Source organism: Paenibacillus woosongensis, assembly GCF_030122845.1.
Taxonomy (GTDB): Bacteria; Bacillota; Bacilli; order Paenibacillales; family Paenibacillaceae; genus Fontibacillus; species Fontibacillus woosongensis_A.
In genome coordinates this window covers 1,957,063-2,072,405 of record NZ_CP126084.1, presented here as the reverse complement: position 1 = coordinate 2,072,405, position 115,343 = coordinate 1,957,063, and the positions used below count along the sequence as shown (strand labels likewise).

The following is a 115,343-nucleotide window of genomic DNA, read 5'->3' as shown; positions in this document are numbered from 1 at the left end:
GGCTCCGTTCCGCTCAGCTTCAAGCACCGTCTCCTGGCCCAGCGGCCGCTTATAACCCCAGGCGGAAGCGTGAGAATCGTGGATTCTTCGAACTTCCCTGTCTCGAAGACCGTCGCTGCCGCCTTGGTTGAGATCCAACCCGGAGCCATGCGGGAGCTCCACTGGCATCCCAATAATGACGAGTGGCAATATTACCTTACAGGTCAAGGACGCATGACGGTGTTTGCCGGAAACGGAGTTGCTCGCACCTTCGATTACAGGGCGGGCGATGTCGGCTACGTTCCGTTTGCGTATGGCCATTATATTCAAAATACCGGTACAGAGTCGCTATGGTTTCTGGAAATATTCAAGAGCGACCGCTTCGCCGATATTTCCTTAAATCAGTGGATGGCTCTCACCCCCCGGAGCCTTGTCGCCAGCAACCTGCATGTCGGACCCGAACTGCTGAATGCCCTCCGCACAGAGAAGTGGCCTGTCGTGAAATACCCTATGGACTCCGAGGATCTGAAATAATCGCTCGAACACCGTTCCAGTATATTTCAAAGGGATATCATTCATAACCATGTGAATAACCCCTGGCATCAGATGCCAGGGGTAGCTTTCGTTTATTGCGGCCGCTCAATCTCAAACAACCTGCCGAGGCCGGCATAGGCGCTGCCGGCCAGCCGGCTGACCGGATTCAGCTTCACAGGGTCAATCCGGCCCTCTTCATAAATTTCCTCGTCCACGATAAATCGTACGATGCGGGCAATGAGCAGATCCGTGGACGGCGCCTCCTCCGTTCCGCCCAGCGTCACAAGCTTTTCAAGCACGCATTCCATCCTAATTTTCGCTTCCCGGATACCTGGTACCGCAATGGTTTCGCTTGCGATCGTCGTCAGACTTGTCAAGGCAATCTCGCTTTCCTCCGGCGGCAGATTCGCTGCGGTCTCATTGACGGCTGCGGCCATGCTTTCATCGACGATGTGAACGACAAGCTCCCCGCGTGCGATCGCATTTCTGGCCGTATCCTTCGCCACTCCGTTCCTGCGCTGAACAGCTATGGACAGCATCGGAGGCGAGCTCGAGACGATCGAGAAATAACTGAAGGGCGCCGCGTTGAGCACCCCGCTCTCGGACAAGGTCGTCACGAAAGCGATAGGTCTTGGAATGATGCTGCCGATGAGCAGCTTGTAATTGTCCCGCTCGCTCTGCAATAACGGATCAATCGATATCATCAGGCACTCCCCATTTTTTCACGAAACCAGGCTGCCGCGGCATTGACTTCGCTGCTGGTGAGCTGGTGCCCGAAATTCTCCCAATGCACGGTTACGTCGGCCCCCGCTCCGCTTAACAGCTTCTCAAGCTCTTCCGTCTCGTCAGGAGAACAAATCGGATCATTGGTCCCCGCCCCGATAAAGACGGGAACCCCGGCTAGATTCGGAAGCTGGATACCTCGCAGAGGAACCATCGGATGATGGAGAATCGCCCCTCTGAAGGCATGTTCATAATGGAACAGCAGGCTGCCGGCAATGTTCGCTCCATTCGAGTAACCAATCGCCACCAGGTTCCCCCGGTCGAATTCGTATTCCTTGGCAGATTGATCCAGAAAATCATGCAGTTCCTTTGTGCGGAAGACCAAATCCTCTTCGTCAAAGACCCCTTCCGCGAGCCGTCTGAAGAACCGCGGCATTCCGTTCTCTAGCACGTTCCCTCTTACCGAAAGAACAGAGGAGTTCGGCGATACTAGCTTGGCCAGCGGCAGCAAATCCCGCTCCGTTCCGCCCGTCCCGTGGAACAGCACCAGCGTTGGCGCCTTCGTATCGATCCCTTTTTCAAAAAGATGTCTCATCACTTCTGCCCCTCCTTTAATACCCTAACTTCAATTGGCTCAAGATTAGCCTCGATCTGCGATCGCACCGGCTCGAACCATGATGGAAGCATCAGCTTCTCGCCCAGCGCCTCCGGCTCCTCATCTCGGGCAAAACCCGGAGGATCGGTAGCTATTTCAAAAAGTATCCCGCCTTCTTCCCGGAAGTATATGGCATTGAAGTACTGACGGTCGATGATTTGCGTCGGGTTAAACCCGCTTTGGCCGACCTTTTGCTGCCACTCTTCGTGTTCATCGAAGTCCTTTGCCCGCCAGGCGATGTGGTGAACGGTACCCGCTCCGCCGCTGCCCCATTCCATGTCCTTCAGCGGGACATCGATGATGTTGCCGATCTCTCCCGAAGCCTGGAACCGGGCGTAGAATTCATTCTCCGCTACTTTGCTCAATCCGAGGACTTCCTCCAGCACCCGCATCGTTTGCTTGGCATTCACGCTGAACAAAACAGCCCCGCCAAAGCCTTTAACCGCTTTATCTGTCGGAATGCCTCCGAACGACCAGGTGCTGTCCGCGCCCGCTTCGCGTTCTACGAGCTCAATCCATAACCCTTCGTTATCCCGGAATTGCAAGTAGTCTTCGCCGAATCGCGAGGTTTTCGTCAGCGAAATGCCGAAGCCTTTCAGCCGCTCTTCCCAGAATCCCAGCGCTCCTGGCGGTACGACGTATGCCGTGATCCCAACCTGACCGCCTCCGACCTTCCCACGCCGGGAACCCGGCCAAGGAAAGAAGGTAATGATCGTTCCCGGACTGCCATGCTCATCGCCGAAATACAGATGGTACACTTCGGGAGCATCAAAGTTGATCGTTCTTTTCACTAATCTTAATCCGAGAATACCGGCGTAGAAATCGACGTTCTCCTGTGGACTCCGCGCGAATGCTGTAATATGATGAATGCCCGCTGTTTGCAGTTTCATAGTGATACACCCCTTTTTTTATTCAAAATTAGAAGCCGTTATACGTAACGAACTCGCCGACCGGCTTGCGATAACCGCGCAGCCGCTGTCCGGACACATCTTCCTTGCCTAGCGCAATCAGCATGACCGGGACGTACTGGTCTGGAATGTTCAATTCCTGCCGCATTTGCTCGGGATCGAAACCGATCATCGGGCAAGTATCCCAGCCTCTGTCCTTGGCAATCAGCATAAAGAGCATCGCGGACAAACTCGCATTGCGAATGGCCTCATCCCGTTTGAAAGAATCGCCCCGATTTTCATAGAACTGAGTTACCGATTCCACCGTCATATCGAGCTCCTGCTTATTTATAATGCCCAAATGCAGCATTCCCTCGTTAAGGTGTCTCACATTTTCATAGGCATTCAAATCACCCAGAACGAGAATGGCTGCGGAGGCGGTCTTAATTTTATATTGCTTGTTCGCGGCCTCGTACACTTTGTCTTTCTTCTCCGGATCCTGGACGACGACGTAGTGGGCATGCTGTAAATTAAAGGCAGACGGCGCATACTTCACAAGACTGAAAATCTCCTCCAGCTCTTGCTCGGAAATCTTCGCTTCCGGATGGAACTTCGTCGCAGACCTTCTCTCTTTTACCACATTCGTAAATTCACTCATGATAAAATTCTCCATTCATTTAACGTATTATTTTCTATTACAACAGAGCATCCAGCGAAATATCACCTGCGCCCGTCAAAGCGACGGCGATGGCAACAACGAGAAGAACCAGCGGATATTCATAGCCGTTTGCCGTTGCCCACAAACCGTTCTTGAAATGCACCTTGACGATCGCTCCCAGCATAGCCAGTGCAATGAGGGCAGCGGCCAGCGGCATAAGAAATCCTAAAGTGAAGAGCAGTCCTCCGACAAATTCCATGAGCCCTGCCAACACCGCCATGAGTACCCCCGGTTTGATGCCGATCGATTCCATCCATCCGCCCGTGCCCTTTGGCCCGTAACCGCCGAACATCCCGAACAATTTCTGTGCGCCATGACCGATAAATAATATCCCTACCACTAAACGGATCAACAATAGTCCTGTATCCAACATGATTTCTCAACCTCCGAAATTATTTTGAACTTCATTATCTTTATTTCAAGATATTTATGAAAAAAAAAGAAATACTGACTGCAGACTCACTTGCTAAGAGCCCTCGGCCCCTTTACCCAGACGCTTCAGGAGCTCGATGGCCTGCAGCTTCTCTTCGCGGCTAAGTCCGCCCAGCTTCGAATGAACGAATTCGGAATGATCAGGGAAAATCCGTTCGAACAATTCGGTTCCTTCCGCCGTAATTTCAGCGTAAATCACTCTTCTGTCCTGCTCGCAGGGTACACGCCGAATGAGTCCTTTCTGAACGAGCTTATCGATATTGTAGGTCACACTTCCGCTGGTGATCAGTATTTTATCGCCGATCTGCTGCAACGGAATCCGCCCTTTAGTATACAGCACCTCCAGAATTGTAAACTCCGAAGGGGATAAGCCCCGCTGCTTCATGTCCCTGATCGCCTGATCCATGATCGTCTTGTAGGCTTTGGAGAGCACAACGAACAATTTCAGCGAAGCGGTATGTTCTTGATCCGGCATTGCGGTCACCCCCCCATTTATCTTGTGTTCAAATATCTTGAATCAAAGATATCTCGTTTTTCTCTTTCTGTCAACCCTAATATAAAAAATAAATTTCTTACTGCTCTCTTCTTCTATATAGATCCAGCGACTTATAGCCCTGAGCCAAAATATCCTTCATCTGCTGCAGACGCTTCTCCTGGGTCTCGCTTTTTTTCGCGCTGTATACATAACGTGCCCAGTCTTTCTGATAACCAGCCGTTAAATGATCATATAGTTCCAGCAGTTCCTGATCGCTGTTCAAATACTCGCGAATGCTGGAGATATAATCCACGTAATCGTCAACCCGCTGGCTGCTCTTTGCGTTAGTCGGTTTACTCTTCCTTGGAGCTTGCGATTTCAAGCCTATAACAGTAAAGACATCATCCATGCTGACCATCCGTGAAAACTTCAACGTACTGCCGGATACATATCCTTCCTCATTCACTGCGTTTTGTTCAAAAAAGCTGTCCCGGTCGATATACTCCTTGTATTTGCGGTTGTTTTTTTTCGGATAGGCAAAAAATAAATATCCATTCTCATGAATGGCCTGCTTACGAATAATGAGGTCCAAATACTCCTTAAACTGATCCATATTAAATATGAATACAAAAATAAGATCATACTTCTCCTTCGTCATTTCGGAGTCGTATTGCAGCTCATTAAAGTACGCTATATCTTCTGGCTGATTTAGAATCAGCTTCGTTTCGTATTTGTTCAGATTTAATTTGGCCACCACATTTGTTGGCGAATTCATCATCATTCTCGACCTTTCTTATTATAAAGTCATGCTGCCTAATCTAAATGATAACATAAAGCATAAGCAGGAAATAAAGAAGTCCAGGTAGAAATGTGAAGTTAGTAGCGTTTTCATGAATTGATCATCAGTCACAACCCGAAGGGAGATTGAAACAGGAATGCTGTTGGAAAAAGGACAAAAACTGCTGTTCATTGGAGATTCGATTACGGATTGCGAGCGTCAACGGCCAAATGGAGAAGGACTGTTTTTCGCTTTAGGAAAAGGTTATGTTGCTCTCGTTGACGCCCTGCTGCAGTCGGTCTATCCGGAGCTGGGAATACGGGTAGTGAACAAAGGAAATAGCGGCAACACCGTGCGTGACCTGCAGGAGAGATGGCAGGAGGATGTACTTGACCAGAAGCCGGACTGGTTGTCGATCATGATCGGCATTAACGACGTATGGCGCCAATATGATACGCCGCTGATTACCGAGTATCATGTCTATGCCGAGGAATATGAAAAGACTCTGCGCAATCTCGTAGCCAAGACGAAACCCCATCTGCAAGGGCTCGTATTGATGACACCGTTTTATTTGGAGCCCAATCCCGAGGATAAAATGCGCAAGACGATGGATGAATACGGGGCGATCGTGAAAAAGGTCGCTGATGATACTGGTGCGGTATTCGTCGATACCCAAGCGGCGTTTAATGTGGTGCTTGAGGAGCTGTACCCGGCAACGCTGGCCTGGGATCGCGTCCATCCTTCCTATGCAGGGCATATGGTACTGGCCCGGGCGTTCTTGAAGGAAGTCGGGTTTGAGTGGAACCGGGGTTAGGATAGCTATATTTGGTTTAGCTGAGCCTAATTTTCATGCGTTACAAAAAATGACCTCTGGATGATGTTCGATCCGGGGTCATTTTTTTCTTGATTTTCACAGATAAAATATACCTTGAAAGCTAGGTGTATCGTTAGTTTTAAGGTGGGAAGGTGAACGGCTTGACGAAGTTTGGTCAGACAAGGAACTACCCAGTTACATTAGGGATTATTTACAGATTACACGCTGCGAAAGTTAAGTGCTTAATTGTTCAACCGCCCTTGCGGAATGACAGTAACTTTGATATGTCTTGACTTTATTTATGAATGCCTTAAACCTTTAGGATGAACTGTATATTTCCCCTCCCCCTACATAAGACTAACCCCAATCAGCAGCAGCAATAAAACGGCATATCCTTCCTGACAGAAAGACATGCCGTTATATGTTATAGCGGATATTAGTTCAATCCCTGCTCTTCCCGAATAACCTGCAGCAGACGCTGGCAGCCTTCGTCTATCATCTCGTATACCTCTTGGAAATTGCCTGTATAGTAAGGATCCGGAACATTTCCTCCAGCATGCTTCGGCACGAAATCAAGCATCTTCTTGACTTCCACCTTGCGGTCCTCCGGAAACCACTGCGCCAAATCCTTGACGTTCATATCATCCATAGCAATGATATATTGGAAATCATGAAAGTCATTTTTGCTGACCTGTCTGGCGAACATCCCGGCATCATCGATGCCATATTGCTTTAAAATTTGGCGAGTCCCTTCATGCGGCGGCTTGCCGATATGCCAGTCCCCCGTTCCCGCAGAGTCAACGACGATCTGATCCGCTAAACCGGCCTCATTCACCTGGCTGCGAAATACCGCTTCTGCCATCGGAGATCTGCAAATATTGCCCAGACATACAAATAACACTTTAACCATTGCGTACATTTCCTCCTCACTCGTACCATGCTATCTCTATCTAATAAATCACCACAAAATGCGCTTCTGTTAACTGTACTATTGAACGGGGACTTTTTCAATGTCCTAACTTGGCAAATACCAGCTTGGGACCGAAGTTTCGAAGCCATTATACCATGCTAGCACCTGCTCCGCCTGTTCCAGCATGTATTTCACTTCTGCTTCACCATAGGGAATCGCCCAGGGAACAGACGCTATCTGATTGCAAGCTATATATAACGCCATTAATTTAAAAAACGATTCAGGCACCTCATCTTGAAAATACCCGTGAATCCGGCCCGAAGCGAATTCCGCGCTTTCCTTGACGCACCAAGTAATACGATTGAACTCCTCCCAAGGGTCTCCATCATCTAAGCGATTAAAATCAATGATACCCAGCTCCCCGGAGCCTGAAACGACCATATTTCCGAGATGATAATCGCCATGCTGAAAGGTCACCGGCCTGCTCTCCAATAAATAACGATGGGCTGCAATATAGTTTAGAACTTGCTCCGCTCCCTTAAAATGAATCCCGCACGTCCTATAATTGGCGATATATTTATCGATTTTCAGATTATAGCGCTCAGCCCAAGATGAAGACTGAATCTGCGCCGGAATTTCATGCATAGCTCTTAATATTTCTCCCGACTTCAAGCCAAGCCGATATTGTTCTAAGGGACCAAGCCTACGAATAGCTTCTCTTGCATCCTCACCTTCAACCCATGTAAACAGGATATAGACGGACCTGCCTTCATTGCAAATGCCAAAATCCACTGGTCGGGACATAGAGATATCCATATGTATTAGCTGATGAACAGATTCGTATTCCCATTTTTTCCGTTCGTACTGAGATATGTCCGCCAATCTAAGCAGCAATTCCCTGCCGTCGTTCGTCTGAATATAATACTTTTTATCATCCGACCATCCTGCGTGAATCTGCTTTATTCTCGTCCATGTTCTTGCATCCGGTATCTCTCTGTACATCAAGTTCACCTCTTCTCTACTCGCTGCAGCTCCCGCCCAAAACCGGACGAGCGTTCCTGCAGGTGATTGGTTAAGTTGGCCCGTAATTGGATGAGCATGCTCTGATCGGTATCCGTGGAGAAAACATTGTTCCTTATGGCTGTATTGTTCAACTGGAACGCATTCCTGCCAGCTATCCAGCGCCTGCACCATATCCATGGCATACCAATAATCCAGACCTGGATTGTTTTCCAATCGAAATTTCTCGTCACCTCAAATAGCAGCCATTATTTAAATCAAAGGTAGCTCCTGTATAGTGTCTGGATTTTTCCGATAATAGGAATATTACCGTTTCAGCCACATCCTCAGGAAGTACGGGGGAATCGATTAATTGGTGGCTGAGATATTCCTGCTTTCTCCATTCAGGGATGACGTCCATCATGGACGTGTTTACCATCGTCGGTGCAACCGCATTGACGCGTATGTACGGCGAAAAATTCATTGCGCAGCTTTTCGTTAATCCGAGCAAAGCCGCTTTAGATAGCCCATAGACAGCATCTGAGCTTCCTTCGATCCCCGATACGGAAGAAATATTCACAATCGTTCCCTTCCGCCTGTTGGATTCATTTCCGATCAGCAGCTTGCCGAACATCTGAGAGAAATAAACCGCCCCCTTAATATTCACATCCATCACCGTGCTGATCTCATCCTCCTGGTAATCCATAATGCTTTTGGCCAAATAAATGCCCGCATTATTGACTAAGCCGTTGACATCGCAATGCTTCTCTGCAATATAAGCAAAAAAGGCAGCAACCTCGCTGTAATTGCTGACATCCAGCTGATAGGTTGCGAGAGTTCCTGGTGCATCCATGGAAGACTCCAGTTCATGGAGCGAATGCTCGTTGATGTCACAGGCAATAATTGAAGCCCCTTCACGCAGGCAATGCTGTACAATTTCTTTTCCGATCCCCGAAGCCGCGCCTGTTACGATTACTTTATCATTTAACAGCAAATTGAATCTCCTCCTGTACTCCCTGTCAGAAAAATAAAGTATGGCAGCGCCGCTTGCGCCAAGATGTCCCCGCCCGAAACCTTCCTCAGGCCCTGCAAATCGAATCGAGATGATAGCGAATCACGTCGATGACACGGTTTCGGTCCACCCGCTCAGGATCGAGTAGTGCATGCATGGCTAACCCATCTATCAAAGCGTACAGCCGTTCAATTTCGAACTCAAGGCTCAAGCCTTCCTTCAACCACCCTGTGGAATGCAAATAACCGACCATTTTTTGGAACGCTTCAAATAGTCCATCATGAATTAGTCCGACCGTATCCTTCCGATGCTTCACATGGGCAACAAAGACAAACCAGACATCCATTTCAATGCGTGTTTCCTCATTAATCGGCACGATTTCAAGAAGCATCGCCATGACCATTTCCTTCGGCGGCAAACCCCGCTTCATAATCGCCTCAATGCGAGCAGTGACTCTATCCTTGACCAGCGTCATCGCATAGACAAGCAGATCATCCTGGTTTTGAAAATAGTGGCGTAATGCCCCAAGCGAGAGCCCCGCCTCCTGTGCAATATTACGCACTGTCGCCCCTTCCATTCCTTTATCCAGAATAACCTGCCACATCGCCTTGGCAATGCGCTCCCGTCGTTCTTCATGATCTACGATTTTTGGCATAAATTCAGTGTAACCAAAAAAGAGAACATAAGCAATTAAATAATACACTTGTATCAAATAAGCTAGTTGTGGTAATATGTTTTTAAATAACACAACTGTGCTAAAAAAAGGAGGAAAGAACTGTGATTTCAAATCAAAATAAAGAAAGCAGTATTCTCAAACAAAGCAAGCCATTAACAAGGCGGATGGCGTGGCTATTTTTGATCGCTGCGGGACTCATAGAAATTTATTGGGCTGCTGCTCTTAAGAACAATTCGCTGGGAATTCTCACCTTAATCGCCCTTCTTCTTAGCTTCGAGTTATTAATAAGAGCTACGAAGATGATTCCAGTCGGAACGGGATATGCCATTTTCACCGGAATCGGTACGATCGGGACGATACTCGTTGACATGTTTTATTTTCAAGAGCCTTTTAGATGGGTCAAAATCCTGTTGATTCTTCTATTGGCAGCATTCATCATTGGTTTGAAAATTTCCGATGGCGGCGTGAAAAAGGAGGGGGCATAAATGGCATGGGGCTATTTGATTATCGCAGGGCTATTTGAAATTATTGGTGTCATCGGCGTGAAGAGGGTCGCTGAACGGAGCAATTTTCTAAATAACTTGATATTAATCGCCGGATTTATCATCAGCTTTACTTTTTTAACCTATGCGATGAAGGATATCCCTCTATCGACGGCATATGCAGTTTGGACGGGAATTGGTACGCTTGGCTCTACTTTGATCGGAATATTGTTTTTTAAGGAGCCGCGAAATGCGTTAAGAATCATTTGTATTCTAGGCATTATCTTCACCATTATCGGTTTGAAGCTGGTGAGCTAATGGCCCTTCGCACAGTGGCGCACAATTCTAACGCTCAAGCCAGATTGGCTTGAGCGTTATGTACTCACGCATACTTATTCGTGTGTAGCTGTGCTCGTTCGTACTCTATAACTTAGTCTTACTTAGTCTGACGAACCCTGCTCAGCTCCAGCGGCCAACTTCAGCTCCTCCTTACGGGGATACGGTTAACAACCACTATACGAAACGCCGCCGCTTAATCTAGGCCATAAACAGCATAAAAAACCAACGCCATAGCCCTTTGGAGCGCATAGCGTTGGTTTACATTTAAATTAAATCAGACTTTTGCAAAAACCGCTGCACGATGGCCGCAACCTCAGCTCGTGTAATATACGATTTCGCTGCAAGCTCTGTACTGCTTCTGCCTGAAACGATGCCTGCCTGCAAGCAGTCCACAACGCTTGCCTGTGCCCAGACCGATGTGTCTTGGGCATCCCCATAAGGGCCGAGTACCGAACCGGCAGTGGCTGGCTGCTGCTGAAGCTGGGCTTTCAAATTCGTAATGTTCATCGCCTTTGCGATCATGACCATAGCTTGCTCCCGAGTAATCTGCTCCTGCGGACGGAAGGTTCCGTCTTCAAAGCCGCTGATTAAGCCATAAGCAGAGGCCGTGGCTACCGCATTATTATACCAGTCCGCTGCCGTCACATCCGAGAATGCTGCAGGGCCACTTTCTGGTTTGAGCCCTAACCCGCGAACGACAATCGCCGCGAATTCAGCACGCGTAATATTTTGATTCGGGTTGAACATGTCATGGCCGATGCCCTCGACAACCATGCGCGACCCCATTTCATTCACAGCATCCTTCGCCCAATGCCCGGCAACATCCTTGAATTCAACCGGATGCCACACTACCGAATAGGTGCTGTTGGTCAAGCTGTTGATCTGCGCATAGTACTTGCCGTCAATCTGCACAACCCTTGTCGGCACGTGCCGGACGGAACCATCCGGATCGACGGCGACGCCGGTCGTGATTTTGCTTGCACCCACACCGTCCGGAATGGCCAAGGTTCGTTCCACATAAGCATTGAATTTGCTTACTTCAACGACTCCATCGCCATAAACGCCGCGAACGGTAAATTCAACCGGACGTACCAGCACAGTAAAAGTTCCTTCGGCTGCTGCATTCTCCACTACACTCAGCATGCTGGCATCCGGCAGGGCAATTTCAACCTGTACCTTAATATCTTGCAGAGCTGCCGATTTTCCGAGCTGCCCGGAAACAGCATCGATATTGATTTGTTCAGCGGGCAGGGTATATGTCGCACGGTCGGTCTTGATCTCCAGCACCGCCTGCTTCGACGCCATATTTTTCACCATTTGGCCGTTCAGTTCTCCTATGACCACATCCGAATCCCCATGTACGGGAATCGTGACTACCGCATGCTGCCCTTCTGCCGCGAGCTTGTTCTCCAGCTTGTTCTCATCCACGATGACCGTAATTACGGTCTGGTTATTCCGCTGGCTTGAAGAAGCAATACCGGCGTTTTCCACCTTGCCATTAACTAGAATATCCACGCCTGCGCTTGGTGCTTGCGGCGTACTTGGCTGTACAGGCTGGGCAGGCGCAGCTCCCGTTCCTCCGCTCGATCCACTGGACCCGCCAGGCTGCCTTGGCCCTGAAGGCGTCTCTCCGCCGCCGGCCGGAGAAGCCGGAATTACCGCATTGGATTCCGCCGAAGATACGCTGCTTCCAGCAGCATTCATCGCCCTGACGGTAAAAGTATAACTCGTGCCGTTCAGAAGGCCGGTCACCGTAATCGGGCTTGACGTTCCAGTTGTAACTATATTGCCGGGCTGCGCGATAACCTCGTATCCCGTAATCGGCCTGCCTCCCGTGCTAGCCGGAGGGATAAAGCTGACCGTTGCCTGGCCGTTGCCGGCTGCCGCTCTCACATTGCTAGGTGCGGATGGGACCGTTGCCGGGGTAGCGCTGATCTGATTGGACGCCGGGCTGTCTCCCCCTGTATTCGTCGCTTTGACCGTGAAATAATATGTCTTTCCGTTTGTTAACCCTGCTGCCACATAATTGTATGTCGAACCCGTTACCGTCGCTATTTCAGTGCCCGGATGACCCGAAGCTTCGCTTTGATAGACCTTGAAGCCAGAAGCGCATAATACTGGACTCCACTGGAGCGCGGCCTGGGCATCGCCAGCTTGTGCCAAAGACAGGATCGGAGCAGGCGGCGCATCAGAAACCGTGTGCTCGGTTGGCGTTACGCTTGCCGAAGGTGCCGATAACGGGGAATCTCCAGCACTGTTCATGGCCACGACCGAAAAAGTATAGGCTGTGCCATTATCCAGCCCCGTGATAATAATCGGACTAACCGAACCGGTCGCTTCATATCCGCCCGGAGAGGCGATAACCTTGTACCCCGTAATCGGGCTTCCTCCGTCGTTAACAGGGGGATCAAAGCTGACCGTCGCTTGGCCATCGCCTGCGGCTGCCCTCACATTTGCAGGCGCGGCAGGCACGGTGACTGCCGCCGCCACGTGAACCTCAGCAGTAGCGGTATAGCTTCCATCCACGGTGGTTACGGAAATCATTGCAGTTCCAGGACCTAACGGGGTCACAATACCATTTACAACCTGCGCCACGGACTCGTCGCTGGAGCTCCAAATGACGCTTGGATTCGTCGCATCCGCAGGCTCCACCGTCGCGATCAGCGTTTCAGGCGCATCGCCCGCCGTCAAATTCAATTCGGTCTGGTTTAAAGTCACGCCTGTCACAACGATCTCTCCGGTATCTCTTACAAGAAGAATAAACGAATAAGCATTGCTTAGAAAACCATCGCTGGTCGTTACCGTGATCGTAGTTGTACCAAAAGCGTTCACTACTGGAGTAATGGACAATTCCCTCGTATCGCCGCTGCCGGTGATCATCAGGCCGCTGTCCGGAACCAAAGCGGTATTCGAGGAAACTGCGGATACCAGGACCGCGTCTCCTTCCGGGTCTATTACCTTGAACTCTCTCGTCGCAGGAATGTTCTTGTCCGTTACCGTCATGCCAAAGAAACCTGCATACTGCGCCCAGCTTGCCCCTGTGATCGTCCCATTTTTGTTGCCGGGAACAGACGGCGTGCTGTACGCGATCGTCTGGTCATTGCGATTGTTTAGTTTGTAATTTGCGACCAGATTCGGCTCTCCGCCCGTCAAGTCCAACTCTTTATCGCGGACGATCTCTTCCTGGGTCTTCGCCTTGCTCCAGAACCTGAGGTCCCTCATCCCTCCGGTAAAGTCGCCGTCCTGCATCCACGTGCTTTTGCCAAGCCAGTTATTAGATCTTGCTACATCCCAAGCCGGCGTTAGCTTCATAGTTCCCGCAGCCTTGAGGACGCCGTCCCAATAAATCAAGCCCTTGTTCTGGCTCTGGTCATAGACAATGGCTACATGTACCCACTTGTCCTGCGGAAAATCCTCCAGCACCTGCACTTCTCCGCCCGTTCCAATCGGTCCGGCCTTGGCAACGAAGTTCATTTTTTTGCCGTTAAAGCCGACGAACACGTTGTAATTGTCCATGCCGATCGAGGAATCAAAAAATCTCATCCACGTCGTAAACGCATCGACCTTCAGATTTCCTTCCACAGTGAAAGAACTGCCATACAGTCTGAAATCTGGAATGGTTACATAATCACTGTTCCCGTCGAAGCTCAGATAGTCCCCGCCTTGCGGCTCTATCAGATAAGGGGCATCATTCACCGGGTTCACCGTAATTTGCGCGGAGCCCGTCTCCGTGCTAAATGCCGGTGGGAATAGCAATGTATCGACATACTTTTGATAATTGTATCCATACATCGGTATATCCCACAGCTTATAGGTCATCGTGGCGGTGCCATTCCAATCCCGCGCGGGGATAAAACGTATTCTCGCCGTATTATGAAGCAGGAACGAGCTCGTCATGGATACGGGCTCAATATTGTACCAAAGCTGCGCGCCAGTGTGGTAATACTGCCAAGCTCCGTTGGCGTTATCCATCCCTACGATCGCGATGCCTGTACTCGAAAGATTCGATGCCTTTCCAGCCAGCAGCTCGGATACAGCTGCTCCCGCACTGTTCGTATCGTCCTCGTTAACACTCGGCAGCGCTGCCTGACTATTGTCTGCCCAGCCGATGCCGGATGCGGCCTGTGCAACCGAGGGCTGATACAGGTTTGCCCCAGGAACAACCAGGCTTGCGGCCAGAGTGATGCTTACAGCTATTTGTAAGATGGATCGTTTCATGCTCTTTCTCATGCCTTCCTTCCCCTCTAACAGGAAAATAACCTTCCTGATTTCGACAATTTACGAGCTCATTATACAAAGACACGATAAACAAAAAATAAACAAAAAAGCCTCTGGATTCTCTCTAGAATTCCAGAAGCTCTTTGAAGCAGCTGTATGGAGGCCACCCCGCCATTTCTTGTCCGCATTGTTCAATAATATAAATTGAAGCCTACGGCCGCAATCCATTAACAAGTTCTTGAATATGCGGCCCCGGCTCCACGCCCAGCTCCCTTTGCAGCTCCTCCGCCAGCACTTGATACTGTCTCAAAGCTTCATTCAGCCGGCCAAGCTCGATAAGGACCCGGATGGCCTCGTAGCCAATATCCTCTCTGAGCGTATCCATCTTCAATATCTCGTTAAAGTAATATAGCGCTTGTCGAGACTGCCCTCGCTCCAAGCAGGATCTTGCGGCCAATTCCAGCAGTTGAAGGAAGCCGTGCTCCAGCTGATGTGCCCTTTCACCTGCCCATTCATAAGCTTTTCCCTTTAAAAGCGGCCCTGCATACAACGCCTCAGCCTCTCTTATCCATTCCGTGTTCTTATCTGACAACGGCCTGTATTGTCTCAGCAAGCGTTCGAATGAATATAAATCGCAGTCGAGCGCACGCTCATCGATCCGGATTTCGTTCCGGTCCGCCACGATACAGCCTCCCGCCTTGCTCTGTCCTATCGCCTTGCGGATGTAATAAAGGGTGGAATTTAAATTTTTCCATGCCTTTTCAGGCTCCAATCCATGCCACAAGGTATCGATAATTTCTTCCCGGCTGACCACCCGCTTGCAGATAAGATAAGCGAACAGTTCCTCCGTCTTCGGGCTTCTGAGCTTAAGGGGCTCAGTATTCTCTCCCCGGAACACTTTGAGCCCGTTGAACAGGCGAACCGTCAGAGCAGCTGCCGGAGAAGGGGAAGGAGATGTCGCGGGCAAGTTCTGGATTTTTCTAAACTTATGCAGCGTCCTGGACACACGCTCCGCCGTGACTGGCTTCAGCAAATAATCCAGCGCACTCATATCAAAAGCTTGAACCGCATACTCGTCATATCCGGTTACGAATACGATTTCAAGCGAATCGTCCAGCTCAAGCAAGCTGGCAGACAGCTTCATTCCATGAATCTCCGGCATGGAAATGTCGAGAAAAGCAATGTCGACCGGATTCGCTTTAACGAATTCAATTGCTTCAAGCGGGTTAAGGAACTCATGGCAGGAGCTGATCTCTCTGCTTGCGGCCAGAATCCGTCTTAGCCGTTTGACCGATAGTTCTTCATCATCCACGATAATCGCTCTTAGCATGCTGCTAACCCCCAATCCGCTGCATAGGCTCGGACGGAATATCAAAGGAAACCCTCGTCCCGGCGCCCTCCGTGCTATCTATCCTGATCGCCGTGCCATATAGAAGCTTGATGCGCTGGCCGATATTCCACAGTCCTACACCCTGCTTATCCGGGTCGGGCCTCAGCACTTCCTTCAGCCTGCGTTCGCTCATGCCGCATCCATTGTCTTCAACGGCAAAACGGATGATTTCGCCGGCTTCCTTCCTAACAAATATCTTCACTTGTCCGCCCTTTAAATTGGACATCAGTCCATGCCGTATCGCATTTTCTGCCAGCGGCTGCAAAATCAGCGGCGGAATCCGGGTATACGGGTCGGCATTCAAATCATATTCCACCTGCAGCCTTGCGCCAAAACGCGCCTTTTCGATATGGACATAGGCCCGTACCAGCTCCAGTTCTCTCTCCAGTGTCGTTAGGGAGTCCAGCTGCTTGAAATCAAAGCTGCCTCGCAAATACTGTGAGAGATGCAGCGTTAATGCCTCGGCCCGCTCAGGATCATCCACGCACAACTCGGCAATGGAATTCAAGGCATTGTAGAGAAAATGAGGATTGATCTGGGATCGCAAAAAAGCGATTTCCGCGTCTCTGGCTTGTTTTACGGATGATTTCAATCCGGTCAGGCTTTTGACGCGAGCCATTAACTCCTCCGCTTCAAACGGCTTGCCGACGAAATCATTGGCTCCGTTCTCCATCGACAGCTTCATATCCGACACACTGTTCTTGGCCGTAAGCATCAGCACCGGGAGCTCGAAGGGAGAGTACCTCTCCCGGATGCGGTTCAGCACCTCGTATCCGGTCATATCAGGCATCGTAATATCGAGGATAACGAGAAAGAAACCCGGGTGTCTGGCGACTTCATCCAACGCCAGCTGACCGCGGTTGACGACAACAATCGAATGCTTCTCCAGCTTAAACAGATTGATCATCGATTGCAGGTTGGCAAAGTCGTCGTCCACGACTAGAATCGGCTCGTCAATTTCCCCATGAATATAGAGAGGGTACTCCTGGGCAGCAGGGCGAATGCCTTGTCTTAACTGCTCCCTTTCGACTAGCGGCCAGTCCGCTTTATTCTCCCCTGTAGAGGCGAGCGGAAGCGTAAAGATAAACGACGAACCCTGCCCAGGCGCAGACTCCACGACAATATGTCCGCCGTGAAGCTCGACCAGCCTCTTCGTAATGCTTAGACCAAGGCCCGTTCCGCCATAGCGGCTGTTGCGGACCTCATCCGCCTGTTCATAATCCTGAAAAATCCGCTCCTGCATATAGGCATCAATCCCGATGCCTGTATCCGTTACCCGTACTTGGGCCATCCCTGCAATCACTTTAGCGCTGATGCTCACCTTGCCCTGCTCGGTGAACTTGACCGCATTCCCGATCAAATTATGCAGGATTTGCGCCAAGCGGTTACCGTCCGCTTCTACACCGGGAAAATGGGCGGGAACGGTATTCTCCAGCAGGATCGATTTTCCGCCGAGCAAAAACAAGTGAATCCGGATCACCGAGTCAACAGCGGATTGCAAATCCGTCCTGCTCTTATAAAGCGCAATATCCCCATGCTTCATTTTTGAATAATCGAGCAGTTCATTAACGAGATGCGTCAGCCTCCTGCCGCTTCCCATGACAATCGCCAGGTTTTGCGCCTGCTGCTCGGTAAGCTTGCCCTCAACTCCCCTTAACAGACTGTCCGTAATGCTCACAATAGCATTTAAAGGCGTCTTCAGCTCATGAGAGGTATTGGATAAGAAATCGTCCTTGACCCGATCTAGTTGAAGAAGGCGATTCTTCATTTCGTCGATCGTATGGTAAGCCTCGAAAAAACGCAGCACAATCAGAAAAATCATGATGATATTGAAGAAAATGATATAAAATTGCCCGAGCCATAGATTTTCCTTAATAGAGAGAGCCAACAGTATAGTATCGATGGAATACAAATTAATCGCGAGAATCGACATGAATACGAGCAGCGATTTCAAACGCTGCTCTGCGGAACTGTTAATATATAGCACAGCCGCCCGAATAAGCAGCCAAACTAACAGCAACTCGTAGAATACAATAATGTAAGATTGGATGGACGTGTAAATGTGAATAGGCAAAAACGGCCCTAAAATGAGTGAAAGTCCCAGCACGGCCGCCACGCCTTGCGTAAATTTCAATGAAATCATGCTCTTCTGAAATTGATGGAAGAAGAGGGCTAGAGCAATGAAGCAGGCTAACGAAGTCATATCCTTCAATTTATATAGGGCCTCGAACGGAAGGCCTGGCCAAAATATTAGAAGCGAACGTTCTCCCACCAAGCCGTGATATAGCGCAAACAGCAGGCAAATCATGGCGGAGAGCAGCAGGGCATAATCCTTCTTACGATAAATAGCGGCTGCTACAAAACAAATGAGATAAATGAGCGCAAGCATGCCGAGAATAGCCAAGGTGCCGGATTCGCGCATCATACTCTTCTCCTGGTATCCGGTCATGGCCGACTGCTTGCCAAAATATAACGATAGCGGAATCCCGCCGTTAATATAGTCATAATTGGCAACCTGCACAATGATCTCGATATCGCCCCTCTCTGCAGAGAAAACACCAAACTGCGGAATATTTCCCGGCTCATAGCTGACTGGCTGCTCAGACGGCTGCCCATCCTCGAACAGCTTGGTCCCGTTGACATATATCGCGCTGGAGAAGCGTATATTCGTTTTTTTCAATGCAAAGACACCACTGAAAGGCAGATCCTTCAATACCATACGGTAAGTAGCTGAGCCATAGGCGGGAAGAGGGCTGCCGTTGATGATTTTCCCATTCCATCGGGAAGGCACCTCCATATAAGCACTAGGCAAAGGCCTGTTCGGTCCCACTTGTCGAAAGGCTGCAGGAGGCAACAACTCCTCCCAATAAAATTCCCATTCCCCATCAAGCTTAATCCTTGCATCTCTTGTCGAGTCCCATGCCGAGAGCTCCATAACCCCCTGCCGAACCCGTAAATCCTCTCTTTGCGAATCATGATCGTTCATGATCGACAACGGAATAAGAACAACGAGGATCAAACTGATCAACGCTACAACCAATGTCCTTCTGGGCACCGAGTACGCTCCTCTGCTATGTCGAAATTTGTTGGAACGACTCTCATTTTAATAGATTTTGGCAATTTGCACACGCATTTTATGATAGATGTGTTTCGGAATATGGATTATAACAGAAGTGAACATACTCAGACTCCTTTTCTGCTGCAGCAACTGGTGTAACGGAAAAATAGGCAGTATACTAATGGATGAGACGAAGGACGTCCCGATCTATTCCTAGCGAATGGAGGCGGGGCGTTTAGAGAGGGGGCATCGAGAGGCGGAAGCGCTGTCTTGCCGTAATGTATGGTGGCCGCTTCTATTTTTGTGATTTTGCTTGGTTCAACCTGGCTGCAAAGCTGATCATTGAGATCAAGGGATTCGGCCCCCATGTTAGAGATATGGACAGGCAAAAATACTGCAACGAGCTCAACCGTGAAACCTTCTTATCCGCCATGGGATTCCAGGTCAGCTCTTTTGCATATGACGACGTGGCCCACCGCCCTGGACCATGCATTACGCTGCTGCGCATGGTGCTTAGCCGTTATCAGCCGGATATTTCACCTGCCAACCTTATCCATATAGCGGAACGTGAAATAATCCGCCTTGCCTGTAGCCTTGCTCGTCCTCTGCGTCCTATTGATGACGAAGCTCATTTGAACGTCAATCATCGAACGGCTGTAAGAACGCTGCATTCGCTATGCGCCAAAGGATACTTCACAACTGCAACAGGGCGGAATGGCAAGTATATCGTAAGATACGAGATGCAGCCCAGCGGTATCCAGAGACTATAAAATGAAAGGGAATTGAATTCTGGGTGAAATTTCGTATTCACGTACACCTTCTGGTCTACTACGGGTAAAATTTCTGTAAAAGTGCATCATTCCAGGGGGAAAACTCAAAAACTAGACATAAACTGTTTAAATTCCTGTATTATTGCAGTATCATTTCTCGATAGAGCCAAAATCTAAAAATATTGCTGCACTTTTGCATCATTTGAAGGTTAAAAACAGCTTTGCACAGCTTCAGCAAGGGGTTATATCGAGAATGCTTTGAGCAGCTATGCAGCCTCGTATTCCAAGCAAGCTTGAATCAGACCGCCGTAACATCAGCCAGACTCAGCTATCTTCGGAAATAAATATAGTTTTTTGGTGAAAAACAAAACATTCTATGGGTCTATCCCAGCCGTAATTTTGCTAAAATAAAGAATAATCAGCGACATATTTTCAAGGACGCTACCAAGGAGGAATCCCAATGAGCAAACCAGTAAAACAAAACGAGCCTTTAGTTACTCATATTTATACCGCAGACCCTTCTGCCCACGTATTTGAGGGCAAGCTGTACATCTACCCTTCGCATGACCTTGATCATGAAATGGAATCCAATGACAACGGCGACCAATACGACATGGAGGATTACCACGTCCTATCCATGGAAGATACTGAGTCCCCTTGCGTTGACCACGGCGAGGTTCTGCATCTTCGCGACATTCCATGGGCCAAGCAGCAGCTGTGGGCTCCCGATGCCGCCTACAAGAACAATACATATTACTTGTTCTTCCCAGCCCGGGATCATGACGGCATCTTCAGACTCGGCGTAGCAACCAGTTCTTCTCCAGCCGGGCCGTTTACGCCGCAGCCGGACTATATCCCGGGAAGCTTCAGCATCGATCCTGCCGTTCTGGTCGATGAGGACGACAAAGCATATATTTATTTCGGCGGCCTGTGGGGCGGACAGCTGGAGAAATGGCAAACCGGCACCTTCAAGCCTGACGCAGAGGGGCCTGCTACAGACGCGCCTGCGCTTGGGCCAAGAGTGGCCGAGCTCAGCGAGGATATGCTGACCTTCAAAGACACGCCTGTAGAAATATCCATCGTGGACGAGGACGGAAATCCGCTGCTTGCCGGCGATGAGGATCGCAGATTTTTCGAAGGACCATGGGTTCATAAACATAACGGGTACTACTACCTGTCCTATTCAACCGGTTCTACACACAAAATCGTCTATGCGATGAGCAAAAATCCAATGGGTCCTTACGTTTACAAAGGGACGATTCTAACGCCTGTTCTCGGCTGGACCACCCACCATTCTATCGTGCAATTCAAGGACAAATGGTATTTGTTCTACCACGACAGCTCCTTGTCCGGAGGAGCCGACAACAAGCGCAGTGTGAAGTTCACGGAACTGAAATACAACGAAGACGGGACAATCCAGACGATCGATCCATATAAATAAGACAACGTGACGGGATCGTGCGGCCAAGCTGTCATTGGCGAGCACGGTCCCGTATTTTGTTATTGTTAAATTTTGCTGGGTGGGGTATCATGTAGCCGTCCCGAGTCGCGTTCTTGGCGGCGGGGCTCCATCACAATTTTATGGGGTTACATCACAATGCTGAACAAGAAAGCGCTCTATCTTCTCTCGGTCGTTTCACTAGCCTTTATCATTTATGTCGTCTATTATAACTTTGTCTACGACCCGCAAGCGGCGGGCTTTCTAAGCCACAAAACAAATCTTAAACGGCCTCTCCAAATTCCCGTTTGGCTTAATGTCATGTATATTCATGTCATTTTTGCCTGTCTAGCCATGGGATCGGGCAGCATCAATTTTTCTAGCAGCTTATTCGAGCGCTCCCGCAAATTTCATAGGATCAACGGTTACGTCTATTTCGTATCCGTGTTTCTCGTCTCCTTGACGTCCGGCTATATGGCTCCATTCGCCACAGGCGGGAAGCTGACCAGCATTCCCTTCAATCTGCTGAATATGATCTGGCCCGGCATGACGGTGATCGCGCTGTATCATATTAAAAAACGGGACATGATTCGCCATCGTAACTGGATGTTCCGCAGCTACGCCTTCTGTTTTACGAATCTGTTCATTCATCTGATTTCCTTGCTGTGCCATCATGCATTTGGCCTTGCTTATAAGACCAGCTACATCCTTGGGGTGTACGGCTCAATCACGCTGCTGCTTATTTTGCCATCGCTGGTGTTAGCCCGCAAGAAGAGGTTATTTATCTAACTCGGAAATAACATTGTATATACGTTCATATATGGTCATGGTCAATTTTTAAACAGCGGATGACCAGGCAAGAAAAAATGCCCAAGCCGGTTAGGCTTGGGCATTGACTATGAAGATGAACACAGCGCATTAATTAGATAACAAACGCACGGGAAACAATAACCAACAGAATGAAGAGCACAAGGATTACGCCTGTGCTAGTGAACAGGCCGCCACAGCTGCCGATTCCACCCAGTTCTCCCATAGTTCATCCTCCCTTCCAGGTTTCTTCTAAATTTTATGATGAAGTACCGTTCAGGGAATGGACTGGTATCTAAGATAAAAAAAACTTGCAATTTGCCTAAAAGAAAGGCTTCTGTTACAAACACTACGGGAATGGATGGGGAAAAGGATTGAGATCTTCGGGAGTAAGCCTTCGGCTGGCGTATCCTAGCTTCATGGGAACATCCAGAACCCGATCCAGACCGTTCAGACGGGTAAGCTGATGGCCGAAGGTCATCGGCAGCATTCCTGGAATCAGCACTTTCACACAGTGCAGTCCATGACGGAGCGTCTCCTTCGACGATTGATCAACAACAATAACATCCAGTTGTAAATCACGGAACACTTGAAGGACTGATTTTAAGTCCTCCGTTAAATCCTCGTTAGCCGGGAAGGGACGGAATTCTTCAGCGAAGGTCCGAAGGGGGCGCTGCCCATCCAGCAGAAACCGCAGCCTTTCCTCCGCTTGCGGCAAGCTGTACAGCAGAGAATGATCTTCCATGTGCTCGACAAGGAACGAATCATCCAGCATCGCCTCTGCCTCCTCCTCGCGCTCTCGCCGCCTCTTCTCAGCAAACGGAAGCAGGCTAGCGAGCTCGTGGACAGCGCTCTTGGCTGCCCTGACCGGGTCCAGATGAGCACCCGCCGCACATAGCAGATTTACGCCCTGCTCGCTGCTTCCTTTAGCCAGAGCCCATATGCTCGGGATTCCGTTTTCCATCGTCGTATTGTACAAATGTACTTCGTATCCCATAACCGCCTGTACTCGGCTGATCATCAGGGAGAGCTCGACGTCACCCGACGAGCTATGCTGCAGTCGCGGCACCGGAAGCCTTGCATACCAAGTCATCAGGAAGGAGTCCCGCTCGACGACCTCGAGAATCCCGTACAAAATCGCTTCCTCCAGACTCCCCCCCACGGCGCATCCGTTTGAGGTTTCGTAAACGAATCCCCCTCCGTCGCTCATGCTGTAATAAGCAAGATGCTTAGGAATCAGAACGGGACGCCGCTCCAGGAACGAGTAACCCCAAACCCACTCCATGGAAGAATCCGGATCAAACCGTTTGAAGGAAAAATCCGCCTGCTCATATTGCTCCTCGGCATGGAAGCCCACCCTGGCAGGGTCGATTGCGACATCCTGCAAACGAGCATAGCTGTCGAACACGACCGTTCGTTTACCCCGGGGTTCGATGCCGCAATACCGTTCCATCCCCTCTAGCAGGGCTGCAAGCTCGCTGCTCTTATAGGATTCAGAACGCCCCCCCCGTCACTTCATCATAGTAGCCAACCGGCAGGTTAAAGGCGACGCTGGCAAATGGAGACGCCATATCCCAGTACTTGTCATTAAAAAAACCGGTACGGCGATCCCAATAATTCTTGGTCAAAATGTCCTGTAAATCATCCATCGATCGGCAACGGTAACTCTGCCCTAGCTTGCGGCAGGGCTTCAGCTGTATTTCGGCCGATTCCGGCGTGTCACCCGGCATATGGCCGCAGGCCGGACATGCTCCGCGAGGGAGAATATAATGAATGGTGCACTCCAGCGTGCCGAGATGAACAAGATAGACGTGCTCCTCGCAATTTGTCCTGTCGCCCCGCATAATCTTTACTGCTTCCCTCGCAACGATATGTGCCATGTAAGTCAATCCTGCCGCTAGCGGCCTGCCCTGGAAGGAAGGAATATAATCGGGATCGACCAGCTTCATCAGCATTTCCTCTACTTCTTCCCGATGACTTCCTGCCATAGACAGCCTTGCCTCCGCACATTGAAAGCAGCCGGTTTCCCCTGGACGAACCAGCGGGCCAATTACGCCTTCTCCCAAAGATATATAAGCACATAACCAAGGGATTCCCAGTGGCTGTAGAATTCTCTCTGCTTGGCGTGACAGAGAGGAATCCTCCTGCTCCTCTTCCTGCAGCACCAAAACGAGCTTTGCTTCCGGTACGCCTTCGCTAAAATCCGGCCTCCGAATGATCGTATAACCGGGCAAATACTGACACACCGTGTCCGCAAGCCTTCCCTCCCCAACGATGAACACGGAACTCACAGGACCTCCTCCTCCTCTTTGAGGATAACTCCATATAATACAAAGGGTCCTTCTCCAAGGAATGACTCGCTTCGCAGATCGAATACCTTCAAAGCAGCAGAGGACTGCTTCAAATTTTGAACCGCCTCCTGTGTCAACGACGAATAATCCATAGATTCGCCGTTAGTAATCATGGCCACCCCGTTCCCTTGATCCTCCTCAATCACAGGCGCTATCTCCACAGACTCCGCCTTTTCCAGTGCTTTCTGGAGGGAACTGCGAAGTGCCAGCATAAAGCTAAGGTCTGCGCTAACGTACCATGAAGTGCCCGAGCAAACCCAGACGACAGAAAAACCAAGCAGCGGTTCGCCCGCAGCAATCAGCACCTCTCCTCCCGTAATATTTAGAGCTTCCAAGTAATAACGGCAGCGGATATCTTCCGCTTCGGTCCATGTTATGCGCCTTACGTGTTGTTTCCGAGATTGCAGCCGTTCAGCCAGCTTCTGCTCCAGGCACAGCCTGAGGGCACGCCCTACCGCTTCCGCAGCCGTGCTCCCCGCTCCGACGAACGCGCTCTCCTGCAAATGCTGGGGCAAGCCAGCGAGCTGCAGCGGCAGCAGCCGGGCAGCGTGAGCTTCCAAGCCCGCCAGAGCCGACTCTCGCCGCGCTTCATCATGCGTCAGCCCGCTGCGGACGATCGCAGGGAGAAGCTCCGCGGGACCTGCCGTTAACGGGTCGACAGGCTGAACAAGGCACTGCGCCAGCGGGATTTGAATTAAGTCGCCTTCCCCCCAGGTATGGAATATGCCTGCCACCTCTGAAGTCAAATTATTAAAATAGGCGAACCACTCGTCCGGGGCCACAGGCTCTGCGCTGATTTCAAGGATTCGGCCAAGCTCCGGAGTTTGAATCTGCCGTGCGAATTCATACCCGGTTACAAGAGGATGTGGAACAATCACATGCCAGCATCCGGTTAGCGTCTCGGGCTCCAGAATAAAGCTTTGATTCCTGCAATCGAGCTCCTCATCTTCTCTTCCTGCTTTTTGCCATTGATGCACGACAACATTCGTTAATACGGCGGCAGCCGTTGATGAGAGTCGCTCCTGCTCTCGGCTCTTCGGAACAGCCGTGGCATGGATGCGCCGCCAAGCTGATTCCCAGCTTCCGCCCCCGCCGGGTTCAGCCAGAGGTCCTATCCATCCCAATCCATGAGCGGCAACGGTGGGAAGCATCGGTCTCCTTTCTGCTATACAAGCCTCCTGAAGCTGCCGAAGCTCCCCCCAATCATCCGTCTCCGCAGCATAAATAATAAATTGAAACGGCTCTATGATCCTCCTCCAATCGGGTTCCTCGTTTTCTACCGCCGCAAGGATTTTTAGCGAAACCTCCAGGTTAACGCGACGCGCGTTGTCCCGGAGTTGTGTCAATTTTTCCGTGTCTGTGGCCTCCATGTCGCTTATGAATACCGTGAGCTTAGATAAACCGGATTCGTACCATGATTCGGCAAATGCGAGGAGCATGGGACCGGACCCAACCGCGAGCGTACCTTCTTCCTGAAGAGGCATTCAGCAGAACCTCCTTCCCTAGCTTTTTTGAATTTGCAGCATTTTAAAAAAAATCGTTATGATCGTTTTCCCGAACGACAAAATTAATTCAAGATATGTCGCCGCCTTTTTTTCTATGACTACATCCCCAATCGTCGCGGCAAAAATTACGATATTAAGCGAAAAAAGGCTAACCAAATCATGGTTAACCTTATGAATACGAAAATAACACCGGTTAAATCCTAGGGTTCCACTCCCCATACAAGCGTTCCATTCTGATAGAGAGTGACACGATCCCAATCCGTATAAGAGTTTTTAGTTGCATCATACGAGTAATCGTTTGTCTCATCGAAATTTGACCAATCCGATTTCGACATTCGCAGTTGAATATCTCCCGTCTGTCCTCCTGCTGGAATGACTCCAGCCCCCGAGCCAAAACCTAATTCAACATAAGCATCCGTAAAGGCAGTAGTAATATTGGCACTGCCAATCTGTGCCCAGTCGATCCAGGCATTCACCGCCGCGCTGCCTTCCTTGCTAAAATAGTAGCGCAGCTTGAGATCGCTCAAATTGACGGCACTGGTGCCGTTATTCTTAATATTGAAATGCGGTTTGATCTGATTGTCGCTCGTATTTGTATCACCAGCCTTATACTGTACAACCAGGCTTCCGCTTGGCGTCGGTGTTGGTGTTGGTGTCGGTGTTGGTGTTGGTGTCGGCGTCGGTGTTGGTGTTGGTATCGGCGCCTGCGTTAGCGAGGGAATCGTCCAGTCTACCCATCTTGCTTTATCGAAGGTATATCCTCTATCCGTTTTCATAATGTTGGTGTTGCCAGTGCCCCCGCCAATTAGGAACTTCTGAATGTAAGCGGTTACCTCCGATTGCTGAGATGCTGGAAATGAACAGTGGGCATGACCCCCTACCTGCGAAAAGCCCATACGATCAGATACACCGAGCGCATCCCATACCATTCGCGAAGTCATTGCGGACTGATAAGCACTGGATGGACCTAGCCAATCGTAGTCGGGATTTTCGATGATCAGTAGTGCACGAGGTGCAACTAATGCTGTAATCGAATGCATATCGAAAGGGAGTTTATTGACTGCATTGCCAAATTGGGCAAATGAAGAAGTGAACCAGGTATTTTCCGTCACAATCTGTGACAATGTCTGTACGTTTTGGCCTGAAGCTAGCAGGCTGTCGTTTATCCGCCAGCTTGATGATCCCCCTGCGCCAGGTTCTTGGGGTATAGTCAAAGCAATTCGCTCATCCCACGCACCTGCTGCCAGAGCCCCTTTTCCATTACGCGAACAACCTGTTACACCTAGTCTTTGCGCGTCAATCCGGGTTGCTGAAGTGGTCTCAAGTGCATCAATCAGGCGGCTGACGCCCCAGGCCCATGCCATAATCGAACCAGCAGAATGATTACTGCCATATAGATCATAGAACTTTCCTTTTCCCCTTGAGCTTGCATTGGTCTGGTTCGCAATATCATCATTAGGCAAATTAATGACAGCAACGCCTAGTCTGGATAATTCCGCATTATTCAGATTAGACATGCCTATTCCGATGACCGCGGGATAAGGCGCGCTCCCTGTGCTCGGATATTGTATGGTAGCCGTAAAGGAGACGGATTTGGAGCCAAGCCTGCTGGTTACGGTAATGTTGTTATTGCCGTACGATCCTGTAACAGAATCCGGTTTCGGAGGTTTGACGCCGTACTGGAAGTTCTCGGCCAAAGCTTTGATTTCATCACGGCGGGACGACCATTGATCTTTATGGGTCATTCGTGTACCATCCAAAAACATAAAAGGATCGGGAAGCTTCGGATTTTCCTGGAGAGATGAGAAAGGAGGTATCGTTATAGCTGCTGCAGCGCCGACTCCCTCTGAAATATGAGTGCCTAGCGATAAACACACTACAATAGAGAGACATAGAAAAACTGAAATACCTATTTTGATCCGTTTAAACATTCTTTCTCCTCCTTAATAATAGAATGTTTCGGAATTTTCCCATTAGTTGATGAATCAAGGAAAAATTCGTACTATTTTGATATATTCAAATATTACTAATTAATTACATTTAATTTAATATTTGAGTTTTCATTCGACTATTTTGATAATTGCAAAATGAAGCCGAATCAGCCAAGGTTCTAATCGAACGTATATCTGGTGCGAACTCTTGCTTCAATGACGCATCCGTCAAGGAGCTCAAAAGCTTCTGGGTAAACCTGGACTCATTTCCATAGTCCGCAATAAAACTTTGAATAGATTGATACATGGTGGAACCTCCTCAATGGGTATTTGCAAAGTGACATGAACTCTCATTTACATCTTCCATTTTAAGGAGGACCAACTGACAACTGTATGTCAGCAATTTTTAAACTAAAATAAATGAATTCTCAACCATGTCGTTAGAACTAGGTAATCTCGGAGTAGCCAAGAATAGAATCCTTCGCTACCTTCCTCAGGCTTCCACAACAAAAAAACAGGCCGACCCTCATGGATCAACCTCTTTATGTGTATTAAAATTTAATGTCTTCTTTATTACATACTGTTAACGTAATTCTTCGATCGATTCTTTCCGCTTACTTGCACCTTGGAATTATTCAGTTACACTATTACCAACCTTTTCTTTGACACGGTCTACAATCAATTGAAACGTTGAAAAATTATCAAAAATCAACTCTTCATCATTATAGGTGATATCAAAAAGCTCTTCTAATTCAACAATCAGTTGAACAGATTTCATTGAATCAAGACCTAATAAACTTAGATTTACTTCGTGTAGAGTTTGATCGCTATCTATCCCCAGTATTTGTATGAGTTTTTCTTGAACTTTTAATTCAACAAAATTGTTATTTACCAAAATTATTCTCCCCTCATTCAAATTATTAATCCCTAAATGGAATTGTGGATTAATTCATTTTCAATATCGTTAAAGTTAATTATTGATTTAAATCAATAATTCTTATTATATTATATTCTTTCTCGAATGAAGCGCTTACAAACAGTAGTAACCGCCTCCATAAATATCCATTACCGAAAGGGCGCCCCTTTCATTCTGGCCTTAGAACAAGGTGCTTTAAATGCCATGGCATGAGAGGTTAAGTCTCATTTTTTATGACTCTAAGATATCACAGCTTTGGAATATTTACTAGAGTATGTCTTCACCCAAAGCATGGTCAGCTCGCCATACGAAGAAGCGGTACAAAATACGTGTTGATGGAAAAAACTAAATAATTACTGGTCAGCAATGACCTATAGAAAATCACAGCACCATGGTGCTCACCCCTTATCCTCAAGGATATAGTTTTAGTTCATCAGTCTATTCTATTGATGACGTCTTATTAATTTACCAGTCCTGCTTGTATTTAGAGTCTCTACAAACCGTACTACTCGTGGAACTTTCCATTTAGAAATGGTAGATAGATTTTTAATTTGAAATGAAATTATTTCTTCATGCTGATCTTCTTGTGCAATAACTTCAGCAATTAATACATTTCCAATTAACTTATTTTCCTTGGAAGTTACAATAACATCAACTACTCCTGAAATTTTTCGAATTTCATCTTCTACTTCCATAGGATTAACTTTATATCCGCCAACGTTAATCATTTCCGTTTTTCTTCCGATAAACCTGAAAGAAACTTCATTAACTTTTTCAACGATATCACCCGTAGGAAACCACTCATCAATAAAATTAGATTTCTCTTGATGAAATTCCCCAAGAAGGGCTTTATGTATGAGCAATTCATTTTCTTTGGAGAAAGAAATATACTTATATAAATCTATCGGAATAATAAATTCACCGTTACATGAGGAAAACAAGCTTCCGGCCTCTGTCGTAGCGTAAATATTTTTAATTTTTGCATTTGGAAAATACCCTTTAATTTTATGAACCAAATTTTTATCAAAAACTTCTCCACCAAAAACCACTCTTTTTACTATCATTAAAGGTTCATCTATGAAAAACAAAGTATTCCTGTAAAATGTTGGTGTTGCAGATATGTGAGTTACACCAAATTGTTTCATCTTTAGAGCAAAATGTTTTTTATCAATATCAAACATGTTAACTATAGTGTTTTTGTTCCAAAAAGCTTGAAAAAATACTTGTAAAGCAGCAAAATGAGTAGGATGATAGGCCAATGCCCAAATGTCATCTGCATGGGAAGCTCTCTTTTTTACAGCACGTGTTAAGCTTTCTAAGCTATGCTCTACAGCTTTTGGTTTACTAGTTGTCCCAGAAGTAAGAATTGTTATTCTCCAAGAGTTGTCAATTTGTTCGTTTAAACGTTTATACAAGTCTGTTTCATCAATTAGATCCAAAGGAGTTGTAAAAAAAGAATTGGATTGTTCTTCGGGAATTTTATCAACTATAGTTACTTTATAATTACATAATATGCTATGTATTATCTGCAAATAAATATGATAAGGATTGTAGTTAAAAATACTGCTGTTTCCTAAATTTAATGAATTCAAATCCTTAATAAGATCTGAGTAACTTTTGGTTTGATTCCTATATTCATCTACCCAAAATAATTTCATAGCAATTCCACCTTTAATATAATACTAGATGAAATATATACACCTATCATTTTTTAAAACATTAACTCAACTTATCTTTTGGTAATTATTTCAATAATATCTATTACTGTATCGATATTTTCATTCATTTCAAATATATCGATTGAATATTCATCTTCTATTCTCACGGTTAGCTCTGCTAAATCAAAAGAATCAAATGCTAGATCACTGCGTAATGAAAGGTGTTCAAGATTCACACCTTCTTCTAGTTTATATTCTTTACGCATAATAATTTCATGTAAAAAATCATACAATCTTTGAATATCCACTGTTAATCCTCCTATATCAAATTGCTTAAATACGATATTTCCCTTAACAAAGCTTTTTCTAATGTTATGATCACATTTTTGAAATGACTTACCCCGAGAATGGAGACCTTGACATATTCCCTTAAAACATTCTCCCAACTATCAACTATATCAGTTTGAATATTACCTTGAACCTCTATACAATCAAAATACTTTTTTCTATTTAGATATACCGCTCTAAGACAACCGAAATATTTTTTATAATTATAATCTTCGGATAATCTGTATGTATTTGACTGAAATTCCTCTAATCTCACTTGAATATCTTTAAATGCGTCAAAAAATCTCTCTTCATAATCAATCTCGGCCATATAAGGATATATTTGTCTATTATGTGTAATTTTTTTTGGTTTCAAATCCTCAATAGTTAATATTGATTTTTGGAATTTTCCCCATGCTTCTATACACTCATCTATTGACAGCATTTGATTAACATTATAATAGGGATCAAAAATTCCAATTTGATTTTGATGTTTTATCGCAAGAACATAATGCAATTGATTAACTTTTTGGTAGAAATCTGGAATGTATGACAGATCATAAGTATCAAGAGCAATGAAAATGCACTTATCATTCGTGATATCACTAAATTCTAAGTCTATCACTTGTAAAGAGTACTCAGCCCTCAAAAAATTGATTAAACAATCCTTTGAAAGGCTACCACCGAATAGATCATATCTCTTATCGTAATAAAAATCCCAATTATATCTAAATAGTTTCTGTGGGTCATGCCCTTTATTTAACATCCAATAAATTATTGCATTCATTAAACAATCATAAATTCCATATGGGACATGCTTATTCTGATTCATTTAGAGGTCCTCTTTCGCTCTTAAGATTCCCTTTCATTAAAATGATGCCCGACGAATGACTGGAATCGGTATATATCCGTATTTAAATCTTCACTTCGGTTACAAAACTGCTATTCAGATAATTCATTTCAATTTCACAAATTTCAGATATAGCATCAATCGTAAAATTAATTAGTTGACCGTTTATTGATACTTTCATGTAATTTTTCAAAACCTTGCGCCATCCATTTAATATTTTCAAACTATATTCTGAATAAGTAGTTGCTTCAAAATGCCGTTCTCGCGCATGAAGAATACTGGTTAAATAGCCAAAGTATTTCTTGTATTTTTCGTTATTTATCAAATCTCTTTCAGAATTAACTAATTCTCGCAATCTATTAGTAAATTCAGATATCGAAGAGCTATAAATTGATTTAAAATCTATTTGACAATAAAAAGGAACTATTGCATCAATCTTATCACTGATAAATTCTCCGCTATTTTCCAGCAAGCATGTTTTTCTACCGACATTACTCCAGGATGATTGAACAATTTTGTACGAAAGCGAATCGTTAAATTCTAAAGAAGAATCCCATAAAAAAAAGAATTCATCATTAAGTTTTTGTGCAGCAACATAGTGCACAAGATCGGTCTTCTGAAAATAAGCTTTTGCATACGGAAGAAGACGAGCATTAAGAGGTAAAATCACAATTTTCCCCGTTGGAATCTCTTCAAATGATATTTGATAAACTCTGACTTTGTATATTTCTTGAAAAAAACTCAAAGCATTAGTTATTGAAAGACTTCCTCTTAATAGATCATGTTCATTATCAAAATGAAATGCCCAATTGTATTTATAGAATAAATTTAGTGAAATATTGTTTTGACTTGACCAAAACATTAAAGCGTTTAATTCACAATCATAAGGCCCAAATGGTGGTTTCCATTTGCCTACCATCACGCACTCCTCCTAAGCTCTATTCCTCCATTCAAATACAAGTTGGTTAGATAGTTCCATTATCTACATTAATCATTGCCCCAGTTATTGAACTCGCCTCCTCAGACAATAGAAACGCAACCGTAGATGCTACGCTTTCCAAACTTACAGGTGAACTGAGTGAATTCCTTCGAAAAATTTTATCTTTTTGTTGACCACTTAATGTAGAACTCATATTGGTTTCCATGAATCCGGGAACTATACAGTTTGATCTAATCCCCTTTCCCCCCCACTCTCTAGCAACGCCCTTGGAAAAGGCCTCTAACGCTCCCTTTGTAGATGCATACATACTCAGCCCTTTATATCCAGTATGAGCACTAATTGAGGAAATATTTACAATTGAACCTTTTATATTATAAAGGAGCATATCCCTAATAACATATTTAGTTAACATGATTGGTGCAAAAACATTTAATTGGAACATATCCTCGATTTTTGAAATATTTGCATTTGTAACAATATCATCATAAGCAATTGCAGAATTATTTACTAAGCCGTAAATACTACCAATTTTTTTAATTTGATGTGTATATAGCTCTTTAATATTCTCGGTATTTCTCAAATCAAAACTGATATGATAATACTGCTCTGGATATCTTTCCTTGTACATATGTACGAACTGATTTTCGGATCTGCTAATACCTATTACTTTATAATTGGATTTTTTCAGTAAGACATCTAATATCGAAACTCCTAAGCCTCCGGTATCACCTGTAAGCAAAATAGTTTTCAAGGATGCACCCTCCTCCTCAATCGAATTACTCATTTTCTTTTCGTCTATCGTAACCATGGAATAAGAATCACAAATCCGGACAGCTTAGTATTTTATCCCATTGTCAAACCATTCACAATTTATTAGCTAAAATTGAAATTTTTGTTGTACTGACGTTCCTGCTTCGGGGGGTTGCACATACTTTAGCATTTTTTACATAACACGACAATAAATTATAAATAAATGGATAGTCTATGTAATTCTTGATATACGAAATACATCTTTAACAATTCTCCCGTTGTCAAACGTAACAATTCGATGAGCTGCTTGAATGGAAGAGTGCCTATGAGCAATTACAATAACAGTTTTATACGCGGCGAGTTTTTCTAAAGTGTTTAGGATCATCTTTTCAGTTTCATGATCAAGCTGCGACGTTGATTCATCGAAGACAAGAATAGAAGAGTCTAATAGTAATGTTCTGGCGATAGCAATTCTTTGGCGTTGCCCACCTGATAGCTTAACGCCTTTCTCACCAATAATAGTATCAAGACCATTAGGTTGCGCGCGTATATACTCTTCTATTCCAGACTGTTTGCATACTCTCCACATTTCTTCGATAGTTGCATTCGGTTTGACTATATAAAAGTTATCTTTAATAGACATGTTAAATAAAAGACTATCCTGTATAACGACTCCAAAGAGCTTTTGAAGGCACTGAATATCTAAGTTCTTATAATCAATGCCGTTAATGCTGATATTCCCTTTTAAAGGCTGATATTGCCCAAGTAACATATTAATAAATGTACTTTTTCCTGAACCACTTTTTCCTACCAATGCAACGTATTCGTTCTTGCGCAACTGAAAATTGATATCTTCCAACACATATCTTGACGAGCCGCGGTAACTAAAATATACGCTTTCGAATGTAATTCTCTCGAAAGACCTTATCTTATGTCCCTTTGGCTGCGCTGATGGAATGACTGCTAAATTAAGCGTTCTTCGCAGGGAAGGCAGCAGATTACTGAAGTCCATGTCACTACTATTAATTTTTTGGATGCCCCCGAAAAACACCTCATAATATTTCATAAACAAAATCAAACTGCCTATTGTAAGGTCCCCGTCCATAATCAGTAAGCCACCGAGAAAATACAAGTTCATTCTAGTTACAAAAAAATCTTTGAAGGAAATAAATGAACGATTACCAAACCAATACATCTGTCTACGAAAGAAAAGCACACTGAGATCACCCCAAAACCGAGTAAAGGTTGCCAGCTGTTTCCTTTCATTATTTAATGCCTTAATTTCCTTCCAGCCCTGAATGGAGTTCGAAAGCCATTCCTCATAGCCTCCCCATATTTTCCGATATCGCTCGGATGTTGAATACATGCTTTTCCCCAGCCACTTAGTCATCCAGAAGGAGAGCGGTATCATCAAATAACTAAAAATTGCTAACTTATAATTAATGCATAATAAAACAACACAATAGACAATACTTAAAAGCCATTGAATGTAATAATCAATGAACTGGGTATTAAAATAAGTTTTCAATTCATCAACATCTGACTCCATTGTATTCTTAAGCTCGCCTACTCTACCGCTCTCCTCATCATCAGCCGGAAGCCTCAGTATGTTCTTCCAGATCTTATGCTTGAGTTGAAATGTAAAACCATTGATCAGTTTGTTTGTTTGCTGCAGATGGACTGCTTGAAACGTGCTGTCTACGATATAAATTAATAAGTATCCGGTGACTACCCATTTGAAATATGTAAGTTGTCCTTTAATCAATACGTAATCAACTAAAATCATAAATACAAAAGGGCCTGCCATAGGCAAGGCTTGGAGAATAAGCTTCACTACAAGCAAACTGATTAATTGCCTCTTACGGATCATACTGTATATACTTGAAAATATTTGCCTTCGATGGCTAAAGTTAAATTGCATGCGTTTCCCCCTGAGCATACTGTTCTAAGAATAGCTTGCGATAAACCTCGTTATTCTCCAGAAGTTTCTGATGATGAGCTACCGCTATGATACAACCATCATGCAACAAGGCAACCCTATCTGAATCCAATATACTTGCCAACCGGTGAGCAATTACAATCGTTGTCCTACCAGTCCGTATCTCATTCCATTGTTTCTGTATAGCATGCTCCGTTTCGTAGTCCAAAGCTGAGGTTGCTTCGTCAAAGATTAAGATTTTGGGATCCTTTAAAAGTATTCTTGCGATGGCCACTCTTTGCTTTTGTCCTCCTGACAACTGGATACCATCATTGCCAATAAGTGTATCCAACCGATCAGGAAGCCCCTGAATAAAGTCCGCTATACATGCTTTCTCGCATGCATCCCATATTTCTTCCTCTGTGGCATTCCTCTTCGCCATTTGTATATTTGATCTAATACTTCCCTCAAACAGTAACGCTTCTTGCTGAACATAACCAATTTGCCTTCTTATTGTCCTAATATCGTATGAGGCGAGGTTTTGGCCATCTATTAGAATGCGGCCCTCACTTTCTTCAATAAATCGAAGAATTATATCGATTAAGGTACTCTTACCTGCCCCGCTATGTCCCACCACACAGATGGATTCTCCGTTGCGAATATGTAAATTAATCCCTTTTAATAATGGAGTATCACTCTGATAGTGAAAAAATACATTCTGAAATTCAATTTCCCCCTTATGAATTTGAATTGCGGGAAGCTTCCCGGTTGTTTCTGTTGAGGTATTCAGAATTTCATTTACTTTACGAATAGAAACGATGTTCTGCTGAATACTCTTGTTGGTTTCCCCTAGGGCTAGAAGCAAGGAATTTGCCCTGCTGAAATATTCCATAACGGCAATAAACGTACCGACAGTAAGTTGTGACTTAGCGACCAGGAAAACCGATATCGTAAATAAAATCAAATCGGATGTTAAAGTTAGAAAGGCTAATATTCTCTGGACTAAAAAATCGAATTTCGAGTTTTCAACCTGAATACGAATCAAACGCTTCCAAAAATCGAGAAGCCTTTTGGAAACGTTTCTTTGAGCTCTGAGCAATTTTATTACTTGCAGTCCTTTGAGCATCTCCAACAAAAAACCTACATAACTGCCATATGACTGCCGGTATACTTCATTGTTACTTCTAATTTTTTTGCCAAAATACATCGTAATTGTTACCGACACAGGTAAAATAACTAACATTAATATAACTAACTTATAATTAATATAGGCAACAAATCCGATCGACAGCAGCAGACGCATCACATTCGCAATGCCAAAAAAAAAGTTCCGATGGATTAAATCCATAACATGATTTGTGTCATTATTGATGACCGTTAGAATATTGCCAGTTTGAATATCTTTTAATTGCGAAGCTTTCATTCTCATTGTTTTCTCGAACAGCTTGATCCTTATATCAAATAGAAACCGGTTCATTAAATATGACCAGGTTGAATTATTAATAAAATGAAGAATAATTTCAGCAACGAAGATAGTTCCATAAATAATAATGATCAGCATAAAGATTTCTCTATTCTGATGATAAAACACCTCGTCAATTAAGAGCCCAAAAAGGTAAGGATAAGTCATCCCAATGAACGAAGTAACGAGTACACAAAAGAATAAATTTATAAAACTAAATTTATAAGGTTTAACGCATCTCCAAATGAATTTATAATGTAAAATCCCTTTAATCACTATACCTCCACCTTACTTAAATATAAGAGTAAATAAATCAGATTCACCCTGATTAATAATTAAATTGACGTTTTCCTCCATTAGGTGATCTAATATATCCATGGGTAGCGTTTCAGTCACAACGGTTAATTTAGCACCGCCCTCTTCCTTGTTTACTTCGGCAATTCTCCCAGTATATTTAGAGTTTACATTGTTGGAGTACCATGTAATTGCTTGATTGTTCATATATCGATCAGCTCCGTTGGCGTCTTCAATGATGTTGCTTTCGATAACTAAACGATTTTGCTGCTTGCCAACAACCTTTCCCTGCACATCCAGGTAGTGATTTTGTACTGTGATACCGCACAGCATATAGAACAACATAACAATCAATAGTAGAGTTACACATAAACTCATTATGGGCGTCCGTACAATTACCGTGTGTAATAAGTTCCTCAGCATTTACAGATTCCTCCGGCTCAACGATGTGAATGTGTACTCTTAACCATATCACTTAATGCTCTACGGTCTAGTTTTCCATTTTTTTTCGGTATGTCATCAATCAGAATAATGTCCTGAGGTACTAGGTACTTGGGCAAATGTGTTACGCAATGTCTCATGATTTCTTGTTGATGAATCAATGTATTGGATGTAATGAACGCGACTACTTTTTGTCCATGGTCCATATCCTCAATACCGATAACAACACAATCGAGAATAGAAGGAATTTTCTTGATAAAATCTTCAATTTCATAAGGGTAGATGTTCTGGCCCCCTCTAATGATAGTTTCATCTTTTCTCCCCAATACGTACAAATAACCTTCATTATCAATAAACCCTACATCTCCCGTATATAAATACCCATCAACGATAGTCCTTTCAGTTCGCTCTTTATTGTTAAAGTACCCCAACATGATCGATGGAGATTTTACCGCAATTTCTCCAATGGCATATTCTCCTGAATAATTGATAAGATCTTGATGGTCCATTTCTACAATTTTAATTGTCACCTTGTCTAAAGCTATGCCCACACTTCCCTTTTTATTTAAGAAGTGACAGTCTTCTAAGTACGTAACTCTAGGACCCGCTTCGGACAATCCGTATGAATAGAATACTTTAGCATTGGGGAAAGCCCGGACAACACACGATAGATCGTTTTCGGACATATGCTCTCCGTTGATCGAAATTATTCGAAGAGGACTTTCAGAAAAATGATTCTGTACATTAAAAGAAGTAATGTATCTAACTACGGTAGCTACGGCATCGATAAAAGTAATTTGATGTTTGTTTATGTATTCCGCAATGGCAAATAACATGGTTTTCTTAACAAAGTGCACCTCTGCGCCTACAAGTATTGATGGCAGTATTAGAGACGAGAGCGAAGCGACTTGATGTAAAGATTTCAAATTCAAACATCGATCAAAGGACGATAAATGAAGGTATCCGTTAATTAATTTAGCATTTTCGATAATTGCTTGGTGAGAGTGCAGAATTGCTTTTGGTTGATTACTTGTCCCCGTCGAAAATGTAATCAATGCTGGATTCAGATCTGCTTGCTCAATAATCCCGCCTTGCTCAAAAATCTCCATTGATCCGCGAATTTTAACGAGTTTTGGGCGAATAAATTCTATGAGGTGTTTCATATCCTCATTTGTAATGTGTGGATGTAATACGCAAGGGATTGCACCTCTAGACCAGATGGCGAACATTTCCGCCAGCATAGTAAGCGGATCATCGTCCAGAATTACAACGACTTCGTAACGGCTTAATCTCCTAGAGTCAAATACAACTCCCTTTGTATGCACAATCTCTAAGAAATTCAGGTAGGTAATCCCACCTTGGCATTCGTCTGAATAGAAGATATTATCGGGGAAATTTGAAACAGATTCTGCAAGAATATCATAAATATTAACCATATCATGTCACCCCATCTAACTAGCAAACACATTTAAATATCTGAGATTTCCCGCTTGGAGAGACAGGAATCTCTTTCATAAAGATCAAGTTCACTTTCATTTCGCGTCCTAGTCTATTATTAATGAGCTGATGGAAGACTCTGGCTGACTCATCAGTAAAATTATTCTTTTTGACAAGCTGAATATCGAATTGATCAATGCTAGATTGCACCACCACAAAACTATCTATGCAATCAAAACCAAGTTCGTGCATATTACTCATTACTCTTTTGAAAAAGATATCCCCGAGGTATTCGTTCGGACCTTTAATGACTCCTGCAACGCGCCCACCCATCAACTCTATGACTTGACCTTCCTGGCCGCAATTGCATTTTATCAACTTACAACGTCCAATATCACCTGTTCGGTAACGAATAATTGGCATTAGTTTATTATAAAAGCTTGTTACGATCAGCTCATTCATATTATCGTTAGCGGCAGCTTCTTCAATAAAGAAAATATCATCTCTAACATGCAAGTTTCCCTCAGGACACTCGTAGGCAATACCCCAAGTTTCACGTAATCCATAATGAACAATCGTTTTGCATCCAAATACTTGCTCAATGTATTGCCGTTCGCTCCTGTCGGCATATTCGCCAACAAGTTCGATGAATTTAATCTGAAATTTGTTAGCATAATGTTGTTCTGCTAACTTGGCATATTTTTTAATTGCTGTAATTGGGGCACTTAGCCATCTAGGGTTGGTTTGCAAAATAGAATCGAATATCTTTCGCATGTTGGCAACGTCGAAATTGAAAGCATCACCAAATCTGCTACCATACAAACTGACAAAATTATTAATATTTACGTCTGGATCCCACTTTTTCCTTTCATCCCAGATCGCAAGTGTGGATATCAAACGTTCTGTTTTGGTTTTCGGGCATTTCATCGGTCTTCCTGTAGTTCCTGTAGTCATCTCCAGAAATATTTCCTCGGAGGTTGACGACAAGTATTGCTCATAGTTGTGTCTTATATCCTCTTTAGTTAAATAAGGTAACTTTTTGAATTCTTTTAACAAGAACTTGCCAACATTCACATCGTGCAGATGAAAAATCTCTTTGTAGTATGAATTAGTTCTGTACAGCTCTGTTAGTAAATTTGATATTTTCTCCAGTTGAAAAGGCTTTATATGTTCTACCATATGCATATCACGGCCCCACTTCTAGTTTATCTTCACTGCATCTCTTGTATGAAAGTGAATGTTCATATCGGACCAAAAAATCCTCAAATGTATTACAAATCAAATTTATATCACTATGCCCCATTCCTAGATGACAAGGAAGGGTTATATGACTTTCTGAGAATTTTAAGGAGTTCTGTAAAGATTCAGCCCCAAATAGTTCCACCGTGCTGGGATGCTGACTTATAAGTACTTCATAGCAATGTCCCAATTGAATGCCTTGCCGCTGAAAAAAATCCAATAATTGCGTTTTCATCCTCTTATCTTTACATTTTACTATAAATTTATAGAATGGGTGAATGCGGTTATCATCGCATGGCTGAACACTAAAAAAATGCTCGTATTTGGCAATAATTTCGTTGTAAGCAGCCGCAATACGGTTTCTATAAGAAAGTATATTGTTGATATCCCTAACTTGTAATAAGCATAACAATGCACTAAATTCAGACATCAACCAGTTCGATGATATGTACTGGTTTTTACCGTTTAAGTCGTTTCCGTGGGACCGGAGTAATAAGGCAAACTCATATAGTTTACGATCATTCGTTGAAACAAGCCCGCCAACGCCACCTGTCACAATTTTGGTTGGATATAGCGAGCAAGCCGAAGCCAAACCTATCCCTCCGGCCTTGTGCTCCCCATAGCTTGCCCCAAAAGCATGCGAGCTGTCTTCAACCAAGAAGATCTGATGTTCATCGCAAAGTCGTTTTAATTCCCCAACGTTAGACGGAACATAGCCAGCAATATGGACGAGCAGCAACACCTTAGTCCGATGGGTGATCTTCTTCCGTACATCTTCAATGTCAATACAAAACGTATGCGGATCGATATCTGTCAATATCGGAACTGCCTTAGCATTTTTAACTGCATACAGAGTCGAAATAAATGTATTATTCGGAATCAAGATCTCATGATCTTCAACATTTAAATATTTAAATATAATCTCTAATGCAGCAGTACCAGAAGATACGCATACTGAAAATTTGGTTTGGCAAACCTTCGCAACCTCTTCTTCCAACATGCTGGTATATGGACCGCAAACCAATTCGCCCGAATCTAAAATGTCGCGGCTGATCTCCAAATATTGCTCCTTTAGATCCTCACTGAACCAAGGAGCTGTATTTTTGATTGTCAATGGATAATTTCCCCCTTTCACTTTCAAGATACGAAACTATATGCTCTGCAGGATGTTGGAATATCCAGTCTACTATTGACAAGCAACTGACAAAGCTGATAGAGTGCATCTGTGAATAAGTAGGATGATTAAAGTTTTGCGAGATTAGATTAATTTGCTTCTGGTAAAATAATGTCCGATCCATATAATCGGCTGTACCGCCGTAAATATAGTTTGAAGCACCAAGCTTTTCGCAAATATCCACGAGTCTCATGGTTTTCCCGGTAGCAGAACCTAAATTTGATGACAATACAATCTTAGTGTTGATTTTCAAATAATCGAGAATGCATTTGATAATTGCAACGTTCAAATCGTACAACCTTACAAAATCGCTGTCATAAATATGCTCCAGCCTTTCATAGAAAGGCTGGAAGTATGATGCTTTTTTATATGAGTAATAAATAGATTCTAAATGTTTCTTTCGCCAATTCGTTTGATAAGAAATCTCTATATTATTGATATATCTTCTCTCAGGGTTGCTTTTAACGGGGACACTTAATTGCAATGGTCCATTCGCTGTAAGTATTGTATTTCTATTCTGATAATCTTGTTTAGAAAACATAACATCGTCTAAAATTACAAACACATCGCTAAGAAATACTTTATGTATAAAGCCAATCCAAGGTAGAAAATTGGGTTGGTGTATACAAACAGTGATATCGCTCTTCATAGATTTCCCCATATTCCACGAACTACAAATAATATCCATGCTTCATATCAAATTTAGCCATGTCTGGGTCTCCTATCTCATTGTTCAGATATTGATCCATTATTTTGTTATATTTATGATGTCTGCACATGCGCAGATCACAACCGTGATTTCTCATTTGATGATTCAGTTTGTTGATGACCTCAAGATGCTGCTCAGATCCCCATATATCTTTTATAGATTGGTTATTAACGTTACCAATACAGAATTCTTTTTTTGCACCGTACGGAATCTCGATAGAACATTCTCCTAAGGTAGATATTAAGAGATTATGTCCCATTTTAACTGTCCAACAGTTGCTTGCCGGCTCCATATTCTTTGGCGGTAGTAAGCTTTTAAGAAAATCCTCAACATACTCCTCTCCAATATCCATTTTTCTTCTAACAAGAGACTCCAATTCTTCTTTTTGTAAATCCGATAATTCCACGTCTTGGCCCTCTTCAAAGTTATTGACGCAGCGCATAAAAATGTATTCAACTCCCATTTCCTTATAGAACTTGTAGATTTCAGGGAGGTACTTGTAATTTGCCCTATTGATCAGGATTTTGAAATTAAGTTCTGGGTATTTTAAATTCAAGTCTTTTTTCATTTGAATGATTCTACGAATATTATCTGTCTGTGCTTTGAAAGCATTTACTTTCACAACATCTTTATACAGCTCAGGTGTATGGGCATACACGCTGATTGCAACAAAATGCAACTTTCTTAAAATATTCGGTTTAAGCATTTTCTGTAACATGACAGCATTCGTTACTAAGCTAGGCTTGCAGTATTCGCCATAATCCATGTTTTCAACTAAATCGGCTAGATCAACTCCGCCGTCTCTCCAAGATAGAGGCTCTCCGCCACCAGTATAAATTATTCCTCTAGCTCCCATATCAATCAAATCACGGTGCGTTTTCAGTACAAGATCCAGTTTATTTTTCTGCAAATGCTTATTACGGTCGTCGTACGAACAAAAAATACAATGGTGATTACAAACAGCGGTCAATTGAAAATCCACTGTCCATGGGGCTGGTGCTACTCTGAGAAATTCTTCTCTATTAAATGTTCCGTTAAACTTCTGAATTCTTCCTGTATATAGAACTTTATCGTCTTCGAACTCTTCATGAGGCTGACTCAGTACTGATAGGGGAGTCATGCCCTTTTTTTTATCCTTTAGCATACAATACCTCCTGAAAATTTAGTTTAAGTACTTGCTACGATTCGAACTCTTGAGGTTTCTCTTGGATCAAACCGAAATGATAAGCCAGATATTTAACAATTCGCTGCGAGGCTTTTCCGTCCCCAAAAGGATTGACAGCATTCTTCATTCGGGTGTAGTCTTTGACGTTAGACAATAAATTGCTGGTAATGGTGTAGATTTTATCTTCTTCCGTTCCTGAAAGAACGACTGTATTGGCTTCCAATGCCTCCGGGCGTTCCGTCGTATCACGCATTAACACCATAGGCGTCCTAAAAACAGAAGACTCTTCTTGCAAACCTCCGGAATCACTTAACACAAGATATGAGCGAGCCATTAAATTTAACATGTCGCTAAAGATTAACGGATCGGTTAGCATAATTCGATCATGATCAGATAGCAATTCAAACGCTACTTCTCTCACCACGGGACTCAAATGTACTGGATAAACCAATAACGTATCTGGATACTCGTCAACAATTCTTCTCATCGCGCTAAACATTTGTCTCAATGGCGCTCCATAATTCTCTCTTCGATGAGCTGTTACCGCTATAACTCTGTTATTCTTAAAATCAATTTCCCGAATTTTCTCGTCAATAAAATTGTAATTACTGTTATACATGGACAACGCAGCATCCACTGATGTTTGCCCCGTTACGAAAATATCTTTTTCAGGATATGCTTCTCTTAATAGGTTTACACGTCCGTTATTTGTTGGAGCAAACAAAATATCTGATACGACATCCGCTACTTTTCGATTCACTTCCTCAGGATATGGAGAATATTTATTAAAGGAACGAAGCCCAGCTTCTACATGCCCAACTGGTACTTGATTATAAAATGCCGCAAGCGCACCACACATTGCAGTTTGAGTATCTCCATGCACCAATACTAGGTCCGGCTTCTCGTTCTCGATGACTTGACTCAGTCCAGAAATTGCAGATGTAGTAATATAGGTAAGCGTTTGTCTTTCTTTCATGATGTTCAAATCAACGTCGGCCTTCAGGTTAAAGTTCTCCAAAGCTTGATATAATTGTTCCTTGTGCTGGCCCGTAACTACAACTGTCGTATTAAACCAGCTTAAACCAGTACTCCTTAACTCTTGAATGACTGGCGCCATCTTTGTTGCTTCTGGGCGCGTACCAAAAATAACCATAATCTTTTTCTTTTTGTTCGTAGTCATATTAAGTATCCTTTCCCAATTAAATCGCTTACACTCGGAAACCTAGTGGAACATTTCCGTAAGGAGATTCAGAATTGATCATCATGCGTAAACCGGTTCTCTCACCTTTCCAGGAATTCCTTCCATGCAGCCATTGGCCATTCTTTAGTATGTATCCTTGATTCGTTTCTAATCGAAAGGTAATAGTTAGTTCTTCAAATAGTTCTTGTAACTTAGGCATGATGTTCAACACAGGAACAGAAAAATAGATTAGGTTGTCATATCGGAATCTAATAAAAACTTCTCCATTTGGCAACTTCTCGAATACGGAGCCTAATATTAGATCTTCACCAAAAATGACTGAGCCAGGGCGGCAAAGCTCATGAAGTGTATTTCGATCTGTTTCCTTTAACACTTCGTACAGCTTTCGTCCATCCAAAAGTATGGATTCGCCACCTTCAGGCGCAGCTTGTTGACAATAAAAGAATAGAAGTGACGGCGGCACCTTGCTTTTACTATAATCTGTATGAAATTCAAATTTTCTAGCCGTAAAATTCCTATACCATTCCTGCTTGTATACATTCGTTATAATGTCCGCGCCATCGTCATCACTTTTGGAGTGAATATAAACTTCCCCAAATTCTTTGGACAAAGAAACGAATTCATCTCTCGACAGGTTCTGTTCAAAAGTTACTATACCTTTTTTGTTGAGGGCATCATTTGCTTTATCGACAAAATTAGGTTCAGTTATATCAATATAATAATCATAGAATGCGTTTTGTTGTTGAGCCACAATTACAGTACCTCCTTCAACTTTGGATTTTGCTGGTTACATAAGCCTCAAGTTCTCCATACTTGTTAAATATTTCGTAATCTATTGAATCATAAGAAATTTTGAATTTATACTCATTTTCTATCTCAACCAAAAGTCTTAATATTTGAAGAGAATCAAAGCCAAGATCCGTCAGCAAACTGGTATTCTCATTTATTTCCTGGGTCTGGAAACATAAGTCTTGTATTATTTTTTTTAGTCTTTCCATACATAATGACCTCCTTGTGTATTGCTACAATAATTCTTTTTTGAAAACAGTCTTAAATGTCTCTGCATACTTAGTTCCATATTGGTACCCTCGCCACTCAGCCAATTTCTTAATATCCGATACATAATGGACCATATAACCCGCTAACTGAGAAGCATGCATCCTCAGCGCATTAAGTTTCGATTCAAAGTGTTCGCTAATATCGATATATAAATCAGGTATAAACCGATTGCTGTTAATCAGATTACTTTGATTCGTCTGTTCAAAATTATAAACATCACACATGTATTTTCTGAAACATGCCTGAACCGCTTGCGAAATGATTCTGTGATCTTGATGGCTATCGTCAATACTATGTGTAAAAATGGCATCGGGTTGAAAATCTTCTATAATTTTATCTAGTTGTGTAATGAGGCCAATCATCGTATAGTCTTCAACTGTACAAGGATATGAAGTATCTAGAAACTTTACTTCCATATCTAAATAATCAGCAGAACGTATAGCCTCGCTCTTTCTCACTTCAACATTATTTGTTGGGATAGATGCAATAATGGTCATAACCTTATGGCCTTCAGAAGTTAATTTTTTAATGGTTCCACCCATTGTGATTTCTGCATCGTCTGGATGGGCTGTTACAATCAAGTACTTTTTCATTGTTATCAGCTCACACCTCGCTTTTATACTTTTTTAAGATATGCAAAATGTTACTCTTGCCATCTGGCACTGCAGCTTTTTTCATATTTTCAATATAATCGTTACGTTTCTTATACACCTCAAAAAGTTCTTTCACAAAGATTTCGTTCGTGATATGTTCTTCAAGTAATGTTTTACTATAGCCTAATCTTTCAAATGTTGCAGCATTGATGATCTGGTCACCTCTGCTAGCGGTTTTGGGAAGTGGAATTAACAAGCTGGGGATTCTAAGACGCAAGAACTCGAATATGGAATTGGATCCGGACCGTGCGACTGCAATATCTGTAATTTTATAAATGTGAGACATCTCTTTATCCACATATTCGAATTGTTTGTATCCTTCTATGCCAATCCACTCATTGTCCATTTTACCTTTACCGCATAAGTGAACGATTTGAAAATTTTCTAACAGAACAGGCAAAGTATCCCGAACACATTTATTTAACTTCACTGATCCGAGGCTGCCGCCAAGAATCAAAACGATCGGCTTTTGATCATTAAATCCGCACAGTCTAAGCCCCGTTTCACGGTCGCCATTCAGGAGATCTTCCCGGATAGGAGAACCTACATGCAGTGATTTGGTCGAGGGAAGAAAGTTAAGCGTTTCTTCAAATGAGGTACAAAGTTGATGTACAAATGGCGTGGATATTCTATTCGCTAAACCAGGAGTTAAATCCGACTCATGCGCAATTACAGGCACTCTATTTAACCATCCTGCAATGACAACAGGCACTGACACATAACCGCCTTTAGAGAAAATCACTCTCGGCTTAATTTTCCTTATCTGTACCGTGGCCTGCATAATTCCAATCAAAACATTAATCGGATCAATAAAGTTCTTCCAATCAAAATACCTTCTCCACTTTCCAGCTTTAATTGAATGATAGGTAACGAATTGTCTTGGAACAATTTTACTTTCAATCCCGTTTTGAGTTCCAAAATAATGAATTTCCCACCCACTGTCCAACAGACTCGGCAGCAAGGAGAGGTTGGGCGTAACATGTCCGGAAGTTCCCCCACCCGTGAGTATAATTTTATCCATTCAATTAACCCCCGTTTGTGAATCTTAAATTTGGCCCCTGAACTGAATCCTGATTCTTATACTGAGATTGTGCGGCTTGTTGAACGTCGTTTGTGAGTTGATGAAACATCAACATACCAATGGGAGCATTCGGGTACAGTCTTACTGATAAAGGACCTGTGTTCTTGATCTCAAGCACAATGCTTCTCTTCTCTCCATACATATTATCTATAACTCCGGATGTACAATGGATTGAGAGCCCGAGCCTTGCGATTGTGCTCCTGCCTTCTAAGTATCCAATGATATTTTTCGGAGTTAGAATCTGTTCCTTCGTGGCCATGAGGATAAACTCATTAGGTTTTAATATGTAACCCTGGTCTTCATCAATTTGAAGCTTTATTGTTGATACTTCAACACTATTTCTCAAGTCTACTACTTGATCGCTTGCATAAGTAATCACTTCGTTTGACAAATGAACTCTAATTCCGTTCGGTCTCAAGTTTTGTTCTCGGAATTCAGTTACAATAAGCTCTTTACTGCGGATTAATTTTAAAATGTCGACATCTGCAAGTATCATACAACGATTTCCTCTTCAAAATCATGGTAAATCTGAGACGGCTGCGGTCCCATAAGTCCTTGGTATTTGCCTTTATATAATTCTATCTCCCCTAGTGGTTCCCAAAATGTAACTTGTCCAATTAACATATTTGGAAATACTTTAACCGGTTGAACGGCGTGCAACTGCAATGTCCATTGGTTATGCGAACCAATGTCAATTAAATCAGCAGTTACATGAACGAATAATCCTAGTCTCGCAACGGAAGACCTAGCCCTAATAATGGGGACGTAATGGTCACTCCCCATCACTTCCAATGTATGCCCCAAATAGATCTTATTCGGCAGTAATATAGTACCAGTGTCCTCTACGGGAATATCTATTGTTTCTTGGGGGAATTTAGGGTCTAGCACTTCGTTGACATAGCACTTTAATACTGGACCTAAACGAAAGTTATAGCTATTCGGATTCACATGTGATTGGTGAAAAGGGTTAATGGTAATTCTATTTAGTTTATATTGTTTTTCAATTTCTGGACCAGTAAGTATCAAGCGTCATTCCCCCTCATTTTATTATCAAGCGTATCACTGCCAATTTTATGTAAGCTGTCAAATAAACATATCTGAGGCTTGTGGTAGGAAGTATACTGACCATTATATTCATTGATATCTCCATAAGGCTTCCAAAAACTAACTTGGCCGACTTTCATTCGAGGGTACACCTTAATTGGTTGAACACACACCAACTCTAGAGTCCACTTATGAGCCGGCCCCAGATTCCCTAGATCTGCTGATATTTGCAAATATAGACCAAGCCTCCCTACAGATGATCGCCCGATAAGAGATGTTACAAATTTATTACTGCCAATGATTTCATGAGTGCTTGCAAGATACACTTGACCAGGCTTCAAAAGAAAACCTTCCTTCGGGATCTCCTGATAATCGTCCTGGCTCATTGCATTTAAAAGAGAGACATCTCTACTCAATTCAATAATCTGATCACCTAGTTTGTAATTATAGCTGTTGGGGTTAATACAACTCGGATCAAAGGGTTCAATAATTATATTTTTGTGAGAAACCTGCTTTTCAATTTCTTTTCCCGTCAATATCATGACAATGATTCTCCTAAGACACCGTTACTAAAATAATCCCAACCTTTAATTTCAAACGGATTCACTTGTCCATCTCTTTTCAAATGGATTCCTTCACCGGCTATGCATCTTCCGACGATGACCATCCCTGTACTATCCAATTGATCTTTATGCTCCTCATAAGTTTGAGGATCAATGGTGCCAAGAAGTTGAAAATCAGCCCCGCTACCGAGTGCTACTTCAACAATATCTTTATTAATATAGTTGGCAACCTTGTATGATATTTCGTGAATTTTCAATTGATCAACATCCAGTGTAATCCCAAGATTGTTAATCTCTGCGATTTCAAGATAACTTTGCGCAGCCCCGTCTGTGTTATCCATTGCAGTTACGCACTCACCATGTTTTGATAGCGCTTCCGAAAATGTTGCTCTTGCTCTCGGATTTCGAAACTGATTTGCCAAAACGCTTTCTTCTTCCTCGGACAATCTCAATCCCTTCGGTTTAGCTTGTAAATAATAGTGGAAAGCGGTTGACGTTAAACCCAGGTAGTCTGAACAATAAACTAAATGCCCGACCTTGGCTCCAGATCTATAGATGGTCCTGCTACTTTCAGAAACCCCCACTGAAGTAGCACTTAAGCTCATTTCTATAGAATGACTTAAGTCTCCGCCAATGACATTGCAGCGATACTCGTCACAAGCATTCTTAATACCCAATAGAATCTGATCAAAATCTTTGACTTTGAAATCATCAGGAAATGCCAGATTCAAGAGCAGCCCTACAGGTTTGGAACCGCTTGCATACACATCGCTAATATTGAGCACCGCTAGGTAATATCCCAACCCATAATAGTCAATAATACCAAGCTTGAAGCTTATTAAATCAGCTGGAACACGATCCGTTGACAAGCTTATGGAATGATTGCTCTTTGGAACACGGATTACCGCACAGTCGTCTCCAGACAGGTCTGGATTATTTCCTGGGTTAAATAATGGTTTTATGGTAGAACTGATTAATTTTTTTTCCCCAATGTCCTTTAATGTTAAGCTCAACTAAAAAACCTCCCAAAAGAAACTCGCTTGACTAGAAAATGATTACTCCGAAAACGTCTAAAAACAATCTATCATCATCGACATTCTTTAACAATATTTTATGTAATAATTGATAATAACTGTATTTTTGAAAATTGATTTACGCTTACATTTTGATTATATTGAATATCAAATAATATTATCGGGGGGGTGTTATGGTTGGTTTCTTCCTTTTCTACCATTTCCTCTATTATCATTCCCCACGGCCAATCGTTACTCATAAATGATTCCAGCAGAATTATTTTAGTGGTCGGGAGTGAAGTTATTGAATTTCAAAATAGAGAAAAGAGCATTTCGTGCAACAGTTTAGCGATTCGTGGACAGATCAAGATGATCAACACTAGCGAAAAACAGGTATCCGTCAGGGCAGTTATTTTCTCTAATGAATTGAATTATTTAATCGAACCCAATACCCCTTTAAGTTTTCAGGATTTGGGTCAACAGTTACTTGCTGCTAAGATAATTGACTTTTGCTTTTCGCAAACACCACCTTTCAATAATCAGCAAATAGAGCAACAACTGGCAGAGCTTATTAATAATGAATGCATCAATCATTTAGTAAAAACACAATTAAACAAAAATAATAAAATCGACCCTAGACTGATAAAGATTAACAGGTACATAAGAAAATATTTTGAGCAACCGATTACCCTAAACACACTGGCAGAACTCATTGGCTGCAATCCGGTTTACTTAAGTAATACATACAAAAAAGTTTTAGGTATTTCACCCATGCAGCACTTGCAAAAAATTAGAATGGATAGAGCGAAAGAACTGCTACTCAACGAAAATTATTCAATCGGGGACATTACAATCAAAGTTGGATATTTAACTATTTCACAATTTGGGGTTATATTTAAAAAACACTTTGGGCAATCGCCGCAGGAATACAGGAATCATCATTTGTTTAACATCAACCAGAAAATGTTTACTAAATAAATTCAAAAAAGTAGAGGGAGATATGGGATATGTGGGTCAATGTCCGCGGAATCATTGAAAGGACGGCAAACGGTACCACTGAAATTATTATCCAAAAAAGAAATAAGCCAGACGAGGAAATAAGTTTTGAATTGCCCGGAGGACGCCTCGAAGAATTTGAATCTATGGTTGATGGTCTTAAACGAGAAATCTATGAAGAAACTGGGCTAAAGGTTACATTTATTCAGAATCTAGACCAACAAATAATTACATCACACAATAATGTAACCGTTGAATGTATGACTCCCTATATAGTTTATCAAACAACCAAAGGAAAAGTGGATTCAATGGGGATTATTTTTCTATGCAGCGCTGATGGAACTCTTTTAACTGAAGGTGATAATACAGAGGATATTCAATGGATCTCCCTAGAAAATCTGCATCATTTAATGAACAAAAGCGATGTTACGTTCACTCCTGTGGCTAAAGCAAGCATAAATAGATATTTAACAGATAAAGGATTTTCTCATTCTATTCCTAATTAATGGAGGTTAGCTATGTTTAACAATTTGACGGAAGTAAAATCATGGATCGCAAACAACTATAACGATACCAATAAAATCTTAGAACAAACTAAAGCCATTCTTGAACCTATAAGTTCAAAGGAACAAATATTGTTGCTACTCAATTCCTTACTAGAAGACCCACAAATGCTTCTTGAGATTTCCAAACGATCCTATACGCATATAAACGGCTTTGACAAAATTGTATTGATCGAGTCTAAATCTCCTGAATACAAAATAAGGCTTCACATCTGGTGGCCGGAATATAAAATTTCACATATTGAGCATATTCATAATCATCCCTGGGATTTCAGCTCCAGAGTTTTAACAGGTGAACTCACTTTCCAAACTTTTTCCTCTCAAAATGGAACTGGTGAATCATTGCATTATTATCGAACGTTTCCTCCGAATCCAGGTGAGTCAGGTCACATTTTAAGAAAAATGGGCACTCAAACACTTCAATTAATGTTCGATACAACTATTACTTCTGGCTCGTTTTATACCATGTCCAAAAAGATAAAACATAGAGTTCTTAAAAGCAGCCAATCTGTAAACTCAACGTTAATATTCCAAGGCCCTTTCGGTGAAGGCATATCTGATCTATTTTGTGACAAGGAATTCTCCGGTTCAGAAAAGGTACCTTTGGACTTTTTTGATGTTGATATACTAAAATACAAAATTCGTAAATACATAACATTTCTTCTTGCCAGCTAGTAATAACGTACTCTTTAATTCGACTTGGACACGCAAACATTTAGAACAACAATGAATATTTATGGGCATGCACTTCAATTAGAAGAGCAAATTGCTGCAAATATATTTAAATCATTCCTATACCAAAGACAGACAATTATATTTCAATAAATGATCCAAACACTTTTATCCTCTAAGTGAATTGAATTGTATTAAAAAAAGCGCTTATTAAAGCGCTTCAGTTTGCAGACAAACTCCTAAATTCCGCCTTGGAACAAGGGAGTTTGTTTGCAATCTGAAACCGATCCAATCATCCATGTGGCAAACATAGTTGAGGAACGCCGCAACACCTGTTAATTATTATTTGATGATCAATATATATGATGCCCTTGTCTGGTGTGCCTACACGATGAAGTGACCTATACATGCAGAAGAGGCTGCTCCATACGGAACGCCCTCTGAGTTATGGCGTCTAGGGAGCGCGGTCTGAACCCATGGGTTCGGCCCAACCGAACTCCATACAAACAAAAAAGGCTAGCCAAAGTGGCTAACCTTCTTCTTCGTATGGAGTCTAGGGGGATCGAACCCCTGACCTCTTCGCTGCCAGCGAAGCGCTCTCCCAGCTGAGCTAAGACCCCGCAAACGACTATTTAAGTATATTAAATTGCTAGTTAGAAGTCAAGCTCTTTTTATCAGATTACTCCTTTCGACATATTCCGATAAAAAAATAATTTTAAACATGACCTTCTGCTCATGCCTGAAGTAAGCTCTCTTCCTCCGTCCCATTTCATCCCCCTCCCAAAGTTTCATAACCTAACGATCTACCATAAAAGAAAAATAAATACATATTCATAGGAATATATGCTCTTTGTGGGATTAATTGTATTCTGTTTTATCATCATAATGTACATACCTTGTTTTTTAAAAATGAGAGGAGTGGAAGAATTGTTGAAATCTCTGATCCGCAGCTCAAGCTTATGTTTTACTGTCCTGGTCATGTTATTGTCCGTCGCAGGCGGGCTCCCCGGCTTCACACAGCATAGTTATGCAGCATCCGGTACGGAACAGACCGTTATGGAGTGGTCCAGGGACTACGGAGCCCAGTCTTCCGGCAAAGGAGTCATTGCCACATCCGACGGGGGATATTTGTTGTTGGGCGATATTTCGGAGCCTGGCTCATGGGGGTATCTGGAAACTCTGGCTTACATCGTGAAGACTGATTCGGAAGGCAGCACGGAATGGGAGACGAAAATTAACTACTCCTCGAATGATCAGGCAAGAAATGCCATAGAAACACAAGACGGCGGTTACTTGGTAGCAGGAACGATTACGGATTACAGCGGCAAGCCTTATAGCGTAATCTACTTGGTGAAGCTGGATGCCCAAGGCCGCATTCAATGGGAGAACACCTATGATGACTCTTACTACTATAACAACCCGCTCTCGGTCATAGAGACAGCGGACGGCGGGTATGCCGTTACCGGGTTTGGCGCGACCAGTGCCGGCATTTATTCCGCCTTTGTCCTTAGAACCACTACCGAGGGCGAGCAGCTGTGGTATAAGAAATATGGGTTCGGGGACGACCAGGATTTATATGATCTCGTTCAGACTTCGGACGGCGGCTTTCTCGCGGTAGGCAGCATTACGAGACAGAGCTATGAAACCGGGGATGTCCAGAATGCGCTGCTCATCATCAAGCTGGATCCCCGAGGAAATATGGAATGGAACAAGCAGTACCAGGATAAGACGGCAACCTTTCTCGCCCACACCCTTATCCCGGCCAAGGACGGCGGTTATCTGATCGGGTATCGCAAAACGGCATTCGGTAAGGCCGCAAATATGCTGGCCAAAATCGACGCTAGCGGCAGCATGTTATGGGAAAAAGCTTATCCCTCGGAATATTCCTTAGGGATCAGGACGTACAGCAAGCTGGTTCCCGCCGAGTACGGCTACGCCCTGCTCGGAGCTAATACCAAAGGGGACTACCCGAACGTTAGGAGGCAATATGCCATACTAACAGTCAACCATGAAGGGCAGGTGCTGGGCGATTATCTATACGAGGGACCAACGCTCTCTAGTCATGGCGAAGGAGCGGCAGCTCTGGACGGCGGGTTCATCGTAACGGGCACGATCAAACGCGGCGACATTTACAAAGCCCAACTGAGCAAGCTGCCTAAGCCGCAGGAAACTGCTTCGCCCGGAGAGCGGACGCTGACAAAGATCTCTTTTGTGGAATCCGAGAAAAAAGTGCTCGCAGGCCATACTGCCCCTACCGTTATTCAAGCAGTTTATTCGGATGGATATACGAATACACTTTCGGCTGCCGCGCAATATCAGATCGAAGATCCGTCGATTGCATCGGTTGACGGCCTGGGCCGGGTAACGGGAATCGAGCCGGGCAGTACGCGTCTGGTTGCAAGCTATCAAGGCCTTCAAACGACCCTGCCGGTGATCGTACTGCCCGAGGATTCAGATGAACTCGAACCAACTGACTTCAATCTGGACTCCACCGAATATTCGCTGTCTATCGGAGACAAACTGGACACAAGGACGTATATTTACGACTACTCGACCTCCAAGAGAACAGACATCACCCATCTGACCACGTTCAGAAGCGATAACCCGGAAATTGCCGATTACGACGAGAATGGCGATCTCGTTGGACTCAAAGCCGGCACGACCAAAATTTACGCTTATTACAAAGGGAGCTATAGATCCGCAACCGTTCAAGTCGTACGCTCCTTCGTCCCATAAATTAGAACGGCCAAACAGCCTATAGCAAAAAAATGGCCAAGCCATGTAAAAAATATCTTGATTCCCTCGCAGCGTTGTAGTAAACTAACGTCAATATTCAAATACGTTGAAGAGGAATAGTAGGATTGACGCAGGCGCCCAGAGAGCTGTTGGCCGGTGCAAAACAGTCGCAAGCCAAATCCGAACTCACCTTGAAGTAGCTCGCTGAAATTGTATTAAAGTAGGTGGAGCCGGAGCCTAACCGTTACAGTAGGAGGATATAAGGCCGTGTCTCATTCGAGTGCGCAGCCCGTATCCGGCAGAGTGCATACCGCAAGGTATGAATCAGAGTGGTACCGCGTAAGCTGACAACAGCCTTTCGTCTCTAAGTATTTATGGAGATGGAAGGCTTTTTTTATATTCCAAATACAAACAAGTTGTAAATTAATGAAGATCCGATACGAGGGAAAGGTGGTCATTGCTATGAAAAATTTCAAAAAATACACCAGAGGTTATTTCTTGCCTCCGCAAACGAGCCTGAAATGGACGCAAAAAGAGTACATTACTGAAGCCCCTACCTGGTGCAGCGTCGACCTGCGCGACGGAAACCAAGCTCTGGTCGTACCGATGAATCTGGAGGAGAAGCTAGAGTTTTTCCAAGTGCTCGTCAAGCTGGGCTTTAAAGAAATCGAGGTTGGCTTCCCTGCAGCCTCCGAGACGGAATACACCTTCCTGCGTACGCTGATCGAGCAGGATCTCATTCCCGACGACGTAACAATTCAAGTGCTGACCCAGTCCAGAGAGCATATCATTCAGAAAACGTTCGAATCACTGAAAGGTGCAAAACAAGCGGTCGTACATTTGTACAATTCCACCTCCGTAGCCCAGCGCGAGCAGGTATTCCGGAAATCCAAGCAGGAAATCATCGATATCGCGGTGACCGGAGCCGAGCTTCTGAAAAAATATGCGGCAGAAACCGAAGGCAATTTCAAATTCCAGTACTCGCCGGAGAGCTTCACCGGCACCGAGATCGATTTTGCGCTTGAGATCTGTAATGCCGTGCTAGACGTATGGCAGCCGACCGCAGACAACAAGGTCATTATCAACCTGCCGGCGACAGTCTCCATGTCGATGTCGCACGTCTATGCCAGCCAAATCGAATACATGAGCGATCATTTGAAATACCGGGATAACGTCATCCTGTCCTTACATCCCCATAACGACCGTGGAACCGGAATCGCCGATACGGAGCTGGCCCTGCTTGCTGGCGGCCAGCGCGTTGAAGGAACGCTATTCGGCAACGGGGAGCGGACAGGGAACGTGGATATTGTAACCCTGGCTTTGAACATGTACTCCCACGGGGTTGATCCGAAGCTGAATTTCGAGAACATCCCGGAAATCATCGAAGTGTACGAGCGCATGACCAAAATGAAAGTGAACGAAAGACAGCCGTATGCGGGCAAGCTCGTATTCGCCGCTTTCTCCGGATCCCACCAGGACGCGATCGCCAAAGGCATGAAATGGCGCGAGGAGCATGACTGCGAGCATTGGACGGTTCCTTATCTGCCGATCGATCCGAAGGATATCGGGCGCGAATACGAAGGAGATGTCATCCGCATCAACAGCCAGTCCGGCAAGGGCGGCATCGGTTATTTGCTGGAGCAGCACTACGGCCTGGATCTCCCGCCGAAAATGCGCGAGGATTTCGGCTACCGGGTCAAGAACGTCTCCGACCGGCTGGCGAAGGAACTGGTGGCGAACGAAATTTACGATATTTTTAAAGAGGTCTACGTCAACATCCAGTCGCCTGTCGAATTCCTGAACTACCGCTTCTCGCAGCACGATGATTACGAAACGACGATTACAGTCAAGCAAAATGGTGAAATCCAGGAAATCAACGGTGCCGGCAACGGGCGGCTCGACGCGATCAGCAACGCCCTGCAATCGAAGCTTGGCGTCAGCTACAGCAACCTGGTCTACAAGGAGCATGCGCTTGAAGTGGGCTCCAGCTCCCAAGCGGTATCCTATGTTGGCATTACGGCGCCGGATGGCAAAGTCCATTGGGGCTGCGGCATCGATGTCGATATTATGACCTCCTCGGTCAAAGCGCTGTTCAGCGCCGTGAACAATATGACTCAGGAGCAAAGCGAGCTGGTCGCTGCCAGTGAAGCCATATCCAAGAAATAACCTGAACTAAGCAAACAACCATGCTCCCTCGCGGGTGCATGGTTGTTTTATTTTCGCTAGATCATCAGAATCTCGCGAATTTCTTCCTCCGTCAACGAGGACAGCGTCTCCTGCCCCGGCTGAATGACCTCATCGATCAGATTTTTCTTCTTCTGCTGCAGCTCGTACATTTTATCCTCAACGGTCCCCTGCGTGACCAGGCGAATGACGTGAACCACTTTTTTCTGCCCCATCCGGTGCGCCCGGTCGGCCGCCTGCTCCTCCACCGCAGGGTTCCACCACAGATCGTACAAAATAACAGTGTCCGCCCCGGTCAGATTGAGCCCTGTGCCGCCGGCCTTTAGGGAAATCAGGAACACGTCCTTCTCCCCGTCGTTGAACCGGTTGCAGAGCTCTACGCGTTCCGCTGCCGGCGTACTGCCATCCAGGTAGAAGAACGGTACGCCTTCATATCCCAGTTCCCGGCCGATCATGCCTAGCATTTCCGTGAACTGCGAGAAGATGAGCATCCGTTTGCCCGCGCTCCGGCATTCCTCTACGATTTCGAGCAGCTGCTCAAATTTCGCTGAGCTCCCGTTATAGTCCTCCACGAACAACCCGGGATGGCAGCAGAGCTGGCGCAGCCGGGTCAGGCCGGCCAAAATTTTTATCCGGTTCCGCTTGAAATCATCCTGATCCAGATTTTTCAGTGTCTCCTGCTGCAGCTTGGCCAAATAGGCCAGGTACAGCTTCTTCTGCTCGGGAAGCAGCTCGGAGGCCTGCAGCGTCTCGATCTTCTCCGGCAGCTCCTTCAACACATCGCTTTTTAGGCGGCGGAGCAGAAACGGACGAATTCGGCGGGCTATCGTCTCCCGGGACAATTCATTAAATTCCTTCCGCCCCGGGAACAGATCCGGAAACACCGCCTCAAAAATCGACCATAGCTCCTCCAGCGAATTCTCGATCGGGGTTCCGGTCAGCGCAAACCGGTATTTGGCGTAAATCGACTTTACGGCCTGTGCCGTCTGGGTCGTGTGATTTTTAAAGGCCTGCGCCTCATCCAGTACGAGCGTATGGAACGACCTTCCCTCGTATAGATCAACGTCTCTCCTCAATAGCGGGTAGGACGTAATGATAACGTCGATATTAGAGGAATTTCGCATCGCCCGGCCCCGTTCCGTCCGGCTGCCGTCCACGATGACCGCCTTGATGTCCGGAGCGAATTTTCTGAGCTCATTCTCCCAATTGTACATAAGGGAAGCCGGCGCAACAATTAGAGCCGGGAGATCCTGCTGGCGGATTTCCGGGAGCACCGAGACGATGAAGGCGATACTTTGCAGCGTTTTGCCCAGCCCCATATCATCGGCCAATATCCCGCCGAACCGGTAATGCGCCAGCGTCTTCATCCATTGGTAGCCGTATTTCTGATAATCCCGCAGAACGGCATCGAGCTGCTCTGGTACGGGAAAATCCAGATGATCCGGATTCCGCATATGATCCAGCAGGCGCCGCAGCGACTTGCCCAGCTTTACGTTATTGCCCGTTCCCGCATAATTCATGAAATGCAATCCACGGACAGCTGGCAACCGGATTTCCGTACCATTTAAATCGAACTGACGGATACCCACCTCGTTCATGAGCTTAACCATTTCCTGGAATTCGCTACTCTCCAGCGGCAGCAGGGCGCCGTCCGGCATCCGGTAATATTTGCGTTTCTCCTCAAGGGCACTGAGAATATTTTTGATCTCCGCCTCGGGAATGCCCTGCATCTCGAACTTGAATTCGAGCCAGTCCGTTCGCTCATCCACATCGATGCGAATTTGCGGCGGCTCATGCTCCGTATACAGCCTGGCCTTGACCGCCGAGGTCGCATACACATGGACCAGCTTCTCCAGCTCCGGCAGAACACGATACAGAAACTCGTATTCGTCATCCTCATCGTCCAGAAAATAGCCGCTCTCCGTTTGCGCGAACAACCCGGTCTCCATCAGGCTTAAAATCTGCGCTTCCTTGTCGCCGTCCCGCATAATGATGCGGCTCTCGCCGCGCCGCTCGTCATGAGGCGCTAACGGATTAAAGACGATGTCTCCGTATTGGAACTCAAGTCCAGCCAGCAGCCGATCTCTCACCCGGTCCAAATAAAGCCGGGCCGTCAGCGCTGCATGGACGATTTGCCCCGAAATTGCTTTGCTCATCTGAACGACGCCCAGCTTCCTGAGGCCGGGAACGACCTTCTCGATGAACGGCTCCATCTGCTCTGCCGCAATATATATTTCCTGACTTCGCGAGTAATACAGCATATGCTTCAGCTCGGACAAACGGCTGCATTGCTCGGCAGGCAGCGGGATCAGCTTATCGCCGGCCAGCACAAGCCCATACGCCTCCAAGACGATCAGCTCATCCAGCCCTTCGATCCGCAGCTGGTATCCTCCCGATTCATACGCATCGAACTCGAATTGAAGCGGAATCCTGTCGTTTGAAATTTCGAACGCATGCGTCCTTTGCTGCTCCCGCATAATGTGTACCGCGGAATTCCCCGACAGCAAGGGCTGCAGCGCATCCCAGGCGAACGGCGGAACAAGCAGCAGTCGGTCATCGCTGATCAGCCTGTCGTACGCCGAATAAGAGCCCAGCTTGGAATTCGTCTCCTGATACATCCGCTCGTTGCGGCAAATTTGCTGCAGCTGGCGGATGACGACATCGTCCTGTGGCTGAAAGTAATGAAGCTCCGGCACATAAGTGAAATGCTTGGAAAATTCATAAGGCTCTCCGCGTTCGACGCAATCGAGGAATTCGCGGATCTTTTGCACAATATATAACCGCTTCGTACCAACCTTGAGCTCTATGCCGAATAAATGCTTCTGAGAGCGGTAAGGATGCAGTTTACAAATAATTTCAACCTCAAGCGGCGTCTTCAAATCCGCCAAATGATTCGTACGGACAAATCGTCCCTGCTGCCTGTCATCAAATATCTTCAATATGCCCTTGGTCATCCCCGTATCGCGCACAGCCATTGAATCGCGTCTGAATCTCGGCGTCATATTTGCCATCCCTGATATTCTCGCGCCAACAGTATTTCCTGCACGCAGTCCGCGTCCGCCGGCCTCGTCCAGTTTCGCGGTTAAGCTGTAGGTACGGACGGGCTTTGCCCCATCATGCTTAAGATCGTGAACTGCAATTAATACCGCGGCAACATGGCCGCAATAATGATCGCTATTCCCATACACAGGACATGAGCAGTCAGCCTTCACATCACCGTCGCTATCGATGGCGATCCTGACGCTGTAGCTCTCATTGCCCCGTACCGTCGCTGTATACGCTGCAGCTTCAGGATCGGTATGGTTCAAGTACACCCGTCCAGCTTGAACGTAGATATTCCCTTGCTCAAAACTAGCCTTGCCGCAAAGCAATTTGATGACCCTGGTCGTCAACTGAAAGCTCATTCCCCTGTTCCTTCCTATTAAAATCAAGTTAAATTTTATTCCGTCCAACTACGAATATCTTTATATGATAACAGAGTGCCCGGCTTGGAATCAAAGAAACTTGTCCACAAGAAAAAAAAGGCGCCAAAGTAAATTTACCTTGCACCTTTATTTGCCTAGGCTTGGATGACAACAGCCTTCTATAACCGTTCCCCGAAATTCCGGCGGGACGGAACTTACCCTGTTTCTTTCTCGGGCTTTGTCTCCCTTAAACGCAGCCTCCGCCACTTCCAAATGAACCAGAAAATGAGCAAAGCCCCAGCGCCCGTGCATATGTACTTCAAGTAATTTTCCACTAGAGTGAATATGTGCTGCCACTGCTCGCCGAATATATAACCGATGCTTACGAAGACAAATACCCAGATCGCTGCCCCAGTGTAAGCGTATATCGCGAATGTCGGAAAGGGAATCCGGATAATTCCCACGAAATAACCGAAAAATTGCCGGACCCCCGGCACAAAAAAGCTAATCAGCAGCATTTTATTGCCATACCGGTCGTAGGTATGTCTCGTTTTCTCAATTTGAGAAGGCTTAAGAAATATCCATTTTCCGTAGCGTTCTACCAGCGGTGCCCCTACCTTGTATCCAATCCAATAGGTAATCGTGATTCCGATAGCCGCTCCAGTAAAAGCCACCGCCATCGCCGGAATCCATCCGAACACGCCTTTATAGGCTAAATACCCCGTAAAGGTTAGCGTCGTCTGACCCGGCGGCAGCGGCAAGGCGATAAAATCTATAGGAAGTCCAATCAGCAATACCAAATATCCGTACTGCTTGAACATGAGCTCAATCCACTCTAGCACATTCATTAGAAAGTCTCCTCAATTCAAACCAATGCTTCCATTCCATATCGAACGATAAATATGTTACCAAGCCATTGCATCCGTTTCAAGAAAAATATCACGCACCTCCGTTTGGGCTATAGCATAGGATGTCAGCAGAAAGCACTTTGCATGATTAGTGGAGGTTAAAACGATGTCGTCAAGTGAAACGAAGCAAGTGGTCTATCAAGCCAATCCGAGTGCCGTTCAAACGATGAAAAGCATGAAGGATCATCTGCATAAAATCTGCAAGCAGCATGCGAATCGTCCCGTTCGCGTCCAGACGGTTGAAGGGATCACATACGAAGGCGTATTGTCCCACACGGACGGCGGCCTGTTATTCCTCGCCATCCCTGGCCAGCAGACCGGCAAGGACCCGGATCCGCCGCCATACGGACCGTATAACTACGGCCAAGGCCAGTACGGGGGCTACTCCCAGCAGGGGTATCCGGAACAATATTGGAATTATGGCCAACAACCAGGCTATCCAGGTCCTCCTGTCCCAACCCCTTATGGTTCACCTGGATATCCGCCCCCAACTCCTTACGGATCTGGAGAATACGGCTATACTCCATACAGCCGCGGATTGTTCGGCGCCTCCTACTTCAACAATGTCATACTCCCTTTAGTTCTGTATGAACTGCTTGTGATCAGCCTGCTGTAGCCGCAAAGCGCCGAAAGTAATGAACCAGAAAGAACCGGGCAGAAATGAGACGGCCTGTCCGGTTCTCGCTCATAAGGAAATGTCCGTTATTTAGTCTATCCTACAAATAGATGAATATTAGACCTTATATCTATTGTACTCGAACAACTCCGGATCCGCCAATTTATGTTAATGAACACCGGACAGGAAAGGAAATTGAACATGCATCATTTGCTTCAAAAAAGACAGGCCGGGATACTTTACCCGCCTGCCTTTTTACGTTTTATTTGTTTTCTCGGTCATTATCCGAATCTTCCGGAAATGTAGTCGTCTGTTCTCTTTTCCTTCGGATTCGTGAAAATTTTATCCGTATCATCAAACTCGACGACTTCCCCCATAAGGAAAAATGCCGTCTTCTCCGAGACCCGTGCCGCTTGGTGCATGTTATGGGTTACGATAATAATGCAATATTCCTGCTTCAAATCGGCGATCAGCTCTTCGATCTTGGAGCTGGATACCGGGTCAAGCGCGGAGGCCGGCTCATCCATCAGAATGATGCTCGGGCTGACCGCAATCGATCTGGCGATGCACAGCCGCTGCTGCTGCCCGCCGGACAACGAAAGGGCAGAACGGTGCAGCCTGTCCTTCGTCTCGTCCCAAAGAGCAGCTTTTGTCAAAGATTCCTCGACGATCTGATCCAGCTTCTTCTTATCCTTGATCCCGTGATAGCGTGGACCAAAAGCAATATTCTCGTAGATCGATTTATGGAACGGGTTTGGTTTTTGCCAGACCATCCCAATTTTTTGGCGCAGCAGCACTACGTCGGTTTTGGGATCATTGATATTCTCGTCGCCAATCCATATTTCCCCGGTAATTTTCGCACCGCTAATGAGGTCGTTCATCCGGTTCAAACTGCGGAGAAATGTCGATTTACCGCAGCCGGACGGACCGATTAACGCCGTTACTTGTTTAGCTTCAAAGTCTAGAGAGACACTTTTTACCGCTTGCTTCTCCCCATAGTATACGCTCAGATCCTTGACGGACAGTTCGATATTGCTCATAGAGGCTCCTCCCTATTTCGTTGCTGTAAATTTCTTGTGCATGACGCGCCCCAGCCAGCGGGCCAGAAGATTGAACACCAGCACGGTTAATATGAGTACGGCTGAGGCTCCAGCAGCAATTTCTGGAGCATCCGGAGCCAATCCTTCCGAATTGATCTTCCAGATATGAACGGCCAGTGTCTCGGCAGGGCGGAACGGGTTTAAGGGAGACATCGGGCTGAACGGATTCCAATCCGTGAAGTCAAGTCTCGGACTGCTCATCCCCGCGGTAAACAATAGGGCAGCCGCTTCGCCAAACACGCGGCCCGCAGCGAGAATCGTCCCCGTCAAAATAATCGGCATCGCGATCGGCAGCATAATTGAACGAATCGTCTTCCATTTTGACAGACCTAGAGCCAGACTTGCCTCCTTCTGTGCTACCGGAACACTTCTCATGCCCTGCTCCGTAATCCGCACCATTAGCGGAAGGTTGAACACGGTCAATGCGAGGGCGCCGGAGAACAGAGAGAAGCCGAAGCCGAAGACGTTAACGATAACCAGCAAGCCGAACAAACCAACCACAATGGAAGGAAAGGAGGACAGCACCTCAACGATCAAGCGTATAAAATCCGTCACTTTTCCCGGCTTGGCGTACTCGCTCATATAGATTCCTGCACCAAGTCCCAGCGGAACTGTGATCAGCAGGGTCAGGACGAGCAGAAACAGGGAATTGAACAGCTGCGGCCCAATCCCGCCGCCTTCCTTAATCGTTTCCGGAGGGGAAGTCAGGAAGTCGAAGCTGATATGTCCAAGTCCTCTGACCAGAATGAAGCCAAGCAGTCCAGCCAAGATCAGGACGATAAAGCCGGCCAAGGTTATAATGACCGCGGTTGCGATTTTATCTGCTGTTTTTGCGCTCATCGATTAGCTCTCCTTTCCAGCCACCGTACTACGAAGACGAAAACAAAGGTCATCATCATCAGGATGAGAGCCAGTGTCCACAGAACATTGTTCTGCATCGTGCCCATAACGGTATTGCCCATGCTCAGTGTAATGACACTTGTCAAAGTCGATGTGGATTCAAACAGCGACCCGGGGATATGCGGAGCATTCCCGATAACCATCTGGACGGCCAACGCTTCCCCAAAGGCCCGCGCCATGCCAAGCACAACGCCTGTCATCAAAGCAGGCAGCGTCGTAGGCAGCACCGTACGGTACAGCGTTTGCCATCTCGTAGCCCCAAGCGCATAAGAGCCTTCCTTCAGGCCTGAAGGAAGTGCGGCCAGCGCATCGGTAGCAATAGAAGTGATCGTCGGGAGAATCATGATCGACAGCACGGTAGCACCGGCCGCAATCCCAAGCCCTTGACCCGGAAAGACGTCGCGATAAAAGGGCACGATGACACTCAGGCCCACAAATCCGTAGACAACGGAGGGAATTCCCGCCAGAAGCTCGATGACGGGCTGCAAATATTTTCTGCCGATTTTCGGCATGATTTCAATCATGAAGAGAGCCGCGCAAATACCTAATGGTGCGGAAATCAGAGCAGCGAGCAGGGATGTGCTGAACGATCCGATAATAAATGGCAAAGCGCCGAAGAACGGGGGCTCCCCATCCGGCTTCCACTGTGTGCTGCCAAATATTTCGGCTACGCTGATTCCGTCCTTAAAAAACGAGCTCAATCCTTTGGTCGCCACGAAATACACCATAGAGAAAATAGTGACGACCAGAAGGACGATACATAGCGATGTAAATATTTTACCTGTCCATTCTTCGATTACGTGTTGTTTTGGTTTTTGTCTTCTGCCGGCATGAGCCATAAGACCTCTCCCTTTACACAGCACAGAGAGAGGCAGAAGAATCCGCCTCTCGTCTTGCCGAAATGATGTCATATATTATTTCGTAATATTGCCGTCAGCGTCGCGTTTCACTTGCATTTTTCCGGCTGGAATGTAGCCAAGCTCAACGACATCGTTATTTTGCACATCATCGGAAACCATATATTCGAGGAATGCTTTCACAACTTCGTTTGCTTCGCCTTTGGTGTACATGTGCTCATACGCCCATACAGGGTAGCTGCCGTTAGCAACATTCTCTTCGTTCGCTTCAACGCCGTCGTATTTCACAACTTTGATGGAATCATCCAGGTAGGACAGAGCCAGGTAGCCGATCGCGCCAGGCGTTTCTTTTACCAGCTTCTTAACGGTACCCGAGGAATCCTCTTGAATGGAGCCTTGAAGATCTTCCGTTTTCGTGCCTAGTGCATATTTCTCAAAAGTCGCGCGCGTACCCGAGCTGGACGGTCTGTTTACGATTTGAATTTTTTGATCCTGTCCGCCAACTTCTTTCCAGTTAGTGATTTTGCCTGTGAAAATGCCTACCAATTGATCCTTCGTCAGGTTATCAACTGTGATCTCAGGGTTAATGACTGCTGCCATAGCTACGACCGCTACTTGATGGTCAACCAGTTCACCAGCTTGAGCTGCATCCAGCTTCTCTTCGGCGAATACGTCGGAGTTGCCGATGTCAGCTTGTCCGCCGGATACTTGAGTCAAGCCCGTGCCGCTGCCGCCGCCTTGCACTTGGATAGAAACCTTCGGATGCTGATCCATGAATTTTTTGGACGCTTGATCCACGAGAGGTTGAAGTGCAGAAGAACCAACAGCAAGGATTGAACCGGACAGCTCGGATGCTGGCGTTTCATTTGCCGGAGTTTCGTTAGCAGCGCCTGGAGCTTCTGCTGAATTATTGGACTTTGCCGCGTTATTTGGTCCGCATGCGGCCAACGTGAAAGTCAATACCAAAGTTAAAATTAACATCAAACTCTTTTTCATTGTTAAGGTTTCCCCCTCATTTGTTTGTATAGTCTGATTATAGAAACCGAATATCAAACCCATGTATGAGTTTTGTAAACTCTGTGTAAAAAAAATAATAAATACCCGCTTCTATCACTTAACGTGAATGAAACGGGTATTTATTATTCCAGTTTCCTTAAATTTTTCTTTCGCTCTTCACAATTTGTTAGCATTTGGGGTGCCGCGAACAACTCTACGCACCGTCCACACCCCTGCGGCTGTGCCGATAACGCCGCAGGCGCTCACGATCGCAACCAGATCATAAGAATGCCAATGAAGCAGAAAGCCAATCCCGCTGCCAAATGTCGTGCCGGCTAGAAACCCTAGCGCCATCCCGGCCTGGCTGTTCCATTTCATGAATGCAAACCTCCAGCGTATCCATAGTATGCCTGCGGATTACACCGAATCCGACGGGCCGCTGCTCTTCGAGAGCAGCCCCTTTAACTCCTTCATGAACATATTGATGTCCTTGAATTGGCGATAGACCGAAGCAAACCTTACGTATGCGACCTCATCTACAGGATACAATTGCTCCATAATAAGCTCTCCGATTTCCCTGCTCTCTACCTCAGCGTTAGCTGTATGACGCAGCGATCTTTCCGCTGCCGACACGATCGATTCCAGCTGTTCCACGGACACCGGCCGTTTCTCACAAGCGCGAATCAAACCCCGGAGCAACTTCTCCCGATTGAATTCCTCTCGGCTGCCGTCCTTTTTGATAACGATCAGCGGCATTTCCTCCACCATCTCAAAGGTAGTGAACCGGCGGCTGCATTTCTCGCACTCCCGCCTGCGACGGATGGAACGATTCTCGTTTGCCGGTCTGGAGTCCAGCACCTTTGTTCCGGAATAGTCACAATATGGACATTTCAACGTGCTTTTACCCCCTTTTTATTAGGAATTTTGATTTAACTAAGATCGCTGTTGTCGGATACATCAACGAATGCCAATAAATAACTAAAATATTCGTAATGAAGTCGTCTATTTCAGCACATAATACTTTTACCACAAGGAGGTGAACATCTCATGGCTCAAAATAATAATTCTTCGAACGACCTGGTGGTTAGACAAGCTTCCGGCGCTCTGGAGCAAATGAAATATGAAGTAGCTCAGGAGCTTGGCATCTCTTTCCCACAAGACGGATATGCCGGTAACCTGACTTCTTACGAAAACGGTTCGATTGGTGGTTTCATCACCAAACGTCTGGTAACAATTGCCGAGCAGCAGCTGGCAGGTCAATTCCAATAATTTGATCAACCAAGCTCAGGAAGCATTGGCGCAGGCCCCAGCCTGTCCAATGCTTCTCCATCATACGGGAATGGGCCCGGTAATTTACAAATGCTCGTAAATGTCAGAGTATTGATCGTAGTAATGAGTAACTCTTTGTACATAATGCCTCGTTTCGCCAAAAGGGATATTTTTGACCGATTCGAGCTTTCCATCCCACCTACCGCTGCGCAACCAATTCCGGACATTCGTCGGCCCCGCGTTATATGCCGCGATCATGGCGATCTCATTACCGTCGAATTGTTCGTGCAGTGATTTCAAATACCAGGTTCCGATCGCGATATTCGTATCGCTCTCTTCCTTCACCTTATCTAAAGATACGTCTGGCAGCTTCGACTGTTCGATAACCCATTTCGCGGTATCCGGCATGATCTGCATGATGCCAAGCGCGCCCTTCTTGGATTCGGACCCTGTCTTGTAATTGCTCTCCACCCGAATGATCGCTGCCACCATCAAAGGATCAAGATTGTATTTCTGAGCATGAACTTTTATTTCTTCTTTGAAATGAATCGGATAAAATAAGGCTAACCATTTGGAGTTAAAAAATAAAATAACAGTAAAACCGAGAAACAACAAAAGCAGCACTCTTTTTTTACGCAGCCATTTCATAGCAAAACCTTGTTCCGCCAAAATTCCGCGATCTGCAACTCCGTCTTGTCCATTCCGAGGCTGTTATCAATCAAAATATCCGCCCTCTCCTTCTTTTTCTCGATATCCATTTGGGCTCGTATTCTCGCCTCTGCCTGCTCTAAGGTCAGTTCGTCTCTCTGCATCAGCCTCTTAAGCTGCAATTCACGTGGCACATAGACCACCATCACTTGTTCAAACATCGTTTCCAAACCGGATTCATACAGCAGCGGTATATCCACGACGACAAGCCGTCCAGGGTCCGCAGCCTCATAAGCCGCCATCCGTTTCCTCATTTCGGCGCGAATAGCGGGATGGGTAAGACCATTCAGCGCTTTAAGCTTCTCCGGGTCGGAAAAGACGATTTCGCCTAGCCTTTTGCGGTTTAATGTACCGTCATCATGGATAACGTCTGGACCGAACCGCTCCCGTACCGCCTGCAATACCGGATGCCCGGGCTCCATCACCTCTCTGGCGATGACATCGGCATCAATTAATATGGCCCCTCGCTTAACCAGCATTTGGGAGACCGTGCTTTTGCCCGTGGCGATTCCGCCCGTCAGCCCGATATTCATGGATTCACCTCGCTATCTCTATAACTTTTGCGCTTCGGGCTTCCAGCTTCGGAACCGAATTCCTGCTCTGGGTCAACCATGGAGGAAATTACGATCCGATTCTCTCCAGGGACTGCTTGTCCAGAACACGAACCTGGCATATCGGGCAATAATGCGTCCCCCGCCCGCCAACGACGCTCTTCTCGATCGGGTGTCCGCATTTTACGCACGATTCGCCTTTGCGCCCGTAAATTTGCAGCGAGTGCTGGAACATCCCCATCTCGCCTTGGCCGTTAACATACGATTTAATGGAGGAACCTCCGGCTTGTACTGCATCGGTTAAGGTAAAGACGATCGCTTCATGAAGCGTTGTCCATTCTTGGGCAGACAAGGTGTTCGCCGCACGCTCCGGATGAATCCCGGCCCGAAACAGTGCTTCATCCACATAAATATTGCCGAGCCCCACCACATATTCCTGATTTAACAGAGCAACCTTGATCTTTGTCGATCGCTTGAACAGTAGCTCCCTTAGAACTTCTGCTGTAAAAGTATCTTCCAGCGGCTCTAGCCCAAGCTTCATGAGCGGCTTCTCCTTGAATTCCTCGCCTGGAAGGAACAGGTGCATCGTGCCGAATTGCCGTACATCCTTATATCTGAGCTCCGTGCCATCGGTAAACCGGAAAATGACATGGGTGTGCTTCTCTACTTCCTCATTTTGATCGTACACGCCATATCGGCCTTCCATCCGCAGATGGGAGACCAGGACAAGCTGATCCATAATAATCCTCAAAAACTTGCCGCGCCGGCCAACATCTACAATAGTATGACCCGCCAGCTCCGTCTCAAACCGCTTAATATCGTCGGGACGCTGAATAATTCGCGGCAGCAGCACTTTCACCGACTCGATCGTCTTCCCGACGATAAGAGCCGACAATGTCCGCCGAACGGTCTCCACTTCCGGTAGCTCCGGCATGTTCTTTCACCTCAAACTTTAAATTTGTTGCTGCTTCATTTCGTGATTAACGACCTTCTTGAACTTCCTCTTCATTAAAGGCTCAAAAAGTCGCTTTTCTGTACCGAAGCATACTCTCCCGGGGTGCGTTTCTTCGAAACGCTTCGGTTGCATGAACCCTTTGCCTATGCTTCCGATGCGAGTTTTGCCCTGCAAAACTTTCAGGAGGAGCGGAGTTCGACGTTTTCGAAGAAAACGGTCTTCGAAAGCATAATCTGGAGAAGCCTACATGAGCACCTGCAATGTTTCTGCAAGAAACATGCTTCGGAAGCATTAGCTTTCAAGGGTGAGTGCAAGATTCGACGCCGAATTCCCTTCCCGAAATACTTCGTGATCAAAAGTGACTTTTTGAACTACCTCTAAACTATTTGGCTTCGTACCAGTTGGAACCGCTGCTTACCTCCGCCTTCAACGGAACCGACAGCTGCAAAGCCCTTTCCATCGTCTCAGGCACAAGCTTGCTCATCGTCTCCAACTCTTCCGGCGGCACCTCAAACACCAGCTCGTCATGGACCTGAAGCAGCATCCGGCTTTTCAGCCCATGCTTACGTAGCGTCTCGTCCATCATCACCATCGCCAGCTTAATGATATCCGCAGCGGTGCCTTGGATCGGCGTATTCATCGCCGTTCGCTCGGCGAAGGAGCGCAGGTTGAAGTTGGAGGCGTTGATTTCCGGAAGATATCGTCTTCGCTCAAGCAGCGTGGTAACGTAGCCGTTGCGCTTTGCCTCCTGAACGATCTCATCCATATACCGGCGTACGCCCTTAAAAGCCTCGAAATACTGCTCAATGAATTGCGCGGCTTCCTTTCGGGTAATATGCAGGTTCTGTGATAATCCATAATCGCTAATTCCATAGACGATTCCGAAATTTACAGCCTTGGCTGAACGGCGCATATTGGCATCCACCTGGTCCTGGGATACACCGAAGACATCCATAGCTGTTTTCGTATGAATATCCATATCATGCAGGAAGGCTTCCTGCAATCCCTTATCATCTGAAATATGCGCAAGCACCCGCAGTTCAATCTGTGAATAGTCCGCGGCAAGAATGGACCAGCCCTCTTCGGACGGCACGAACACTTGGCGGATTTTGCGTCCTTCCTCCAAACGGATTGGAATGTTCTGCAAATTCGGATATTGGCTGCTAAGTCTGCCCGTTGCGGCAATCGTCTGCCGGTAAAACGTATGAACCTTGCCAGTGTCCTGGCGAATCTCCTTCAGCAGACCTTCCACATAAGTCGATTGCAGCTTCGCCAGCTGGCGGTATTCCAGAATGAACTGGACAATTTCGTTATACGGCGCCAGCTTTTCCAGTACCTCTGCATCGGTGGAATATCCCGTCTTCGTTTTCTTGACTACGGGCAGCTCCAGTTTATCGAACAGAACCTCACCGAGCTGCTTTGGCGAATTCAAATTGAATTCCAGACCGGCAATTTCATAAATGCGCTTCTCCAGTTTGCTGATCTGCGCCTCGAACTCCTTGCCGAGCTCCGCCAGCGCGTCGCGGTTGACCGAGATCCCCTGCTTCTCCATATCCGCCAAAATGCGGGACAGCGGCATTTCCAGCTCATAGAACAACCGGTTCATTTCATTTTTCTCAAGCTCTTCCTTCTGCAGCGGAATCAGGCGCAGCATTGCCAGCGCCTTGCGGGCCAAATGGCGGCTGAGCGTTTCAGGATCAGGCGCCTTAAATTTGGCCCCTTTCCCGTATACCTCATCATCCGAAGGCAATTGCGGCAAATGATATTTGGCAGCAAGCCCGCTGATCGTCTGATTATTATCCGTTGGATCCAGCAAATACGCGGCTAGTTCGATATCAAATTCGGCCCCCGCAAACGTAATTCCTTGCCAGTACAACGCCAAATCAGCCCGATGAAGATCATAACCGCGTTTTGGTATTTGCGGGTTAGCAAGCCAATCCTTGACGGGCTTCGCCTCCGCGCTTAGCAAAAATTCGCAGGACACAAAGAAATGACGCTCCTTTGAAGAGAAGATCAGCCCCATAACCTCGGACTGATGTGGATTATCGCCGCGAGATTCCACATACATAACCTCGATCCCCGGAAGCTCGTGCACAAGTTCTTGCAGTGAGGTTTCATTCACGATCGTTACCTCAACTTCATCCTGCGCCCTGACGGTCGCTTCCCCTGCTTCGGCCGTTCCAGCCCCTTCACCGAATGACAATCGTTCAAGCAATGATTTGAACTCTAGCTTGCGAAGCACCGGCCCCGCCTTCTCTTCCTGCAGCCCACGAAAAACCATATCGTCAAAAGACCGGTCGACCGGCACCTCGCGGTGAATCGTAGCAAGCCTTTTACTCAGCCTTGCATCCTCAGCATGCTGAATGAGATTTTCCTTCATCTTGCCCTTCAGCTCGTCCGTCCGGGCAAGCACTTCCTCCACGGAGCCGAACTGGTGAAGCAGCTTTAACGCCGTCTTCTCGCCGATTCCCGGGACGCCGGGAATATTATCCGAAGCATCGCCCATCAGACCCTTCAGATCAATGATCTGATCCGGGGTAAGCCCATATCTCTCTTGGATCTCCTTCGGCCCATAAGGCTCCACTTCGCTGATTCCCTTCCGCGTCAAGGCCACCTTGACCTTATCGCTGACTACCTGCAGCATGTCCTTGTCTCCCGTGACGACAAGCACGTCCTTGCCGGCAGCTTCAGCCTGCTTGCTGATCGTTCCAATAATATCGTCAGCCTCGTAGCCAGGCAGCTCAAACCAGCATATTCCAAAGCTCTCCAGCAACTCGCGGGTAAGCGGAAACTGCTCGCTCAATTCCGGAGGCGTCTTCTCCCGTCCCCCTTTATAATCTTCGTAACCTTCGTGGCGGAACGTCACCTTGCCCGCATCAAACGCTACCATAATATGAGTCGGCTTCTCATCCTGAATGAGTCTTAGCAGCATATTCGTAAATCCGTACACAGCGTTCGTATGCAGGCCGCTTGAATTGTTCAGCGGCGGCATGGCGAAGAACGCCCGGTAAATAATACTGTTTCCGTCAATAAGAATTAATTTTTCCATACAGCACCTCGTTCCCTGAACATACTCCTGACTATTATTCTAACACATGCTCCACCGATATATAAAAAACAATCGCGATTTAACGATATTCAGAACAGGCAGCCCGCACAAACAGCAAAGCGCCGGAGCATTCCGGCGCTTTGACTGTTCTAAATAACGATATTTAATTAACTATTGATTAAGATCCGGCCGATGTCCGGTAACAAGATAAACGGTGCTCTCCCCGATATTCGTCGCATGGTCGGCGATACGTTCAATGTATCTGCCCACCAGCGTAAGCAGCATCACCTGCTGTAGGGAGTCGGGGTGATTAATGACGATCGAATACAGCTCGCTGATCGTTTGACTGTAAAGATGGTCGACCTCATCGTCATCCTTTGCCATCTTATAGGCCAGATCTGTATTTTCATCCAAATAGGATTGGAGAGATTCCTCCACCATGACCTCGACCAGCTCCGCCATTTTTGGAATGTCAATAAGCGGCTTCAGCAGCGTCTGTCCCTCCAAACGAAGCGTCACCTTGGCGATGTCGACCGCAAGGTCGCCCATGCGCTCCAAATCGCTGGAGATTTTAAAGGCGACGATAATCCGGCGAAGATCCTTGGCAACAGGCTGCTGCGTAACGATCAATCTGGAGCCGATGTCCATTACTTCTTCTTCCATTTCGTTCAGCTTCAAATCCTGGGCAATAACCCCTTTGGCTCTGCTGACGTCCAAGTTCTGCAGCGATACAATGGATTCTTTGAGGGCATGCTCCACGTGCTCGCCCATTTCCCTCAGCAACTGCCGCAGCTCCTCCAAATTTTGATCGAACTCTCTTCTTTGGATCATACCTCACTGCTCCCTTCTGTTAACCAAAACGTCCTGAAATATAATCTTCGGTACGCGAATCCTGCGGTGTTGAGAACAGTTTGTTAGTATCGTCTGCTTCTACAATTTCACCATTCAGGAAAAATACAGTGCGGTCCGAAATACGGGCCGCTTGATGCATGTTATGAGTAACCATCACGATGGTATACCTATCTTTTAATTCCTGGGCCAGTTCCTCGATCTTTAGCGTCGATATCGGGTCCAGAGCAGATGTCGCTTCATCCATGAGCAGGATGTCAGGCTGGACAGCAATCGCCCGGGCGATGCAAAGCCGCTGCTGCTGGCCGCCGGATAGGCTGAGCGCCGAACGCCTCAGGAAATCCTTGACCTCATCCCACAATACAGCCTGGCGCAGGCTCTGCTCCACAATTTGATCCAGCGTGGCTTTATCTTTTATGCCGTGGAGCCTCGGCCCGTATGCAACATTATCATAAATCGATTTCGGAAAAGGGTTCGGCTGTTGGAATACCATCCCCACCTGCTTGCGTAGCGTTTCTACCTCCACGCCGTCGCTGTATATATCCTTTCCTCCGATTCGCACGGAGCCTTCGATCCGTGTGCCAGGGATCATGTCGTTCATCCGGTTCAAGGTTCGCAGCAATGTGGATTTGCCGCAGCCTGAAGGACCGATAAATGCGGTGATCGCCTTCTCGGAAATATCGAGGGACATATTCTTCAGCGCTTGAAACTGGTCGTAATATAAATTCAATCTATCAATATGGATGATCGGTTCCATGTCATTTCTCCTTCATATCTCAGCAGCATCCTGACAATAACCTGTAGGTCAGTGTTAGTGTGTGTCGAACTTTAGACATAAAACCATTTTACCTTCCCTATGTAAAAGATATTACGCAGGAATGTTAACGCAGTGTAAAATGTTTTCCGGACATTAACATTTAGTTCCCCTAATCTGCGCCAGCTTCATTTCTTTGATGACAATTGCTCAAGCTCCTGCAGCACGATCTCTGTCTGCTTTGCTGCATTTCCGGCGGTCTGGAACATATCCCTTCCCCTGGCTTCTACGGTCCGCACTGATTCGACGAGCATTTGGAAAGTATGGTCTGCGCTGTTCACCCTGTCGTGACTATGCTGCATTTCTATCGTTGTCAGAGAGGATGCGTCCGCCGTTTGTTTGACCAGCCCGCTAACGATATCCAGGGTGGATCCGATATCATCCGAGAACATTTTCGTTTGCAGCGCCAGCTTTCTGATTTCGCTCGCCACGACCGCAAAACCTCTACCATGCTCCCCGGCGTGGGCGGCTTCAATCGAGGCATTCATCGCAAGCAGGCCGCTCTGATCCGCAAGCTCCCGAATCGAAGCCGCGATGGACGAGATATTACTAGCATGCCCCAGTAAAGCCGCAACTTGCTCTTCCTGGGACTTTGTCATCTTCAGAACGCGGTTGAACGAAGCCTGCACCGCCTCAAGTTCGTTCCGCCCAGCCGTCGCCAATCCGCTCATCTCCACGGTTTGCCTTAGACTCCGCTCTGAGGTGGCGGACACTTCTTTAACAGATCGGTCGATTTCCAGCACTTTCGCATGACTTTCCCTGACGATTTTCTCGCGGATTTGATCCGCTTCCCGCTGCAGTTCCCTCGACATCAGCATCAGATCCTGGACGGTCATCACACCTTTGAACTCGCCTTGCTCCGTTAAGATCAAGCTGTCATAGAATACTGCCGACTCCCGATTCAATGCTGCATCGATCAGCTGCCGGGGCGAAGTGGTGATCTCGGTGATCAGGGGCGATTTCTCCGCAAACATCAAAGCCGGCCTTTCGTAGAACAAATCGGCAGCAAAACGTCCTGCCAATCGACGATAGAAAGTGTCCCTCATGAGTAGTCCCAGCGGCCTATTCGCATGATCGCACACAATGATGCATGGGAGTTTCGCATCGGCCTGGAATCGCTTGAGAACGCTCAGGCACGATTCGTCAGGGCCTGTCGTCGGAACGAACCGGCAGTAAGCTTCCGTCCTCACCGCACTGCCCTGTTCACCCAAGTTCTCAGACGGCATTTCTTCCTTGCCTATTTTGTCTTGCTTTGCAAAGACTTTAACAGCACTACGGGAAGACAACGAGACATCCCGCTCAACGACGGCCTGATTAACCACTCACACCACTCCTGACCCATACTTTCTCTTCTCTTGCTTATGTCTCTTTTGTCTCTCTCTGACTGCATCATAGAAGAGTTTTGTTAAGGGAGTGTTAACGGTACTTTGGGCCTGTGTTAAATGTTTTACAAAACAGCAAATTTAATTCAAGCCATATAGAAGCTGTCACCGCATTAGCGCGGCTAGCCGCGTTTCAATTTGTGCGGTTGCATGACGCCCCCCCTTTTTATGAATTAATGTCCTACCTACTTTTCCCCGATGACCTGATACCCTAGCTTTTCGATCAGGTTCCTGATCTCTTGTGATCCTACTTCCCTTTCCTCGAAAGATGCGCGTACCCGCGAGCTATTGAACAGTACCTCAGCCAATTGAATCCCTTTTGTTTTCATGAGCATTTTTTCAATTTTAGCAATACAGCTTGGACAAGAGACCGTCTTCAGTTGATATAGTTTCGTCGTCATTCCTATAACCTCCAACTTGGATGTATTAACCTGATTGGCTTCATGATAATTTAGGCGCACCATCAACGCTTTGAGCAAGATCAAAAAAAGCACCGTACTCGGTGCTTTCCATAAAAAAAAGACCCCTGATTGATCAGAAGTCACTCCTTGCTTTATTCTTTGCCTGTTATTCACTCCGAAATGATTGAAGCCTTTTTCTTGTTCACGACGAGCTTATAACCAACCCCGCGAATAGAATCAATATACACCGATCCGGGATCCAGCTCTAGTTTCTTGCGAAGAGAGCTGACGTGCACATCCACGGTTCTCTGCCCGCCGATATAATCAAATCCCCATACTGCATTCATCAAGTCGTCCCGAGTCATGACTACTCCGGGCTTTCGTGCCAAATACAGCAGCACTTCGAATTCCTTCGGCCGCAGCGTAATCGGCTCGCTCCCTAAAGTTACCTCATATTTCTCCGGGTAAATGACGAGATCGCCTAGCGTAATTTGCGAACTTGTCTCTTGGGGCTGCGGTCTATTCTCCGGCTCTTCAACGCCCGAGGATCTTCTTAGCACGGCCGTTACTCGGGCAAGCAGCTCGGCTACGCCGAACGGCTTGGTAATGTAATCGTCTGCACCCGATTTCAAGCCTTGAACTACATCTTCCTCCGCATTTTTTGCCGTTAGCATAATAACGGGTGTCTTCACGCCCTCATTTCGAAGCCGGGACATGATCTCAAACCCGTTCATGCCCGGCAGCATCAAATCCAGCAATATTAAATTGAAATCGTTCTTCAATGCCGTGTCCAACCCAGACTGTCCATGCTCTTCAACCACAACTTCATAGCCTTCGCGTGACAAGTTATAAGACAGAAGCCGCGAGAGCGTTGGCTCATCCTCAATTACTAACAGCCGTTGCGTCATAGTACCCCCCATTTTCTTGTCCGGCATAATGGATGTCGACGAAATCATGACAAGCCCAGCATATCATGGCATTGTTAACGTAGTGTAAAATTTTCAGGAAATTTCACATTGGTTTTAAATAATTAATAGCCGCTTTTCATTCTCTGCATAATTCATTCCTTCTGTTAACCAAACCATTATTCTACGGGATGCATCAGCGGCAGTTCCAGAATGAACGATGTCCCTTCACCCACTTTGCTTTCTACCCGGATCGTCCCCCGATGCAAATCCACCAAGTGCTTGACGATCGACAGTCCGAGCCCCGTACCACCCGACCCGCGGGAACGGGCTTTGTCCACTCTATAGAAACGCTCAAAAATGCGCGGCAAATCCTTCTTCGGAATGCCGATCCCTGTATCGCTGACCGTAAAGCGAATTGCCTCATGCTCCCCGCCCTCGTTCAACACTTCAGCAGCAATTCTCACTCTTCCGCCTTCAAGGGTATAACTTATTGCGTTAGAAATGAGATTGAGGAATATCTGCCGCAGCCGATCCTCGTCCCCCTCGATAAATAGATGCTCCGGAACCTCCTGCAACAGTACGATCGATTTCTTCTTCGCCGCCGGAAGCAACACCTCGACGACGCTGTCAAGCAATTCCTTCAGATGAATCGGAGCGTATTCTAGAGGAGCGCGCTTGGATTCGATCTTCGACAGTTCCAGGATGTCTCCAATCAGGCGATTCAATCGGTCTGCTTCATCGTAAATGATTTGTAGGAAGGAGCGCATCGTCTCCGTATCCTTGACTCCTCCGGCGAGCAGGGTCTCGGCGAAGCCTTTAACGGCTGCAATCGGCGTTTTGAGCTCGTGGGATACATTGGCAACGAATTCACTGCGCATTCTTTCCAGCCTGCGAATATCGGTCACATCCTGAAGCAGGAACAGCATACCCCGGTAGCTTCCGTCATCTTCACTCATCGGTACGCCATCGAAATGAAGCATTCTCTCCTCCGGATCGTACACGCTGCGTTCCTCCTGCAAATACTCCTTGCGCTGTATGCCCTCCTCCATGAATTTCATGAATTCATAATTCCGCTTCAGGACGGTGAAGGGCTTGCCTAAGAGCTGATCCGCTCTCATATGCAGAATCCGCTCTGCCTCTCGGTTCACCAAGGCGATCTGGCTTCCAGCATCCACCATCACGATTCCCCCGGTCATGTTCGCAAGTACGCTCTGCATCAAATCCTCGTTGTCCCTGATCCACTTGAGCTGTTGCTGCAGGCTATCCGCCATGCCATTAATCGCAAAACCCAGCTGGCCGATCTCGTCCTTGCGCTCCAGTTTGACTCGGGCGTCATAATCCAGGCGGGAAATTCGGTTGGCTACACGCGTAATATGCTCCAGCGGCTTCGTCAGCCCACCAGCGATCCGGTAGCTGAGCAGCCCAGCCGCCAGGAACAGGATGACGAGGCCCCCGGCCATCCAGGTCCAGCCTCGATTCATTCCTTCGTCAATGGCCTTCAGGCTCATCGACAGACGAATATATCCATCGAAGCCTTCGTCCGAGTATACCTTATGAGCGACATAGAGCATATCTTCATGAAGCGTCTCGCTGTACCGGATTACGCTTCCGAATTCCCCTTGGGAAGCGGAGACGATTTCCTCACGGTTCAGGTGATTGTCCATGTCAGCGGCATTTTTCTCCGAATCTCCAACAACCTGGCCATCCAAGGCGATGAAGGTAACCCGGGAATTGATGCGCTGCTCCAGCTCCTTCGCTTCCCGGGTATAATATTCCACCATCAGCGGGCTATTATCAAGCGGGCGAAACGGGAAGGTATACTCAAGCAAACTGATTTCCCGGACCAGATTCTCCTCCAGGGCACGAATATGTGAATCCTTGAATACCCGAACCATGGATAGCCCAGCGGCAAGCATGGAAATACCGATCAAGCTCATCAAAATAAGCGTCAGTCGTGTTCGAAACGTCTTCATGCCTTATTTGAATACTGGCTCTTTGAAAGCCGCCAGCTTCTCAAGCGAAGACTTCTCGACATCCGCATGCAGGCTCTCTCCATGCGAATCCATCGTAACGATCGCCGCAAAGCCATCGACCTCCAGATGCCACATCGCCTCAGGGATGCCAAACTCCATGTAATCCACCCCGTTGACCTTCTTAATGCACTCGGCGTAATACTGCGCCGCGCCGCCAATGGCATTCAGATAAACGCCGCCATGCTCTTTCAGCGCCGCAAGCGTCTTCTGGCCCATGCCGCCCTTGCCGATTACGGCGCGAATGCCGAATTTCTTAATAATATCGCCTTGATAAGGCTCCTCGCGGATACTTGTGGTCGGCCCGGCAGCCTTTACATGCCAGCCATCCTCGTCCTTCAGCATGACTGGTCCGCAGTGATAAATGACGGCGCCGTTCAAATCGACTGGAGCATCATGATCCATCAAATATTTATGAAGGGCGTCGCGGCCCGTGTGGATTTCGCCTTTGATAACGACGACATCTCCAACCCGCAGGCTGCGAATCTGCTCCTCCGTAATCGGGGTTTGCAGAACAACCTCCCGGCTAGCCTGCGGAGCTGCATCCGCTTTCACTGAAGCGGCCGGCTCATTATCCATCGCTACCTCGGATCCCCGCTCGTACAGCCAGTTCTTGATTTCGCCGTTAGCGGGATCTATGGCAACCCCTTGCCGGCGGAAAGCCCAGCAGTTATACGCTACCGATACAAAGAAGCTTGCCGGCAGGCGGTTTGCAGCTCCGACTTTACAGCCAAGCAGCGTCACTTCGCCGCCGAAGCCCATCGTTCCAATCCCCAGCTTGTTCGCATTGTCCATAATATATTCTTCCAGCAGTCTAAGCTCATTTACCGGATTCACATCATCTGCAGAACGGAACAGCTGCTGCTTTGCCAGCTCATACCCTGTCGTCCGGTCACCGCCGATGCCGACGCCGATAAACCCGGCGCTGCAGCCCTGGCCCTGGGCTTGATACACCGCATGCAGGATACACTTGCGAATGCCGTCCAGATCCCGTCCAGCGCGCCCGAGTCCTTCAAGCTCGGCCGGAAGGCTGTACTGGATATTCTTGTTCTCGCAACCGCCGCCTTTGAGTATTAGGCGAATATCTATGAAATCCTCTTCCCACTGCTCAAAATGGATCACAGGCGTTCCCGCTCCGAGATTGTCCCCGCTGTTCTCCCCGGTTAACGAATCAACCGAGTTAGGCCGCAGCTTGCCTTCCTTGGTCGCGCGCTTGATCGCGGCGAGGATACCCTTCTTCATTTCAATTTGATTTACGCCTACAGGAGTATGAATGATAAAGGTAGGCATCCCCGTATCCTGGCAAATTGGTGATATTTGATCCTCCGCCATTTTGATATTTGTCGTGATCGTGGAAAGGGCCAGCCCTGCTCTCGTATCCCGATTTTCCGCCAGTGCCCCACGTTTTACAGCCCGGCGCACATCTCCTGGCAAATTCGTTGAAGTCTCCACAATGAGTTCATAAACGCTCTGTTCAAACTGCAGCATAATCCAAGATCCCCTCTCTTGTCTTCGTGTGACTAATGGACATAATATTGCCGTGAATCTTACTGTTGGATTAACCTGTTCTTTAGTCTTATAATAACATAAACAAAGTGACTCGTTGACATATTCTGTTCAAATTTGCCGATCAAGAAGAGAGGTATCTCACTGATGAACGATCATTTTCATTTTTCTGCCTACATGTACCGCCTGCGCTCTATCAAACGCTGGAGCCTTATGCGCAGCACGGCCACCGAGAATGTTGCCGAGCATTCCTTCCATGTCGCCTTGCTGACCCACCTCCTCTGCGAAATAGGCAACAGCCTGTACGGGCGCAGTCTGAATTCGGATCGCGCGGCGACGCTCGCCCTATTCCATGATGCAACAGAGGTATTCACCGGCGACATCCCAACCCCCGTAAAGCATCATAATCCTCGCTTGCTATCAAGCTTTCGCGAGATGGAAGAAATAGCCGCAGAACGTCTTCTCTCCATGGTCCCTCCAGAGCTAAAGCCGACGTATGGAGCATTGTTATCTCCGAATCACCATGCTAACCGGAAGACCGGAGATGACGAGCTACTCAAATATGTCAAAGCTGCCGACAGCCTGGATGCGTACTTGAAATGTGCCTGGGAGCTTACATCGGGCAATCGAGAATTTGCTGTAGCCAAGGAGCAACTGCTGGATAAGCTCCAACGGCTGAGCTTGCCGGAGATCGATTATTTCCTTGAGCATTTGGCGCCAAGCTTTGACATGACGCTTGATGAACTGTCCGAGCAAAGCTGAGTTATCTGTAAAAAAACAAATCGCTCTAAGGATCGGGCTACCCCTCTCCTTAAGAGCGATTATCCATGGGTTGCTTATAAGACGAACCCGTGCCGCTGTACAAGGCCAATTATCCGTTCACGATCTCTCCGCCGTTGATATGCAATACCTGCCCGCTAATGTAGGATGAATCATCCGAGCCTAAGAACACGTAGGCTGGAGCCAGTTCTTCCGGTTGGCCAGGGCGCTGCATCGGTGTATTCGCTCCGAATTGGGCCACTTGATCCTTATCAAATGTGGAAGGTATGAGAGGCGTCCAGATCGGACCGGGTGCAACCGCGTTAACACGGATTCCTTTCTTGCCGACAATGTTCATGGACAGCGCCCGCGTGAAGCTGACGATCGCCCCTTTAGTTGCGGAATAATCGATCAGCTGCGGATTCCCGCGATAGGCTGTTACGGAGGCCGTATTGATGATCGCACTGCCTTTCTTCAGATGAGCCATCGCTGCCTTCGTCACAAAGAACATCGCAAAAATATTCGTCCGGAATGTTCTCTCGAGCTGCTCGGCCGTAATGTCCGTAATGTCCTCCTGCGGATGCTGCTCGGCAGCATTGTTGATCAGGATATCGAGACCGCCCAGTTCGTTGACCGTTTGCTCTACTGCCTGTTTGGCGAACGATTCGTCTCCTAAATCCCCGGAAATAAGCAGGCATTTCCTGCCCTCCTGCTCGACCTCCTGCTTCGTCAGCTTCGCATCCTCATTTTCGTTCAAATATACGATAGCTACGTCGGCGCCCTCTTTGGCATATGCTATAGCTACGGCTCTTCCGATTCCACTGTCGCCCCCCGTAATTAGCGCAACTTTGCCCTGGAGCTTGCCCGCTGCTTTATAGTTCCCTTCGTATTTTGGGCGCGGATTCATTTCTTCTTCGATTCCGGGCCGCTGGTTCTGATGCTGCGGAGGCATGGTTTGCTTGGTTTGTCCGCTTCCTGACATGCTGCATTCTCCTTCCTCGCTTATGTATTTCATATCCTTCCCTTGTTAGAATAACCTTTGGCAGACGGCTTATGCCGGTAGCTGCAAATATGTGCAGCTCAAGGTCGGGTCAATTGGAAATTACCACAGCGAGCAAAGGCTTAAACAAGTTGGCTGAATTTACAGCGTAATGTCAAAGCGGTTCGCGAACCAAAGCGGATCATGCTGGCGAAGTCCTAAATACTTCTCCCTCGCTTCTTCAAGTCCTTCCCGGTCAGGAGCACCAGGCTGCTCTCCATCACAGGCTATAACAAGCTCCCGTGTCCTGGCAACGGTCTCCTTCTCGAAATGGATTCGTGTAAAGGCGATGAGATCGCTGCCCCAGTAAGCAAGCCGGTGATCCGGCGGATAATTATGCCTAAAAACAATCGTCAGAGTTACATGAGGAACGTAATAACATACCCGGCCAGACAACCAGGTCCTCAGGGAAAACTCAGCAGTCTCAATTTCCTTCGTATAGAAGCCGTCCGCAAGCCCCCCCAATTCCTCTAGTGTCTGGCGTCTTATGGCAAAGCAATCCCAAGACAGCCAAGGAATGTCGCCCTCCTCTGTAACGGCCGGATAACTGTAAATCGAAGCGCATAATCCACCCGGTAGACTGCTGCATTGCGGGATATTTACCGGACGGCCCTGCGACGTAAACGAAGGCGTTGAACAATCCGCCCTGCCTTGCTGGATCGGCTCCAGCAGAGCCTCCATCCATCCATCCTCGAAATAAAGCCTCGGACTGCAAAAAATCAAATATTCCCCCAGAGCGTGGGAAGCGCCCAGCTGCCGGGAAGATATTCCGCGCTGCGTCTTCAATTTGCGAAGCGGCATATCGAATTTGAAGTGCATCAGGAAATCACAACAGCCGTCCACGGAGCCCTCGTCCACGATAATAACTTCGTAACGGGGAGCGACACGGGATACCTTCATGGACTCCAGTGTTGTCTGTAAATCAATTCCTTCGTTCTGCACCGAAATAATGACGGATACAAGAATAGGTTGAGCAGACATGGTTTCTCTCCTTATAAATGGCAATAATAGAATATTGAATGGAAATACAGAAAAAATTAATCATTGATTACATATTAACCCATTTAATGCTTGGAGTAAATACAAACAAAACTAATAGTATATTATCTTTACCTCTCATACTCACTATGGTTAATTACAGGAGGGGTGTTATGGATTATAGATCATTGGGCAAAAGGCTGCGCCAAGAACGTCATAAGATGCATTTGACCCAGGAAAAGCTTGCCGAGAAGATAGAAGTTTCCGATGCGTACATAGGTCAAATTGAACGAGGCGAAAGGAGCTTATCGTTAGAAACTCTGGTCAAACTAGCGAATCAATTAGGTGTAACCGTCGACTACTTGCTTCACGATTCCATCGAAATCAATGACGACCATTTCCTGAACCAAATCAATCAGATTATGATTCACCGCTCGCCGAAGGAGAAACAGTTAGCTTTGGACACCATCAAGATGATTTTTACTCACTTGGACGATATGCAAAATGACAGCAACCTCTAAAATTCCCCAATACTAAATTATTTCGCCACTACATGAAAAAAACCTCCGCTTTTCGAAATTCGAAAGCGGAGGTTTTTATAGTTCATTCAAATAATCGTCGAAAATACCATCAGGAAGGAAATGAGGATAACGCTGACCGACAGCAGTACGCTTAGTGTGCGAAGCTTGCCGGCTTCGGCCGTAATATTCTTATTCTCGCGAATGCTTCCAATCGCCAGCTTCAGTGGTTTGGCCATAACTCCGCCAAGCGCGCCGATTGCAAGAAACAGGAGGACCACCACAATCATCCATGGTACGGAATAGCCGCCTTGACCGACCAAATATCCCCCGGTCAACAACTGAATCACAAGTCCGAACTGAGCAAAGCGATTTAAAGATTTAACCGCCGAGAGGGTTCCCTCCTGGGCCGCCAGCGAAAGCTTGCCGATAGCTCCGAATACAAACGGCAAAACCAAATAAAAGCCAAGCGCCAGTGCCCCGATAATGTGAAGAAACAGCATAACTTGAAACATACTTAAACCGCCTTCCATTCGTCAATTAGATTGATTACTATATAAAACCTATTATAGCCGTCTATAAAAAGAAGAACAACGTTTATGTCTCCTTCTCTTCTTGTACAGAAAAACAAACCTGCTCCTAGGAGAGGTTTGCTTTTTGATACCCGTCAGCGGGTAATATACTTCAGCCTTGAACAATCTTGATGACATTGCGTACCGAGTCTGCGGATTTATCCAGCGCAGCCTTCTCATCGGCCGTCAGCTCCAGCTCGAAAATTCTCTCGATGCCATTGCCGCCTAGGATGACGGGGACGCCCATGAACAATTGATCGTAGCCATATTCGCCTTCCAGCAGAGCGATAACCGGAAGGACTCGTTTCTTGTCCTTCAGGATCGCTTCCGTCATTTGGACAAGCGAAGCTGCGGGTGCATAGTAAGCACTGCCGCTGCCGAGCAGGTTAACGATTTCCCCGCCGCCTACGCGGGTCCGCTGAACAATCGCCTCGATGCGCTCTTTGGAAAGCAGCGTATCGACTGGAATGCCTCCGACACTGGAATAACGCACAAGCGGCACCATGTCGTCGCCATGGCCGCCAAGCACGAAGCCGCGGACATCCTCGACGGATACGTTAAGCTCCTGCGCGATAAACGTGCAATAGCGGGCCGTATCGAGTACGCCGGATTGGCCAATGACACGATTTTTAGGGAAACCTAACGCTTGATAAGCGGCATAGGTCATAGCATCGACCGGGTTGCTCAAAATGATGACAGTGGAGTCCGGGCAATACTTCTTCACGTTCTCGCACACCGAGCGAACGATACCCGCATTTGTGCTTACAAGGTCATCCCGGCTCATTCCCGGCTTGCGGGCAATTCCCGCCGTAATGATCACGATGTCGGAATTCGCGGCATCCTCATAGGAAGAAGTGCCTGTGATGCTGCTGTCGAAGCCCTGCACCGGGCTTGCTTCCAGCATATCGAGCGCTTTCCCCTTTGTTGGATTCTCCAATTGAGGAATATCCAGCAGAACGATATCGCCGAGTTCTTTCTGTGCCAGCATCAGCGCAGTCGTTGCGCCGGTAAATCCGGCGCCGACGACTGTGATTTTCTTACGATGAATGGCCACGATAGTCAAGACCTCCTACATTACATGTTTTTGATGACTTGATCTGCAAACTCAGAGCATTTCACTTCTGTTGCGCCTTCCATCAAACGTGCAAAATCATAGGTAACGGTCTTATTATTAATCGATGCTTCAAGCCCTTTGTAGATGAGGTCAGCTGCTTCCTGCCAGCCCAAATGCTCGAGGAGCATGACGCCGGACAAGATAACAGAACCAGGGTTAACCACGTCCAGATCCGCATATTTAGGAGCCGTACCATGGGTAGCTTCAAAAATCGCATGTCCTGTCACATAGTTGATGTTCGCGCCCGGCGCAATACCAATACCGCCTACTTGAGCTGCGAGGGCATCGGACAGATAGTCGCCGTTCAGGTTCAGCGTCGCAATGACGTCGAAATCTGTCGGACGAGTCAAGACCTGCTGCAAAGCGATGTCCGCGATGGCGTCTTTGATAATGATCTTTCCGCTGTCCTGAGCATCCTTCTGCGCCTTGTTGGCAGCTTCCGTGCCGGACTCTTCTTTAATCCGGTCATATTGGGCCCAAGTGAACACCTTATCGCCGAATTCCTCTTCCGCTACTTCATAGCCCCAGTTCTTGAAGGCGCCTTCCGTAAATTTCATGATATTGCCTTTATGAACTAGGGTTACGCTCTTGCGGCCATGCTTGATCGCATATTCAACCGCAGCGCGAACGAGACGTTTGGAGCCTTCAGCAGATACCGGCTTGATCCCGATACCGGACGTTTCCGGGAAGCGGATTTTGTTCACGCCCATTTCCTTTTGCAGGAACGCAAGCACCTTCTTCACTTCTTCAGAACCTTCTTTATATTCGATGCCCGCGTAGATGTCTTCTGTGTTCTCACGGAAGATAACCATATCTACCAGTTCAGGATGCTTGACCGGAGACGGCACCCCGTCGAAGTAACGTACAGGACGCAGACATACATACAAGTCAAGCTCCTGACGCAATGCTACGTTCAGGGAACGGATTCCCCCCCCGATTGGCGTCGTAAGCGGGCCTTTGATGGCTACAATATACTCGCGGATCGCCGTCAGCGTATCGGCTGGCAGCCACTCTCCGTATGTATTGTAGGCTTTCTCGCCAGCAAAAACTTCATACCAGGCAATTTTCTTCTCGCCGCCGTATGCTTTCTCAACTGCGGAGTCCAGAACACGCTTGGAAGCTCTCCAGATATCGCGGCCTGTGCCATCGCCCTCGATAAACGGAATGATCGGATTGTTAGGAACCTGCAGTTTGCCGTCCTGAATTTCAATTTTTTGCCCTTCTGTCGGCAGTGCAAACTTTTCTAATTTCAACATGTTGATGGTTTCCTCCTCAAGTGAATTAGTAATACTTGTCCGGTCTCCATTCTATCATAGATTGAAGACCGGATGCTTCATTCAATTTACCTCATATCGATCGGAATATAACGTTGATTCGTCGGACCAACATAATCAGCGCGCGGACGAATGATCCGATTGTCATCGAGCTGCTCCAAAATATGAGCCGTCCAGCCCGAGAGGCGGCTGATTGCAAAGATCGGCGTAAAAAGGTCGCTAGGGATGCCCAGCAGCGTATATACGGACGCGGAATAGAAGTCTACGTTCGGCTTCAATCCCTTTTGTCCGGTAACAAGCTCTTCGACCTTCACGGAAATATCATACAGCGTAGAATCGCCCTTCAAGACGCTAAGCTCTCGGGACATCTTCTGCAGATGCTTGGCGCGCGGATCCCCGTTTTTATAAACGCGGTGGCCGAAGCCCATAATTTTCTCCCGGTTGTTCAGCTTATTCTGAATATATCCTTCCGCCTTATCCAGCGTTCCGATTTCGCTAAGCATGTTCATTACGGCTTCGTTAGCGCCTCCATGCAAAGGCCCTTTCAACGTTCCAATAGCCGAAGTAATCCCGGAATAAATATCAGACAGCGTTGCAATGGTTACGCGTGCCGAGAACGTCGAAGCATTCAGCTCATGATCGGCATGCAGCACAAGAGCTTGGTCCAAGGCGCGAACCGCAACCTCATCCGGTTTCTCGCCGGACAGCATATAAAGGAAATTGTAAGCAAGAGATACATCCTTTAATGGCGCAATCGGATCCTTGCCGTCGCGGATGCGTGCATAAGCAGCGATCAGCGTCGGCAGCTGGGCTTGCAGCTTGATCGCCTTCAACTGATTGCTCTCCCGGGAGATATCATTTGCATTCTCATCATACAAAGCAAGAGCCGACACGCCGGTCCGCAGCACGGCCATCGTATTGGCATCCTTTGGATAGAGCTTCATTTGCTCCAGTACCGCTTGAGGTACTGCTGCGTATTCGCTAAGCTGCTGCTGCAGGGTCAACAATTGGGATTTCGTAGGCAATTTGCCGTACCAAAGTAAATAAGCAGTCTCTTCATAACTTGCACGTTCTGCCAGTTCGTCGATATTGATCCCGCGGTAAGCGAGGACGCCGTCATGAATGGAGCTGATCGAGGATGTAGCTGCGACAATACCTTCGAGGCCTTTAGTAGCTGTCATAGTATATCTCTCCTTTGTTACGAATTATGATAAAACTAGCGGATGAAAACATTTACATTTTAAAAGATTAAAATTTTTAAAATATGGCCGGAGGACGCCATTTATGATACAACACTACTCTAAAATGCCTCCTAAATCATCATACTGGATTTACGGAAGCAAGGGAACAATCTGAGAGAAACACGTTTATCAAAATGTTTTATTACAGTGATAAAAGTTTTTTTGTAAACGATTGCAGATTGCAATGACATTGATCACAATGAGTGAAATTTTACAGACATACTCATACTCGTCCATACGCATTAATAGATTTATCTTAGGAAGGAGGAGAACGTGTGAACAACGTATTTGTTAAACGCGTGCTGCGAGGCGCCTGGGTGTGCTCATTGCTTGTGGCCCTGCTGCTGCTTGCTTACTGGCTGATTCCTCTGCTGTACCCCTTCCTGATCGCCTGGTTTGTTGCCTATATGATGAATCCATTCGTTTCATGGCTTGACCGGCATTTCCGCCTTCCCCGCTGGTTATCCGTCATCCTGGCGCTGCTGGTCTATTTCGGGAGCGCAATCATCGTCTTCTCTGCCGCAGTCACCCGGCTCGTCAAAGAATTAATCCATGTTACAGAGTCTCTGGACCTAAGCATCGAGAAATGGAAAAACGCCTTCTTGGAGTGGAGCCAGAACGAAAAGCTTCAAAGCATTCTTAACGAGATCAACCGCTTTATCGCAAGCCATCCCGGTTATTCCAACACCCTGCATAAGAACTTTGATTCCACAGCCGTGAACATCAGCAGCGCCATTTCCCGTGCGGTAGCAAGCCTATTAAACGGTGTCGTCAATTTGCTGACCTCCCTTCCCAGCCTTGGCATCATCGTGCTCGTTATTTTGCTTGCCGCGTTCTTTATGAGCAAAAACTGGAATCAAAATTTGCAGCTGCTCACCCGTTTCATCCCGGAGCCTTTTCAGCAAACAGCCCGGGAGATTTGGAACGACCTGCAAAAAGCCTTATTCGGCTACCTGCAGACTCAGTTTATTATGATTTCAATTACGGCTGTCATCGTATTGATCGGACTATTGATTCTAGGGGTCGAGTCCGCCTTTACCTACGCCCTTTTAATCGGTTTCGTAGATCTTCTGCCCTATCTTGGTGTCGGGACAATCATGATCCCCTGGCTCGTTTATGCTTACGTAAGCGGTGACCTGTCGCTTGGCATTGGATTGTCAATTCTGTACGGCCTGCTTCTCGTCTCGCGCCAGCTTATCGAGCCCAAGGTGCTAGCCACTAGCGTAGGGCTTGAACCATTGCCCGTATTAATCGCCACGTTTGCCGGATTGAAATTATTCGGCGTGCTTGGCTTGATTATCGGCCCTGTATCTCTGGTCATCATCGGAGCAACCATTCGTGCAGGAGTGGTTCGTGACCTCCGAAATTATATCGTCAGCGGGCGGCTCCGCTAAATTTAAATATCTCTTCATTAACAGAAAGAGCCGGGCTCTCGGGAGTCCGGCTGCGTACGGTTTAACGGCGAAAAAATGTAATTTTGCCTTCCTTGATCTTCTTTCCGATCCATTTCATGAGCAGCAGGCGATAAAGCGGTCTGGTCAACGGAAATACCATGGTAAAACCGATGAGATCCGTAATAAAGCCCGGGGCAAGCAGCATGATGCCTCCGGCGAACACGCAAATGCCATCCAGCATCATTCGGCCGGGAACCTGTCCTCCGGTCATTTGCGCCTTTGCGTCAGCCATGACCTTACGTCCTTCGAACTGCATCATCAATCCCCCGATAATCGAGGTAGCTAGGGTAAGAAATATCGTTTTGCCAACTCCGAGCCGCTCACCCACTTCGACGTAAGCCCAAAACTCAGCGACAAACGCCAGAGCAATAATGACAGCGATCCATTTGCGCATGTAAAAACTCCTTTACAATGAAACATCCGGTGCGGATGAGAATGGTCAATAAGAGTATTTTACCGCTTCATGCCCGCTTTTTCAAAGTTTGCTTGCCCGGTCAAATGCCGCGTACCATTCTGGAAACACCTTTTTGAAGGCTACCGGCTTGAAATCCTCACGTCTCACGACATAATGCGAAGACTTCCCTTCAACGCACAGCGTCCCTTCCCCGTTGAAGAGCTCGTAGCCGTAAACCGTCTTGACGCCCCCGTTATCCAAAATCCGGGTCTGAAGAATGACCTCATCTCCATACGTAATGCCCTTATGATATTTCACATTCATCTCGTGAACCGGAGAAATATAGCCTGCCCGCTCCATATCGATATATTTGAATCCCAGATCCTCGCACAGCTTGGTTCGCCCAAGCTCAAACCATCCCAAATAATGGGCGTGATAAATAATGCCCATCATATCGAATTCAAAATATTTCGGAACAATCACCTGCTTGCTGACATACATATGCCTTCTCCTCCTTCTGGTCAGGAAACAAAAAGCAATGGTATCCGGTGTAACTCCGAATGCCCATTGCCTTTGTCCATTTATCCTTAATCGTATATAAGCTATCGCAAATTATTTGCGAACTTGGCCGATTTTAACCAGGTTCGTGGAACCGGAACGTCCTAGCGGTACTCCTGCCGTAATTACGACAAGATCGCCTTCTTTGACTACTCCGCTGTCCAGTCCGCCCTTCATTGCATTATCGAACATCTCATCCGTGGAAGAAGCCACGGCGCCTTTAACAGGCGTCACTCCCCAGTTCAAAGCGAGACGGCGCATGGTGTTGTCCTGTGTCGTCACCGCGATGATCGGAGCTTTCGGGCGATATTTGGACACCATACGGGCCGTATAACCGGTTTCCGTCGAGGTGATGATCGCCTTGGCGTTCAACTCAAGCGCAGAGTTGGCAACAGCCTGGCTGATCGCTTCTGTAACCGTGGTTTGCTGCGCATTGCTCTGTTTAATGAAAATTTCGCGATACTCCAGCGCAGATTCCGCTTTCTCCGCGATGCGGGACATCGTCAAGACAGACTCAACCGGATATTTACCTGCCGCAGTCTCGCCAGACAGCATGATTGCATCGGTACCGTCGAAAATAGCATTCGCAACGTCACTTGCTTCCGCGCGTGTCGGTCTTGGGTTGCGCTGCATGGAATCCAGCATTTGCGTGGCTGTAATAACCGGCTTGCCTACCCGGTTACATTTCTCGATCATTTTCTTCTGAGCAAGAGGTACGTCCTCCGCTGGAATTTCAACCCCAAGGTCTCCGCGGGCAACCATCAAGCCGTCCGAAACCTCCAAAATTTCATCCAAATTGTCGATCCCTTGCTGGTTCTCAATTTTGGAGATGATCTGAATGTGGGATGCATTGTTACGCTCGAGCAATTGACGGATCTCAAGAACGTCGCTAGCTTTACGTACGAAGGATGCGGCAATGAAATCGATGCCCTGTTCAATCCCGAATAGAATATCGTTAGCGTCTTTCTCAGTGATGCCCGGAAGGGAGATGTCAACTCCAGGAACGTTAACGCCTTTCTTGCTCTTGATCGGACCGCCGTTGATTACGCGGCACTTGATTTCCGTACCTTGGATATCAACTACGGTTAGGCCAATCAATCCGTCATCGATTAGAATGGTCGAACCAACTTCCACGTCATGAGGAAGATTTTGATAAGTGATCGAGATGCGATCCTTGTCACCGAGGATCTCCTCTGTCGTCAAGGTAATGAACTCATCCTGAACAAGCTCAATCGGTTCTTCCTTCAGTTTGCCGGTGCGGATTTCCGGACCTTTCGTATCTAGCAGTATGGCGACTGATTTCCCCAGCTCTTCGCTCGCTTGGCGAATCACTTTGATCCGATTGCCATGCTCCTCAAAATCTCCATGGGAGAAGTTCAGGCGAGCGACGTTCATTCCGGCCATGATCAATTTCTTGGTGTTCTCTAACGATTCGCTTGAAGGACCGATAGTACATACGATTTTTGTTTTGCGCATTTGGGTTTCCTCCGTTTTGTTTTGTTCTCTCTATATCGTCTTTTCCAACATCTAAATTTACTACAGTTTTCCCATTTTGTATAGGAAGTTTGTCATATCGTCAAGATCTGAAGCATTTTATACTACTCCTTGCCCACTGTCGCAGCGTCTGCTACGGCGCTCTTTTCTGCGTCTTTTTCGCTTTCAGCTGCAGATTCGGGGGCGGTGTCGCCTGCGTTTGGCCGGTCATCCGCTGCAGCATCTTCCGTAGGCTTGCCGGATTTGCGCGCCTCGGCAAAACGGCCGATCTTCCGGAATTTACGGTACCGGTCCTCCAGAAGCTCGTCCGCATTCAACACAGACAATTCCTCAAGCTGGCGCAAGAGAGCATTCTTGATCGATTCCGCCGTAGACTCGTAATCCCGATGGGCTCCCCCGCGGGGCTCAGGCACGATTTCTTCAATGACCTCCATCGACAGCAGGTCTTGTGCCGTAATTTTCATCGCTTCCGCGGCCTGATCCGCTTTGGAGGCGTCCTTCCACAAGATGGAGGCTGCTCCGTTCGGAGAAATAACGGAGTAGATCGCGTTCTCCAGCATGACGACCCGGTTTCCGACGCCTAGCGCAAGAGCGCCTCCGCTGCCGCCTTCGCCAATGACTACGCATACAACGGGCACGCGCAGCGTCGCCATATCGCGAAGATTGCGGGCAATCGCTTCGGATTGGCCACGCTCCTCAGCGGTAATGCCAGGGTAAGCTCCCTTCGTATCGATGAACGTAATGATCGGGCGTTTGAACTTGTCCGCCTGCTGCATTAATCGCAGCGCCTTGCGGAACCCTTCCGGATGCGGACTTCCGAAGAAACGGGCTATGTTATCCTTCGTGTCCTTGCCCCGCTGCTGCCCGATGACCGTTACCGGCATACCGTTCAATTTGGCCAATCCGCCAACAATGGCCAGATCATCGCCAAATACGCGGTCACCATGCAATTCGATGAAATCGGTAAAGATGAGATTTATCAAATCAAGCGACGTAGGGCGCTGATGATGACGCGCCAAATGCATCTTCTGGGAAGGTGAAATATTGCTGTAAATCTCGTCCTCAAGCTGCTTGTAGCGCTCCTCCAGTCTGGCGATTTCTTCTGTGAAATCGATTCCCTTCTCATTGCCAAACTGCTCAAGCTCCTGAATCTTCTCGCGAAGCTTTACCAGGGACGTTTCAAAAGGCAATTCTCCAGCCACTTATACTCCTCCCTTCACGCCGTGCAGGTCAAGCAGTTTGCATAGCGTCGCCTTGATCTCTTTGCGATGGACGACCATGTCCAGCTGCCCATGCTGCAAATTAAATTCCGCTGTCTGGAAATCGTCCGGCAGCTTCTGGCGAATCGTCTGCTCAATGACGATCCGGCCTGCAAAGCCAAAGACCGCTCCTGGCTCAGCAATAATAATATCTCCAAGCATGGCAAAACTAGCCGATACGCCCCCTGTGGTCGGGTCCGTAATGACCGAAATGTAAAGTCCGCCTTGTTCATTCAGCCGCGCCAGAGCCGCGCTGGTCTTGGCCATTTGCATCAGGCTCAGAATACTCTCCTGCATACGGGCGCCTCCCGATGTGGAGAAAATAATAAGCGGAAGCCGTTTCTCTATAGCAGCCTCAATCGCACGGGTAATCTTCTCGCCGACGACGGAGCCCATGCTCCCCGTAAAGAAATCGAAGCTCATGACGGCTACGACCGCAGGCAAGCCTCCGATCGTTCCTTGTCCGGTGACCACCGCCTCGCGGAGGCCCGATTTCAGTGTCTGCTGCTCCAGCTTCGTGGCATAGCCCGGGAACTCCAAAGGATCCACGGAAATCAGGTCAGCATCATATTCAACGAAGCTGCCCTCATCCAGTGTAATGCGAATCCGGTCAAGCGCATTCAGCCGCATGTGGTATCCGCATGAAGGACATACCTTCAAGTTCTTTTCCAGCTCTTTGCTGTACTGAATACTCCCGCACTTGCCGCATTTATTCATCAGGCCTTCTGGAATTTCGCGCTTGGGCCTTTCCTCCGGCTGTACACTGTCTTCATTCCCTAAACTTCCTGAAGGAATGGTCGCGTATTTTCTTTTTTTATGGAACAAATCTTTAAACACAACTACACCTCTTCAGCCGTTAATTTATTAGGCCGCACCTACAGTCAAGGATACATCGCTTTACTGATTTGCCCTCACCTTGTACTCAAGGATGCAAAATGGAATTCAGCACTTCTTGAACCTCTTCGAGCTCACCCGAAGGAACCAATATTTCAAACTGCTGTTTCGATAAATTGACAGGACGTGTTTGGACGAGAAAGCCTTCTTCCGTAAGCCTCGATTTAATCATATCCGCAATTTTGGCGGTAGGCGCAATATACATTACAGTCCACATGTCCTTACCAAAGCCCCCTAACCTTTCGTTTTGAGCCCGTATAATAGAGTAATGATAACATAATTTTCAAAAATCCCGCAACAAAGGGGCAAAGCTAATTTACAATGAACAAGTGGACTATGCTAAAAGGAGCTTCAAGGCGCGGAATAATCATTCGCCGAATCGCTCTTATGGGCAATCCGCGCCGACGCCGCAGCCGCCAGCCCTGCAACCAAGTCATCAAGAAAAACGTGAATACTTTCCCCTTTTTTGTTATTCAGCTGGCCTATAATTTTGGGCTTAACCTTGTCCAGGTAGCCAAAGCTCGTCAGCCCGATCATGCCGAACACGCTGGTAATGCCCAGCGCCATCGTCTCATCGACGCCATAGAGCGGCTCATCGGCCTCCATGATCGCCTGCAGCGGCTCCGGCAAAAGCTTTTTCTCCGCCAGTTCATCCAGCGCAATCCCTGTATATAAGGTATATTGAACTTCCCGTTTCTGCAAGACGGCCTTCACGCTGTCCAGGCATTTCTCCATCGTCAGATCGGCATGATAGACCGCCTGCAGCGAATATACGATCTCAGCGATATCCTCCAAAGTAACCCCTCTGCGGAGCAGCTGGGCCTTGGCAATTTCATACGACATCCGTCATTCCTCCCGCATTTCCCAAAGTTCGCGTACTTATGTCTCCGTCTGTCTTTCGCCATCTTCCCAACAACTTTCGAACCTCCCGCCGGCTCCGCGTCTATCATTGCCAGAAGATGATTGAGATTGATAAATAGCGGATCGAGTTCAGCCAGAGATGATAGGGGACAACACAGATGCTGTGTTCATAAGTGTATGCAGGGACTGCTCAGAATGTTCGTAAAAACTGTCGTGAAAATATGTTAATAGAGCAGCAGGCAGGAGAATTGCAGCCCGCCATGCACCGCCGTCATTTAATGGCTGGCAGAGTTAAAGCGGGTCATTCGGCAATTAAAATTAAAAAGAGCCTTATTCTGAAATGCGGAATAAGGCTCTTCCAACTTAATTCAAAACGATTCTCCCCACTTCCCTGTCCACTGCGGCCTATAAGGCTCCAGAAGGTGCTTCTAGCGGCTTCAGTCAGGACTCAGGCATAAAACTACTCCTTGATTAAGAGGCGGGACGCTTGAAGCGTCTGTGCGGTCCTGACAGACACTGGCCAACAGACGGTATACAGGTTAAGCATCCTATCAGAAGATAATAGATTCCGAGCGGCGGAAGACCCCGTACGGCAAGCGCTGCTATTTAATTCTGACCGTTCCGGCGCCGAGCATGTGCTCCATCTCCTGAAACAGCTCAGGCGATGGCTTGATGCTGTAGCGCTCGCTCAGCGCAAGCAGCTTCCCGGTGCTCTCATAATAGAGCACCGTGGCCACGGGCCCTGGATGAAGCTGAAGCAGCGCCTTCAGCTTCTCCAGCAGGCGGGCGTTCTCCGCCGCCGCCGAAATCTTGATGAAGACGCGCTGCGCCGGCGTCTTCGCATCGCGGGCGCCTGCGGCCGCCCGCTCATGGGGCTGCGCGGCCAATCCGGCCGCAGCCCCGGGGGCCTCGCTGCGCTGCGCTGCAGCCGTGCGGGACGCCGCCGCCAATGCGGCGTCAGACCCGCGCCGGGCTGCAGGCTGCGGCTGCGCGTTGGCCCCGCCCGCGCCGCGGGTGCCGCCCCGCGGCTGCGCCGAAGCTGCGCCAGGCTCGCGGCGCTAAGCGGCGCGAGCTCGTCGGCCAGCAGCTTGAAGCCTTCGTCCTGCTGCTGGACGGTGGCGCGCAGCGCCAGCAGGGCGCCCTTGGCGACCAATTCCCCGCTGCGCCGCCACACCTCGGGAAAGAGCACGACCTCGCAGCGCTCGACCTGATCCTCCAGCTCCATGAAGGCCATCGCCTTGCCCTGCTTGGTCGTGATCGCCTTCACCGATACGACCATGCCGGCGACAATTATCCTGCTGCCGTCAGGACTCTCCGCAAGATCCATCAGCCGGTCGATTCCTTCGCCGTCAAGCAGCTCGTCATAATCGTCAAGCGGATGGCCGGACAGATACAAGCCTAACAGCTCCCGCTCCAGATCCAGCTGCTGCCCCGCGCTAAACGGAGGGATGTCGGGGTATTCAATGTTCCAGTTTGGCGTCTCCACAAAATCAAATAGCTGAATTTGCAGATCCTCCCGCTCTTTCCGCCATTTCAGCGCCGCTTCCACCGTCTCGTCCAGCATGGCGAGCAGCTGGGCCCGGTGGCCCGGCAGCGAATCAAAAGCACCGCCCTGGATCAGGGACTCAATCACGCGCTTGTTGCAGGTGCGAAGATCGACCCGCCGGCAAAAATCGAGCAGGCTGTCGAAAGGCCGCTCCCGGCGCTCCCGCAAAATACTCTCCATCGCCTGAGTGCCGACATTCTTGATCGCGGCCAGGCCAAAGCGGATCACTCCCTGCAATCCCTCTTCGGCAGCAGGAGCGGACGTTTCTGCAGCCCCAGATTCCTCCACATCATAAGCTGCGGCCGTTTCCGCGGCTTCCAAAGGCTTGTCTGCCTGGGTGGCTTCCAGCGGTGCACCCGCCAGAGCCGTTTGCCGTACCGCCTCCCCGTCAGTGGCTGCGGCTAACCGCGGCGTAAATAAAATACCGCTCTCATTTACGTCCGGAGGAAGCACCGTGATTCCCATCCGGCGGCATTCGATAATGTACTCGGCCACCTTGCGGTGGCTGCCCATAACTGCTGTCAGCATCGATGCCATGAAATAAACCGGATAATGCGCCTTCAAATATGCCGTCTGGAATGCCAGAACCCCGTAGGCTGCAGCATGTGCGCGAGGAAATCCATAGTCGGCGAAACGTACGATCATGTCGTAGACCGCGTTCGCATCCTCTGCTTGGTATCCCTGGGCCAGGCTTCCCGACACAAAATGGCCCCGCTCTTCATCCAGTACCTCGCGTTTCTTCTTCGAGACGGCCCGGCGCAGCAAATCGGCTTCGCCGAGTGAAAAACCGGCCATCTTCGAAGCGATCTGCATAATTTGCTCCTGATAAACGATAATGCCATACGTGTCCTTCAAAATCGGGACCAGATCGGAATGCGGATATTCCACCGCGGTCTGCCCGTGCTTGCCTGCGATAAATTTCGGAATGAACTCCATCGGACCCGGCCGATACAAGGCGAGAACAGAAATGATATCTTCGAACGTGGAGGGCTTCAAATCCTTGAGCACCCTCCTCATCCCCGCAGACTCCAGCTGGAATACGCCCGTCGTCTCTCCCCGGCCAAGCATTTCATACGTCAGCGGGTCGTCATCGGAAACCCGGCGAAAATCGGGCACCTCCCCTTCCTGCTCGCGGATCCAGTTCATACAGCGCTCGATGATCGACAGCGTCCGTAATCCCAGGAAATCCATCTTGAGCAGCCCGATCGCTTCCAGATGCTCCATGGAGTACTGGGTAAGCGGCGTTCCTTCGCCTCCAGCCTGCAGCGGCACCGTATCCGTCAGCGGATCCCGCGAAATGACGACGCCGGCAGCATGAGTGGAAGCGTGGCGCGGCATTCCCTCCACCTTCCGAGCCATGTCCAGCAGGCCCTGAATGCGCTGCTGCGACTCATAGAGTCCCTTCAGCTCAGGGCTCTCCCGGATCGCACGCTCGATCGTCATGCCAAGGCTACCGGGAATCAGCTTCGCAACTTTATCTACTTCGCCGAACGGGATGTTCAGCGCGCGGCCGACGTCCCGCACCGCAGCCCGCGCTGCCATCGTGCCGAACGTAATAATTTGCGCCACATGCTCGGCGCCGTATTTGTCTGCCACATAAGCGATAACTTCGTCCCGCCGCTCATCGCTGAAATCGATATCGATATCCGGCATCGTCACCCTTTCAGGATTAAGGAACCGCTCGAACAGAAGATTGTATTTGATTGGATCGACATCGGTAATTTTCAGTACGTATGCCACAAGGCTGCCCGCCGAGGAGCCGCGCCCCGGACCGGTGGCGATGCCCTGCCTGTGGGCATAGGCGATAAAGTCCCAGACGATGAGGAAGTAGTCCGAGAAGCCCATGCTGCCGATGACACTGAGTTCATAATGCAGCCGCTGATGAAGCTGTTCTCTCGTATGCTCCTGCTGCCACATGTCAAGATGGCCGTATCTCTCCTCAAGCCCTTGCCCGCATAAGGAGGCCAAATAAGATTCCGAGGTCATCCCGTCCGGTATCGGCTGGTAGGCCGGCAGAATATGCCGCCCGAACTGGAGCTCCAGATTACACTTGTCGGCAATGGCTTTCGTATTGGCGACCGCCTCGGCGACATACGGGAACAGCGCCGCCATCTCGGCGCCGCTTTTGAGATACAGCTGATCCGTCGGGATTTGCAGCCGCTCTTCATCCTGTATCGACTTGCCCGTACCGATGCAGATCAGTACATCCTGTACCTCGGCATCCTCCTGATTCAAGTAGTGCACATCGTTGGTTGCCACCAATTGCACATTCAGCTCCTGGGCGAGCTTAATCAGCTCAGGGAGCACTTTTTTCTGCTCTGGAATCCCGTGATCCTGAAGCTCGATATAGAAATCCTCGCCAAATACCGCCTGATAGCGCTGCGCGGCCTTTCGCGCCTCATTGTACCTGCCGTGCAGCAGATGGTGCGGCACCTCCCCGCCAAGACAGGCGCTTAGGCAGACAAGTCCCTCGCTGTGCCGCTCCAGCGCCTCCCAATCGATCCGCGGCTTGTAATGAAAGCCCTCCAGATGGCCAATTGAGGACAATTTCATCAGATTCCGGTAACCCGTCTCATTTTTGGCCAGCAGAATTAAATGGTGGATCGGCTGTTCCTTCCGCGTTCCCCGTTCCTTGCGCGATCCGGCCGTAAAATACACCTCGCAGCCTATGATCGGCTTAATGCCGTTTGCCTTGCAATATTTATAAAAAGGAACCGCCCCGTACATGACTCCGTGATCGGTCAGCGCCAGCGCCTTCATCCCGAAGCTTGCCGCTTTCGCTACCAAATCCTGAAGTCTGGCGGCGCCATCCAGCAGACTGTACTCACTATGCACGTGCAAATGAACAAATTCGTTCATGCGTCTCCTTCCTTTCCAAGACAATCCTCATGATTACAAAAACTTCCAATATCCTATTACAATTCAGGTTTAAAAAGTTAACTTTTCAGCACCGAGAAGGTTGCGTGAACCTTGCGCTTATCCTTTCGACGTTAGTTTTGCTTTGCAAAACTTTCAGGAGGAGCGGAGTTCCACGTTTTCGAAGAAAACGGCTTCGAAAGCATAATCTGGAGAAGCCTACATGAGCACCTGCAATGTTTCTGAAAGAAACATACATCGGAAGCATATGCTTCCGATGGTGAACGCAAGATTCGACGCCGAATTACTTTTATAAAACACTTCGTGATAAGAAGAACTTTTATCGATGCACTTTCTAGGAAGCAAGACCGCGTATAGCGGTAGTTTCTCTTGCGATATAAAAGATGTTTTCCCTAGTAGAATTTCTTTTATATCTTCAAAAGGTGACTTTTTAAACATCCTCTCAAAATATTTTATCATATCGGGCTGAAAAGCGCCCATACAATGGTAAAGAGGACAAGCGAAGCAAGGCCGTGTGGCCCTTCGGAATGAGTTCGCCGATAGAAAGGAGAGTTTGAAGCATGAGCACGTTTCTGACCAAAGCGGTGATGGACTTCTTTATTGCTTTCGGCATCGTGCTGGGAGGGGCGTTGGTTGGGGGGATTGGTGCCGTCATATCCCTGCAGCCGCCAACCCAGACGATGCTGGATGTGGCGGATCGGATCAAAATCTGGGCACTGGCTGCCGCGGTAGGAGGGACGATCGATCCGATGCGTGTCATCGAAAGCAATTTCTTTGACGGGAACTTATCGCCGGCGATCAAGCAAATACTATACCTGTTATTTGCGTTCCTTGGCGCGCATATGGGATCGGAGCTTGTCCGGTGGGTATGCGGAGGCAGTCGGGGATGAGTCCGTTTCGTCGGCCGACGATGGAGGATTTCCGAAGGTTTATGCAATTGACGGCGGTTTTCATCCTAGGCATGGTTACGGGAAGCGTCGTGTATAATGTCATTTACCAGACGAGCTACAACACGCTCTGGATCCAGAACAAAGACCTGCAAATCCAGCTGTACCAAGCGGAAGAGGATAACAAGACGCTGAAAAAATACAACAAGCGGGCGACGGTCATTAAAGAAGTCAAAATCCGTGTCGAAGATCGCGACCCTCCGCTTGATTCGCTTGCTGTCAAGGAGGTCGTAAAGCAGCTGCATGAGGAGCTTGACGTCCTGCGCGGCCGAAGCATATTCGAAATCGACTCGGACGGCAAGATGGCGCGAACCCTGCTTGACCGCAAAATATACGCTGTTCGCGACAAGGAGTACAGCATCCAGATCAAAACGATGCTTGTCAGCGAAGGTGTGCTGCAGGTGTGGATAGACATGCGGCCGTATATCAGGGGCTGACTTTTTGTCCGTATGCGATTACAATAATATTGCGTAGTTTGCGCAATCATTTCAAAGCCACTTGCAAATAAAAAGGAGCTGTTTCCGTTCCATGATCGAAAGTATTCAATACGTGCTGTATGCCGGATTATTGATTTCATGCGTGTTCTCCGTCTTCTTCAGCATCAAGTCCCGACGTTCTATAGATGGCAAGATTCGCGGCCTGTCAGCCGCTAAAATGAATATCAGCATGGGCTTCATGCTTATCATTCTTGCTTTGATCCAAATGTTTATTTTCAGCGGTTCATCGATCCGCGTCGTGATCGGAGCCATTTTCATGGTATTGGGCGCTTTTAATATATTCGCCGGCATCCGCAATCACGGGCTCTGGTCGCGTTATAACGCTGAATCCAACCAATCCTAACAGACCTATGCTTTTTCCGTACCACAAAAAAAGGACAATCCTGCGCTTAACCAAGCATGTCAGGCATTGTCCTTTGCCATTATCCAGAAACTCTTCAGTTTTCAAGCAGGCTGTCGTTAAATTCGCCGCCGGACCATGTGCAAATCAGGCATGGTCGATCGACTGCAAGGTCATGACTGCCTTGGAGACCAGCAAGTCCTGGTGGGTGATAACGATTTCCAGCTTGCAGGCCCGGCGGCTCGTCTCCAGAACGACCGGCGTAATGACGACCGCGTTCTCAATCTGCACAGGCCGGACAAAATAGGTCGTCAAATGATCCACGACATAATCCCCGCCGCCCGCATCCTTGGCGGCAATCAGGCCGGCCTGGGTCATGATCGAGGTCAGCACGCCATGGGAGATCGTCCCGATATCCGTCGACATTTGCGGTGTAATGATGCCGTGAAAGAACAGCCGCCCCTCCTCGTCCCGCTCCTCGACGAAGCCATTCCACATCAAATGCTCAAACGTCTCGCCGAGCTGCGGCTCATTGCGGGCATCCCGCATCGCCTGCAGCACCTCCTTGCGGGTAACGGAGGAGACGAGCTTCCGGTTGCGGTCGATGACGGGCAGGAAATCGATCCCCTCCCATACCATGATCTGTGCCGCCGAAGCCAGCGAGGTTTGCAGCCCCACTGTAATCGGATGGCGGACCATGCATTTCTCGATATGGTGGTCTCCGCCCCCGATGTCCTCGACATTTTTGCGGCTGACGATGCCGATGACCCGGTTCCACTCATCGACGACCGGAAAATGCTGCATGCCCGTTTCGAGGGACAGCTGGTCAAAATCCGAAATATTGCTGTTCACCTTCAGCATATTGGGCCTTGGCTTAGCTGCAACGATGTCCTCGACCAGCATGATCTTCTTCTTGATCAGCCGGTCGAACAACGCCCGGTTGATCATCGAAGCGACGGTAAACGTATCATGCCTGGAGGATATGATCGGCAGGCTCAGCCTGTCCGCGAGCGCCTTCACTTCACGGCTCGTCCCGAATCCCCCGGTAATGAGCACACCTGAGCCCTGCTCCAGCGCCAAGGAATGCGCATCTTCCCGGTTCCCGACGATCAGCAGGCTCCCGGCGTCGATGTACCGGGCCATGGCGTCGATCTTCATCGCGCCGATCACGTATTTGTGCAGCGTCTTATCCAGGCCTTCCCCGCCCCCGAGCACATGCCCTTCGACGATGTCTACGACATCCCCGAAGGTCAGTTGATCGGAAATGTTGCGCGGCTTCTTCTCGACCCGTACCGTGCCAATCCGCTCTTTCGTAATGACGATGCCGAGATTCTCCGCTTCCTTAACCGCGCGGTATGCCGTTCCCTCGCTGACGCCCATGCTTCGCGCCAACTTGCGGACTGAAATTTTCGTACCGATCTTCAGCCCTTCGATATACTGTAGCAGTTGTTCGTGCTTTGTAATGCTCTCTTCATGCCCTTGCAACTGTTACACCTCCCGTCCAAATCTGTACCAATCTGTATCTATTATACACAATTGTACCACAAAAAAACCACACCCCGTTGCCGGCATTTGCGACAATGAAGTGCGGTTCTTACGTCATTTTCAAACTTGCTGCTCTATCCCTGCTTGCTCTCCGCCGGCCATTCCTTCTTCTGCAGCCTGTTTTGCCATTCGCGCAGTTTGGCGCGGCGAACGGCTTCGAGGGACCGCTGCTTCTCCTCGTTCACGCCCAGCAGAAAATGCAGGTGCGCGCCAACAACCATAAAGGCAAAGGCCGCCCAAACGATGCCAAAAATCGATATCCAGCCTGCGCCTGGACCAAATGAGATCAGCGGAAGAGCATATACGAGCATCCCTAGGGCTAAGATCAAATAGATGGCGTGCTTCCATTTGGTCCGCTTTTTTTCCTTCTTGATTAGTTGCAGTGTTTTCATTGTTTTCATCATCCGCAGCTCCTTCATCCGAATCTATAAACAACTCTATATTTCTAGTCTATGAAGGAGATGCGGCTAATATGAGACTTGGCCAAAAAATAGTATTGCGTTGCCAGATTAAGAAAGCTCCGAACCGTACAGGTGCTGCAGACTGTCCGTAATGATTTTGTTTACATCCTGGATGATGACGCTAAGACGGCGCTCGGCATCAAACAAGCGGCGAATGTTCAAATTCAAGCTCAACACCTCGAACAGCTTTTCCATTTGCTCCATTTCCTCGGGAGACGGCATATCCCCGCTCATCATCCGCTGTTGTACTTCATTTTGCTTCTGGCGAAAATCATCCAGCATCCGTTTGCTTTCCGGGTCAGCGTCCACCAGCTTCATCGCCGAAGTGATATCGGACACCTCCTGGCTTTCTTTAAGCGCCTTTGCCAGATCATGTGCTTTGTCATAAATGTTCATTGTTATATCCTCCTAAAATGTAATAAATCATTAACGCCCAACCCACAGCAGCAGCAAGGACTGGATCAGCCCAATCATGCCGCCTAGCAGTACACCGAGCCAGGTAATAGCTCTAAATTCCTTGCCGGAGACGCTGAGTATTACCTCCTCCAGCCGTTCAACAGGAAACTTCTGAACCTGCTCCTTCACGAGCTGCGGCAGCCGGATCGCCTTCATCGCAGGCGGTATGACGCGAGCGATCAGGCGCAGCATGCGGTTCGCAAGGCTGGGTACCGCAGCTGCAGCTTGACTGTACCACGGCTCAAGCAGTGAAGCTAGCTTTACGCCCTCAGCCTTGGCAATCCATGCCTCCAGCGGAAGCTCGTCCAGCTTCTGCCCGATCCAGGCTTCTGGCTCGCTCCCCGCTAAAGAGCGCAGCACCTCGCCGACCGGCTTCTCGCCGTAAATTTCCATGCGCGCTCGGATCGCGGAAGCGACCTTTGCGCGGGCTTCTTCGCCCTGCAAAGCGCGGACAAGGGTAGGCGTAAGCTTCTGAACCAGCTTCTCCTCATCCATGAAGATCGCGGCCATCGTTCCGAGAAATCCGCCTGCATTGTCCGCAAGTCCGGCGGCCATTTTGGCGAGCAGCCGCTGCCCTTGCGAGGAGAGCAGCTCCTCCGCTACGGCATCTAGAATCGCATCGGCTGCCGCTTCGCTCCACACTTGACGATTATTCTCTGACCAGCCTGGTACCAAGCTTTTCAGCGGTTTCTGTTCCCAGCCGTATTTATGCCATGCATGCCGGAAACCGTACTGAAGAATTGCCGTGAGAGCTGAGGCTGATCTGCCTTTAACGGCTTCCCACTCCTCTTCCGACCAGATTCGCAAGGCCGCTTCCTTTACCGTCAGACTGCTGCTGACCCAGCGGTTTAATAATTCGCCCAGCTTCTCCTCTGCCTGAAGACGAAACTCCGGCCGCATTACCATATCCTGCAGCCCTTCCGCCGTAACGAGATAATCGGAGACCACATTGCCTAAAGACTCTGCAATGTCTTCCCTTCGCTTTGGAATAAGCCCCGGCGTAAACGGGACGCGCCATTTGCCGATCATAACCGGGCTTCTCGGATGAAAAAGCATTTTTATTGCAAAATGATTCGTGACTCCGCCAACAAACGCAGCTATGGCGACGCTAACTACAATGTATAACCAATCTGCCAACCTTCAAATCCTCCCTGTATGTCCCTTAAAAATATGTCCGATATGCATCATGAACTGTGCAAAGTTATTTCAAAGATAGGTTAATCACCAAGGATTCTATGTCCTCATATGATGCATTACATGTATTTACGAAGACGCATCCAAGACATCAAGCCTAAGCTTGGAAGGAGATCCGCTTCATGCACTCCAAAAAAATTAAGGTACAAATCATGAAACCGGGTTTGCTGGAGGATGACTGTCTCGTGGTCGGAGAGCTGCTGATTAAGCAGCTGAAAATTCCGACCAATCAGCCGCTTCAGCTATCCTTCGGTTCATTCCGGCACAATGTCAAAGTCATTCCCTTATCCCGGTTAGACGGGATCCGGATCAGCCAAGGACTTGCCAAAAGCATGGCTCTTCCAGCGAGGTCGACGCTTCGGATCTTTTATCGCCCCCAATCCTCCACCATTCAGCTTGGTCCGATTGTCGGTGTCCTAATCAGCCAGGATTACCCTGATGTAACGGAAAGGCCTTTTGGCCCCATCACCCAGTTCTGCCGGGAACTCGCTAATGCTTGTCAACAACAAGGTGTCTTTGTTTATTTCTTTACCCCGTCCCATATCGGAAGCAGCAGCTCGAAGGTGACGGGATGGCTTTATGCAGACGGCTGGAAGAAAACCGAGCTTCCGGCCGCAAACGTGTTCTATAATCGCCTGACATCGCGCAAATTGGAGAATAAACCTAGCGTACAGCATTTCATGAAAGAAGTAAAATCCCTCTACGGCAGCCATTACTTCAATGAAAAATTCCTGGATAAAACCGAGGTTTTCGATGCGCTTGGCAAGGCTCCTTCGGTGGCGGGATATATGCCAGAATCACACTTGTTCCGCAATTACGCCATGCTGAAATCGATGTGCAGCAGGCACCCTATCGTGTTCCTCAAGCCAATCAAAGGAAGCCTCGGCAAAGGGATTATCCGCATATCCCGGCTGGACGGCGGCGGATATCAGACACTGACCGCTCAAGTCGGAGGCACCCAGAAGCACAATTACGCCAGTCTTTCCAAGTTGTTCACTACCCTATCCGGGAAAATGAAATCGACGCGGTACCAGATCCAGCAAGGACTTCACCTGATACTTATGGACCGGCGGCCAGTGGATTTCAGAGCATTGGTACAGAAGAACAGGTTCGGCAAATGGAGCGTTACCTCCGTTGTCGCCCGGATTGCGAATGATCAGCATTTCGTATCCAATCTGGCGCGAGGCGGCTCGCTCTGCACGCTGAAGAATGCGATATCGCGCAGCACACTTCCCCCGGCAGCCAAGAAGAGGTTAAATGTCAGGCTCAAGAAGGCGGCTCTCGACATCGCGCTTGGCATTGACCAACAAATTCCGGCTCATTTTGGAGAACTCGGCATTGATCTCGCAGTCGACCAGCATGGCCGCATTTGGCTGCTTGAAGTGAATTCCAAACCTTCAAAAAACGATAATACGCCGCTTGGCGGGAGCAAAATACGTCCTTCCGTCAAGCAAGTGATCGAATATTCGCGCTTCTTGTCCGGCTTCTAAGCAAGGAGGAATCCGATGAATCCCTCTTCACAAGGCATTATAGGCATCATGGTAAGCGAATGCGCAGGCCCCCTTCCTTTTGCGGAAGCGGCATTTTGCCGTCAATTATGTCATATCGGCCGCCGGCAGAAAATGACGATATATGTTTTTTGTCCGGGGTGGGTTACCCCGGGCAGCAGGAGCATCCCTGGATATACGTTTGAGAACGGCAAATGGATACGAAAGCCGTTTCCGGCTCCTGAAATCATTTACGATCGCTGCATTTCCCACGACAAAAGACAGCAGCGGCGCAAGCAGCGATGTTTGGCGTCCCTTTCCGAGAAGCAGCCCTTTGTTTATCTAGCACGCGCTCTTACCGGCAAATGGTCCGTCTACCAGGCACTCAAAAAACATCGCTTCATAGCCCCCTATCTTCCCGATACGGTTCGATACGAAAACCCTGAACATTTGAACCGGTGGCTGCTCGCACAGGAAGGTGGAGCCTTCCTGAAGCCGCAAAACGGTACGCACGGAAAGCGGACATTGCATGTCCAAAATATCAAGGGGAGTTTAGATGTCGGGCTAATAATCACAGGCAGAAGCGGCAGCAATCAATTGTTCCGCAAAAAATTCCGTTCCAAGGAAGATGGACTGGATTGGATACACCGGTTCATCGCGAACAGGGCATACCTGCTGCAACCCTACTTGCGGCTGAACAATAGCAGGGATGAACCTTTCGATGTCAGAGTACTGATGCAAAAAAATGAAAATGGCATGTGGAGCATGACAGGTATGGCAGTACGAGCCGGACGCAAGCACTCCCTCACCTCTAATCTGCATGGCGGCGGAACTGCGCATAAAGCCGTTCCTTACCTGATCAAAGAGTTCGGCGAACACCGCGGCATTCAGACCGTACGAATTATTCAGCGTCTTGCAGAAGCCATTCCTGAGCATTTGGAATCCCATTTTGGCCGGCTCGCAGAGCTCGGAATCGACTTTGGCGTTGAACCGGGCGGACATGTATGGATTCTCGAGGTCAATTCCAAGCCGGGCAGATCATCCTTCTTCCGCATCGGCGATATGCAAGGCGCCCAAAAATCCGTGGAAAACCCGATACAGTATGCACGATACTTGTTGCTTCGCAAAACTCTAGCCTAGCCTGATGCAGTATTATGCTTTGAGTCTGGCATTGGAAGCTGTTTTGCTTCGCAAAACGATTAGGAGGATAAATTCATGAGTTTGACTTACTGCAATGTCCATTTCACGCAGCAGCCCCAAAGGGTCGTCTACGTGTCGGGATCATTAATGAAGAACCTGAAATTATCAGGGAAGAAGTCCGTTCATCTCAGACTGGGCCAAGACCGCATTCCTGCAACAGTCAAACCGATTAACAAACCAGGCAACCATATCTACCTTGCATCGAGCGTTCGTAAAGGAATCAAAATTCCGAAATCAGGAGCCATATACCTTCGCAGCAATCAAGATGGCGAGGTCCATCTGGGCCCGCTAATCGGCGTGTTATCAGACGGCCCCGCAGGCTCCACCCAAAATCGGTTCGGTTCCAGAACAACCTTCATCAAGCAGCTTCTCAAGCTGGGAAGCAAACAGTCCTATATATTTGCCTTTACCCCGCGCGATATCAACTGGGAACAGGAAACCGTCAACGGCTATTTTCTGAACGAATCCGGGCATTTTTACCGCAAAACAGTTCCGCTGCCGGATGTCGTCTATAACCGCCTGCCCAGCCGGCGGGCCGAGACGACCTCGTCCATCGGCCTGCTTCGGGAGCGGTTCATTCGCAAGAAAATTCCGTTCTTCAACTGGAGCTTCTTTAACAAATCGGATATATATAAGCTGCTGGAACGAGATCCCATGGTCAACCGTTACGTACCGGAATCGATTATGAACCCTACACCCGAGCAAATTAAAAATTTGCTTGACCGCCACTCCCTCATTTATTACAAACCGAATAACGGAAGCCTGGGAAATGGCATTTATAGACTTTCCTATATCCCAAAAAACGGTTATTATGCCCGTTACCGTCTGCGGGGGAAAAATGCGCTGCTGCGCTTCAGCTCCTTCGGCAGCCTGATGCGCACCCTCCAAGAAAGGCATGGCCGGTCGCTCCGCAGCTACGTAGCGCAGCAGGGTATCCGCCTAATCGAAATTGACGGCTGTCCCATCGACTTCCGGTTTCATATGCATAAGAACGGCAGGAACAACTGGGTTGTTGTCGGCATCGGAGCCAAGAAAGCAGGAAAAGGCAGCGTAACAACCCATCTTAAGAACGGAGGTTCGCTGCTGACTCCCGAACAGGCACTTGGCCGTGCCTTCGGCTCAAGAGCGGATGAAGTGCTGCGTCATGCCAAGAACGTCGCCATTACGCTGGCCCAAGCCATAGAGTATCACCACCAGCATTTGATTGGTGAAATCGGCTTCGATATCGGAATAGACAAGGACGAGAAAATATGGATGTTCGAGGCTAATGCCAAGCCGGGAAGATCTATATTCCAGCATCCATCTCTAAGAGCCGAGGGAAAAGCATCCGTTGAGCATATTTTGGAGCACTGCCTCTATCTTAGTAAATTCCGCAGGAGGGAAGGCTGATGATCCAGCACATCGCTGAAAAAAAAACCGTGGTTGCCGTTCTGACTGTAGAAGACCCGGAATCCCTTTTCCGCGGAAATAAAGCCAACTTCAGAGATATAATAAATACCGGCAAGGATCTGGACTTTCCCGTCTACGTCGTGACTACAAAGGATTTGAAGCTGTCAGCCAAACGGATCCGGGGGTACCATTACAGCTCCGAGAGTAAAACCTGGTCGAAGCAGTGGTTCCCCCTTCCCGATGTCGTGTATAATCGGATTCCACACCGGGAAGACGAGCAAAAACGTAATGTCCGCAAAAAAATCGATGCATGCATCCAGCATCGAACAATTCATATCTACAACCCCTATTTTTTCAATAAACGCAAGCTGTTCGAATGGCTGAAGAGGAACCGCTCTACTAAAGCGTTTGTTCCAAATACCCGGAGACTTCTTAGTCCCAGAACGCTTGAGGCCATGCTCCTAATCTACGGGCGCCTCTATTTAAAGCCGGAATCCGGCAAGGCCGGCAAAGGAATCATGCTCCTGCAATATGAGGAGGAGCATGAAAAACCTTTTCGTTTAACGATCCAGGGCCAAAGATACAGAAATATCATTTACCGGACCGACAAGCTAGACCTGCTCTGGAGACGAATAAGAAGAGAAATGAGAAAAGCTCCATATATCATGCAGGAAGCCATCAAACTCACCACATACCGGGACCGCAATTTTGACCTGCGCATACTCGTGCAAAAAACGGGTAAAGGCGCATGGATGGTCACTGGCGTTGGCGCACGGCTCGCTGGCCCTAAAAGAATTACTACCCATGTGCCTCAAGGCGGCAGCATCGAATCGCCCGAGAAGCTGTTAACCCCTACTTTCGGCAGCGAGATGACCAACGCAATCATTAATCGCCTGAGATCCAACGCCGTGCTCATCGCCAAGCAAATTGAAAAAGCATCAGGGCATATGCTTGGTGAAATGTCGATGGATCTCGGCATTGATACAGAAGGAAACATGTGGTTCTTTGAGGCGAACAGCAAACCGATGAAATTCGATGAACCGCAAATCCGCAAAAAATCGCTCGAACGAATTTTTCAATACAGTCAGCATTTGGCCAGTCAACCCAAGAACCCATCCGCTTAAGCCGGAATATTGTGAACCGACTACCGTATAAAGAAGGTGAACGTATTGTCGCAACCTGTTCTTGGCATATTGACGCTGTATATGAATGATAAGAAGCAGCTGGAGGAACGACATATATACCAGAAAATGATCGTCGAAGGCCAAAAGATGGGTCTGGATGTCTTCGTATTCACTCCTATGGATGTCCATCATGAGAAGAAACTCGTTCATTCCCTGCAATTTGATCCAAAATCAAAGAAATGGTCGCGCAAGTGGCGCAGCTTTCCGAATCTCATCTTCGACCGGGGGCGTATTCAGAAAAACAAGCGATTCGAGCAGTTGGTCAAATTTCGCAATCGCTATAACAGCACCTTCACATTCCTGAATCGGCCGATTCGCGATAAATGGGCGATTTACCAACTTCTGTCCAGCAGGCCAAGATTCAGGCCCCATTTACCGGAAACCGCCATATTTCAGAATATGAGCGACGTATATCGATTCATGCGGAATTATTCGTGTATATATGTTAAGCCCATGCAGGGCACCGGTGGAAGGGGAATACTGCGGGTCGACCGATTGGGGAAGGAGCTTTACCTGATTCAGGGCCGAACGCTTGCCAGAAAAATTATCCCGGCGCAAAAAATGCATAAGGCGAGGCTGGCTCCATATTTAATCCGCTGGAAAGCGAAAAAAAACTATCTCGTTCAGCAGGGGATTGAAATTAAACTGCCTAACGGCCGGGTACATGATTTCCGCATGCTCGTTCAGAAGAACGGCTCCGGGAAATGGGCGGTGACCGGATGTGCCGGAAGGGTCGGCCCACCGAGAAGCGTGACCTCCAATCTGCACGGCGGCGGGCATGCCGTGCCTATGAACACGCTGCTGAAGCATGCCTCCCATAGCGAGGAGAAGCGCGTGGAAATACGCCGTACAGCCGAGAAACTGAGCATCGATGTCGCTGCAACGCTGGAGGCGAATTACGGCGCGCTCTGCGAGCTGGCTCTCGATCTTGCGATCGATCCCAGCGGAAAAGTCTATTTGCTGGAGGTCAATCCCAAGCCCGCCCGAGAGGTGTTCAACCAGTCCGGCGATCCCGAAGCATACCGGGCAGCCATTGCAAGACCGCTTGAATACGCCATGTGGCTGCACAAACAAAAAGCCGCTTCTTCCTGACCGGAAGAGCGGCTTGTTTCTAGAATTGGGCGGATCGCTTCGCTTCGGGCGCTTCCTCTGCCTGATCGTACAGGGCGATCAGTTCGGAGAAGGAGGAGATCAGCCGATCGGCGCCATTTAACTCCTGTCCTTGGCCAAACCCGGCATACGCACAGCCGATGACGGTCTGGCCGTTCTCCTTGCCCGCTTCCACGTCAGAGGATCGGTCCCCGATCATCCAGGCGCTGCTTACGCCATGATTATCGAGCAGAAGCCTAACCAAATCGACTTTGGTCGTCGTCTGATGCTCGCCTGCGCTGTAGATTCCCTCAAACAGCGAGAAGATGCCATGTGCATTCGCTACCTCTTTTACATAATGCTCCAGCCCATTGCTGGCTACAAAGAGCCTGATTCCGCGCTCGTGAAGCTGCTTCAGCGTTTCGGCCACTTGCGGATACAGCTCTGTAACATACTCCTTCAGACCGATCAGCTCCAGCTCCAGCAGCAATTCATCCGCACGCCGGTGCACGATTTCATCGTGGTCCGGAAGCACCCTTTTCCAAATGTCATCCAGCAGCATGCCTAACCCGCCAAGTATTCTTTCCTCGGGGGGCGTCTTTCCTTCATACAAGTTCTCTGCGCGAAGCTGATCAAACAAGCGATGATATACAGGGATCAGAAGCGTCTCCGTTTTGAACAGCGTACCATCCATATCAAAGATCATGGCTTCGGGTTTCGTAAGTCGAGTGGTTTCCATGTCAGCGTTCCTTCCTGTCGTTGTGTTAGCCCCATGATATTCGAAAGAGCAAACCTTGTAAACCCCGTTTATCTATAAGTTTCCTGCTTAGAAAAAACGTTCAGCGGATATCCTATCTGTGGGGAAAAATAAAATAAAACTCAAGGAGGAAACACTGTGAAGAAATTGTCTGCTGCCCTTCTATCAGCATGTTTGTTGTTCTCTGTCGCTTCTGCTGTAAGCGCCGCTCCAGCTAATGAGCATGGGAAGAAGGGAATGCACACCAAGTCGACGCATAAAACGCATCAGACTCATAAAACTCACAAAACGAAAGCCAAGTCAACTCACCACAAAGGCATTAAAGCGAAAAGCATCAAAACCAAGGGCATTAAAACTAAGGCTACCAAAATGCCGAAGACTGGTTTTGGTGGAGCTAGCGAGCAAACAGAATAAGAAGGAGGATGAAAGAGGGCTTGCTCCCTCTTTCTCTCTTATACAATCATGATGAAACGATTAGTTATTCTGTTTACCATTGTTTTAGCCGTCAGTTGCGCAGGTTGCGGTCCTGCCAAGCAGGCGAAGGAGAACATCAAGCCACAGCCGCAGCCGCATTCCCATTCCCTGCCCTCCCCGCCGTCCCCCCCAATGGTGAATGACACAGAAATGCAGCCGGCGGAGAACATGCGCAGGCCGCTACCCAAACCGTTTATGCCAACAGAGCTCATAATTCCTGCCATTAAGGTAAAGGCTAGTGTTGAGCCGGTGGGGGTGCTTGAGGACGGGCAAATGGATGTTCCGAAACATACGGATATCGTCGGCGTCCTGCATCCGGGCGTACTTGCAGGGGAACCTGGAAATATAGTGATGGACGGCCATGTCGATAGCTATACCGGCCCGGCCATTTTTTTTAATTTGAAAAAGTTAAAGCCCGGCGATTCAATCATTGTACGGGATCATGCCAAACAGAAATTGACCTATATTGTGGAGGCCGTTGAATCCTATCCTACATCGGAAGCACCCGTCGAGCGGGTTTTCGGGGATACGACAGAGCACAGGTTGAATCTGGTGACATGCAGTGGAAAATACAGCAGAAAAAAAAAGGAGCATGAGCAAAGACTGATCGTTTTTGCCAAGCTGGACGGTGATGATGAACTTGACCAATAAATTTGTAGCAGCCATCCTTATCCTCTGCATGACTTTACTTTCCTGCAAAGCGGAGGTTTATGCGGCTTCGGGCGATCAAGAGGAACAAGAGGTGCGCGCCTTTCTGGATAAGCTGTACAAGCAGAGAGCTGACATTCTTGTCAGCCGGGAGACTGATGGATTAAAAGAACTTTATCTTCATGACAACAAAGTGAGCAAGCACGCTCTCCACAATGAAGTTAACCGAACGAATTATCTTAACGAATGGGCGATCAAGAGGGCAATCAAGCTCCTTAAGGCCAATAGCGAAATACGAATCGTGCGTCTGAGAACCTCAAAGGATACAGCAAAAATATCCCTGGTTCATTCCTTGAAGGTGGATTACACCTATACCAACAAAAATGTGCCCGTTCAGTCGTTCGGAATCGGAACTGAACATTATCTTACATTAAAGAAGCTGGATGACGACTGGAAGGTCCATAAGGAATGGTATCTGGACCCTCTGGACGAGAATCCAAACAAAATTGCGGTGACGGATGACGGAACCTCCCCTTCTGTCAATTATCGGCAGCAGCCCGTGGACGGCAAAAAATACCGCCGGGCCCGTGCCGTGGAGTATGCGAATAAATATGCGGGAACAGCCTGGGGCGCCGGCAATAATCACAGGTATAACCGCAAATATGCCGATTACTCCGGCAAGGGCGGCGATTGTACCAATTTCGCTTCACAGGCGGTTGGCGACGAAAAAGAAGGCGGAGGGCTGCCGATGACCGGATCATGGCGATATTTTGCCAAGAAGGGCGGAAGCGAAGCGTGGATCCGGACGGATTCCTTCTATAATTTCCTGATATATTCCGGATACGGAAAACTGCTTGCCAGGGGACAATTCCGGGATATTGTCGCTCCTTCGGCCAAATATCCGGATGGAGCAATTTCACATATTCAGCCAGGCGATTTGATCGGATATATCATTAGCGGCAGCGATGTGGATCACTTCTCCATCGTGGTAGGATTCGACGATTACGGCTATCCCCTCGTCAATTCGCACTCGGCCGACCGTTATCGCGTTCCCTTTGACCTGGGGTGGGATCAGCATACCAAATACTTACTGGTACACATTAGAGACTAATGTATATGCGGGCTTGTCAGCATAACTGCAGTTTAACGTCATACAATGGAAATTGAAGATATCGACGCTAAACTGGAGGACTTATGAAACTATCCCGCCTGTTAAAGCAATCCGCGATAAGAGCCGGGGCAATGGCCGTCGTAAAATTGATCGGCCTTATCGGGCGCGTCGTCTTGACGAGACTCGTAGGTGCTGAAGGTATCGGATTGTACCAAATCGCTTATTCCTTATATGGGCTGCTGCTTATGATTTCCGGAGGATTGCCAACTGCCCTGGCCATTATTACCGCAAAAAAGCCATGGTTCGGTTGGCATTTTTTTAAGTGGGTCTCCCTCTTTCTTGTGCTATTCGGGGGGATTTTGAGCATGATCGTCTTCTGGAATTCCCCCGCGCTTTCCAGCATGTTGGGGAATCCGGATCTGCAATATGCTTTGCAGAACCTGGCGCCGGCTATTTTCGCGGCTCCATTATTGGGTTTGCTGAGAGGATATTTGCAGGGGCTGGAACGGTTCAACATCATCGCCTTGTCTGAATTGACAGAGCAGGGAAGCCGAATTCTCTTCATGCTGATCATCGTCGGCTGCCTATTGCCCCAAGGCATACATATTGCAGTTGGCGGAGGGGTGCTGGCTGCATTTATCGGCGTCCTCGTCTCTTACACGCTGCTTACGCTATATGTGTCCACTGATCAGCGAAAGAACCCGGCAGCATCGGTATCTGTCCGCCAGCTGCCGTTCGTCTGGCTATTTAAAGCATCCTTCATTATTTCGCTGACGCGCCTTCTCATCCCAGCCTCCGATTTCATCGACGCGATTCTGATCCCGGGCCGGCTGATGGTTGCCGGCTACGACACCTCCCGGGCAACCGCCATGTACGGTGTAATAACCGGAATGGCCGCCATCATGGCCTACACGCCTACGCTTGTCACCCAGGCTCTAAGCCATACCGTCACTATGCGCTTGGCCAGCTACTCCCAACAGAAACTCTGGACCGACTTCCGCAGGCTGCTCTACTTATCCCTGGAGGCAGCCTGGCTGTGGGGATTAACCGCGGCCATATACATATATGTATGCGCTCCTGAACTGGCGACGTTTATTTTTAATACTTCCGAGGCGGCAGAGCCCATTCGTTATTTAGCCCTTCTTCCCGTCATCGTCGGCTTTCGCGAACTATCCACGAGCATTTTGTGGTCGCAGGATATCAAGAAAATAACCTTCTTTGGTTTGCTTGCCGGAATAAGCTGCTCCATCGTCATCCAATATGTGCTTATAGCGATCCCTGGCTGGGGTTATATCGGGGCAGCGATCGGCATTCTGGCCATGGAGATGATTTCTGCACTCGTTAATTTATATGCCTTAAAGTTCAAGCTGGCCCGCATAGTCCGGCTGCTCCCCGCTCTCATTATAGACGCTTTGATATTAATCGGTTCCATGCTCCTGGTCCAATTGATCTCAAAGCACTGGGGGAGCGGCTCTGACAGCTTATCCGGCTTCATGCTGCAAACCGTGCTGTTCTTCTCGGCTGCCGGCGCCTTCTTATTCATTCGGTTTAAAGGTAAATTATCAACGGGATAACGCTTTGATATGTTTAATAATTTGGCTGT

Annotated in this window: 108 protein-coding genes, 1 tRNA gene, 2 pseudogenes and 1 other annotated feature (2 of these 112 only partly in view); of the genes and pseudogenes, 29 read left to right on the top strand and 82 right to left on the bottom strand. The window is 47.6% G+C overall.

What is annotated here, in order from left to right:
* Positions 1–513: the 3' end of an oxalate decarboxylase family bicupin gene (locus tag QNH46_RS09280; protein WP_283927845.1), read on the top strand. 681 nt of this gene lie to the left of the window's left edge; 513 of the gene's 1,194 nt are visible here — the last part of the coding sequence; its start codon lies beyond the left edge, outside the window; it ends in the stop codon at positions 511–513.
* A gap of 92 nt (positions 514–605) precedes the next feature.
* On the opposite strand, the gene QNH46_RS09275 is transcribed toward QNH46_RS09280, so the two are convergent.
* The 7 genes from QNH46_RS09275 to QNH46_RS09245 all read right to left on the bottom strand — a co-directional run bounded on the left by QNH46_RS09275 (position 606) and on the right by QNH46_RS09245 (position 5,181).
* Entirely contained in the window at positions 606–1,217 is a 612-nt protein-coding gene (locus QNH46_RS09275; protein WP_283927844.1) for a flavin reductase family protein, read from the bottom strand.
* The gene (locus QNH46_RS09270) at positions 1,217–1,831 is read right to left on the bottom strand and encodes an alpha/beta hydrolase (protein ID WP_283928392.1); all 615 of its coding nucleotides are present in this window, start codon (positions 1,829–1,831) and stop codon (positions 1,217–1,219) included. The genes QNH46_RS09275 and QNH46_RS09270 overlap by 1 nt, the downstream gene beginning before the upstream one ends.
* Positions 1,831–2,781 (bottom strand): ring-cleaving dioxygenase, encoded by a 951-nt coding sequence (locus tag QNH46_RS09265; RefSeq protein WP_283927843.1) that lies wholly within the window; start codon positions 2,779–2,781, stop codon positions 1,831–1,833. Before QNH46_RS09265 ends, QNH46_RS09270 begins: the two co-directional genes overlap by 1 nt.
* A 28-nt stretch (positions 2,782–2,809) precedes the next feature.
* A complete protein-coding gene (locus tag QNH46_RS09260) occupies positions 2,810–3,436 on the bottom strand; it encodes a nitroreductase family protein (protein ID WP_283927842.1) in 627 nt (208 codons plus the stop codon).
* A 37-nt stretch (positions 3,437–3,473) separates the two neighbouring features.
* Positions 3,474–3,869, bottom strand: a complete 396-nt coding sequence (locus QNH46_RS09255) for a DoxX family protein (RefSeq protein ID WP_283927841.1) — start codon at positions 3,867–3,869, stop codon at positions 3,474–3,476.
* A 93-nt stretch (positions 3,870–3,962) separates the two neighbouring features.
* Positions 3,963–4,403 carry a MarR family winged helix-turn-helix transcriptional regulator gene (locus tag QNH46_RS09250; protein WP_283927840.1) on the bottom strand — a complete coding sequence of 147 codons (441 nt, stop codon included), beginning with the start codon at positions 4,401–4,403 and terminating at the stop codon, positions 3,963–3,965.
* Positions 4,404–4,500: 97 nt separating this feature from the next.
* Positions 4,501–5,181 (bottom strand): YdeI/OmpD-associated family protein, encoded by a 681-nt coding sequence (locus QNH46_RS09245; protein ID WP_347342968.1) that lies wholly within the window; start codon positions 5,179–5,181, stop codon positions 4,501–4,503.
* A 157-nt stretch (positions 5,182–5,338) separates the two neighbouring features.
* Here QNH46_RS09245 and QNH46_RS09240 point away from each other — a divergent pair, with 157 nt between their 5' ends.
* Positions 5,339–5,995: an SGNH/GDSL hydrolase family protein gene (locus tag QNH46_RS09240; protein ID WP_283927839.1), complete on the top strand. Its 657-nt coding sequence runs from the start codon at positions 5,339–5,341 to the stop codon at positions 5,993–5,995.
* Between the two features lie 436 nt (positions 5,996–6,431).
* Here QNH46_RS09240 and QNH46_RS09235 read toward each other — a convergent pair whose 3' ends face one another.
* From QNH46_RS09235 to QNH46_RS09220, 4 genes are all read right to left on the bottom strand, one after another.
* Positions 6,432–6,905, bottom strand: a complete 474-nt coding sequence (locus QNH46_RS09235) for a low molecular weight protein-tyrosine-phosphatase (protein WP_283927838.1) — start codon at positions 6,903–6,905, stop codon at positions 6,432–6,434.
* A 105-nt stretch (positions 6,906–7,010) separates the two neighbouring features.
* Positions 7,011–7,916 (bottom strand): aminoglycoside phosphotransferase family protein, encoded by a 906-nt coding sequence (locus QNH46_RS09230; RefSeq protein WP_283928390.1) that lies wholly within the window; start codon positions 7,914–7,916, stop codon positions 7,011–7,013.
* 238 nt (positions 7,917–8,154) lie between these two features.
* Positions 8,155–8,898: an SDR family NAD(P)-dependent oxidoreductase gene (locus tag QNH46_RS09225; protein ID WP_283927837.1), complete on the bottom strand. Its 744-nt coding sequence runs from the start codon at positions 8,896–8,898 to the stop codon at positions 8,155–8,157.
* Between the two features lie 85 nt (positions 8,899–8,983).
* Positions 8,984–9,571 carry a TetR/AcrR family transcriptional regulator gene (locus QNH46_RS09220; protein WP_283927836.1) on the bottom strand — a complete coding sequence of 196 codons (588 nt, stop codon included), beginning with the start codon at positions 9,569–9,571 and terminating at the stop codon, positions 8,984–8,986.
* A 122-nt stretch (positions 9,572–9,693) separates the two neighbouring features.
* Between QNH46_RS09220 and QNH46_RS09215 the strand changes: the two genes are divergently transcribed.
* Together QNH46_RS09215 and QNH46_RS09210 are read left to right on the top strand one after the other, a co-directional pair.
* A complete protein-coding gene (locus QNH46_RS09215; protein ID WP_347342967.1) occupies positions 9,694–10,077 on the top strand; it encodes a DMT family transporter in 384 nt (127 codons plus the stop codon).
* The gene (locus QNH46_RS09210; protein ID WP_283927835.1) at positions 10,078–10,392 is read left to right on the top strand and encodes a DMT family transporter; all 315 of its coding nucleotides are present in this window, start codon (positions 10,078–10,080) and stop codon (positions 10,390–10,392) included.
* Between the two features lie 285 nt (positions 10,393–10,677).
* Here QNH46_RS09210 and QNH46_RS09205 read toward each other — a convergent pair whose 3' ends face one another.
* From QNH46_RS09205 to QNH46_RS09195, 3 genes are all read right to left on the bottom strand, one after another.
* A complete protein-coding gene (locus QNH46_RS09205; RefSeq protein ID WP_283927834.1) occupies positions 10,678–14,643 on the bottom strand; it encodes a fibronectin type III domain-containing protein in 3,966 nt (1,321 codons plus the stop codon).
* 199 nt (positions 14,644–14,842) lie between these two features.
* Positions 14,843–15,961, bottom strand: coding sequence for a response regulator (locus tag QNH46_RS09200; protein WP_283927833.1), 1,119 nt, complete (start codon positions 15,959–15,961; stop codon positions 14,843–14,845).
* A 4-nt stretch (positions 15,962–15,965) separates the two neighbouring features.
* Complete coding sequence (locus QNH46_RS09195) at positions 15,966–19,076, bottom strand: hybrid sensor histidine kinase/response regulator (RefSeq protein ID WP_283927832.1); 3,111 nt, start codon at positions 19,074–19,076, stop codon at positions 15,966–15,968.
* Positions 19,077–19,357: 281 nt separating this feature from the next.
* On the opposite strand from QNH46_RS09195, the gene QNH46_RS09190 reads away from it, so the two are divergent.
* The 3 genes from QNH46_RS09190 to QNH46_RS09180 all read left to right on the top strand — a co-directional run bounded on the left by QNH46_RS09190 (position 19,358) and on the right by QNH46_RS09180 (position 22,076).
* A complete protein-coding gene (locus QNH46_RS09190; protein ID WP_283927831.1) occupies positions 19,358–19,849 on the top strand; it encodes a PDDEXK family nuclease in 492 nt (163 codons plus the stop codon).
* Between the two features lie 460 nt (positions 19,850–20,309).
* On the top strand, positions 20,310–21,290 hold the full coding sequence (locus tag QNH46_RS09185; protein ID WP_283927830.1) for a glycoside hydrolase family 43 protein: 981 nt from the start codon (positions 20,310–20,312) through the stop codon (positions 21,288–21,290).
* 156 nt (positions 21,291–21,446) lie between these two features.
* Positions 21,447–22,076, top strand: coding sequence for a DUF2306 domain-containing protein (locus QNH46_RS09180; protein WP_283927829.1), 630 nt, complete (start codon positions 21,447–21,449; stop codon positions 22,074–22,076).
* 133 nt (positions 22,077–22,209) lie between these two features.
* Here the strand turns inward: QNH46_RS09180 and QNH46_RS09175 are convergent, their stop codons facing one another.
* The 27 genes and pseudogenes from QNH46_RS09175 to thiL form a co-directional block, all read right to left on the bottom strand.
* On the bottom strand, positions 22,210–22,320 hold the full coding sequence (locus QNH46_RS09175; RefSeq protein ID WP_283927828.1) for a YjcZ family sporulation protein: 111 nt from the start codon (positions 22,318–22,320) through the stop codon (positions 22,210–22,212).
* Between the two features lie 123 nt (positions 22,321–22,443).
* Positions 22,444–24,385: pseudogene (locus tag QNH46_RS09170) on the bottom strand (TOMM precursor leader peptide-binding protein).
* Entirely contained in the window at positions 24,382–25,929 is a 1,548-nt protein-coding gene (locus tag QNH46_RS09165) for a hypothetical protein (RefSeq protein ID WP_283927827.1), read from the bottom strand. The pseudogene QNH46_RS09170 and the gene QNH46_RS09165 overlap by 4 nt, the downstream one beginning before the upstream one ends.
* Positions 25,930–26,150: 221 nt before the next feature.
* Positions 26,151–27,695 carry a glucuronyl esterase domain-containing protein gene (locus QNH46_RS24585; RefSeq protein ID WP_430691898.1) on the bottom strand — a complete coding sequence of 515 codons (1,545 nt, stop codon included), beginning with the start codon at positions 27,693–27,695 and terminating at the stop codon, positions 26,151–26,153.
* 817 nt (positions 27,696–28,512) lie between these two features.
* Positions 28,513–28,776, bottom strand: coding sequence for an acyl carrier protein (locus QNH46_RS09155; protein WP_283927826.1), 264 nt, complete (start codon positions 28,774–28,776; stop codon positions 28,513–28,515).
* 464 nt (positions 28,777–29,240) lie between these two features.
* Positions 29,241–30,455 (bottom strand): AMP-binding protein, encoded by a 1,215-nt coding sequence (locus tag QNH46_RS09150; RefSeq protein ID WP_283927825.1) that lies wholly within the window; start codon positions 30,453–30,455, stop codon positions 29,241–29,243.
* Between the two features lie 71 nt (positions 30,456–30,526).
* Complete coding sequence (locus tag QNH46_RS09145; protein WP_283927824.1) at positions 30,527–30,763, bottom strand: acyl carrier protein; 237 nt, start codon at positions 30,761–30,763, stop codon at positions 30,527–30,529.
* An 11-nt stretch (positions 30,764–30,774) separates the two neighbouring features.
* Positions 30,775–31,614 carry a hypothetical protein gene (locus tag QNH46_RS09140; RefSeq protein WP_283927823.1) on the bottom strand — a complete coding sequence of 280 codons (840 nt, stop codon included), beginning with the start codon at positions 31,612–31,614 and terminating at the stop codon, positions 30,775–30,777.
* A gap of 82 nt (positions 31,615–31,696) precedes the next feature.
* A complete protein-coding gene (locus QNH46_RS09135) occupies positions 31,697–32,551 on the bottom strand; it encodes a hypothetical protein (protein WP_283927822.1) in 855 nt (284 codons plus the stop codon).
* Positions 32,552–32,597: 46 nt separating this feature from the next.
* On the bottom strand, positions 32,598–33,323 hold the full coding sequence (locus QNH46_RS09130) for an SDR family oxidoreductase (protein ID WP_283927821.1): 726 nt from the start codon (positions 33,321–33,323) through the stop codon (positions 32,598–32,600).
* A 231-nt stretch (positions 33,324–33,554) separates the two neighbouring features.
* Positions 33,555–35,243, bottom strand: coding sequence for an ABC transporter ATP-binding protein (locus QNH46_RS09125; protein ID WP_283927820.1), 1,689 nt, complete (start codon positions 35,241–35,243; stop codon positions 33,555–33,557).
* Positions 35,233–36,978 (bottom strand): ABC transporter ATP-binding protein, encoded by a 1,746-nt coding sequence (locus QNH46_RS09120; RefSeq protein WP_283927819.1) that lies wholly within the window; start codon positions 36,976–36,978, stop codon positions 35,233–35,235. The genes QNH46_RS09125 and QNH46_RS09120 overlap by 11 nt, the downstream gene beginning before the upstream one ends.
* A 12-nt stretch (positions 36,979–36,990) precedes the next feature.
* Positions 36,991–37,338, bottom strand: a complete 348-nt coding sequence (locus tag QNH46_RS09115; RefSeq protein WP_283927818.1) for a hypothetical protein — start codon at positions 37,336–37,338, stop codon at positions 36,991–36,993.
* A gap of 98 nt (positions 37,339–37,436) precedes the next feature.
* Positions 37,437–38,873, bottom strand: a complete 1,437-nt coding sequence (locus QNH46_RS09110) for a class I adenylate-forming enzyme family protein (RefSeq protein WP_283927817.1) — start codon at positions 38,871–38,873, stop codon at positions 37,437–37,439.
* Positions 38,874–38,892: 19 nt separating this feature from the next.
* Positions 38,893–40,059: a phenylacetate--CoA ligase family protein gene (locus QNH46_RS09105; RefSeq protein ID WP_283927816.1), complete on the bottom strand. Its 1,167-nt coding sequence runs from the start codon at positions 40,057–40,059 to the stop codon at positions 38,893–38,895.
* Position 40,060: 1 nt separating this feature from the next.
* The gene (locus QNH46_RS09100) at positions 40,061–41,227 is read right to left on the bottom strand and encodes a DegT/DnrJ/EryC1/StrS family aminotransferase (RefSeq protein ID WP_283927815.1); all 1,167 of its coding nucleotides are present in this window, start codon (positions 41,225–41,227) and stop codon (positions 40,061–40,063) included.
* Positions 41,193–41,975, bottom strand: a complete 783-nt coding sequence (locus QNH46_RS09095) for a WbqC family protein (protein ID WP_283927814.1) — start codon at positions 41,973–41,975, stop codon at positions 41,193–41,195. The genes QNH46_RS09100 and QNH46_RS09095 overlap by 35 nt, the downstream gene beginning before the upstream one ends.
* Positions 41,959–43,140 (bottom strand): radical SAM protein, encoded by a 1,182-nt coding sequence (locus QNH46_RS09090; RefSeq protein ID WP_283927813.1) that lies wholly within the window; start codon positions 43,138–43,140, stop codon positions 41,959–41,961. The genes QNH46_RS09095 and QNH46_RS09090 overlap by 17 nt, the downstream gene beginning before the upstream one ends.
* A gap of 34 nt (positions 43,141–43,174) precedes the next feature.
* The gene (wecB, locus tag QNH46_RS09085; RefSeq protein WP_283927812.1) at positions 43,175–44,341 is read right to left on the bottom strand and encodes a non-hydrolyzing UDP-N-acetylglucosamine 2-epimerase; all 1,167 of its coding nucleotides are present in this window, start codon (positions 44,339–44,341) and stop codon (positions 43,175–43,177) included.
* Between the two features lie 28 nt (positions 44,342–44,369).
* Entirely contained in the window at positions 44,370–45,113 is a 744-nt protein-coding gene (locus QNH46_RS09080) for a TauD/TfdA family dioxygenase (protein WP_283927811.1), read from the bottom strand.
* A gap of 16 nt (positions 45,114–45,129) precedes the next feature.
* Positions 45,130–45,360, bottom strand: coding sequence for an acyl carrier protein (locus QNH46_RS09075; RefSeq protein WP_283927810.1), 231 nt, complete (start codon positions 45,358–45,360; stop codon positions 45,130–45,132).
* Between the two features lie 24 nt (positions 45,361–45,384).
* Positions 45,385–46,014 carry a PIG-L deacetylase family protein gene (locus tag QNH46_RS09070; RefSeq protein ID WP_283927809.1) on the bottom strand — a complete coding sequence of 210 codons (630 nt, stop codon included), beginning with the start codon at positions 46,012–46,014 and terminating at the stop codon, positions 45,385–45,387.
* 10 nt (positions 46,015–46,024) lie between these two features.
* Positions 46,025–47,095: an undecaprenyldiphospho-muramoylpentapeptide beta-N-acetylglucosaminyltransferase gene (gene murG / locus QNH46_RS09065; RefSeq protein WP_283927808.1), complete on the bottom strand. Its 1,071-nt coding sequence runs from the start codon at positions 47,093–47,095 to the stop codon at positions 46,025–46,027.
* Between the two features lie 4 nt (positions 47,096–47,099).
* Positions 47,100–47,651, bottom strand: a complete 552-nt coding sequence (gene dcd / locus QNH46_RS09060; RefSeq protein ID WP_283927807.1) for a dCTP deaminase — start codon at positions 47,649–47,651, stop codon at positions 47,100–47,102.
* Complete coding sequence (locus tag QNH46_RS09055; RefSeq protein WP_283927806.1) at positions 47,648–48,181, bottom strand: dCTP deaminase; 534 nt, start codon at positions 48,179–48,181, stop codon at positions 47,648–47,650. Before QNH46_RS09055 ends, dcd begins: the two co-directional genes overlap by 4 nt.
* On the bottom strand, positions 48,178–48,741 hold the full coding sequence (locus QNH46_RS09050; RefSeq protein WP_283927805.1) for a dCTP deaminase: 564 nt from the start codon (positions 48,739–48,741) through the stop codon (positions 48,178–48,180). Before QNH46_RS09050 ends, QNH46_RS09055 begins: the two co-directional genes overlap by 4 nt.
* A complete protein-coding gene (gene thiL / locus QNH46_RS09045) occupies positions 48,738–49,775 on the bottom strand; it encodes a thiamine-phosphate kinase (RefSeq protein WP_283927804.1) in 1,038 nt (345 codons plus the stop codon). Before thiL ends, QNH46_RS09050 begins: the two co-directional genes overlap by 4 nt.
* Before the next feature lie 198 nt (positions 49,776–49,973).
* Between thiL and QNH46_RS09040 the strand changes: the two genes are divergently transcribed.
* The 3 genes from QNH46_RS09040 to QNH46_RS09030 are packed head-to-tail and all read left to right on the top strand — an operon-like array spanning position 49,974 to position 52,009.
* Complete coding sequence (locus tag QNH46_RS09040; protein WP_283927803.1) at positions 49,974–50,753, top strand: helix-turn-helix transcriptional regulator; 780 nt, start codon at positions 49,974–49,976, stop codon at positions 50,751–50,753.
* 29 nt (positions 50,754–50,782) lie between these two features.
* Positions 50,783–51,277 (top strand): NUDIX hydrolase, encoded by a 495-nt coding sequence (locus QNH46_RS09035; RefSeq protein WP_283927802.1) that lies wholly within the window; start codon positions 50,783–50,785, stop codon positions 51,275–51,277.
* 12 nt (positions 51,278–51,289) lie between these two features.
* A complete protein-coding gene (locus QNH46_RS09030) occupies positions 51,290–52,009 on the top strand; it encodes a hypothetical protein (RefSeq protein WP_283927801.1) in 720 nt (239 codons plus the stop codon).
* Positions 52,010–52,553: 544 nt separating this feature from the next.
* On the opposite strand, the gene QNH46_RS09025 is transcribed toward QNH46_RS09030, so the two are convergent.
* Positions 52,554–52,626 (bottom strand) — tRNA-Ala (locus QNH46_RS09025).
* 307 nt (positions 52,627–52,933) lie between these two features.
* Between QNH46_RS09025 and QNH46_RS09020 the strand changes: the two genes are divergently transcribed.
* Both QNH46_RS09020 and QNH46_RS09015 read left to right on the top strand, forming a co-directional pair.
* The gene (locus QNH46_RS09020) at positions 52,934–54,742 is read left to right on the top strand and encodes a hypothetical protein (RefSeq protein WP_283927800.1); all 1,809 of its coding nucleotides are present in this window, start codon (positions 52,934–52,936) and stop codon (positions 54,740–54,742) included.
* Between the two features lie 97 nt (positions 54,743–54,839).
* Positions 54,840–55,111 (top strand) — a binding site (T-box leader).
* A gap of 93 nt (positions 55,112–55,204) precedes the next feature.
* Complete coding sequence (locus QNH46_RS09015; protein WP_283927799.1) at positions 55,205–56,908, top strand: 2-isopropylmalate synthase; 1,704 nt, start codon at positions 55,205–55,207, stop codon at positions 56,906–56,908.
* Between the two features lie 56 nt (positions 56,909–56,964).
* On the opposite strand, the gene QNH46_RS09010 is transcribed toward QNH46_RS09015, so the two are convergent.
* On the bottom strand, positions 56,965–60,330 hold the full coding sequence (locus tag QNH46_RS09010) for a DEAD/DEAH box helicase (protein WP_283927798.1): 3,366 nt from the start codon (positions 60,328–60,330) through the stop codon (positions 56,965–56,967).
* A 215-nt stretch (positions 60,331–60,545) separates the two neighbouring features.
* Positions 60,546–61,178 (bottom strand): DedA family protein, encoded by a 633-nt coding sequence (locus QNH46_RS09005; protein ID WP_283927797.1) that lies wholly within the window; start codon positions 61,176–61,178, stop codon positions 60,546–60,548.
* A 592-nt stretch (positions 61,179–61,770) separates the two neighbouring features.
* On the opposite strand from QNH46_RS09005, the pseudogene QNH46_RS24580 reads away from it, so the two are divergent.
* Positions 61,771–61,854: pseudogene (locus QNH46_RS24580) on the top strand (acetyl-CoA acetyltransferase); the annotation flags it as partial.
* Between the two features lie 281 nt (positions 61,855–62,135).
* On the opposite strand, the gene pstB (QNH46_RS08995) reads toward QNH46_RS24580, so the two are convergent.
* The 6 genes from pstB (QNH46_RS08995) to nrdR all read right to left on the bottom strand — a co-directional run bounded on the left by pstB (QNH46_RS08995) (position 62,136) and on the right by nrdR (position 66,601).
* Entirely contained in the window at positions 62,136–62,894 is a 759-nt protein-coding gene (pstB, locus tag QNH46_RS08995) for a phosphate ABC transporter ATP-binding protein PstB (protein WP_283927795.1), read from the bottom strand.
* A 12-nt stretch (positions 62,895–62,906) separates the two neighbouring features.
* Positions 62,907–63,794, bottom strand: coding sequence for a phosphate ABC transporter permease PstA (pstA, locus tag QNH46_RS08990; RefSeq protein WP_283927794.1), 888 nt, complete (start codon positions 63,792–63,794; stop codon positions 62,907–62,909).
* Positions 63,791–64,693 carry a phosphate ABC transporter permease subunit PstC gene (gene pstC / locus QNH46_RS08985; protein WP_213588952.1) on the bottom strand — a complete coding sequence of 301 codons (903 nt, stop codon included), beginning with the start codon at positions 64,691–64,693 and terminating at the stop codon, positions 63,791–63,793. The genes pstA and pstC overlap by 4 nt, the downstream gene beginning before the upstream one ends.
* 75 nt (positions 64,694–64,768) lie before the next feature.
* Entirely contained in the window at positions 64,769–65,707 is a 939-nt protein-coding gene (locus QNH46_RS08980; RefSeq protein ID WP_283927793.1) for a phosphate ABC transporter substrate-binding protein PstS family protein, read from the bottom strand.
* 177 nt (positions 65,708–65,884) lie between these two features.
* The gene (locus tag QNH46_RS08975; protein ID WP_283927792.1) at positions 65,885–66,085 is read right to left on the bottom strand and encodes a hypothetical protein; all 201 of its coding nucleotides are present in this window, start codon (positions 66,083–66,085) and stop codon (positions 65,885–65,887) included.
* A gap of 39 nt (positions 66,086–66,124) precedes the next feature.
* Positions 66,125–66,601 carry a transcriptional regulator NrdR gene (gene nrdR / locus QNH46_RS08970; protein ID WP_283927791.1) on the bottom strand — a complete coding sequence of 159 codons (477 nt, stop codon included), beginning with the start codon at positions 66,599–66,601 and terminating at the stop codon, positions 66,125–66,127.
* A gap of 153 nt (positions 66,602–66,754) precedes the next feature.
* On the opposite strand from nrdR, the gene QNH46_RS08965 reads away from it, so the two are divergent.
* Positions 66,755–66,976 (top strand): alpha/beta-type small acid-soluble spore protein, encoded by a 222-nt coding sequence (locus QNH46_RS08965; RefSeq protein ID WP_055108788.1) that lies wholly within the window; start codon positions 66,755–66,757, stop codon positions 66,974–66,976.
* Positions 66,977–67,060: 84 nt separating this feature from the next.
* On the opposite strand, the gene QNH46_RS08960 is transcribed toward QNH46_RS08965, so the two are convergent.
* From QNH46_RS08960 to QNH46_RS08910, 11 genes are all read right to left on the bottom strand, one after another.
* Positions 67,061–67,624 carry a lytic transglycosylase domain-containing protein gene (locus tag QNH46_RS08960; RefSeq protein WP_213588955.1) on the bottom strand — a complete coding sequence of 188 codons (564 nt, stop codon included), beginning with the start codon at positions 67,622–67,624 and terminating at the stop codon, positions 67,061–67,063.
* Positions 67,621–68,217 carry a dephospho-CoA kinase gene (coaE, locus tag QNH46_RS08955; RefSeq protein ID WP_283927790.1) on the bottom strand — a complete coding sequence of 199 codons (597 nt, stop codon included), beginning with the start codon at positions 68,215–68,217 and terminating at the stop codon, positions 67,621–67,623. Before coaE ends, QNH46_RS08960 begins: the two co-directional genes overlap by 4 nt.
* Positions 68,218–68,305: 88 nt before the next feature.
* Positions 68,306–69,169: a DNA-formamidopyrimidine glycosylase gene (gene mutM / locus QNH46_RS08950; RefSeq protein ID WP_283927789.1), complete on the bottom strand. Its 864-nt coding sequence runs from the start codon at positions 69,167–69,169 to the stop codon at positions 68,306–68,308.
* Between the two features lie 403 nt (positions 69,170–69,572).
* Positions 69,573–72,239, bottom strand: a complete 2,667-nt coding sequence (polA, locus tag QNH46_RS08945) for a DNA polymerase I (protein WP_283927788.1) — start codon at positions 72,237–72,239, stop codon at positions 69,573–69,575.
* Positions 72,240–72,410: 171 nt separating this feature from the next.
* Positions 72,411–73,070, bottom strand: a complete 660-nt coding sequence (gene phoU, locus QNH46_RS08940) for a phosphate signaling complex protein PhoU (protein WP_283927787.1) — start codon at positions 73,068–73,070, stop codon at positions 72,411–72,413.
* A 19-nt stretch (positions 73,071–73,089) separates the two neighbouring features.
* Positions 73,090–73,845: a phosphate ABC transporter ATP-binding protein PstB gene (gene pstB, locus QNH46_RS08935; RefSeq protein WP_283927786.1), complete on the bottom strand. Its 756-nt coding sequence runs from the start codon at positions 73,843–73,845 to the stop codon at positions 73,090–73,092.
* Between the two features lie 185 nt (positions 73,846–74,030).
* Positions 74,031–75,224 (bottom strand): methyl-accepting chemotaxis protein, encoded by a 1,194-nt coding sequence (locus QNH46_RS08930; RefSeq protein WP_283927785.1) that lies wholly within the window; start codon positions 75,222–75,224, stop codon positions 74,031–74,033.
* 245 nt (positions 75,225–75,469) lie between these two features.
* Positions 75,470–75,685 carry a heavy-metal-associated domain-containing protein gene (locus QNH46_RS08925; protein WP_283927784.1) on the bottom strand — a complete coding sequence of 72 codons (216 nt, stop codon included), beginning with the start codon at positions 75,683–75,685 and terminating at the stop codon, positions 75,470–75,472.
* A gap of 170 nt (positions 75,686–75,855) precedes the next feature.
* On the bottom strand, positions 75,856–76,593 hold the full coding sequence (locus tag QNH46_RS08920) for a response regulator transcription factor (RefSeq protein ID WP_155609221.1): 738 nt from the start codon (positions 76,591–76,593) through the stop codon (positions 75,856–75,858).
* A gap of 176 nt (positions 76,594–76,769) precedes the next feature.
* Positions 76,770–78,566 (bottom strand): two-component system histidine kinase PnpS, encoded by a 1,797-nt coding sequence (gene pnpS / locus QNH46_RS08915; RefSeq protein ID WP_283927783.1) that lies wholly within the window; start codon positions 78,564–78,566, stop codon positions 76,770–76,772.
* Positions 78,567–78,569: 3 nt separating this feature from the next.
* The gene (locus tag QNH46_RS08910; RefSeq protein ID WP_283927782.1) at positions 78,570–80,111 is read right to left on the bottom strand and encodes a fumarate hydratase; all 1,542 of its coding nucleotides are present in this window, start codon (positions 80,109–80,111) and stop codon (positions 78,570–78,572) included.
* Positions 80,112–80,276: 165 nt separating this feature from the next.
* Here QNH46_RS08910 and yfbR point away from each other — a divergent pair, with 165 nt between their 5' ends.
* Positions 80,277–80,891 (top strand): 5'-deoxynucleotidase, encoded by a 615-nt coding sequence (gene yfbR, locus QNH46_RS08905; protein WP_213588965.1) that lies wholly within the window; start codon positions 80,277–80,279, stop codon positions 80,889–80,891.
* A gap of 109 nt (positions 80,892–81,000) precedes the next feature.
* Here yfbR and QNH46_RS08900 read toward each other — a convergent pair whose 3' ends face one another.
* Positions 81,001–81,870 (bottom strand): SDR family oxidoreductase, encoded by an 870-nt coding sequence (locus tag QNH46_RS08900; protein WP_283927781.1) that lies wholly within the window; start codon positions 81,868–81,870, stop codon positions 81,001–81,003.
* A gap of 159 nt (positions 81,871–82,029) precedes the next feature.
* A complete protein-coding gene (locus QNH46_RS08895) occupies positions 82,030–82,908 on the bottom strand; it encodes a glycosyltransferase family 2 protein (protein ID WP_283927780.1) in 879 nt (292 codons plus the stop codon).
* Positions 82,909–83,078: 170 nt separating this feature from the next.
* On the opposite strand from QNH46_RS08895, the gene QNH46_RS08890 reads away from it, so the two are divergent.
* On the top strand, positions 83,079–83,426 hold the full coding sequence (locus QNH46_RS08890; protein ID WP_155609227.1) for a helix-turn-helix domain-containing protein: 348 nt from the start codon (positions 83,079–83,081) through the stop codon (positions 83,424–83,426).
* A gap of 86 nt (positions 83,427–83,512) precedes the next feature.
* Here the strand turns inward: QNH46_RS08890 and QNH46_RS08885 are convergent, their stop codons facing one another.
* From QNH46_RS08885 to citZ, 4 genes are all read right to left on the bottom strand, one after another.
* Complete coding sequence (locus QNH46_RS08885) at positions 83,513–83,938, bottom strand: hypothetical protein (RefSeq protein WP_283927779.1); 426 nt, start codon at positions 83,936–83,938, stop codon at positions 83,513–83,515.
* A gap of 169 nt (positions 83,939–84,107) precedes the next feature.
* Positions 84,108–85,049 (bottom strand): malate dehydrogenase, encoded by a 942-nt coding sequence (mdh, locus tag QNH46_RS08880; RefSeq protein ID WP_283927778.1) that lies wholly within the window; start codon positions 85,047–85,049, stop codon positions 84,108–84,110.
* Positions 85,050–85,069: 20 nt separating this feature from the next.
* Positions 85,070–86,365, bottom strand: a complete 1,296-nt coding sequence (icd, locus tag QNH46_RS08875; RefSeq protein WP_155609230.1) for an NADP-dependent isocitrate dehydrogenase — start codon at positions 86,363–86,365, stop codon at positions 85,070–85,072.
* 86 nt (positions 86,366–86,451) lie between these two features.
* Positions 86,452–87,564, bottom strand: a complete 1,113-nt coding sequence (gene citZ / locus QNH46_RS08870; RefSeq protein WP_283927777.1) for a citrate synthase — start codon at positions 87,562–87,564, stop codon at positions 86,452–86,454.
* A 335-nt stretch (positions 87,565–87,899) separates the two neighbouring features.
* On the opposite strand from citZ, the gene ytvI reads away from it, so the two are divergent.
* On the top strand, positions 87,900–89,018 hold the full coding sequence (gene ytvI, locus QNH46_RS08865; RefSeq protein WP_283927776.1) for a sporulation integral membrane protein YtvI: 1,119 nt from the start codon (positions 87,900–87,902) through the stop codon (positions 89,016–89,018).
* A gap of 61 nt (positions 89,019–89,079) precedes the next feature.
* Here the strand turns inward: ytvI and QNH46_RS08860 are convergent, their stop codons facing one another.
* The 9 genes from QNH46_RS08860 to QNH46_RS08820 all read right to left on the bottom strand — a co-directional run bounded on the left by QNH46_RS08860 (position 89,080) and on the right by QNH46_RS08820 (position 98,943).
* The gene (locus QNH46_RS08860; RefSeq protein ID WP_155609232.1) at positions 89,080–89,472 is read right to left on the bottom strand and encodes an FxsA family protein; all 393 of its coding nucleotides are present in this window, start codon (positions 89,470–89,472) and stop codon (positions 89,080–89,082) included.
* 81 nt (positions 89,473–89,553) lie between these two features.
* Positions 89,554–89,973, bottom strand: coding sequence for an acyl-CoA thioesterase (locus QNH46_RS08855; RefSeq protein WP_283927775.1), 420 nt, complete (start codon positions 89,971–89,973; stop codon positions 89,554–89,556).
* A gap of 111 nt (positions 89,974–90,084) precedes the next feature.
* Complete coding sequence (pyk, locus tag QNH46_RS08850) at positions 90,085–91,506, bottom strand: pyruvate kinase (protein ID WP_283927774.1); 1,422 nt, start codon at positions 91,504–91,506, stop codon at positions 90,085–90,087.
* Between the two features lie 122 nt (positions 91,507–91,628).
* Positions 91,629–92,726 carry an acetyl-CoA carboxylase carboxyltransferase subunit alpha gene (locus QNH46_RS08845; RefSeq protein ID WP_283927773.1) on the bottom strand — a complete coding sequence of 366 codons (1,098 nt, stop codon included), beginning with the start codon at positions 92,724–92,726 and terminating at the stop codon, positions 91,629–91,631.
* Positions 92,727–93,620: an acetyl-CoA carboxylase, carboxyltransferase subunit beta gene (gene accD / locus QNH46_RS08840; RefSeq protein ID WP_213588970.1), complete on the bottom strand. Its 894-nt coding sequence runs from the start codon at positions 93,618–93,620 to the stop codon at positions 92,727–92,729.
* Between the two features lie 85 nt (positions 93,621–93,705).
* Positions 93,706–93,894, bottom strand: coding sequence for a glutamate decarboxylase (locus QNH46_RS08835; RefSeq protein WP_110933485.1), 189 nt, complete (start codon positions 93,892–93,894; stop codon positions 93,706–93,708).
* Positions 93,895–94,028: 134 nt separating this feature from the next.
* A complete protein-coding gene (locus QNH46_RS08830; protein ID WP_283927772.1) occupies positions 94,029–94,520 on the bottom strand; it encodes a phosphatidylglycerophosphatase A family protein in 492 nt (163 codons plus the stop codon).
* A gap of 620 nt (positions 94,521–95,140) precedes the next feature.
* On the bottom strand, positions 95,141–95,275 hold the full coding sequence (locus QNH46_RS08825) for a hypothetical protein (protein WP_283927771.1): 135 nt from the start codon (positions 95,273–95,275) through the stop codon (positions 95,141–95,143).
* Positions 95,276–95,304: 29 nt separating this feature from the next.
* The gene (locus QNH46_RS08820; RefSeq protein ID WP_283927770.1) at positions 95,305–98,943 is read right to left on the bottom strand and encodes a DNA polymerase III subunit alpha; all 3,639 of its coding nucleotides are present in this window, start codon (positions 98,941–98,943) and stop codon (positions 95,305–95,307) included.
* Between the two features lie 578 nt (positions 98,944–99,521).
* Between QNH46_RS08820 and QNH46_RS08815 the strand changes: the two genes are divergently transcribed.
* The 3 genes from QNH46_RS08815 to QNH46_RS08805 all read left to right on the top strand — a co-directional run bounded on the left by QNH46_RS08815 (position 99,522) and on the right by QNH46_RS08805 (position 100,748).
* Complete coding sequence (locus QNH46_RS08815) at positions 99,522–99,851, top strand: YtrH family sporulation protein (protein WP_155609237.1); 330 nt, start codon at positions 99,522–99,524, stop codon at positions 99,849–99,851.
* Positions 99,848–100,345, top strand: coding sequence for a sporulation membrane protein YtrI (locus QNH46_RS08810; protein WP_283927769.1), 498 nt, complete (start codon positions 99,848–99,850; stop codon positions 100,343–100,345). The genes QNH46_RS08815 and QNH46_RS08810 overlap by 4 nt, the downstream gene beginning before the upstream one ends.
* Before the next feature lie 91 nt (positions 100,346–100,436).
* Positions 100,437–100,748 carry a YtpI family protein gene (locus QNH46_RS08805; RefSeq protein WP_155609239.1) on the top strand — a complete coding sequence of 104 codons (312 nt, stop codon included), beginning with the start codon at positions 100,437–100,439 and terminating at the stop codon, positions 100,746–100,748.
* Positions 100,749–100,892: 144 nt separating this feature from the next.
* On the opposite strand, the gene QNH46_RS08800 is transcribed toward QNH46_RS08805, so the two are convergent.
* From QNH46_RS08800 to QNH46_RS08785, 4 genes are all read right to left on the bottom strand, one after another.
* A complete protein-coding gene (locus QNH46_RS08800; protein WP_283927768.1) occupies positions 100,893–102,230 on the bottom strand; it encodes a DRTGG domain-containing protein in 1,338 nt (445 codons plus the stop codon).
* A gap of 134 nt (positions 102,231–102,364) precedes the next feature.
* The gene (locus tag QNH46_RS08795) at positions 102,365–102,682 is read right to left on the bottom strand and encodes a hypothetical protein (protein ID WP_283927767.1); all 318 of its coding nucleotides are present in this window, start codon (positions 102,680–102,682) and stop codon (positions 102,365–102,367) included.
* 117 nt (positions 102,683–102,799) lie between these two features.
* Positions 102,800–103,147, bottom strand: a complete 348-nt coding sequence (locus tag QNH46_RS08790) for a YlbF/YmcA family competence regulator (protein ID WP_155609242.1) — start codon at positions 103,145–103,147, stop codon at positions 102,800–102,802.
* 30 nt (positions 103,148–103,177) lie between these two features.
* A complete protein-coding gene (locus QNH46_RS08785; RefSeq protein ID WP_283927766.1) occupies positions 103,178–104,344 on the bottom strand; it encodes a DUF445 domain-containing protein in 1,167 nt (388 codons plus the stop codon).
* Between the two features lie 179 nt (positions 104,345–104,523).
* Here QNH46_RS08785 and QNH46_RS08780 point away from each other — a divergent pair, with 179 nt between their 5' ends.
* The 5 genes from QNH46_RS08780 (at position 104,524) to QNH46_RS08760 (ending at position 110,753) form a co-directional block, all read left to right on the top strand.
* Positions 104,524–105,891 carry a YheC/YheD family endospore coat-associated protein gene (locus tag QNH46_RS08780; protein WP_283927765.1) on the top strand — a complete coding sequence of 456 codons (1,368 nt, stop codon included), beginning with the start codon at positions 104,524–104,526 and terminating at the stop codon, positions 105,889–105,891.
* Between the two features lie 15 nt (positions 105,892–105,906).
* On the top strand, positions 105,907–107,028 hold the full coding sequence (locus QNH46_RS08775; protein ID WP_283927764.1) for a YheC/YheD family endospore coat-associated protein: 1,122 nt from the start codon (positions 105,907–105,909) through the stop codon (positions 107,026–107,028).
* A gap of 75 nt (positions 107,029–107,103) precedes the next feature.
* Positions 107,104–108,477: a YheC/YheD family endospore coat-associated protein gene (locus QNH46_RS08770; RefSeq protein ID WP_283927763.1), complete on the top strand. Its 1,374-nt coding sequence runs from the start codon at positions 107,104–107,106 to the stop codon at positions 108,475–108,477.
* Complete coding sequence (locus QNH46_RS08765) at positions 108,477–109,601, top strand: YheC/YheD family endospore coat-associated protein (protein ID WP_283927762.1); 1,125 nt, start codon at positions 108,477–108,479, stop codon at positions 109,599–109,601. The genes QNH46_RS08770 and QNH46_RS08765 overlap by 1 nt, the downstream gene beginning before the upstream one ends.
* A gap of 36 nt (positions 109,602–109,637) precedes the next feature.
* Positions 109,638–110,753: a YheC/YheD family endospore coat-associated protein gene (locus QNH46_RS08760; protein ID WP_283927761.1), complete on the top strand. Its 1,116-nt coding sequence runs from the start codon at positions 109,638–109,640 to the stop codon at positions 110,751–110,753.
* 19 nt (positions 110,754–110,772) lie between these two features.
* Here the strand turns inward: QNH46_RS08760 and QNH46_RS08755 are convergent, their stop codons facing one another.
* Positions 110,773–111,489, bottom strand: coding sequence for an HAD family hydrolase (locus QNH46_RS08755; protein ID WP_283927760.1), 717 nt, complete (start codon positions 111,487–111,489; stop codon positions 110,773–110,775).
* A 156-nt stretch (positions 111,490–111,645) separates the two neighbouring features.
* Here QNH46_RS08755 and QNH46_RS08750 point away from each other — a divergent pair, with 156 nt between their 5' ends.
* From QNH46_RS08750 to QNH46_RS08735, 4 genes are all read left to right on the top strand, one after another.
* Positions 111,646–111,921, top strand: a complete 276-nt coding sequence (locus QNH46_RS08750) for a hypothetical protein (protein ID WP_283927759.1) — start codon at positions 111,646–111,648, stop codon at positions 111,919–111,921.
* A gap of 48 nt (positions 111,922–111,969) precedes the next feature.
* Complete coding sequence (locus QNH46_RS08745) at positions 111,970–112,632, top strand: class F sortase (protein WP_283927758.1); 663 nt, start codon at positions 111,970–111,972, stop codon at positions 112,630–112,632.
* Positions 112,616–113,740, top strand: a complete 1,125-nt coding sequence (locus QNH46_RS08740) for an amidase domain-containing protein (protein ID WP_283927757.1) — start codon at positions 112,616–112,618, stop codon at positions 113,738–113,740. The genes QNH46_RS08745 and QNH46_RS08740 overlap by 17 nt, the downstream gene beginning before the upstream one ends.
* An 83-nt stretch (positions 113,741–113,823) precedes the next feature.
* Positions 113,824–115,314, top strand: coding sequence for an oligosaccharide flippase family protein (locus QNH46_RS08735; RefSeq protein ID WP_283927756.1), 1,491 nt, complete (start codon positions 113,824–113,826; stop codon positions 115,312–115,314).
* On the opposite strand, the gene QNH46_RS08730 is transcribed toward QNH46_RS08735, so the two are convergent.
* Positions 115,303–115,343 carry the 3' portion of an SCO family protein gene (locus tag QNH46_RS08730; protein WP_283927755.1) on the bottom strand. Its footprint extends 556 nt past the window's final position, so the window shows 41 of its 597 coding nt (coding positions 557–597); its start codon lies off the right edge, out of view — the gene reads right to left on this strand; its stop codon occupies positions 115,303–115,305. The genes QNH46_RS08735 and QNH46_RS08730 overlap by 12 nt on opposite strands.

Coding starts and splice junctions, on each gene's coding strand:
- QNH46_RS08770 (WP_283927763.1), top strand. CDS start 107,104: ATGAGTTTGACTTACTGCAATGTCCATTTCACGCAGCAGCCCCAAAGG.
- pstB (WP_283927786.1), bottom strand. CDS start 73,845: ATGGAACCGATCATCCATATTGATAGATTGAATTTATATTACGACCAG.
- QNH46_RS08775 (WP_283927764.1), top strand. CDS start 105,907: ATGAATCCCTCTTCACAAGGCATTATAGGCATCATGGTAAGCGAATGC.
- QNH46_RS09075 (WP_283927810.1), bottom strand. CDS start 45,360: ATGGAAAGACTAAAAAAAATAATACAAGACTTATGTTTCCAGACCCAG.
- pnpS (WP_283927783.1), bottom strand. CDS start 78,566: ATGAAGACGTTTCGAACACGACTGACGCTTATTTTGATGAGCTTGATC.
- QNH46_RS09180 (WP_283927829.1), top strand. CDS start 21,447: ATGCTGAACAAGAAAGCGCTCTATCTTCTCTCGGTCGTTTCACTAGCC.
- phoU (WP_283927787.1), bottom strand. CDS start 73,070: ATGATCCAAAGAAGAGAGTTCGATCAAAATTTGGAGGAGCTGCGGCAG.
- QNH46_RS08735 (WP_283927756.1), top strand. CDS start 113,824: ATGAAACTATCCCGCCTGTTAAAGCAATCCGCGATAAGAGCCGGGGCA.
- QNH46_RS08885 (WP_283927779.1), bottom strand. CDS start 83,938: ATGTTTCAAGTTATGCTGTTTCTTCACATTATCGGGGCACTGGCGCTT.
- icd (WP_155609230.1), bottom strand. CDS start 86,365: ATGTTGAAATTAGAAAAGTTTGCACTGCCGACAGAAGGGCAAAAAATT.
- QNH46_RS09250 (WP_283927840.1), bottom strand. CDS start 4,403: ATGCCGGATCAAGAACATACCGCTTCGCTGAAATTGTTCGTTGTGCTC.
- QNH46_RS08900 (WP_283927781.1), bottom strand. CDS start 81,870: ATGTCAGGAAGCGGACAAACCAAGCAAACCATGCCTCCGCAGCATCAG.
- QNH46_RS09050 (WP_283927805.1), bottom strand. CDS start 48,741: ATGATATTGACGGGAAAAGAAATTGAAAAGCAGGTTTCTCACAAAAAT.
- QNH46_RS09165 (WP_283927827.1), bottom strand. CDS start 25,929: ATGCCTCTTCAGGAAGAAGGTACGCTCGCGGTTGGGTCCGGTCCCATG.
- QNH46_RS09185 (WP_283927830.1), top strand. CDS start 20,310: ATGAGCAAACCAGTAAAACAAAACGAGCCTTTAGTTACTCATATTTAT.
- citZ (WP_283927777.1), bottom strand. CDS start 87,564: ATGACAGCTACTAAAGGCCTCGAAGGTATTGTCGCAGCTACATCCTCG.
- wecB (WP_283927812.1), bottom strand. CDS start 44,341: ATGACTACGAACAAAAAGAAAAAGATTATGGTTATTTTTGGTACGCGC.
- dcd (WP_283927807.1), bottom strand. CDS start 47,651: ATGATACTTGCAGATGTCGACATTTTAAAATTAATCCGCAGTAAAGAG.
- QNH46_RS09035 (WP_283927802.1), top strand. CDS start 50,783: ATGTGGGTCAATGTCCGCGGAATCATTGAAAGGACGGCAAACGGTACC.
- QNH46_RS24585 (WP_430691898.1), bottom strand. CDS start 27,695: ATGACCCATAAAGATCAATGGTCGTCCCGCCGTGATGAAATCAAAGCT.
- QNH46_RS08835 (WP_110933485.1), bottom strand. CDS start 93,894: ATGTGGACTGTAATGTATATTGCGCCTACCGCCAAAATTGCGGATATG.
- QNH46_RS08830 (WP_283927772.1), bottom strand. CDS start 94,520: ATGTCGTATGAAATTGCCAAGGCCCAGCTGCTCCGCAGAGGGGTTACT.
- QNH46_RS08890 (WP_155609227.1), top strand. CDS start 83,079: ATGGATTATAGATCATTGGGCAAAAGGCTGCGCCAAGAACGTCATAAG.
- QNH46_RS09135 (WP_283927822.1), bottom strand. CDS start 32,551: ATGGTAGGCAAATGGAAACCACCATTTGGGCCTTATGATTGTGAATTA.
- QNH46_RS09205 (WP_283927834.1), bottom strand. CDS start 14,643: ATGAGAAAGAGCATGAAACGATCCATCTTACAAATAGCTGTAAGCATC.
- QNH46_RS09255 (WP_283927841.1), bottom strand. CDS start 3,869: ATGTTGGATACAGGACTATTGTTGATCCGTTTAGTGGTAGGGATATTA.
- QNH46_RS08795 (WP_283927767.1), bottom strand. CDS start 102,682: ATGAAAACACTGCAACTAATCAAGAAGGAAAAAAAGCGGACCAAATGG.
- QNH46_RS09125 (WP_283927820.1), bottom strand. CDS start 35,243: ATGCAATTTAACTTTAGCCATCGAAGGCAAATATTTTCAAGTATATAC.
- QNH46_RS09200 (WP_283927833.1), bottom strand. CDS start 15,961: ATGCTAAGAGCGATTATCGTGGATGATGAAGAACTATCGGTCAAACGG.
- coaE (WP_283927790.1), bottom strand. CDS start 68,217: ATGAATATCGGGCTGACGGGCGGAATCGCCACGGGCAAAAGCACGGTC.
- QNH46_RS08745 (WP_283927758.1), top strand. CDS start 111,970: ATGATGAAACGATTAGTTATTCTGTTTACCATTGTTTTAGCCGTCAGT.
- QNH46_RS08740 (WP_283927757.1), top strand. CDS start 112,616: ATGAACTTGACCAATAAATTTGTAGCAGCCATCCTTATCCTCTGCATG.
- QNH46_RS09275 (WP_283927844.1), bottom strand. CDS start 1,217: ATGATATCGATTGATCCGTTATTGCAGAGCGAGCGGGACAATTACAAG.
- yfbR (WP_213588965.1), top strand. CDS start 80,277: ATGAACGATCATTTTCATTTTTCTGCCTACATGTACCGCCTGCGCTCT.
- QNH46_RS08815 (WP_155609237.1), top strand. CDS start 99,522: ATGAGCACGTTTCTGACCAAAGCGGTGATGGACTTCTTTATTGCTTTC.
- QNH46_RS09105 (WP_283927816.1), bottom strand. CDS start 40,059: ATGCATATGGTAGAACATATAAAGCCTTTTCAACTGGAGAAAATATCA.
- QNH46_RS08975 (WP_283927792.1), bottom strand. CDS start 66,085: ATGAAATGGAACAGCCAGGCCGGGATGGCGCTAGGGTTTCTAGCCGGC.
- QNH46_RS08960 (WP_213588955.1), bottom strand. CDS start 67,624: ATGAAATGGCTGCGTAAAAAAAGAGTGCTGCTTTTGTTGTTTCTCGGT.
- QNH46_RS08810 (WP_283927769.1), top strand. CDS start 99,848: ATGAGTCCGTTTCGTCGGCCGACGATGGAGGATTTCCGAAGGTTTATG.
- QNH46_RS09070 (WP_283927809.1), bottom strand. CDS start 46,014: ATGAAAAAGTACTTGATTGTAACAGCCCATCCAGACGATGCAGAAATC.
- QNH46_RS08790 (WP_155609242.1), bottom strand. CDS start 103,147: ATGAACATTTATGACAAAGCACATGATCTGGCAAAGGCGCTTAAAGAA.
- pstC (WP_213588952.1), bottom strand. CDS start 64,693: ATGGCTCATGCCGGCAGAAGACAAAAACCAAAACAACACGTAATCGAA.
- QNH46_RS09010 (WP_283927798.1), bottom strand. CDS start 60,330: ATGAGCTTTCAGTTGACGACCAGGGTCATCAAATTGCTTTGCGGCAAG.
- QNH46_RS08910 (WP_283927782.1), bottom strand. CDS start 80,111: ATGCTGCAGTTTGAACAGAGCGTTTATGAACTCATTGTGGAGACTTCA.
- QNH46_RS09220 (WP_283927836.1), bottom strand. CDS start 9,571: ATGCCAAAAATCGTAGATCATGAAGAACGACGGGAGCGCATTGCCAAG.
- QNH46_RS09095 (WP_283927814.1), bottom strand. CDS start 41,975: ATGGATATTATTTGTAGTTCGTGGAATATGGGGAAATCTATGAAGAGC.
- QNH46_RS08805 (WP_155609239.1), top strand. CDS start 100,437: ATGATCGAAAGTATTCAATACGTGCTGTATGCCGGATTATTGATTTCA.
- QNH46_RS08820 (WP_283927770.1), bottom strand. CDS start 98,943: ATGAACGAATTTGTTCATTTGCACGTGCATAGTGAGTACAGTCTGCTG.
- pstA (WP_283927794.1), bottom strand. CDS start 63,794: ATGAGCGCAAAAACAGCAGATAAAATCGCAACCGCGGTCATTATAACC.
- QNH46_RS09260 (WP_283927842.1), bottom strand. CDS start 3,436: ATGAGTGAATTTACGAATGTGGTAAAAGAGAGAAGGTCTGCGACGAAG.
- QNH46_RS09150 (WP_283927825.1), bottom strand. CDS start 30,455: ATGAAATTATTTTGGGTAGATGAATATAGGAATCAAACCAAAAGTTAC.
- QNH46_RS09235 (WP_283927838.1), bottom strand. CDS start 6,905: ATGGTTAAAGTGTTATTTGTATGTCTGGGCAATATTTGCAGATCTCCG.
- QNH46_RS09210 (WP_283927835.1), top strand. CDS start 10,078: ATGGCATGGGGCTATTTGATTATCGCAGGGCTATTTGAAATTATTGGT.
- pyk (WP_283927774.1), bottom strand. CDS start 91,506: ATGCGCAAAACAAAAATCGTATGTACTATCGGTCCTTCAAGCGAATCG.
- QNH46_RS09175 (WP_283927828.1), bottom strand. CDS start 22,320: ATGGGAGAACTGGGTGGAATCGGCAGCTGTGGCGGCCTGTTCACTAGC.
- QNH46_RS08965 (WP_055108788.1), top strand. CDS start 66,755: ATGGCTCAAAATAATAATTCTTCGAACGACCTGGTGGTTAGACAAGCT.
- QNH46_RS09245 (WP_347342968.1), bottom strand. CDS start 5,181: ATGATGAATTCGCCAACAAATGTGGTGGCCAAATTAAATCTGAACAAA.
- QNH46_RS08855 (WP_283927775.1), bottom strand. CDS start 89,973: ATGTATGTCAGCAAGCAGGTGATTGTTCCGAAATATTTTGAATTCGAT.
- QNH46_RS09005 (WP_283927797.1), bottom strand. CDS start 61,178: ATGAATGTGCTAGAGTGGATTGAGCTCATGTTCAAGCAGTACGGATAT.
- QNH46_RS08860 (WP_155609232.1), bottom strand. CDS start 89,472: ATGCGCAAATGGATCGCTGTCATTATTGCTCTGGCGTTTGTCGCTGAG.
- QNH46_RS08920 (WP_155609221.1), bottom strand. CDS start 76,593: ATGACGCAACGGCTGTTAGTAATTGAGGATGAGCCAACGCTCTCGCGG.
- QNH46_RS09265 (WP_283927843.1), bottom strand. CDS start 2,781: ATGAAACTGCAAACAGCGGGCATTCATCATATTACAGCATTCGCGCGG.
- QNH46_RS08895 (WP_283927780.1), bottom strand. CDS start 82,908: ATGTCTGCTCAACCTATTCTTGTATCCGTCATTATTTCGGTGCAGAAC.
- QNH46_RS08755 (WP_283927760.1), bottom strand. CDS start 111,489: ATGGAAACCACTCGACTTACGAAACCCGAAGCCATGATCTTTGATATG.
- murG (WP_283927808.1), bottom strand. CDS start 47,095: ATGGATAAAATTATACTCACGGGTGGGGGAACTTCCGGACATGTTACG.
- QNH46_RS09015 (WP_283927799.1), top strand. CDS start 55,205: ATGAAAAATTTCAAAAAATACACCAGAGGTTATTTCTTGCCTCCGCAA.
- QNH46_RS09140 (WP_283927823.1), bottom strand. CDS start 31,614: ATGAATCAGAATAAGCATGTCCCATATGGAATTTATGATTGTTTAATG.
- QNH46_RS08925 (WP_283927784.1), bottom strand. CDS start 75,685: ATGACGACGAAACTATATCAACTGAAGACGGTCTCTTGTCCAAGCTGT.
- QNH46_RS08765 (WP_283927762.1), top strand. CDS start 108,477: ATGATCCAGCACATCGCTGAAAAAAAAACCGTGGTTGCCGTTCTGACT.
- QNH46_RS09090 (WP_283927813.1), bottom strand. CDS start 43,140: ATGCTAAAGGATAAAAAAAAGGGCATGACTCCCCTATCAGTACTGAGT.
- QNH46_RS09030 (WP_283927801.1), top strand. CDS start 51,290: ATGTTTAACAATTTGACGGAAGTAAAATCATGGATCGCAAACAACTAT.
- QNH46_RS09240 (WP_283927839.1), top strand. CDS start 5,339: ATGCTGTTGGAAAAAGGACAAAAACTGCTGTTCATTGGAGATTCGATT.
- QNH46_RS09110 (WP_283927817.1), bottom strand. CDS start 38,873: ATGGTTAATATTTATGATATTCTTGCAGAATCTGTTTCAAATTTCCCC.
- pstB (WP_283927795.1), bottom strand. CDS start 62,894: ATGAGCAATATCGAACTGTCCGTCAAGGATCTGAGCGTATACTATGGG.
- QNH46_RS08980 (WP_283927793.1), bottom strand. CDS start 65,707: ATGAAAAAGAGTTTGATGTTAATTTTAACTTTGGTATTGACTTTCACG.
- QNH46_RS09190 (WP_283927831.1), top strand. CDS start 19,358: ATGTATGGTGGCCGCTTCTATTTTTGTGATTTTGCTTGGTTCAACCTG.
- polA (WP_283927788.1), bottom strand. CDS start 72,239: ATGGAAAAATTAATTCTTATTGACGGAAACAGTATTATTTACCGGGCG.
- QNH46_RS09270 (WP_283928392.1), bottom strand. CDS start 1,831: ATGAGACATCTTTTTGAAAAAGGGATCGATACGAAGGCGCCAACGCTG.
- QNH46_RS08780 (WP_283927765.1), top strand. CDS start 104,524: ATGCACTCCAAAAAAATTAAGGTACAAATCATGAAACCGGGTTTGCTG.
- mutM (WP_283927789.1), bottom strand. CDS start 69,169: ATGCCGGAGCTACCGGAAGTGGAGACCGTTCGGCGGACATTGTCGGCT.